This is a genomic window from Bifidobacterium sp. LH_449 (assembly GCF_056356755.1).
On the sequence record NZ_JBKEUV010000002.1, the window covers coordinates 230,687 to 345,873 of the forward strand.

A 115,187-nucleotide genomic window follows, 5' to 3' on the forward strand; every position below is an offset into this window, starting at 1 on the left:
AGAATCCGCATCAGCAGGCGGCTCTGTATCTCGATCCGCTGAACAGGGGCGGCTTCGCCCATGCCGAGCAGCTGGGCGGCAAGCCGATGAGCTACAACAATTACGTCGATGCAGACGCCGCATGGCGTGCAGTGTGGGATTTCGCGCCGAAGATCGCGGTGGCTGTGGTCAAGCACAACAACCCGTGCGGTCTGGCAGTCGGTGATACCGCGGCGGAAGCGCACAAGAAGGCACACGCCTGCGATCCGATGAGCGCCTACGGCGGCGTGATCGCATGCAACACGACCGTCACGCTCGACATGGCCGAAAGCATCCGCCCGATTTTCACCGAAGTCATTGTGGCTCCGGATTACGAGCCGACGGCGCTCGAGCTGCTGCAGACCAAGAAGAAGAATCTGCGCATCCTCAAGGTGAGCGAGCCGCCGACGGCCAGGACGCAGTTCCGCCAGATCGACGGTGGATTGCTGGTGCAGTCCACCGATCTGATCGACGCGGTCGGCGACGATCCGGATGCGTGGAAGCTGGTTTCCGGCGAGCCTGCCGACGAGCAGACCCTGAACGATCTGCTGTTCGCATGGCGTGCGGTTCGATGCGTGAAGTCCAATGCGATCCTTATCGCGCATGACCAGGCCACGGTCGGCATCGGCATGGGCCAGGTCAATCGCGTGGATTCGGCCAACCTGTCCGTCGAACGCGCCAACACGCTGGCCGAGGGAGCGAACCGCACCAATGGCGCGGTTGCGGCTTCCGACGCGTTCTTCCCGTTCGCCGACGGCGCCCAGATCCTGATCGACGCCGGAGTGAAGGCCATCGTTCAGCCTGGCGGTTCGATTCGCGACGAGGAAGTGTTCGAGGCTGCGCGCAAGGCCGGCGTCACGATGTACGTGACCGGCACGCGTCACTTCTTCCACTAAACAGCGCTGCGGGGCCGCCGTCTGCCGACATGGGGGACGGCGGCCCCGCCATATCGCGTACAATCATTGGGGGATACGCGTCGCGCGCGTTCCCATCATGTTTCATCAACGATTCTTCGTACGATGCAGTGCTATCGAAACGGCATGCAGGAAGGCGCACATATGGGAAAGCACCCGTTCGTTTCTGAAGACCATGAGGGCAAGCCCTGGTTCGAATGGGCGGTCGCCATTGTGCTTGTGCTGGCGGCCTTGATCGCATTCCGCGGGTATACGTTGGCCGCCACCGCAATGATTGCGGTGACGGCCATCATTACGGGACTCGTCCGTCTGGTGTTCAGGGAACGAAGCCCTTGGAAGGTCCGATCAGTGGCGTTCGATTCCTTCATCGGCGTCATGCTGGGCATCGGTCTGCTGGTTCTCTATTTCAGCTTCCCCCAGAGCGTGTGACGCCGATTCCGCCGGATCCGTTCCGGCCTGTGCGGCGGCGGATTCGACGATTGCATCGGTCCCAGTCGTCTCGGCGGGCGAGGATTCCCCAAAAGACCCGGAATCGGATTCCTGCGGATTCCCGACTTCGGTTTCGGTCGCGGCATCCTGGACGGCCTGCTTCCTATCGGCATTGCCCTTGGCCATTTGCGCGACGATGATCACCAATGCGACGATGGCGGCCGCAAGCACCGGGCAGATCCAGAACACCCACAGCTGCGGCAACGGCTCCTGGGTCAGGCCCTGGCCTTGCGCCACAATGGCGATGCCTGTGGATCGCGCCGGATTCAGTCCGGCACCGGTAACCGGGTAGGTGATGGCGGTGCCGACGCCGTAGGCGATGCCCATCATCAAAGCCTGACGACCATTGTTTTCGTCGGATTCGTTCATCGTGCGCATCGCCGTGGATACGATCAGCAGCCCTGCGATGACTTCCACGACGATCGCCATCGTAATGCCGAAGGTGATGCCGTAGTTGCCCAGCGTCGCATGGGAGATCGATCCGTTGTCAAAACCGTTGACGGCCGGCGTATACCACACGTTCGCCGTGACCTGTTCGGAAACGGGGAGCATGAATTTGACGGCGAAGCCGGCGGCGATGGCGCCCAGAACCTGCACGATGACGTACAGCACGCCGTCAAGGACATGGGTTTTGCCTACCAGCATCGCGGCGATGGTGATGGCGGGATTGAATTGCGCGCCGGAGATCCGGCCGAAGATATACGTCGCCAGCGCATAGATGCACCCGATGGCGATGGTCACGAAAGACATGTACACGCCGAAAATGCCCAGGCCGAGCGCACATGTCAGATAAATCGCGAAGCAGACCAGAAAGCTGCCGATCAGCTCGGCGCCTACGCGCACGAGCAACGGCTGAATCTCTTTCCGCGTGGCTACAGGAGTCGCTTCAACAGCAGTCATATCGTTCCTTTATCATTGTATGGGTTGCGGGATTCGTCCCGCCGAACGCAGCCATCCTACCAGTCAACCCTTACGGTAGTATGGATAAGCTCTCGTTTCGCCGCTTCCGGCCGACGAAACGAAGATACATATACATGCCCGGCCACGTTGGGAGAACGATGCCAAACGCATATTCTCGCGCCGCGAAGGCGCATAACGACAATGAAGGTATCCGCCTGCAGAAGCTGCTTGCGCAGGCCGGATTCGGATCTCGCCGCAAATGCGAGGAGATCATTCTTGATGGACGTGTCGAAATCGACGGCGAACTGGTGACGGAACTGGGAACCCGCGTCGATCCGAAACGCCAGCAGGTGAGGGTCGACGGTTCGCGCGTACGCGTGAATCCGAATCATGTCACTCTCGCCTTGAACAAGCCACGTCGCGTGCTGAGCACGATGGACGATCCGAAGGGACGTTATACCCTGCGCGACATCGTCGGCGACAAATACGAACGCATTTTCCATATGGGACGTCTCGACTATGATTCCGAGGGTCTCATTCTGATGACGAACGACGGCGAGCTCAGCCAGCACGTCATGCATCCGAAATACGAGGTCGAAAAGACCTATATCGCCACGCTGCAGGGCAAGATCAGCGGCACGGTGTGCCGTCGTCTGGTCAAAACCGGCGTTCAGCTCGATGACGGTTGGATCAAGCTCGACCACTGCGCCATCATCGACGCGAACCGCGACACGACGCTGGTCAAGGTCGTGCTGCATTCCGGCAAGAACCGCATCGTGCGCCGCATCTTCGGCTCGATCGGCTTCCCGGTCAAGCGTCTGGTGCGCACGCAGATCGGCCCGATCAAGCTGGGCGATCTGAAGTCCGGGTCCTACCGTGTGCTTTCGCAGACGGAGGTCCGTTCCCTGTCCAAGGCGGTGGGACTGTGATTCGTATTGCGATCGACGGGCCTGCAGGCGTCGGAAAATCATCCACGTCCAAGGCATTGGCGAAATATTACGGCTTCGCGTATCTGGACACCGGTGCGATGTATCGCGCCTGCGCCTGGTGGTGCATGCGGCAGGGCATCGATCTTGATGCCGAAACGCTTGACGAGCAGGAAGTGACGGAAACCGTCGCGGCGTTCTTCACCGAAGGCCATTTCGACATCAGCGTCGACCCGGACGACTCCCGCGTCTTCGCCGATGGCGAAGACATCAGCGAAGCGATCCGTTCCTCCGAAGTGTCCACGCATGTCTCCAAGGTGTCGGGCATCATTCCGGTGCGCAATGTCCTGATCGCCGCGCAACGCGCGTACATCGCGCAGGAGGGGGCCGAGGACTCGTTCTCGTCCGGTCAGGGCGTGGTGGCCGAAGGCCGTGACATCACCACGGTCGTGGCTCCCGATGCCGAGGTCCGCGTGCTGCTCACCGCCCGTGAGGAGGTGCGTCAGGCACGTCGCACCAGTCAAAGCGTCCAGGGCGTCGGCGCGGAGGATGTGGCGGCGCGGGACAAGGTCGATTCCAAGGTCACGCAGTTCATGACGGCCGCCGATGGCGTCACCACCATCGATAATTCCGATCTGGATTTCGAACAGACCTTCGACATGCTGGTCGAATTGGTCGACGCCGCCATCGAAGAGCAGGAATACCGCCGCTACGTCGCCAATCTGGAGGGATATGAGCTTGACGAGGGCGACGAAAGCCTGATCGACGGCTCCGCTTTCGAGAATCGCGCCTCCGCCTCCGGCCCGAAGGCCGTCGGCGTGCTGGCTGTGGTCGGCCGTCCGAACGTCGGCAAGTCCACGTTGGTGAATCGTATTCTCGGACGTCGTGCCGCCGTGGTCGAAGATACGCCCGGCGTCACCCGCGATCGCGTCAGCTATGACGCGGAATGGGTCGGCACGGATTTCAAGCTGGTCGATACCGGCGGTTGGGAAGCCGACGTCGAAGGCATCGAATCCGCCATCGCGTCCCAGGCGCAGATCGCCGTGCAGCTTGCCGACGCCGTCATCTTCGTGGTCGATGGCCAGGTCGGCCTGACCGACACCGACGAGCGTATCGTCAAGATGCTTCGCGCGGCCGGCAAGCCGGTGACGCTGGCCGTCAACAAGGTCGACGACCAGATCAGCGAATATCTGACCGCTGAATTCTGGAAGCTGGGCTTGGGCGAGCCATACGGCATTTCCGCCATGCACGGCAGGGGAGTGGGCGATCTGCTGGACGCTGCGATGGATTCGCTGCGCAAGGCGGAGCGCACCTCCGGTTTCCTCACCCCGTCCAATCTGCGCCGCGTGGCGTTGGTCGGCCGTCCGAACGTCGGCAAGTCCTCGCTGCTCAATCAGCTGGCTCATGAGGAGCGTACCGTCGTCAACGATCTGGCCGGCACCACCCGTGACCCGGTCGACGAAGTGGTGAGCGTCGACGGCGAGGATTGGCTGTTCATCGATACCGCCGGCATCAAGCGCCGTCTCCATAAGCTGTCGGGCGCCGAATACTACTCGTCGTTGCGCACGCAGGCCGCGATCGAACGCTCCGAACTGGCGCTGGTCCTCTTCGACGCCTCCCAGCCCATTTCCGACCAGGATCTGAAGGTGATGAGCCAGGCCGTCGATGCCGGACGTGCCGTCGTGCTGGTGTTCAACAAGTGGGATCTGATGGACGAATTCGACCGTCAGCGTATGGAGCGCCTGTGGAAGACCGAATTCGACCGCGTCACCTGGGCGCAGCGCGTGAATCTTTCCGCCAAGACCGGATGGCATACGAATCGTCTGGCCAAGGCGATGCGCGGTGCGTTGGAATCGTGGGACAAGCGCATTCCGACCGGTAAGCTCAACGCGTTCCTGGGGCAGATCCAGGCGGCCCACCCGCACCCGTTGCGAGGCGGAAAGCAGCCTCGAATCCTGTTCGCCACCCAGGCGTCGACACGTCCTCCGCGTTTCGTGATCTTCGCCACGGGATTCCTTGAGCACGGATATCGTCGTTATATCGAGCGATCGCTGCGTGAGGAATTCGGCTTCGAAGGTTCCCCGATTCAGATTTCGGTGAACATCCGCGAAAAGAAGAAGCGCAAGTAGCGGCCCGGATGACGTGAGGAGGTCGTATTCATCGGATTTCGGCAAGGAAATCCGATGAATACGACCTCCTCACATTATGGTCGAGCGAACATCACGGAAAAGCGGAAAATCCCTGCCTGCATATACGCAGACAGGGATTTCATCCGGTCGGACCAGCGGGATTTGAACCCGCGCCGCTTACTATATGGGTTTGCGCTGATGAAGATAGCGTTCACAGGCAGGGATCGCATCGCGAAAGCAATCCTTGAATGGGCATGACGATGCTTATACTCAGGAATATGACTGATGCATCGCGTTTCACTCTTCCCGACCCGATAATCGATGGCAAGGAACAGCGTTCGCTTGAATCGTTGACGGCCCGATACCAGAAGATGATAGAGCCGGGCATCGCGAGAAAAATGGGAGACAAGATCGTCGACATCGTACCTCAGCAGATTAAGCAGATCGGCCAGGACGCGGCCCAGGCCATAGCGCAGGCCCAGATCTATCAGCAGATGCTTAAGATAATCGCCGACGGGTTTTCCCAAGTGGAACAGCAAGTGGCGAAATACACGTTGAACCAAGATGATGTACTCGCTCAGGTCAACAAATTGGACTCCAGCAACGAGTACCTGTCCTTGGACGAGCTTTGCCTGGCACGAAGCTATACCCTGGGCAAAGTCGTCGACTCGGTCAAAGCGCAGAACATGGGTGTTGCCGCTATCGAAGGCGGCACCACCGGAGCCGTCGGTTTTGCCGGCCTCCCCTTCAGCTTGGTACTGAATACTTTCCAATGTTTCCGGGCGGTGCAGAACGTGGCTTTGACCTACGGGTACGACGTCAGGAACGATCCCGATGAAATGGGGATCGCAGGAGCGGTATTCGCGAATTCCATGGCGCCATCCGCCGACAACGAGATGGGAGGCCTTGGCGCCGCCGTGGGCAAAGTCATGATGATAGCCGAGGCGGGGGTGGTGAAGATCGCGGCCGGCAAAGGATGGGGCGAGATGATAGCCAAAGGCGGCGTCCCCCTACTTATCGCGCAGATGCGTGCCCTCGCCAATAAAGCCGCGGCCAAGGCGTTGGACAAGGCGGGCCGGCAAGGACTGGAGAAAAGCATCTTCAACAGGGTATTCCAGATGATCGGACGCAAACTGCCATTGAGAACGGTGCAGAAAGGCGTCCCCATCATTGGCGGTGTCATTGGCGCCGGTGTCGATACATGGCAAATCGCACGATGCATCGACTACGCCAACATCTTCTATCAGAAGCGATTCATTTTCGAAAAGCAGACACGCATCGCCATGCTGACCGGTTCTGTTATGAATGATGCATCCATAACAGCAGAAGCGTCTGAAGCATGATGTGTGTCCTTATTCCTGAAGTCATGATTACGGGTACGACGCATTTAGGCTAATACCCCCTGAATTGATGCAGCATGTCTGATAGGTCTTCGTTTTTGCGAATAAAATCCAACAGAATGTTCGTGCAGCTACTTCACGCACCCCTTCGCTTGGCGATGCCAACCCATCCAGTCGCCATGCGGGCCGACTTATCGTGCGCGCGATGTCGCCGCTTGCTATCTGCTGGAAGAAGATGAAATCAGGATACATGTTCTTCCACTCGCTGTTGATACGAATAAGCGGAGATGACTTCCGCAATGTACCCGATGGAGTTTCACCCGAAAAGCAGAAGGGCGGAAATCGTTGAATTTCCGCCCTTTTGGTCGGACCAGCGGGATTTGAACCCGCGACCCCTTGACCCCCAGTCAAGTGCGCTACCAAACTGCGCTATGGTCCGAGCGGTGTGTAACACCGAGTAGTTAAGATAGCATAGCATCCGTAAAAACCCAAATTCATGTCGTTTTTCGTGTCGCCATCGGAAAAACGTGTCGGCCGACACGGCGTGCCCGGCCAAGATGTTCTGTCTTCATGCCGCGTATTCGCGATATTACCGTGACTTCGTCGTAAAATGGCTTGCAGACCCGTATGGGACGGATACGTGAATCGAATTGGAGGAAACGCAAGTGACTGATGACGTGTTCGAGCTTTCTGCGCAAAAAATGCGCGAGCATGGCATGAGTGATGTATCCATCGCACAGTTCCAGCGTCTTTACGACGTGTGGCGCAATGAAGAGACCAGCACATGGATTCGCGAACAGGACGTCGAACCGCTCACAGGCGTTCCCAGCTTCCACGACGTCTATGAGACCATCAATCACGACAAGGCCGTGGATGCCTTCGCCAAAACCGCTTTTCTGAAGCTTAACGGCGGGCTTGGCACTTCGATGGGCCTGGACTGCGCGAAATCCTTGCTGCCGGTGCGCCGCCACAAGGCGAAGCAGATGCGATTCATCGACATCATCATCGGCCAGGTGCTTACCGCACGAGCCCGTTTGGGTGTGGAATTGCCGTTGACGATGATGAATTCCTTCCGCACTTCGGCCGATACGATGAAAGTGATGACGCAGCATCGTAAGTTCCGTCAGGAAGAGATTCCGATGGAAATCATTCAGCATCAGGAGCCGAAGATAGTGGCGGCGACCGGCGAGCCTGCATCGTACCCGGCCGATCCTGAGCTGGAATGGTGCCCGCCGGGACACGGCGACCTGTTCTCGACGATCTGGGAATCCGGCTTGCTTGATGAATTGGAAGCGCATGGCATCCAATATCTGTTCATCTCCAATTCCGACAATCTCGGCGCCCGGCCTTCCAGAACGTTGGCCCAGCATTTCGAGAACACGGGCGCACCATTCATGATCGAAGTGGCCAAGCGCACCCCGGCGGACCGCAAAGGCGGTCACATCGTGCGAGACAAGGACACGGGACGGTTGATGCTGCGGGAAATGAGCCAGGTTCATCCCGATGATAAGGCGTCGGCGCAGGATATCGAACGGCACCCGTATTTCAATACCAACAGCATCTGGGTGCGCATCGATGCGTTGAAGGCGAAGCTGGCCGCCTATGATGGCGTCCTGCCGTTGCCTGTGATCCGCAACCGTAAGAACGTCAATCCATCCGATCCGAGCTCCACCGAAGTCATCCAGTTGGAGACCGCCATGGGCGCGGCTGTCACGCTGTTCGACGGCGCGACATGCGTATGCGTCGACCGGATGCGTTTCCTGCCGGTGAAAACCACCGACGATCTGTTCATCATGCGCTCCGACCGTTTCCATCTGACCGACCAATACGAAATGGAAGACGGCAACTATATTTTCCCCGACGTGCGTCTCGATCCACGTTTCTACAGGAACATCCATGATTTCGACGAACGTTTCCCGTATTCCGTGCCGTCGCTGGCCGCCGCCAATTCGGTGACCATCAACGGCGATTGGACGTTCGGACGCGACGTGTCGTTGTTCGGCGACGCGATTCTTGAAGATAAAGGGGAGGCGAGCTATGTCCCCAACGGCGAACACGTTGGGCCGCAAGGCATCGAGCCCGATGATTGGATCTGAGAACGGAGGGAAAAATAAAAGAAAACCGATTTTTTCATGAAATCGGTCCCGATATATGTAAAAAGCCTTTATCATAGAGTGAGGGCAGCAAAGGCTGCACACTTAGACAACTACGTTAACGATACGTGAGGACTAATGGCAGAGGGTAGCAACGGAAGGCGTCGTTTTTCCGACAAGTGGGGCAAGCATGAGCTCGATGTCTTGGCGGTATTGTCATCGGCGTTCCCCCAATGGCTGACCTCTCGCCAAATCGCGCAACGTGTGAAGGCGTATGCGGATTCGTATGGAGAGCTGGCCGACCAAGCGGCGAAGGCGGCTTTCGCCAAGCAGTTCCAGCGCGACCGGGCCAAACTTGCCGCGATGGGCATCGCCATCGAATCGCGGCAGCCTGAATATTCGTCGAAATCCGAAGGACAGGATTTCGCCTCGTACCGACTGCAATTGGGCGATGAACCGCGCGTGCGCCTCCAATTCGCGCAGGAGGATATGGCGGTTCTCGCCGCGGCCAATTATCTGGCGCGATCGATGTCCATCTCCTCCGAACAGCCTCAGCAGGTCCAGCAACATGCATCGCGTACGGCGCCGCGCGTGCCCCAGACGCCAATTCCGGGACTCGGCCTGGATTCCATCGCCCCGGGATTGGGGACGCAGGTCATTCCCGACGAGTTGATGCAGGTCGTGGACTCCCGTCGCTTCGCCGCGACGATCGACGTGGACGGCGAACATCTCAATGTCGCCTACACCGATTCGGATGATCTGGCCATGTTCGTCCTGGAGCATCCGGGCGCGTCGATCGTCAGCCCGCCGGAGGCCGCGGCCGCCTTCAAACGCCGGCTGAACGCGGCGACGCAGTTCCAGCATGCCGACGAATCGGCCAGCGCACAGGCCGCGGCCGTCGTCGCGCCCTCCATCAGCCGCGACACTCCAAGCGAGCCCGATCCGGAGGATCTGAAGGCGCATCAGAAGAAGGGCACGTCGTTCCAGACCGGCAGCGAAGTGGATCGTCGACTGCGACTGATGCTGTTCCTGTCCGCTCATCTGGGTGAGGAATTCTCTCTCGAGGAGCTCGCCGAACGATTCATCGGCAAGCCGAAGAGCGAAGATGAGATGAAGAAATACGTCAACGTCATCCATAAGGACATCAACACGTTGACCACCGTTTCCGACGACGGCGAAATGGCCGGAAGCCAGTTCTTCGACATCGACTGGTCACTGCTGGACGCCGAGGGCATCGTGGCGGCCACCAATTCGCTCGGACTTGAACGTCTTGCAGGCATTTCGCAGCAGTATCTGAGCATGCTGACGGCTTCCGTCAGCTATTTGGCGCATTCGCCGCTGCTGCCCGACGACCAGCGTCTTCAGGCCGAATCCTTGTACAAGCGTCTGCGCCAGCACGTCGAGCCGGGCTCCACGCCGTGGCTCAGCCTCACCGGATTCGAAGTGGAGCCGCGCGCCTTCTCCATCGTCAAGCGTGCGATTTCCACCGATTCGCTGCTTGATATGGAATACACGGACGGCGCGGGAAGGACGCGCCGCAAGCTGGTCGCCCCGGCCAAGATTTTCGTGGATGAAGGCGTGTACTATACGGCCGTTTGGACGGATGTGGCCGATGCCGCTCCGGAGGACAAGCTGAAGCTCGTCCAGAAGGACATGACCATCAACAAGGCCAACGGCAAACCGCGCATCTGGCAGACCCTGCGCATCGCCCGCATCGAAAAAGCCGAACTGGTCAGCCCCACACGGCATGTCGATATCCCCGATGTGCCGGTTTCCGAACTTCGCCAGTGGAATTTCGACAACGGCACCGCCGCGGTGTTCATCACCGACCAGACCGATCTGCCGTTCGTCGACCGTCTCCCGGGAGCCACCGTCGAACCGTATGGGGAAGGCGAAAAGGTCCATCTCATCGTCTCGTCCGATTCATGGTTCGTGGCGTTCTGCATCGCGCACGCACGGCATATCACCGCCGTCGCCCCGGAAACGCTGCGCACGATGATCATCGCCCGCGCCCAGCATGAGCTCAGCGTCGGGCAGCACGACGAAGAGAGCTGAGGGGATTCGCATGCCTTGGTGGATATGGCTCATTCTTGCGGTTTTCATGCTTGCCATGATCGTCATCGGTGCGGCGTATGCGGTCATACATGCGATCCGTGCCGCCAAAGTCGCCATGGGAACGGGAATGGCCATGGGCGACCATCTGTCGGCATTGTCCCAGACGGACGCATCGCAGGAGGATGGGCGTCCCGCCTCGTTCACCGTGCCGCTCAAGGATACGATGCAGCGGTATGAGAACACGCAGGCGCGCAAGTATGAGCGTCTTGCCGACAAACGCAACCGTCACGCCCGCATCTGGGCACGATGGTCCCATTACAATGACTGAATGATCGAAGCAAAGCAGGAGCAATGACCCGTCACCATCATCGTAAAACCGGAAAATCCACCGACGTGACGAGCGAAGCTTCACTATCCCCGTCGCAACGATATGCGGCATTCCGCGATTCCCGGCGGCGCAGTCTCAGCGCCGCGGCGCGATTCGCGAAATCCTTGCCCTTCGGATTGGACGATTTCCAGATCAAAGCGAACGAAGCGTTGGAAGCCGACAACAACGTGCTTGTCGCAGCCCCGACCGGCGCCGGCAAAACAGTCATCGCCGACTTCGCCGTCTTCCTGGCGCAGGAACGCAACGTCAAAGCGTTCTATACGACGCCGATCAAAGCGTTAAGCAATCAGAAATACCATGATCTGGTCGACTTGTACGGACCCGATCGCGTAGGCCTGCTCACCGGCGATATCTCCATCAATTCCGAAGCGGATATCGTGGTCATGACCACGGAGGTATTGCGCAACATGCTGTACGAGCATTCGGTGACGTTGAACGCACTGCGCTACGTCATACTTGACGAAGTGCATTATCTGGCGGACAAGTTCCGCGGACCGGTATGGGAGGAAGTCATCATCCACCTGCCGCAAAGCGTGAAGATCATCGGGCTTTCCGCAACCGTTTCCAATGTGGAGGATTTCTCCAATTGGATATCCTCCGTACGCGGCGACACCACGCTGGTCGTGTCGGAAAAACGCCCGGTACCGTTGGAACAGCATGTGTTGGTCCAAGCGGACGACCGTACCGAACCGGAACTGATCGACCTGTACCGCCGCGATGATATGGGGGAGCAGACCGCAAAGATCAACGCCGGCCTGATCAGCCGAATCGACCAGCTGGACAGGCGCGCCGCGAAACGGCAATCCGCCGATCACCATTCCGGCCGATATCAGGGACGCGGAAAAGAACGCCGGGATTGCAGGCGCCGTCCGGAACGGCATGTTCCACGCCGATGGGCGGTGGTCGACGAACTCGACTATCTGGACATGCTGCCGGGAATCTTCTTCATCTTCTCCCGCAACGGCTGCGATCAGGCCGTCGACCAGTGCATAAACGCCGGTCTGCGCTTGACCACCGACAGTGAGGCGCAGCGGATACGCCGCATCATCGACGAGATGATCGAAGGACAGCTTGGCCGCGAAGATCTTAAGGCATTGCATTTCTCGCAATTCCGCTTCGCCCTCGAAGAAGGTTTCGCCGCGCATCATGCCGGCATGATCGCCCTGTTCCGCCAGATCGTCGAACGGCTGTTCGAGGAAGGCCTCATCAAAGTCGTATTCGCCACCGAAACGCTCGCGCTGGGCATCAACATGCCGGCGCGCTGCGTCGTCGTCGAAAAACTCGAAAAATTCGACGGCACAGGCCACGTCGCATTGACGCCGGGGGAGTTCACCCAGCTGACGGGCCGTGCAGGCCGACGCGGCATCGACACCATCGGACACGCCGTCGTCGTCGACCATCGCGGATTCATGCCGGCCACGGCGGCATCGCTGTCCAGCAAGCGCGTCTACCCATTGCATTCCAGTTTCAAGCCGACATTCAACATGGCGGTGAACCTGCTCAACGCCAGCGACTATGAGACCGCGCGCGTCACGCTCGACCATTCCTTCGCGCAATGGGAGGCCAACGAATCCGCATGGCAGCTCGAAGAACAGATGAAGGCCCTGGAACAGGCCCTGTCCGGATATGAAACGGCATTCGCATGCGAGCATGGCGATTTTCGGGACTTCATGCGCATACGCATGGCGTTGAGCGATCTGGAGAAGAACGAACGCCGCAGGCTCAAGCATGAGCTCTTCAGCACCGCGGAGGAGCGTTCGCGGGCATTGCGCAAACTGGACAGGCGCATCTCGGCCTTGCGCGAAAAGGATCGCGACCATCCATGCCATAATTGCCCGGATTTCAAGGAGCATCTCAAGTGGGGGCATCGCTGGGCCCGTGAAAGCCGCGAACTGCAGCGTGTACGGCATCGCTTCGAATCCCGTACCGGCTCCGTCGCCAGGCAGTTCGACCGGATCTGCAACACGTTGGAAACGCTGGGATATCTCACGCGACAAGCCGACAGGGAACGGACCGACTATCGTCTCACCGAACAAGGCCAGCTGCTGCGACGCCTGTACAGCGAACAGGATCTCGTATTGGCGCAGATCATCGTCAGCGGCATACTCGACGATCTGACGGCGCCGCAACTCGCGGCAGCGCTCTCTTCGCTGGTATACGAATCCAGACGAGGGGGATCGGGGGAGCCGCGCCGATATCCCGGCGGCCTCTACGGCACGGTGTCCATGACCGCATTGGAAATGCGACGCATCCACAATGACATATCGGTATTGTGCGAAGACAACATGCTTGCGGAGCTGCCGAAACTCGACTTCGGCATCGCCGATGTCATCTACGACTGGACAGCCGGGGAAACGTTGTCACGGGTGCTTGACGACACCGAACTGACCGGCGGCGACTTCGTGCGCAGCGCCAAACGCCTGTCCGACATGCTCCAGCAGATCGCCGTCGCCGAACCGTATCTGGGGGCAGGACATGAACGGCTCGCCGAAATCGCGCGTCAGGCGGCGGATGGCGTCAACCGCGGCATCGTCGCATATTCAGGCATCGAATGACCTTGGGCGAACCGGGCCAGACATAATCGCATATCATGAAAACCGGGAATAAACCGCTCGTCCGAACTGTTCTGTAGCGTAGGACGAGCAGCAATCAAGGAGGCAAGGCAACAATGGCAGAACGCAGCCTGAGAGGCATGAGCATCGGCGCAAAATCGCTTGAATCCGACGACAACGTCGATTTCGCGGCACGCAACGACGTCGCATATGTTTGTCCAAAGGGACACCGCACCATTCTGCCGTTCGCAGAAGGCGCCGAAGCGCCCAACGAGTGGGAATGCCGCTGCGGCGCGACCGCGCACCGCGAAGGCGACGGAGACGGGGACGCCGACGAGATCAGCAAACCGACCCGTACGCACTGGGACATGCTGCTCGAACGCCGCACCGAAGAGGAACTGCAGGCCCTGCTCGAAAAGCGTCTGCAGATGCATCGCGACGGATGGATTCCCGACTACGAGTGAACCCTCGTCGAACAATACGTAATCGACGCATGCCCGGTCAGCAAGACCGGGCATAATTGTGTTTTGGAAGCAAACCGACAGAATTCCATAGGGGAGTGACACCACAACATGGCCGAACAACCGCAGAAAATCGTCCTGCTCGACCTCGACGGCACACTGACGAAATCAGATCCGGGCATCATCGCATGCGTCATCAAAGCCTTTGAAGGACTCGGCTACCCGGTCCCGGACGACGAAGAACTCCACCGATTCATCGGCCCGCCGATCATCGAATCCCTCCGCCGAAACCACATCCCGGAAGACCAGCTCGAACGCGGCATCGCGATCTACCGCGACTACTACGCCAACCAAGCCGTATTCGACGATCCGAACAATCCCGGCAGCAAAGTGCCCGGCCGACTCTACAACACCGTCTACGACGGAATCCCGGAACAGCTCGCCATCCTGCGCGAAAACGGATATCGGCTATACATCGCCACCTGCAAGCCCGAATACCAGGCCAAGCCGATCTGCGAGCATTTCCACATCACCGACATGGTCGACGGCGTCTACGGCGCCAGCGAAGACAATTCGCGCATCGACAAGGACCAGGTCATCCGATACGCCTTCGACAGCATCGGATACGATGCGGACGCCGGCGACAAGGCGCTGATGGTCGGCGACCGATGGACCGACGTCGACGGCGCCATCGCATGCGGACTCGACTGCCTCGGATGCGGATGGGGCTACGCCGAAGAAGGCGAACTGACGGAACATGGGGCTTATACGGTCATCGACAAGGTGGACGAATTGAGCTCCGCAGTGCAGGATTATTTTATCCGATAATGTACGTTATGTCAGAAATTTATTTCTGACATAACGTCATCGCGTTATATCGCCATGCTTCGCTTGGCCTGACATAACGCGAGTGCGTGCAGCCTGGTCGGGATGCCGGGTTGTTTGACGTCATCGCGTTATGTCAGCACGCTCCGGTTTGGCCCGATATAACGTGATGCGCGCAGTCTGCCGGCATTCCATGCTATTGATTCGTTGTTTTCTGACGATCGGGCCGGCGATGCAGGGCCTGGTCCATTTCGCTTTCGGCGGCGCGTTTGGCTTGCAGGTACATCATGAACAGTTCGGCGCCGATCAGCGCGATCATGACGATTCCCGCGGGCCAGCCGAATTGCGCGTACCAGGCGCGCATGCTTGCCGATATGTCGTCGGCAAGCGTTTTATATGCGATGAACGGGGTCATCGCAAACAGCAATGACAGCAGATGAAGGACGATGACCGGCCATCCCACGGGCTTTACGGGATCGTCGCGACGTCCGCCCAGGTATTGGGCGTTGACCGCGCATATCAGACAGATCAGAATAGGCGGCACGACCGCACAGGACCACAGCAGCGCCGGCAGCATATCTTTCACAGCGAGACTCCCCCGTCAATCACATAATGCCGCCGATGTTTGGGACATCGGCGGCACATATCGACAATATCAATGCGGATTCGGCATGCTCTTTTCAGCGGCCGGCACATTACATGACGACGGCGGATCTGGTGAAAAACACCAGACGGAATTTGCCGATCATGATTTCGTCGCCGTTCTTCAGCTGCGCCTGATCGACGCGCTGACGGTTGACATAAGTGCCGTTCAGGCTGCCGGCGTCAATCACATGATAGACGCCGTCGACACGGCGGAACACCGCGTGGGACCGCGACACCGTGGAATCGTCAAGCAGGATGTCCGCACGAGGATCACGACCGACCGTGATCTCATCCTCGTCCAGCAGATACCGCGAACCGGTCACCGCGCCACGCGTGGAAATCAGCAGCGCAGTCCCCTCCGAAAGGCGCGCGATCGTATCCAGATCGCCTTGCGTCAACGGGCGGTCGCCGGTGGATGTAATCGGAACGGTAATGGCGGGAAGGCCGATGATGGTCGTCTCGCCTGCACTTGGAATCGGATCAGTCATAAAGGTCATTCTACCGTCTTTGCATACTGATATTGCGGAACTTCGCGAATCTCGTCAATAACGACCTCATCCGTCGTGTTGATGTTCACTGAAGAACCGTATTTCACTTTCAACCGGGAGCCTACTCCCCCGGCAAGATTAATCGCATTGAGCAGATTGTCGGGGTCTCCGATGGCCTTTACGACGAACGGGGCTTCCAAAGCCCTGCCATCGCATTCCAGACCGTTCTTCCCGTCGCTGATATACGTGCTGGTCACCACACGCACATCATTGATCTGAATCACTTCGGCGCCGGCATTGCGCAGCTCCTCAAGCAGCGTGAACAGCACCGTAGCATCCACATCCTGCTTCGAACCCTGCGAAATACGAACCGTGATGCCCTTGCCGACAGCAGGCAGGCGACCGGACAGCAAACCGCTCGTCTCCTCGTTCTGACGGGCGATCTCCTGCGCCTGCGCATTCTTATCGGCCGTGTCCTTCAACGATTCAAGCTGGCTGCTCAACTCGTCCCGGCGCTGTTCGAGCTTCTGCACCTGCGAATTGGTTTCATTGATCAGACGGATAAGCTCCTCCTCGCTCATCGACTCATACGTCTGATCGGTGTTGTTCAGCTGAATGACATAGCCATACCCCAGCATCGCGCACAATACGACGACCAGAACGCTCGAATACAGGCGCGTTCTCGTGGCCTTCCCGTCCAAGGAGACGGTACGCTTCGGCTTCTTGCGCACAACCGGGAAGGAGCCGGTTTCGGTGCGGTCATTCGCCTTGTCATTCGCATGCTGCCGATGCATTTTGCTCAGCAGGTCCGACTTGCGGCCGTTCTTGTCGATCATCCGCTCAGCCCTTGAAGATGAATCGCCTGATGGCGGAGACATTCGAGAAGATGCGAATGCCCAGCACGACGATGACGGCCGTCTGCAGCTGCGAGCCCACGCCCAACTGGTTGCCCAGCAGCACCAGCAACGTCGCGGTGATGACATTCGAGAAGAACGAGATCACGAACACCTTATCGGAAAAGCTTCGCTGGAAATACGCGCGGGCCGCGCCCAACAGCGCGTCCAGCGCGGCGACCACCATGATCGGCAGATAAGGCTGCAGTTCGACAGGAATATCAGGCTGCACGAATACGCCAATGACAACGCCGATGATAAGGCCCAGAATCGCCGCCATCCAATCACTCCCCTTCGTTTTTCGCATAACTGATATTGCCGGATACCGCCGCTTCCAGTGTAATCGAATTCGACTTCGCTATTCGCGGATAAATGCCGGCCTCGTTCAAGGACGCATACAGATCAGGCAACGTGTCCTCGTCCATGGCGTCGGACAACGCGTTCCTATCGCCGATCGCCTCGATGCGGTACGGGCTTTGGATGGCGTTGAGTCCGACAAGAATCGACGAGCCCGCAGTTCGGATCGAAGTCTGCACGCCAAGACGGTATCCGTTGATCGAAATCGCCTCGGCGCCCGCACGCCACAGCAGCGACACCAGCATCTGCAGATCGCCGTCCGTCACCACACGGATGGCGGCGCCGGACGCGTCCCCGCCGTTGCCGTCGATGGAAGCGCTCAAAGGATCGGCAACCGTCAGCACGATTCCCGGCCCTTCCACAGGCAGCTGGCCATTGGCCATTTCGTCGGCCGTCAGCATTTCGGTATCGACCGAATCGTTCAGATTCCTCGACTGCTTCTCGACATCGGAGCGCAGATCGTTAACCGTATCCGTCAGCGATTGAGCCTGTGCGACCTCGTCCTCCAGCTGGCTGATCAGCTGTTCGCGCACTTCGCGGCGCGGATCCGTGCTCAACTGTTTGACGAAGATGGAACCGGCCAAACCGACCACGATGCAGATAAGAAAAACGATGATACGCGTCGTCCATAATGAAACCGGAGACGACGGACGCTGCAGCAGACGCGCATCCGTATACAGCATATCCATGGGACGATTCGTCAGATCGTCAATCAAACGAAGCGAGTCATCATCGGTTTTCCTATGATGGGGACGGGCCACGCCGATGCTTCCCGGAGCAGGGGCATGATGCGATTCCAAACCGGCAAACGAATGGGAAAACACCGCGCGACGCTTCGTCGGCATGTTCTCCTGCTGCACAGGAAAGCGATTGCGTACGGAAGGCTCATTCACCATCGGCAGATCGCCTGTCCGCAGCGATCAGGGCAAACCCCTGACGCATGTAGATATATCCCGCAAGCCAGTACAGGACGACACCCCAGATACAGGCGGCGATACCGAAATAATTGAGCAGCCGCGAAGCGGGATTGTTCCCGATATCCGCGAAGATCATCACGACAATGGCCACCATCAGCAAGGCCGTACCCGTTTTGCCGGCGAAATGCACAGGAAGCGGACCATAGTCATGCTGGGCCAGCATCACGATCAGCACCGCCATGATCAGATCGCGAAGCCCCACGACGATCAGCATCCACCATGGAATGACGCCGGCAAGACCGAGAGCCAGGATACTGCAGAAAATCAGCAGGCGATCCGCGATGGGGTCGAGGATCTGCCCTACTTTGCTGACCTGGTTGAACGTACGGGCGATGATGCCGTCGACGCCGTCCGAAGCGGCGGAAACGGCGATCAGCACCAAAGCCGACACCATCTCATGTCTGGAAATCAGCATGGCGATCACGGGAATCGACGCAATGCGCAGCAAACTGATGGCGTTCGGAACGGTAAACAACACATCCCGAGCCTCCGGACTGTACTTCTGATGCGTTTGGTTATTCATCACCCGTTCAATCATACCTTCAAATCAGATTCGCGAAGCCTGCAGTGCAGTGACGATGATACCGCGCGCGCCGACCTCGTAGAGTTCATCCATAAGCTGATTGACCTTCGCCTTCGGCACCATCACGCGCACCGCAGACCATTGCTTGTCGTGCAGCGGCGAAATCGTCGGGCTTTCGAAACCAGGGGTCACGGCCACCGCAGCGGTGACCTTGTCGACCGGGATGTCGAAATCCATCAGCACGTAGCGCTGCGCCGTGAGCACGCCCTGCAGTCGGCGGCTCAGCTTGACCAGACGTTCGTCATCCTCGGCAAGGCGCGGGGAACGGATCAGCACCGCTTCGGAATGGACGATCGGATCGCCGAAGATACGAAGCCCGGCATTGCGCAGCGTCGTACCGGTCGAAACCACGTCGGCGATCAGATCGGCGACGCCCAGCTGCACGGAGGATTCCACCGCACCGTCCAGATGAATGGTTTCCGCGTTGATGCCGTGTTCGACCAGATAGTCATGGACCAGTTTGTCGAACGAAGTGGCGACCCGCTTGCCTTCGATGTCGGCAAGCGAATTAATCGGGGAATCGTTGGGGGCCGCGAAACGGAACGTCGAGGCGCCGAATCCGAGCTGCAGATGCTCCTGCGCGTCAGTGCCGGAATTGAGCAGCAGATCATGGCCGGTGATGCCGACATCGATCGTGCCGCGGCCGACATAGACCGCGATATCGAGCGGACGCAGGTAGAACAGTTCCACATCGTTGTCGGGATCGTCCACGACAAGCTGACGCGGATTGCTGCGCAGCCGGTAGCCGGCCTCCGACAGCATATTCCAAGCGGGTTCGGACAGCATGCCCTTGTTGGGCACGGCGATTCTCAACATGATTCCTCCTCAGGCCGGATATGCGGACATGCGGACGCCACGCTTGACAGGAAGGTCCTGTCTTGCGCGGCGTCCGCAAACGCCATCAGCGCGTGCGCGGATCCGGCGTTACAGGTTCTTGTAGATATCTTCCAGCGTGATGCCGCGATCGATCATCATGACCTGCAGATGATAGATCAGCTGGCTCATCTCCTCGGCTGTGCGTTCGGCACCCTCATATTCCGCCGCGATCCAGGTTTCCCCCGCCTCTTCGACGATTTTCTTGCCGATGAAATGCGTTCCCTTGTCCAATTCGTCGACGGTCAGAGAGCCTTCCGGACGTGATGCGGCCTTCGCGCTCAATTCTTCGAACAACGATTCAAACGTCTTCATTATCGGAAGAGTCCTTTCAAACCAGATGGTCAGGCTTTGAATGCGGCCTCGGCTTCGTCGCGGATGGAGTCGATGGCTTCGGCCGGATTTTCCGCGCCGTATACCGCGGAACCGGCGACCAGCACGTCGGCGCCCGCTTCGGCGACGATATGCGCCGTGGAGGGGCTGACGCCGCCATCCACCTGGATCTTCGTGGCGAGGCCGCGGCGGGTGATCTCGTCACGCAGGCGACGGACCTTGGCCATCTGATTGTCGAGGAACTTCTGGCCGCCGAATCCGGGCTCGACGGTCATGATCAGAATCATGTCGAATTCGTCGAGAATGTCGAAGATCGGTTCGACCGGTTCGGCCGGGCGTACGGCGAAGCATGCCTTGCAGCCCATTTCACGCAGTTGGCGGGCCAGACGCACCGGAGCGTGGGCGGCGCCCATGTGGAAGCTGACGGAGGCCGCGCCCAGCTTGGCGTATTCCGGAGCCCAGCGATCCGGGTCCTCGATCATCAGATGGACGTCCACCGGCAGATCGGTGACCTCGCAGATGCGCTTGACGATCGGCTCGCCCAACGTCAGGTTCGGGACGAAATGGTGGTCCATCACATCGACGTGAACCAGATCGGCGTTGGCGATGGCCTTGAGGTCACGCTCGAGATTGCAGAAATCAGCGGACAGGATGCTAGGTGCGATTTGAATAGTCATGGCTCTCATTCTATGGAGGGTAAGCGACTTGGATCAGGCTTGTTGGGCGGGAATTTCACCCATTGGTACGGATTGTTCACTCTTTTCCGCGCCGCGGGCGGCGTTCGGAGCCTCCGAATCGTCCCGCGTGCCGGCGGACGCGCCGTCGGAGGAAACCGCATCATGGTCGGACGTCTGAGCGGCAGCCGTTTCGCGGGCGGTCGCCTCGCGCAGCGTCACGACAAGTTCGTCGGTCATGCGTCCCAGACGTTGCACGGCGATGAAGGCGATGACGCCGAGCACGAACACGACGATCGAGACCCAGACGTTTACGCGCACGCCGAGGAACGTGTGCGCGTAATCGATGCGCAGCGCTTCGATCCAGGTGCGCCCCGCCGTATACCACATCACATACATGGTGAACAGCGAACCGGCCTTCAGGACGTTCGCGGTCTTACGGCCGACCCATACCAGCAGCGCGGCGCCGATCAGATTCCAGATCAGCTCATACAGGAACGTCGGATGATACAGCGTTGCGCTGTCGTCGACGCTCAGACCCCAGGGCAGCGTCGTTTCCGCGCCGTACAGTTCGCGGTTGAACCAATTGCCCAGACGCCCGACGGCTTGGGCGACCAGCAGCGCCGGCGCGATCGCATCGGCGAGCAATGCCATCGGATAATGCTTATGGCGGCACCACAGCCAGGCTGCGACCGCTCCGAAGGCGATGCCGCCCCAGATGCCCAGGCCGCCGTTCCAGATGCGGAACATTTCCACCCAATCGCCGTCAGGTCCGAAGAATCGTTCCGGCGTGGTGATGATGTGGTATACGCGCGCGCCGATGATGCCGATCGGCACGCTGACCAGCGTGATATCCAGAATCTGGTCGAAGTCGCCGCCCAAACGCTTCCACCTCGTATTGGTGATCCATACCGCCAGCACGATGCCGGCGAGAATGCATAGCGCGTAGATGTGAATGGTCAGCGGTCCGATGGTGAACAGCGAAATCGGCGGGGATGGGATATATGCAAGTGTCATGGTTCCTTATCCTATAGCCTTCCGTCTTCGGGATCCGGCTTTTGTGCGATACGACGCAGCCAAAACGGGCGTGAACTTCCGCGCGGCGAGCATAAGGCACGGCATGCGCCGATGTTCCTCCGCACGGATGCATCGGCCGGCCGGCTCCCGTGGATCTTCCTGCCGCGTCAGTGCCGCCGGGCGTTGTGGACGCCTTCGGCCATCGCCTCGGTTTTCGCCGCCAGCGCCGACAGGCCGGCCTTCACCGGCAACGCGCCGCGCCCGGTTTCGTCGAGCAGCGTATGCACCAATGCCGATCCGACGATGACGCCGTCCGCGTATCGGCCGACGGTCGCCCCCTGCTCGGGGGTGGAGACGCCGATGCCGACGCATACGTTTTCGGCTCCGGCGCGACGTGTTCTTGCGACCAGGGTTTCCGGCGAAGTGCCGATGTCATCGCGTTCGCCGGTGACGCCCATGCGCGCCGCCGCATATACGAAGCCGCGCGCATCGCGGGCGACCACGGAAAGACGTTCGTCGGCCGAATCCGGAGATACCAGGAATATGCGGTCCAATCCATACCTGTCGGAAGCCTCGATCCATTCACCGGCCTCATCGGGGATCAGATCCGGTGTGATCAGGCCTGCGCCGCCGGCGTTCGACAGGTCGCGTGAGAAACGTTCGACGCCATAGTGGTAAATCAGATTCCAATAGCTCATGATCAGCGGCACGCCACCGGCTTCGGCCACGGCCTCGACCGCCCGGAATACGCCGGCGATGCGTTCGCCTGCGTTCAATGCAATCTGCGAAGCCGCCTGGATGACGGGACCGTCCATGACCGGATCGGAATACGGCAGACCGATTTCCACCATATCCACGCCATGTTTGACCATCGTGGCCAACGCGGCCGCAGAGGAATCCGGATCGGGGAGCCCATATGGCAGGTAGCCGATGAAAGCGGGCCTGTCATCTGCCTTGAAGCGGGAGAGCAAAGCCTCCGTGCGGCGTTCCGCGTTGCGCTCGACGCGGGTCATCGTTGTGTCGTTCATGCGATTCGTCCCTTTCCGCCCCATGCCTATCGTCCGCAGGTTTCGCTGCCCGGCACGCCGTTGGCTTCCAACGCGGCCGCCTGTTCGTCGGTCAGGTATCCGAACCACTTGCCGGCGGTGTTCATGTCCTTGTCTCCACGGCCGGAGACGTTGATGATCATCACCGGATGCTCGTAGCCTTTGGCCTTCAGATCGGCGCACGCCTTATAGGCGCCGGCCAAAGCGTGCGAGCTTTCGATTGCGGGGATGATGCCTTCCGTTTCGCACAGATCCTTGAACGCGGACATGGCCTCCTCATCGGTGGCCCATGAATACCGGACTCGTCCCATCTCCTTGAGCCATGCATGCTCGGGGCCGACGGACGCGTAGTCGAGGCCCGCGGAAATCGAATACGTGTCGAGGGTCTGGCCTTCCTCGTTTTCCAGCAGATAGCTCTTCGCACCCTGGAACATGCCGAGCTCGCCGGTGCCGGGCGCGAAGCGGATCGCGTGGCGCCCGCTGTCCGGGCCGTGGCCGCCGGCTTCGTAGCCGTAAAGATTCACACGCTCGTCGTCAAGGAAGGCGTTCATGACGCCAATGGCGTTCGAACCGCCGCCGACGCAGGCGCACACCGCGTCCGGATGGTCGATGCCATACCAATCCCGCAGCTGCCGCTTCGCCTCCTCGCCGATGATCTTCTGGAAATCGCGCACCATCGTCGGGAATGGGTGCGGCCCGGCGACGGTTCCCAACAGGTAATGCGTATCGGCGACGTTCGTCACCCAGTCACGCAGCGCCTCGTTGATCGCATCCTTCAGGATGCGATCGCCCAGCGTCACTTCCACGACTTCGGCGCCGAGCATGCGCATGCGGGCCACGTTCAGCGCCTGACGCCGGGCGTCGATCTGGCCCATGTAGATACGGCATTTCAAGCCCATCATCGCGCACACGGTCGCGGTGGCCACGCCGTGCTGGCCCGCACCGGTTTCGGCGATGACGCGCGTCTTGCCCATGCGCTTGACCAGCAGCGCCTGTCCGAGCGCATTGTTGATCTTATGGGCGCCGGTATGGTTGAGGTCCTCACGTTTCAGGAACACGCGCGGCCGGATGCCGGTTTTTTCGGCCAGACGCTGCGCGAAACGCGGCGCTTCGGTCAATGGCGATTGGCGTCCGACATACTGACGGTTCAGCCTGTCCAATTCCTTCCGGAATTCCGGATCGGCCTTCGCCTCGTCATACACGCGCTCGAGTTCGTCCAGCGCTCCGATCAGCGCTTCAGGCACGTAGCGTCCTCCGAAACGGCCGAAGTACGGGCCTTCATGTTCGCTCAACGGCATGCGCTCGGACGCTTTGACCGTTTTCCCGGCCGCGACCAGGCGCCGCACCGCCAACGCATGGTCGCGGGCCGTGGCCACGCCTTCGCCGACGAGCACGGCGTCCGCGCCCGCACGGGCGTATTCGTCGATTTCGCACGAGCCGAAGACACCGGATTCGGCGACTTTAATGACGTCTTCCGGCAGGTCGTCGCACAGCTGACGATATACGGCGACGTCCACCTCAAGGTCGTGCAGGTTGCGGGCGTTGACGCCGATGATCCGCGCGCCGGCGGCCACCGCGCGCCGGATTTCGTCCCGGTCATGCGTTTCGACGAGCGCATGCATGCCCAATTGATGCGTCAGATCAAGCAGATTGCGCAATCGCCCGTCATCCAACGCGGCGGCGATCAGCAGCACCAGATCGGCGCCGTGGGCGCGGGCTTCCCAGATCTGGTATTCGGTGACGATGAAGTCCTTGCGCAATACGGGGATCCGCACAGCCGACCGCACCTTATCCAGGTCGTCAAGGCTTCCTTCGAAACGACGGCCTTCGGTAAGCACGGAAATCGCGCTGGCTCCGCCCTCCTCGTATTCACGGGCGAGTCCTGCCGGGTCCGAGATATCGGCAAGATGGCCTTTGGACGGAGAGGAACGCTTGATTTCGGCTATCACCGGAACGGAGTCGGGCTGGCGAAGCCATCGTGTCGCGTCGAGCGCCGCAGGAGCCGCGATTGCGGTCCGCTTGAGCGATTCGAGCGACAGGATGCGTTCACGGGCCTGCTGGTCTTCCAGCGCGCCCGCTACGAGTTCGTCCAGTACCGACATGATTCTCCTCAGTGGGTTGGCGATCGTTGACTATGATCACTCACCACTGTATGCCGCACGAACAGTCCCGAACCGGGCATATCCTACATTGTGGGCACGTTTTTGGAACGGAACGGCGTTTACGGGCGTACGCCTTCCACCGCCGGCAACGGGCCGCCCTCAAGGAAGCACGACCGCTTTCCGGTATGGCAGGCGGCGCCGACCTGATCGACTTCGACCAGCAGCGCATCGCCATCGCAATCCAACGATACGGATTTGACATACTGCGCATGGCCGGAGGTATCGCCCTTGCGCCAATACTCCTGACGGGAACGCGACCAGAAGGTCACGCGGCCTTCGGTCAGCGTGCGCCGCAGCGCTTCAGCGTTCATATAGCCGACCATCAGCACGTCCTTCGAATCGTACTGCTGGATCACGGCCGCCACCAAGCCCTTGTCGTCAAGCTTCAACCGCCCGGCGATGCGCGGGTCGAGAACGGTGGAATTATCGTATTGATCCGTCATCATGCTTTGCCTCTCCCCCAGACACATTCAGCGTACGGCATGACCGGCGGCGCGGATGGCGTCCTTGACCTCGCCGATGGTCACCTTGCCGTAATGGAAAATCGATGCGGCGAGCACCGCGTCGGCGCCCGCTTCGATCGCGGGCGGAAAATCAGCGGCCTTGCCTGCGCCGCCGGAGGCGATTATCGGAATCTTCACTTCACGGCGGACGGCCCTGATCATTTCCAGGTCGAAGCCCTGCTGAGTGCCATCGGCGTCCATCGAATTGAGCAGGATCTCCCCGGCGCCCAGCTCTTCAGCGCGTTTCACCCACCAGATGGCGTCGATGCCGGTCGATTTGCGACCGCCCATCGTAGTCACTTCAAAACCGGATTCGGTATGCCGCTCCCCCCGCTCACGGCGGGCGTCCACCGACAACACCAGCACCTGGTTGCCGAAACGTTGGGCGACGCGGCTGATCAACGTCGGATCGTTGATCGCCGCGGTGTTCACGCCGACCTTGTCTGCGCCGCAGCGCAGCAGAGAGTCCACATCCTCCGGCGTGCGCACTCCGCCACCGACCGTCAATGGTATGAACACCTGTTCGGCCGTACGGGAGACGACGTCCACCATCGTGCGGCGATGCGAGCTGGAGGCGGTCACGTCAAGGAACGTCAGTTCATCGGCGCCCTGCCGGTAGTATTCGCGGGCCAGCTCGACCGGGTCGCCGGCGTCGCGCAGGTTCTCGAAATGCACGCCTTTGACCACCCGGCCCGCATCGACGTCAAGACACGGTATGACTCGTACCGCCAGCGACATGATTCCCTCCCGATCTCTGATCTCGCATATTCGCCCCGGCGGGGCCGTTCGTTGCCTATTGTTCGCGAGAGACGCTTCGGCCCATGTTTTCAGTCCATATTCTGGACCGGCTTCTCCTTGGCCGCCAACTGCCCGCAGGCACCGTCGATATCCTGGCCTCGAGTGTCGCGCAAGGTGGCGGTGATGCCCGCATTGTGCAGGATTTCAAGGAATCGCCGCTCATCCTCCGGCTTGGAGGCCGTCCACTTCGAGCCTTCGATCGGATTAAGCGGAATCGGATTGACATGCGCCCAATTGTCGCCGTAATGGTTCAGGCGCTTGGCCAGCAGGCGGGCGTGTTCCTCCTGATCGTTGATGCCACGCATCAACGCGTATTCGATGCTGACGCGGCGCTTGGACGACAGGAAATAGTCGTGCGCGGCGTCCAATACCTGCGTGGTGTTGAAACGTTTGTTCATCGGCACAAGCTCATCGCGCAGCTCGTCGCTCGGCGCATGCAGAGACACCGCAAGACGCACCGGAATGCCTTCGTCGGTCAGCTTTCTGATTCCTGGAACGACGCCGACCGTCGACACGGTGATGTTGCGTGCGGAGATGCCGAAGCCCTCCGGCGGCATCGCGCTGATCTGGCGTACCGCCGAAAGCACGGACTTGTAATTGCCCATCGGCTCGCCCATGCCCATGAACACGATGTTGCTCAAGCGGCCCGGACCGCCGGCGACCTCGCCGTCACGCATCATCTTGGCCGCCACACGCACCTGCTCAAGGATTTCGCCGGTCGACATGTTGCGGGTGAGCCCCAGTTTGCCGGTTGCGCAGAACGGACAGCCCATGCCGCAGCCGACCTGGCTGGAAATGCACAATGTGGTGCGCGTCGGATAGCGCATCAGCACGGATTCGATCAGGGAGCCGTCGAACAGCCGCCACAATGTCTTGACGGTGGTGCCCTGGTCGGCGATCTGGCGCGTCACTTCGGTGATCAGCGTCGGGAAGAACGTCGCAGCGGCCTCGGCGCGCTTCGCCGCAGGGAAATCGGTGAATTCCTCGGCGTTGACGTCGAAATGGCCGTAATAATGATTGGCGAGCTGCTTGACGCGGAATTTCGGCAATCCCAATCCCGCGGCGCATTCGATGCGTTCCGCTTCGCTCATATCGGCGAAGTGAACGGGCGGTTTGCCGCGACGGGCGTGGTCCTTCGACAGCACGTCGCGAAACGCACCGGAAGTGCCGCCCGGGGTGATGCCGCTTTCCGGTGCGTCATTGGAGATGTCATTGGATGCGACTGATCTGAATTCGCTCATTGATTCTTTCCGATGGGGATTGGTTATATTCGGTTCCGGCCGTTGCCGGTCGCGCATTACAAGCCGGTGGACCACAGCAGCAGGCAGAGGAACGGCGCGGACAGCAGAATGGAATCGACGCGGTCCATCACGCCGCCATGGCCTTTGAGCAGATGCCCCATATCCTTGATGCCGATATCGCGTTTGAGCATCGAAGCGCACAGGTCGCCGAAAGTGCCGACGATGCCGGTCACTATGCCGGCGACGATCGGAGTCCACCAGTAGGCCGCGAATTGCGTTGCGTCATAGGTCGCGGCGAAGATCGCGAAGGCGCCGACCATGGCGAACAGCACCGAGCCGATCAGTCCTTCCACCGATTTCTTCGGGGAGATGCGCGGCGACAGCTTGTGCTTGCCCAGCCATGCGCCAGCGATAAGGCCGCCGGTATCGCTCAATGCCGGCAGGAATACCAGCATGATGGCATGGGCGACGGGATGACCGTTGAAGGTCAGAGCAATCACCAAGCATGATGCCAGAAGAGGAATGTAGAGCACGGTGAACATCGAAACCGCGACGTGGCTCAGTCGGCTGTGGCGCCGTTCGCCTTCCTCGTGGTTGAAGGAGGATTCCAGACGCGCGTTGGCGTCGGTATGCGACAGCTTGTCGGCCACGGCAAGGCTCAGGCGGCTGCCGAAGGAGATTTTCGCGCTGGCCGCGACAGCCACCAGCAGCAGCGATACCAGCACGCATACGGACATGGCCACGATATGGTGCGGTGAGTAGTACGTGGTCAGCAATGTGACCGCGGAGCACAGCCACAGCATGACGACCGGAATATGCAATCCCGCTGTGGCGAAATCGACGCGCAGCTCCCACAACGCCAGTATCATGAACGCGACGATCAATATGACGAACAGATCGATGCTGATCAGCAGACATGCGAGAATGACCGCTACAAGCAACACACCCGTGGCGATGGCCTGAGGCATGTTGCGCCCGGTTTTCCTGTTGATATCGGCCAGAGTCTGCTCGGCTTCCCGTTCACGCTGTTCGAGCTGCCCCAATTCACGCTCCTTCGTTGACGCATAGACCGCGTTCGACATGATAACTGCGCCCGTCAAACGCTCCTACGGTTGCAAGGTCAAATGACGGACGCAGCACTCGACATGGAAGCCTCAGACCTCCATGATCTCCTTCTGCTTGGATTCCAGCAGGGCATCGAGCTCGTCGGTCGTCGTCTTGGTGACCTTGTCGAGCTCCTTGAGCAGACGATCGCCCTCGTCCTCACCCATCTCGCCGTCCTTGACGGCCTTGTCGATGCTTTCCTTGGCCTTGCGGCGGATATTGCGCACGGCGACCTTGCCGTCCTCCGCCTTGCCCTTGGCGAGCTTGACGTATTCCTTGCGGCGTTCCTCGGTCAGCTCCGGCATGGTCAAGCGGATCACGTTGCCGTCACGGCGCGGGGATGCGCCGAGGTCGGAATCGCGAAGAGCCTTTTCGACGGCGTTGACCTGGGAGGCGTCGAACGGGGTGACGGCCAGCGTGCGCGGCTCCGGCACGCCGATGGTGGCGACGGCCTTCAGCGGCGTCGGGGCGCCGTAGTAGTCCACGGTGATGCCGTTCAGCAGGGCCGGATTGGCGCGGCCGGTGCGGATGCCGGAGAAGTTCTCCTTCGTCGATTCGATGGTCTTGGCCATCTGTTCCTTGGCCTGGTCTACAAGATTCGCCATTGGTTGCTCCTTTGATAGGTGGTTGGGTTTGATTGTACTTGCTGATTCGCCTTTGAATGCTCTTGACAGCCGTCGCCGGCCGCCATCCAGCGTGTTCAGGCAAGCGTCGCGTCGGCTTGGGAGACCAAAGTGCCGATGTTCTCGCCGAGCAGGGCGCGGGTCACGTTGCCTTTCTCCTCCAGGCCGAACACGCGGATGCACTGCTTGTTGTCGCGCGCCATCGACAGTGCGGACGCATCCATCACGGCAAGATTGTCGACAAGCGCACGGTTGTAGTCCAACGTCTTGAACAGCTTGGCCTGCGGATCCTTGCGCGGGTCGGCGGTGTACACGCCGTCGACGCCGTTCTTGCCCATCAGCACTTCGTCGCAGTGGATTTCGAGGGAACGCTGGATGGACACCGTGTCCGTGGAGAAGTACGGCATGCCCGCACCGGCGCCGAAGATCACGACGCGTCCCTTTTCCAGATGGCGAATGGCCTTGAGCGGAATATACGGCTCGGCGACCTGCCCCATCGTGATGGCGGTCTGCACGCGGGTCGCCTGTCCCTCCTGCTCCAGGAAGTCCTGCAATGCCAGACAGTTCATCACCGTACCGAGCATGCCCATGTAATCGCCGCGGGACCTGTCGATGCCCGCCTGCTGCAGTTCGGCGCCACGGAAGAAATTACCGCCGCCGGTCACAACGGCGACCTGCACGCCCTGCTGGACAGCCGGCACGATTTCCTCCGCGATACGACGAATCACCTTTGTGTCGATGCCGACGCGACCGCCGCCGAATGCTTCACCGGACAGCTTCAGCAGCACCCTACGGGGCTTGACGGATGCGTTTTCGCCAGTCATATACAGCCTTTCTTGCCTGAAAAACCACGAAAATTACCGTCTTCCAGACTATCTGTTAACGAAGACAGTGGCGTTATGCCCGCAATGGCCGCGCCGCATCGATCGGACACTTCCGCGAACCCCATGGAGTCGATCGTTGGAGGAAACGGTCATTGACCGAAATCCTCGCCGTAATCGTTCGGATCGCCGTCGATGAATTCGCGTGCAGACATGCCGTTCGCGTTTCGGGACTCGTCAACCGCATCCTGCAGCAATTGCCGAACGGCGAAGCCGTCGATGACATTCGTCAAACGTATGATGCCGTCCTGCGAGGAACGGTCATGCGTGTTCAGGACCAAAGTCGACATGCCGAATATGCGCTGCAGAAGAGTGCGTTCGATGCTGATGTCGACGATGCGGAACAGTTTGACCAGATTGAAACGCTCGTTGAGGATGCCGCTTTTCACAGACAGTTCCTGATCGGTCAACGTGTATACGGTGAACGTGAACGGTGTGCGGCACCAGTTGCGCTTGCGCTGGCGCCACAGTATATTGCCATCTGCCAATGTGGACATTGCCTGTCCCTCCCGTCGTCTGATACGGAGATTTTCATTCCAGATTACCCGTCGGCGAAGCGGTTTTCGTTCATTCGCTTTCGGCGTGTGACGATCGCGGGCCCGCGGCATGCCGTCGATGGCAGCAAAAAGGTCGGCCGTGCATCGCAATGATGCGCGGCCGACCTTCATTCAATCGTCAGATCGGACGAATCGGTGAACCGTCGGTTCACTCGGCTTCGCCCTTGCCGACCTCGACGCGGGCGAAGGCCACTGCCTGGCCGCCCACTTCCTTGAACAGGTCGCCGATGGTCTTGGACGGGTCCTTGACGTAGGCCTGCTCCAGCAGCACGTTCTCCTTGTAGAAGGCGTTCAGACGGCCTTCGACGATCTTCGGAACGATCTTCTCCGGCTTGCCTTCGGCAAGGGACTTCTCGGTGGCGACGCGGGTTTCGGATTCGACGACATCGGCCGGAACGTCTTCGCGGGTCAGCCACTGGGCGCCCATTGCGGAGATCTGCAGAGCGGCTTCATGGGCCACGGCGGCACCGGCTTCGTCGGTGGCGATCATGGCGACGATGCTCGGCGGCATTTCCGCGGACTTCTTGTGGGCGTAGACCTCGACATGCGGGCCTTCGACCTTGGCGAACTGGCCGACCTTGACATGCTCGCCGAACAGAGCGGCGGCTTCTTCGATGGCTTCCTTCACAGTGCCGTTCTCGGCGGCGGCTGCGAGCAGTTCGTCGGCGCTGTTGGCTTCGGCCTTGACGGCGTAGCCCAGCACTTCGTTGGCGAAATCGACGAACTTCGGGGTCTTGGCCACGAAGTCGGTCTCGGAGTTCAGTTCGACGGCGTAACCGGTCTGGCCGGCTGCGGACTCGACGACGGTGGAGGCGATGGTGCCTTCCTGAGCCTTGCGGCCTTCACGCTTGCCGGCGGCCTGGATGCCCTTGGCGCGGATGATTTCCTTGGCGCGTGCGACGTCGCCTTCGGCTTCGGTCAGAGCCTTCTTCACGTCCATCATGCCGGCGCCGGTCTCTTCGCGCACCTGCTTGATCAGAGCTGCAGTGATTGCTGCCATTGGTTTGTCTCCTCTAAAGAATCTACTTATCCCAGACAGATGGGAGGCTTGTCACCTCCCATCGTATCCAAGGTCTCACTCAGCCTTGGCTTCGCCTTCGGCTTCAGCGGCCGGAGCGCCTTCCGTCAGCAGCTCCTTCTCCCAAGCGGCCATCGGCTGCTCGGTTTCGCCTTCGGCCTTGGCGCCCTTGCCGGAACGTTCCAGCAGGCCCTCGGCCACTGCGTCAGCCATGAGGCTGGTCAGCAGTTCGATGCCGCGGATGGCGTCATCGTTGGCCGCGATCGGGTATTCGACGGCTTCCGGATCGGCGTTGGTGTCGACCAGGGCGATGACCGGGATGCCCAGCTTGTGGGCTTCTTCAACGGCCAGGGCTTCCTTGTTGATGTCGACGACGAACATCGCGGAAGGGGTGCGGGTCATGTTGCGGATGCCGCCCAGCTGCTTGGCCAGCTTGTCCTTTTCGCGCTCGAGGAGCAGCAGCTCCTTCTTGGTCAGGCCGGAGCCACGGACATCGCTGAAGTCCATCTCTTCGAGTTCCTTCAGACGGTTCACGCGCTTGGACACGGTCTGGAAGTTGGTCAGCATGCCGCCGAGCCAGCGCTCGGAGACATACGGCATGTTCACGCGGGTGGCCTGAGCGGACACGGCTTCCTGGGCCTGCTTCTTGGTGCCGACGAACAGCACGGTGCCGTTGTGGGCGACGGTGGCCTTGATGAAGTCATAAGCCTTGTCGATCTGCTCAAGGGACTTGAACAGGTTGATGATGTGGATGCCGTTGCGCTGGGTGAGGATGAACTGCTTCATCTTCGGGTTCCAGCGGCGGGTCTGGTGGCCGAAGTGCAGGCCGGCCTTCAGCATATCGCTCATATTGATCTGAGCCATGGTATCGCTACCTCTTTCTTGTCGGTTCTTGCCTGGCCATGCGTACCTGCGTGCAGTCCATCCGTACGGGATGTGACCGACCGACACAGGTCGTCGCGAGCATGGCGCGAATTTTGTGCGTCGGTTGACGATAATGGTTGGCTTCGAACGGTTGCGACTCCGTTTTCCACCGGGGTGACACACAAGCCTCTACGATAGCATATGGCCCTGCCATATCGCATCCGATAACGGCGGGGCCACGGTATCGCCTTATTAGGGGACGGATCAGCGACCGGAACGCATCATGCGCATCGCGGCGCGGCGTTCTTCCTTCTCCAGACGGTCAAGGTAGACATGGCCGTCCAGATGGTCGCATTCATGCTGCAGCATGCGGCCCATCAGGCCGGAGCCTTCAAGTACGACTTCCCTGCCTTCCAGATCGATGCCGCGCACGCGGGCGTAGTCGGCCCGACGGGTCTTGTACCACAGTCCGGGCACGGACAGGCAGCCTTCATCACCGTACTGTTCGCCGCTTTTCTCTTCCAGCACCGGATTGAGCACATAGCCGGTCTTGCCGTCGATGTTGTAGGAGAACGCACGCAGGTTGACGCCGATCTGATTGGCCGACAGGCCCGCACGCCCCGGATCGTCCACCGTATCCAGCAGATCCCGCACCAGACGCTCCACCGCCGGCGTGATCTTGGTGATCGGATCGCACGGGGTGCGCAGAACGGGATCCGGTACGACGCGAATCTCACGAATTGCCACTGTTTTTCTCCTCACTGCTGTTCCAGACGCGGCGCCGCGGCGTCGGTCGCATCCGATTCGTCTTCATCGGATTGCTTCTTGATTTTCTCCTGCATGCTGTCAAGCGCATGACGGACCTTGGGCGTGACGCTTTCGGACGCCTGCTTGACGTTTTCCGAAGCCTGCTGCAGCCGCTCCGCGGTCTTGTCGAGCAGCTGCACGGTTTTGGGCAGCGGCTTGGCGGGATCCTTCGGCGCGTACAGCACGTTTTCGATCACATCGGCATAGCGTTGCAGCACCTTAGGACGAACCATCTTCATGCTGGCCGTCAACGTTCCCTCGTCCTGAGTGAATTCGTCGCCGAGCACGACGAACTTCCTCACCGATTCCGCACGGGAGACCGTCGCGTTGGCCTTGTCGACGTATTGCTGGATGAACGCGCGCAACGCATCGTTCTGCGCCGCCTCCTGCATCGGCATCCGCGAGTCCAGTCCCTGATTGGACAGCCACGAACGCGTCATTTCCGGGTCGAGTTCGATCAGCGCCGCGATGAACGGCTTGTCGTCGCCCACGACGACCGTATGCGATACGACCGGGCATGTGTTGATGATGTCTTCCATCGGAGCCGGGCTGACGTTTTTGCCGCCTGCGGTGATGATGATGTCCTTCTTGCGGCCGGTGATGTAGACGAATCCATCGTCGTCGAGGCTCGCCAGATCACCGGTGTGCAGCCATCCGTCCGCCGTTTTGACCTCATCGGTCATCTGCGGATTGCGGTAATAGCCGAGGAACACATTGGGGCCGCGCACCAGCAATTCATCGTCGTCGGCGAGCTTCGCGCCCATGCCCGGACCGGGCTTGCCGACGGAGCCGACCCGATTGTCGTCCTGCCAGTTGACCACCATCGGAGCGGCGGTTTCGGTCATGCCATAGCCCTGGATGAAGGTGATGTCGTCCATGCCGTTGAAGAAATGCGCCAGGTCCACGTTCAGCGGAGCCCCTCCGCATGCGAGATAATGCAGGTTGGGACCGAGCGCGGAGCGGATGGACTTGCCGACCGTTTTCATGAAGAACATATGCAGCAGACGCTCCTGGAACGGATGGCGCACACCGTTCTGCCCATCCTTCGACCATCGCACGAAATGATCCACCGCCTTGGCGAAGACACGTCCCTGCAAGCCTGCGCCCGCTTTCTGGGAGGCGGCGTTATAGACCTTTTCGAACACGCGAGGCACGCCAAGCAGATATGTGGGTTTGAAGCTGCGCAGGTCGGCCAACAGGTGCTTGGCGCTGGGGACATAGCCGATCACGCCGTGCCCGCCGATGGCGACGTACTGAATATAGCGTGCGAAGCAATGCGCCAACGGCAGGAACAGCAGCAGACGATTCGGCTGATACAGCATTTCGTCGAGGATCTCGTAACCGTTGAGCACGATATGGGTGAAATTACGGTTCGACAGCATCGCGCCCTTCGGGCGTCCGGTGGATCCCGATGTGTACACGATCGTCAGCATGTCGTCGGCATGAACGGCGCCGATCGCCGCATCGAGCTCCGCCGTAGCCACGGAATGGCCGAAATCGGCGACGGCGTCCAGGCCGTCGGCCTGGAAATTGAATACGTATTTCAGACCTGGATGGTCGTCGCGAATCTGTTCCAGCGTCTGCGCATGCGCGGCGTCCCCCGCGAAGGCGATCACCGGGTCGATTTCGTCGATGATCGAATCGGCCTGGGCCGGGGAATCGGTTTCGTAGATCGGCACGCTGACCGCGCCGATGGCGGCGCATGCGAAATCGACGACGCCCCACTCGTAGCATGTGGCCGAATAGATGACGACCATGTTGCCGGCCTTCACCCCAAGGCCGAGCAGCCCCCTGGCGACGTCCTGCACGCGTCGGAGCATCTCCTGCGCGGTCACCGTATGCCATTGGGCCCGTTCGTCCCGCCACTGGGCGATGGGATCGTTCGGCGCGCTTTCGGCGCGCTTGGCCAGCAAAGAGTAGACCGTATCGTTTTCGGTGGTCTCATATCCAGGATCTGGTATGTATTCTCTCAACGTCATAGGTCCAACTATAGCCCGGCGCGTCGCCTCGCACGCCGGCGCCGGTATGCCGGCGCGACGTCCGTGCCGGCGCGACGTCCGGCCCTATCCGACATCGGCGAACGTGCACATCCACCGGCTTCCTATGCGTTTGAACACGATGTTCGCCCAGTACTCGTCCGGGCCGATGGATAGGTACACCGTCATTTCCAGCGTGCTGGCGCTGACCAGCATGCCGTGGATCAGATGCGGGATGACCGGCAGATAGTGCAGCCTCACCTTAAGGTCGGGGCGTTCCCGCATTTCCGTATCCATCAGATAGGTCATCGTTTCCAGCCTTTTGACGCATGGCGCGGTCATCACCTGCGTGATGCGGCCGAACTGCATGCGCCCTCGCACGATATCGGTCGTATTGCACGCCATACGGCAGGTGCTCAGCATCAATGCGCGGCAGTCTTCAGGATTCCAGTCGCTTTCGAAGCAGCAGGCGACATGGTACGGCACCGGCTCCTTGGACAATTCCACGACGATGAAACCGTCATAGCAGGGCAACTGGCGTCTGGTCGTCGAAAGGAAGGGCACGCGAAAGCCCGTTTCCTCATCCGGCTTGATCAATATATCGTCGATCCGATCCTCGGAATATCCGTTCGCCATCACTGTCTCCTTAACTCTCTTCATGCCAGCATTGACATATCGCACGTCATTGTAAACGTGCATGATTCCAGTAATACGAAAAGGAGCGCCTATCGTCAAACACGAAAGACGCTCCTGTGGATAAGTGGAAAACTCGATTATGCGAATCGGCCGTCACACGCGGCGACGAATCCCGACGAACCCATTGAAAGCAGCTGTTTTCAGCGGTTATACGGAGTCACCGCAACACCGCAGCGCTGGAAGCTCTTGATGTCCACATAGCCGGTGGACGCCATGGCCCGACGCAGCGCTCCGATGAAATTCGTCGTACCGTCGGCCATGTGGCTTGGTCCGAACAGAATCTCCTGCAGCGAGGCGACCGTGCCGACATCCGTGCGGAAGCCACGCGGCAACGTCTGATGGCGCGCTTCGGCCCCCCAATGCTTGCCATGTCCGGGCGCCTCCGTGGCGCGGGCCAGCGGAACGCCCAACATCACGGCGTCCGCGCCCAAAGCCAAAGCCTTGATGAAGTTGCCTGACGTGCCCATGCCGCCATCGGCGATGACCTGCACGTAACGGCCGCCGGATTCGTCCATGTAATCGCGACGAGCTTCGGCCACATCGGCGATGGCCGTCGCCATCGGGGCGTGCACGCCGAGCGTGGCGCGCGTGGCGGACACGGCACCGCCGCCGAAGCCGACCAGCACGCCGGCGGCGCCGGTGCGCATCAGATGCAGGGCGGCCGTATAGTTCGCGGCGCCGCCGACGATGACAGGCACATCGAGGTCGTAGATGAACCTCTTCAGATTCAACGGCTCATGGTCGGTGGAGACATGTTCCGCGGACACCACCGTGCCTCGGATGACGAACAGGTCGACGCCGGCGTCGACGACCGTCGAATAGAACTGCTGCGTACGCTGCGGCGACAACGCACCGGCAACGGTCACGCCGGCGTCGCGGATCTCATGCAGACGCTGCGTGATCAGCTCCGGCCTGATCGGCTCCGCATAGATCTCCTGAATGCGACGGGTGGCCTCCTCGCTCGGCAGCTGGGCGATTTCGTCCAGCATCGGCTGGGGATCCTCATAACGCGTCCACACGCCTTCCAGATCCAGCACGCCCAACGCGCCCATACGGCCCATCGCGATGGCCGTTGCCGGACTCGTCACCGAATCCATAGGCGCCGCGATCACCGGCACATCGAACTCATAGGCATCGACCTGCCAATTGGTGCGCACGTCCTGCGGGTCGCGCGTACGGCGTGAGGGGACGATGGAAACATCATCCAAGGAGTAGGCCATACGACCCTTTTTACCCAAACCGATTTCAATTTCCTGAGACATGCCTTCAAGGCTAATGCCGAGTGATGACAGCGGATGGCGACGCCGCCCTCCGCGTCGGAGACGATTTTGGACAAATGCCGCTGGACGAAACAATCATCCGCTAATACTTGAAGCCGGTAATCTTCAAAAAACGCGAGGAGTGCATTCCATGGCCAAAATCAAAGTCGAGGGCAAGGTCGTCGAGCTCGACGGCGACGAGATGACGCGCGTCATCTGGAAAGACATCAAGGACCGCCTGATCCTGCCGTATCTCGACGTGGATCTCGAATACTATGATCTGGGCATCGAAAACCGCGACGCCACCGACGATCAGGTCACGATCGACGCCGCCGAAGCCATCAAGCGAGAACATGTCGGCGTCAAATGCGCGACGATCACGCCCGACGAGGCCCGTGTGGAGGAATTCGGCCTCAAGCGCATGTGGAAGTCCCCCAATGGCACGATCCGCAACATTCTGGGCGGCACCATCTTCCGCGAGCCGATCGTGATCTCCAACATCCCGCGTCTGGTTCCCGGCTGGACCAAGCCGATCGTCGTCGCCCGCCACGCATTCGGCGACCAGTACAAGGCGACGGATTTCAAGGTCCCCTCGGCAGGACGCCTGACCATCACCTTCCAGCCGGAAGACGGCGGCGAGCCGATCGAACACGTCGTATTCGACTATCCCGGCGCCGGCGTGGCCCAAGTGCAGTACAACCTGGACGAGTCCATCCGCGGATTCGCGCGCGCCTGCTTCAACTACGGCCTGCTGCGCGGATACCCTGTATATCTGTCCACCAAGAACACGATCCTGAAGGCGTATGACGGCCGTTTCAAGGACATCTTCGCCGAGGTCTTCGAAACCGAATACAAGGCGCAATACGAAGAAGCCGGACTGACGTACGAGCATCGTCTGATCGACGACATGGTCGCCAGCTCGCTCAAATGGCATGGCGGCTATGTGTGGGCCTGCAAGAACTATGACGGCGACGTGCAGTCCGACACCGTCGCGCAGGGCTTCGGATCCCTTGGCCTGATGACCTCCGTGCTGATGACGCCGGACGGCCGGACCGTCGAGGCCGAGGCCGCGCACGGCACGGTGACACGCCATTATCGCCGCTGGCAGAAGGGCGAGAAGACCTCCACGAATCCGATCGCCTCGATCTACGCCTGGACCGGCGGCCTGCGTCACCGCGCAAAGCTCGATGGCACACCGGAAGTGGCGCATTTCGCCGACACCTTGGAAAAGACCATCATCGAAACCGTTGAATCCGGTGTGATGACCAAGGATCTGGCCATGCTGATCGGACCGGACCAGCCGTGGCGGGATACCGAGGGCTTCATGAACGCCTTGGACGAAGGACTGGCACGCCGCCTGAACGCCTGAACCCGTTTCGGCATTCGTCAAAACAGCCGGCATACAGACGCAAAAAGGCCCGACAATCGCGTTCCACACGCAGGAATCGGGCCTTTTGCCATGTCCGCTACTACAATCGGTCTGCATCCGATGTCCATACACTTACAGCAGAGGTCGATAATGGCATTGCACAACGCGGCGACATTCAGACGATTGATTGCGTTAATCGTTGGCATGGGTCTGATCACGGCATCTGGTGCCTGCCGGAATCCGAATGACGCGTCCATCGGCGACGATGGGCAGGCATCGACTTCCTCCGAAGGCAAGCAGCATGGCGAAGTCGCGATTTTCATGCCTTCGGATGGTCTCACTTTCTCTCAGCACACTCCCATCAACAGATGGGATACGTTTACGTCCGAACTGACGGCGGCGCTGGAGGCCGGCGGCGTCAAACGGGCTTCCATCAGCGCGCACACCGATGATTCGTTGGAGAAGCAGAGCCAGACGATTCAGGATTACGTCGTCGAACGCATGGCCGACGAGACGCGGCAGGACAAGGGCGACGCGCAGGACGGCGACGGCGCACGGACGGACGATGTGACATTGGTGGTGACGCCCGTGTATGAAGCCGATGATGCGGCGCAGCAGTACGGCGATTGCGTCGGTCGCCATATCGATTGGGATTCCGCCGACGATGAGCCCGACGGCGATGCGCAAGACGGCGACGGCGCCGCGGATTCGGGCGATGCGGGCGCCGCCGACGGAACAGCATCGGATGACGACGCATCCGCAAACGGCGCCTCCGATGACGACGACTATGCGGATGCGGCCTCGCGCCTGGTATCCGCCCTGAATCTGGCTCAGAATTCAGGCATGCACGTCGTTCTGGTGTCCAACACCATCGACGGTTTCGTTCCGGACGCATTCGTCGAATTGTCCACACCGCAGCAGGTCGGCACGCTGCAGGCCGAACAGCTGGTCAGCAAGCTCGCCTTGGACAAGGCCAGCAGGGATAATCCCAAATCGATCGAAGTGCTGCTCCCCTACAGCGGAGACGAAGAGACCGATCTGGATTCGGATACGTTCGCGCAGGAGGCTTTCCACGGCATCTGGCAAGTATTGCAACCGTATTTCGCCGACGGGAGGGCGTACAGCCCTTCCGGACTGTTGGACGCGGACAGCACCGATGAGGATTGGCGTTCCGTCGTCTTCGATGCGACCGATTCCGCTGCTGTGGAGCGAGAGCTCGGCATCAGACTTGACGCCGACGCCGAAGGCAGAACCTCCCATACCGCGATCGACGGAGTCATCGCATTGAACGACTACGTGGCCGATGGCGTGATCGACGCGCTGCATGACATGGGATATGTCGGCTCCTCCGCGGACATCAACCCTTCCATCAGCATTTCCGGCATCGTCGACAACATCACCGGCAAGCCCGATCTCAATAAATCCGCCGTCCCCGATCCGATCAAAGCACCGGCCGACGGCGACGACGCGGGCGGAGCCGATTCCGGGGCCTCCGGCATCGGCTCCGACGAGCAGGATGACGCCAATGCGCAATGGCCCATCGTCACCGGCTACGGCGCATATCTCGACTCCATGCCGGACATCGTCAACGGCAATCTGTGGATGACCGCATTGGAGGACCGCAAGCAGATCGCCGACGACACCGCGCAAACCTGCATGTCGTTGAATAACGGGATCCCGCTGGAGGGCCTGCCGTTTATCGGCAAAACAACCGTCAACGGCAGGAAGAACGTGGCTCTCGTTTCCGAAGATCCGCTGACGGTCAGCGCGTCCAATCTTAAAGACGCATTGATCGAACCCGGATATATTTCGCTGGCCGACGCCGGATTGTAGCAGGGCGGATCAGGGCAGGCGTATGACGACTGTGGGCGGCATCGGATGATTCGATGCCGCCCACAGTCGTCATACGCCTCTACAGCGTGGCCGCACTTGCATCAGCGCTTCGCCGGCGTATAGATCACATTGTCGATCAGACTGCGATAATGCTCGTTCACCGCCTGGCGGCGGGCCTTCATGCTTGGGGTGACCAGACCGTTCTCTTCGGTGAATTCATCGGCGACGATTTCGAATTTGCGGATCGATTCGGCGCGGGACACCAGCTCGTTGGCCTTGTTCACCGCACGGTCGACCTCTGCGCGAACGATCGGGCTCTTTGCCGCTTCCTCCAAAGAAGACAGGGTTTCGGCACCTTGCGCGGTGAGCCACAGATTCGTTTCGGCAAGATCCAAGGAGATGATCGCCGCGATGAACGGCTTTCGGTCGCCGATGACGACGCACTGGCTGACCACCGGCGAGGTCATGATCGACGCTTCCATGGCTCCAGGCGACACGTTCTTGCCGCCTGCGGTGATGATCAGGTCCTTCTTGCGTCCGGTGATGGTGACGAAACCGTCCTCGTCCAGCGAGCCCAGGTCGCCGGTGTGCAGCCATCCGTCAACGATCTGTGATTGCGTGGTCTCAGGATGGTTGTGATAGCCGACGCAGACCGCGGCGCTCTTGATGCACAGTTCGCCGTCTTCGTCGACACCCATGGACACGCCTTGCAGGGGCAGGCCGATGGTGCCGATCTTGTATCCTTCCGTCGGATTCACACATGCCGGCGCACAGGTTTCGGTCATGCCGTAGCCTTCCAGCAGCGGCAGGCCCACGCCGTTGAAGAAGTGGGCGATGGAGGCATCGAGAGGAGCGCCGCCGGAAACCGCGTATTCCACGCTGCCGCCGAATACCTCCATGATGCTCGAATACACCAGCTTGTCGTACAGGGCATGCTTGATCTTCAGCATTGCGGGGATGCCGTCACCGGACTGCTGCGCATACGACCAGTCGCGGGCGACCTGCGTGGCTCCGGCGAAGATGCGTCCCTTGAGGCCGGTGCCGGCCTTCTGGGATGCGGCGTTGTAGATCTTTTCGAAAATCCTCGGCACGGCCAGGATGAAGGTCGGTTTGAACGCGGCGAAATCCGCCAGAATGGTTTTGAGATTGCTGGACAGGCCCAGCGTCACATTGCCCGCGAAGCAGAAGAACTGCATGTAGCGGGCGAAAACGTGCGCGAGCGGCAGGAACAGCAGCAGACGGCGATTCGGCTTCAACGCGATGTCCGGCATGGACTGGACGCCGGAATACGTGATGAAGATGAAGTTGCCGTGGCTCAGCTCAATGCCTTTCGGCGTTCCCGTGGAGCCGGACGTGTATACGATGGTCGCCAGGTCGGTACCGCGCACGGATTTTTCACGCTCGTAGAATTCCGCGTCGCTTACGCTCTTGCCGTATTCGATAAGGGTGTCGATGGCGTCCAGCTGAATGACATAGACGTCGCCGAGCGACGGGCAGTCCTCACGGATCAGTTCGATCTTGTCTCGTTGGGCGTCATCTTCGGCGAACGCCATCACGACGGAGGCATCGTTGAAGATCATTTTGATCTGCGCCGGCGAATTCGTCTCGTACACGGGCACGGTCAATGCGCCGATGGACATGATGGCCATGTCCAAGGCGGTCCACTGCCAGCAGGTGTGCGCGATCACCGAGACGGAATCGCCGGGCATGATGCCCCGTGCGATCAGGCCTTTGGCGATGGCGATGACCTTGTCGTGGAATTCGGCGGCGCTGAAGGACCGCCACGCGCCATGCGCGTCCTTATATTCGACCAGGGGACCGTCCGGCGAGCGCTGCGCTCGTTCTTCGAGGATGGAGAACAGGTTGTTGTCGGTGTCGATGGAGTGTTCCAGTGGACGCGTGTATTCGTTGCGCATATGCTGCTCCTTCATTGTGTTCACGTCGGCGTCGGCAGATGGCGGGCGACGTGTTGCTATGCGGGATTATAGGCATGCACGGGTTGGGTTTTCCGGACATACACGCTTATGGCGCAGCGGTTTGGCGTGGCTTGCGGTGCAGCCGCGTGGTTCATGGGCTGTCTGTGGTCGGTTTGAGCGCTATGCGTTGTGGTGTGGCGAGCGTTTCCGGGTTGAGGTATTGGTCGGCTGCCTGTTTGACGCCCCAGTGCAGGCAGGTGTCGCCGCAATGGTCTGAGAGGCCTTCGACTTGTGCGATGTGTTGGCCTCGCGTGACGGCGGCTCCGGTTTGCAGTCGTGTGACGGCCGGTTCGAATGTTGAGGTGGTGTTGCCGTGTTTGATGCTGACGACTGATTTTCCTGCGACTTTTCCCGCGAAGGAGATGATGCCGTCGTCTGGGGCGTAGATGGCGTCGTCGGGGCTGGTTTTGAGGTCCATTCCCCTGTGCCCGGCCAGCCATGGTTGTTCCGGCCCGTCGAATGCGCGTGTTATGCGCGGTGTGGATACGGGCCATGCGAGTGTTGCCTTGCAGCCTCTGTTTTCGCTGGATGTGGCCGCCCATGTGGTTGTCGCGGCGGATGGGATGATGGCCGTTGCCGTCAGCATGCCGACGAGTATCAGGCAGATTGCGGCCAGTGTCTGCAGGCTGCGCCTATTGCGTTGTCTTCGTTCTTGCTGCCTGTACTGGTATGTTCTGCGGCGGCGTGTGGTTTCGTCCACGTTCAGCTCCTTTGCCGGACTGTTTGCGGTCGGCCCCGTCACACGCTTCTATCATGCGGGTCGTTGTTGTCCGCGTCCAGTCGGACTGGCTATTGTGGACGGATGGACGAAGTTATCCACAGGCTTCGGGAGTGTCGCGGGATGTGTGCGGGAGTTGCATATGTTTGACAATACGTCCGACCGTAAGGCGTTGCAGGCGCTTGAGGGTGAGGATATGCAGGAGCAGATCATGTATTACAGCAAACCGTTCATGGTGCTGTGGGCGGCGGTCCAGGAGGCTGCGAGCGAGGTCGCCGAGGATTACGGGCTTTCGTCTGAATTGAGTCAGGTGTGGGTCGCGGAGAGGCTGCGTCAGGTTTCCGACTCCTTGGTGGATCGTTTGGCGGAGAATGCCGTGAATCATGGTGCGAGCAAGTCCAATGTCGCCCGCGCCGCGGACGCGAGTCCCGCCAATGCGCTTCGTCGTTTCCCTCGCCTTCGTAAGAACGGTGATCATGGGCGTCTGCTTATCGACGATATTTTGGATACGTTGGAATAATCGGACGCCGGTCTGCGGGGAGGATACGCAAAGGCCGCCGGCATCCGATCAACAGATCCGTGATGGATCGGTTTCGGATGCGGCGGCCTTGCGATCGTGGCCGTGGATATTCGCTTCTCGGCCTATGCCTTCGTCACCGCGTCAATGCAGGCGATGGCGTTCAACGTGCGGGGGAAGCCAATCAGCGGCAGGCATTGGATCATGGCCGCGATCAGCATTTCACGGGTGTTGCCCACGCTGATGTTCGCCCCTGCATGCGCCTTCGCCTGTGGCTCGCAGCCGCCGAGACAGCAGATCGCGCAGAACGTGACCAGTTCGCGCATGCGCACGTCCAGAACGGTCCTCGTGTAGAAGTCGCCGAAACAGTAGGCGGACAGATGGTCCTGCATCGTCTTCAACTCCTCCGGGGCGGCTTCGCGCATGCCGTTGATGTTGTCCGCGCCGAAAATGCCCTGCTGCACCGCGAGACCGTCCACGAAACGCGTGTCTTCCGTCACCGTGCCGCGAGGCTGCGGATCTTCCTCGACGCCGGCCTGTCGGAACGCCTTGTTCGCTTCCGTCAATGCGCACCGCACTTTTTCCAAACCGATGTATGGCGCGCACTGGTACAGCGCCTCCTTGATCTCCTCCGGCTTGGCCCCCACTTTCAACGCGGCCAGCGTGTAGGAGGCGATCGAAGCGGTCGTCTGGCAGGCGGTCAACGACACCAGCATGATCAGCGCCTTCTGGACGTCGCTGAGCACCGATTCGCCCAACACTTCCCCGCACAGAAAACGCTGCGCGATCCGCTGGAATTCCGGGTCGGCCGTGCAGTCGCCGAAAGCGTTGCCGTCGAACCATCGTTCGTTGTTCTGTTGCGCGATTTCTTCCCTATTCATCGCTGAGCCTCCCATCAAATAGAATTCGCCCGTTTCAGTCGGACAGGGTGTTGTAGTATTCGTCTTCCACCGGTTCAAGCCACTCATTGCTGGCGTCGGTGCCGGGAATCATGAAGGCGATGTGGGAGAACCAGCTGTCCGCCTTGGCGCCGTGCCAATGCTTCGCGTTGGCCGGCACGACGACGACCGTTCCCGGCGTCATGCTGACCGGCTTCTCCCCTTCGATCTGGCACCAGCCTTCACCGGCCGTGCAGATCAGCACCTGGCCGCCGCCGGTCGTCGCATGGTGGATATGCCAGTTGTTGCGGCATCCCGGCTCAAACGTCACATTGGAGATGGGCAGGGAGCAGGTATCCGGCGTAAGGGCGTTCAGATACGAATTGCCGATGAAATATTGGGCGTATCCCGTATTGGGCATGCCTTGGCCGAACACGTTTTCCTTGTCGAACTCCTCTTTATCGACGGTCTTCATAATATGCATCTCCTTTTGGCGACGTGGAATCAATTCCACGACAGAGGCTACAATGTAAACCTCACTTTAAGTCAAGATAGCTTTCGAAACACGGGAAAAGGAAACGCATCATGGCCTATACGATCGGCGAAATGGCGCAGCTGATGGGCATTACGGCATCCACGCTCCGCTACTACGACAAGGAGGGGCTCCTGCCGTTCGTCAAACGCTCCCCCGGCGGCAAACGCATATTCGACCAGACGGACTATGAATGGCTGCAGATCATCGAATGCCTGAAAAAGACCGGCATGCCGATCAAAGACATCAAGGAATACATCGACATGTCCCTGCAAGGCGACGACACCATCGAAGGCCGGCTTCATCTGATTCAGAAGCGTCGCGAAGCGGCGCAGGCGCAGATGGACGAGCTGCGGGCGATGATGGACGTGCTGGATTTCAAATGCTGGTTCTATGAGACCGCGCAACAGGCCGGCAGCGTCGAAGTCCCTACGAACATGCCGCTGGAGGAGATCCCGGAACGGTATCGCGGCGTATGGCACAAGCTCAAGTCGCTTCCCTCCAAGGATTGAAGGGATGGTCGAAACCGGATCCCTGGTCCGCGATATTGCCGGACACGTCATCTGAATACGGTGCCGTCGGAAGGAAAAGCAAAAGGCCACCGACGCCATGCCGGTGGCCTTTTCGAAAAAGCTCCTGCGACTGGGCTTGAACCAGTGACCGTCCGATTAACAGTCGGATGCTCTGCCAACTGAGCTACGCAGGAATGTTCAATTTTTCATCTCCGCTCCGGACTCCCCCAAAAGGAAACCCGAACCGAATCCGAGCTCCTGCGACTGGGCTTGAACCAGTGACCGTCCGATTAACAGTCGGATGCTCTGCCAACTGAGCTACGCAGGAATGTTTTGCGTTCAGGGGCTGTGCCCTGCGCACAAGTCACATATATTACATAAATCATCACACAATGCAACTTACGGCGCGTCGCGCGTGCCGCGCGTCTTCCGCCGCCGCCCGCCGCATTCGAACGGCGCACGCGCGAGACACGTCCGCAGCGGCACCGTCACATGCAGATCTTCGTCAGCGGCATCGCCGAATCGATCGGGAAATCCGGCGCGGACGGCGCGACCGAGGCTTCAACCAGGTTGACGCCCAGCATGGCCACCATCGCACCGTTGTCGGTGCACAGCTTCAATTGCGGGATGCGTACGTCCACGCCATGTTCGGCGCCGAACTCCAGCAGTTTCGCCCGCAGCTGCGAATTGGCGGAGAAACCGCCGCCGACGATCAGCGTGTGCGAGCCGTGCTCCTCGCACCCGTGCATGGCCTTGCGCGCGAGCACGGTCGCCACGGAGTCGGCCAACGACGCGCACACGTCGTCGACCGGGATCCGCGCCCCCTGCGCGTTTTGTTCCTCGATCCAGCGGGCGACGGCGGTTTTCACGCCGGAGAAGCTGAAATCGTACGGATGTTCGCGGCCGGCCTTGCCTTGAGTCAGCCCCTGCGGCACTTTGATGGCCTTCGGGTCTCCCTGCCGGGCATGACGGTCGATATGGGGACCTCCCGGGTAGGGGAAGCCGAGCAGGCGCGCGACCTTGTCGAAGCACTCCCCTGCCGCGTCGTCCAAGGTCGTGCCGACGACGTCGATGCGGCGGGCCACGTCCGCCACATGCAGCAGCGAGGTATGCCCGCCGGAGACGATCAGCGCCATCGTATCGGGCGGGAACGGCCCGAACTGCAGCTGGGTGACCGCGATATGCCCGATGACATGATTGATGCCGTAGATCGGCTTGTTCGCCGCCCATGCGAGCGCTTTCGCACCGGATACGCCGACGGCGAGGCATCCCGCGAGGCCTGGGCCTGCGGATACGGCGATGGCGTCCACGTCGTCCAATGTCATGTTCGCGTCGGCGAGCGCTTTCGACACGCATGGCACGAATGCCTGGGCGTGTGCGCGGGAGGCGATTTCGGGGATGACGCCGCCATAGCGTGCGTGTTCGTCCATGGATGAGGCGACGACGTTGGAGATGAGCGTGCGGCCTTGGACGATGGCCGCTGCGGTTTCGTCGCAGGTTGATTCGATGCCGAGTACGATTGGTTCGCTCATTGTTGCTGCTCCGTGGGCTGGGTTGTGTTGCTGTTTGCGGTATTGGCCGCGGCGACGTCGGCCGCTGCGGTGTTGGTTGCGCCAAAGCCTACGATGCGTGGTTCAAGGTCGAGGCTCATGGTGTATGCGTCGATGCCTTCGGGCTGGTAGTAGCGTTTGCGCAGGCCCATGCGGGTGAAGCCGAGGTTGTTGTAGAGCGCGAGCGCGGGAGTGTTTTCGACGCTGACTTCGAGGAGCATGCGTCGTGCGCCTTGTTCGCGCGCGTTTTCGATCATGTGTTCGAAGAGCGTGCGGCCTATGCCTCGCCTCTGGTGGTCGAGTGCGACGTCGATGTTCATGACTTCCGCGTCGTCGCCGTCATACCAGTAGCCTGCATAGGCGATGATGCCGTCGGGGGTCGTGGTTTCCGCCGTATCGTCGTCTATGGCGAGCAGGTAGGTGCGTGCCGGGGCGTCGAGCTCTTCGCGGATGGCGTGTTCGCTCCATGCGCGTTTGCCCCAGACTTCCTGTTCGAGTCGCAGCATCGCCTGTATGACGGTGTCCCGGTTGAGCTGGTCGGCGTTGATGATGATCATCGTTCCGCCTTGGTCGCGCCGGAGTGTCCGAGCACGTGTTTGAGCGGGTTGGGTACGGATACGTCCGGGCGTCGCAGGTAGAGCGGTTCGACCGATGTGTTGCCGTCGGCATGTTCGCATAGTTGCGCGAACGCTTCGAGGCCTGTTTTGCCGGTGTCGAGCAGTGATGCGTCGACGATGGCGCCGCGGCCGTCCAACGCTTCCCATGCGGCGGCGTATTTTTGGGCGCCGTGGCCGGCGACGTCGACGACGTATCGGGTGTTCGGATCGGCGGTCTGCAGGCGTTGCGTGACGGCGTTGACGCGTTGCGCGATATGGTCGGGATAGTCGATGTCCATGTCGATAAGCGTCGTCGGACCGCCGTAGAGGTCGCTGCCGTCGGCATAGTCGTAGAGCGCGAAGTACAGCTGTTTGCGGCGTGCGTCGTTGACCGCCACCGTCAGATGATGCGTCCGTTCGGTTTTTTCGGCGGGATCGCGGATGTTCGTGAGAAGATCGCATTCGGCAAGCGGGCCGTCCGGCCGCAAAGCGAGGCGCATCATCAGCGCCTGGGGTGCGAGGATGTCCTGCCCCGCCAATGTGGCGCCGGTGGCGAAGGCGAGCGCTTTGGCCGCGACGATGCCTGCGCGCAGTCCGGTGAATGGCGCCGGGCCGGTACCGACGATGATGCGTTCGATGTCGCCGGGTTTGAGGCCGGCCTGTTCCGTTGCGGCCGCGATGTTGCCTTGCAGTCGTTCCACGTGGGTGCGCGAGTCGGTTTCGCTGATGGGATCGTGGCCGACGATGCCGACCGTGGAACCGTATGAGGTGTCGATTACCAGCGTATGCATGTGAAGGCTCCTTGATTGGTGTGGTCTGCTAGTCAGGGTACATCCACGGGGTCATCGTGTGCCGTTGTCGTAGTCGAAATCGTTCCAGGCGGCGCCCACGCCGATGAGGGTGACGGTGCGTTCGCCGTCTCCGGTCAGTTCCCCGTTGCCGTCGACGGCGCTTTGCTCGTGCGGGCGGTCGATGTGGATTTCGAGACGTTCCGGGGCGAGCGCGGCGGCCATCTGTTCGCCCCATTCCATGAGGATGACGGTGTTGGCGCCCGGATCGTCGAGCTCTTCGTCCAATCCCAAGGATTCGAGTTCGTCGAGCAGCCGTCCGATGGCGTCCTGTCCTGGCGCGTAGTCGTTGCCGCCCAATCGGTATGCGTCGACGTGCACGAGATGGGCGGGCCGGCCGTCCGGGAAACGCCCGTCGAGTTCGCGTGCGATGGTGAAGGTCGGCGACACGATGGGCTCGTCGATGCCCAATCCTGCGCCGAAGCCTTGCGCGAATGTGGTTTTGCCCGCGCCGAGCGGACCGGACAGCAGCAGCACGTCGCCTCCGTGGGCCATATGCGCGATGCGTTCGCCGATGGCGCGCATGTCTTCTGCGGTGGCTGCGATGATGGTGTGTTTCACTGGTATTCCTTGATGCTCGCTTGGTGTATGTCGGCTCAGCCGACGCGTCCTTTTCGGCTGATGAGCGTGATGGAGCGTTCCAACGCGTAGATGGGGTCCCCGCCGTTGGTTTTGCACTGTTCGTCGGCCCATGCCAAGGTCTGGACGCATCGGGACATTCCGTCCGAGGTCCATCCGGAGAGTTGCTTCATGGCGTTTTTCAGCACCCACGGATTGGTTTTCGCCTCCGCCTGGGAGATTTTCCCGGAGCGCACCGCGGAGGCTTTGGCGAGTGTGCGCAGTTTCATGGCGAGCGCGCCGATCAGCGCGATGGGCTCGTTGCCTTGTTCGATTGCGGAGCGCATGCCGATGATCGCTTCCGCGGTGCGTCCTTCAAGCGCTTTGTCGGCCACGAAGAATCCGGTGACCTGCGGGTTTGCGGTCAGATACTGGTTGACTCGCTCCAAGCCGATCGGATCGTCGTCGAAGTCGAAGCAGAGCTGTCTGACCATGGCGGCGAGTTCGCCTGTTTTGTCGCCGAGCACGGCGACCAGCTGTTGGGCGGCCAAAGGTTCGACGCGTCGATGTTCGCGTTCGAAGCATTGCATGGTGAAGTTGAGTTTCGCTTCCGGCTTTTTCAGGTCGGGTACGTCCTCTTTGCCGGCGCCGGCTTTGACGAGCCGGTCGATGAGGCGTTTTCCTTTGACGCCGCCTTCATGCTTGCAGATGACGATGCTTGAGTCCGCCGGATGCCGTACGGCCTGCCGACAGTATGCGACCATGGCGTCGCCGAGCTTGTCGTCGGCGTTCTGCAGATTGTCGACGATGACGATGGCCGTATCGCTGAGCAGGGATGGGCTGACCGCTTCGTCGAACGCGTAGCCGTCGGCGGCGCCTGCATCCAATTCGATGATCTCCGCGTCAGGATGCTTGTCTCTGGCCTTGTCGCATAGGTCGCGGGCCGTCGTATCGCGAAGATACGCGTCCGCGCCGGATACGATACGTACCGGCGGATTCGTCGAGGCTGTTCTTGGCATGTACTCAATTTCGCCGTATCGGTGGACAAGCCCAATCCAACTCGTGCAGCCAGTGCATGGTGTGCCGCCACCATTGGCGCAGGCGCGTCATGGGGGCGTCGACCCATGCTTCGCCGACGACATCGACGTTCCCCTCAGCAGTGCTTTCCGCGAATGATCCGGCGGCATGCCGTCGCATCATCATGCGCAGTCGCCTGCCTGTTACGCGGCATGCGAACCAGATGCAGATTTCGGCCAGGATCATGGCGGCCGCGCCCTGCCACCCGCCGGGCCATGGCAGGGTGGCATGGTTCGGCGAGCCCAACAGGTTCGCGCAGTATTCCATTACCGCCGTGCCCAACGAGGCGATGCGCGCGAGCGCGTATCCGATGTCGGCGTTCGCCCATGAGACGGCCAGCGATCCCAATCCGCATACGGTGGCGAATCCCACGAATGGGGATACGAGCAGGTTGGCCGCAACGGACAGGATCGGCAGTTCGGGCTCCATCAGCACCTGTATCGGCAGGGTCGTCGTCTGGGCGGCGATGGTCATGCCCGCGGCCTGCGCGACTGCGGATGGCAGGAGTCCCTCAAGCCGTTTCGCGATCGGTTCCGTGAAGAATACGATGCCGGATACGGCCGCGCATGACAATGCGAATCCGTAACTGTACGCCATGCTTGGATTCAGGATCAATGTGCCGATGATGGTCCAGCCCAGCGTGGCGCAGACCTGCTGCCGTCGCCCTATCCACAGGCATGCCGCGCCGAACAGGCTGGACGTCAGCGCACGGTGGACCGAATCCGCCGGATACATGCAGGCCGACAGCAGAACCGCCCCGATCGCCGTCAGTATGGCCGTCGGCTGCCGTGGCAGCAGTATGCGGGCGCACATGCGGCGTATGCCTGCGACGATGAGTACGAAATGCCCTCCGGAAACGGCCATCAGATGCATGATGCCGGATCTGCGGAATCGTGTTTCCAACGATTTCGCATACGTATCGTCAATGGGCTGCGTGTCGTCTTCTTCCCGCGCGGCCGTCACATGGTCCTGCCCGAGTATGCCCAGCGTAAGGCCCGGGACCAGTACGCGCCCCTGTTCGGGGAGTCGTTCGGTGACGGTGAAGAACGATTCCTGCATCGCCGCGATCATGCGGCGCGGCGGATCCGCCGGTTCGATGGTCCGTATGCCGGTTTCCTCGTATGCGAGCAGCCATAGTGGTTCGGCGCCGTAGTCGGCTGGCTGGAGTCTGCCGGTTATGGTCTGCGTCGCGCCGTATTCGATCGCGGCGCAATCGTCGCCGCCCAGATATATGCGGATGCCGGCTTGTGACGGACGAGTCGTCGACCCGTCGGAGACGGTATGCAATACGGCGTCCGCCTGGCAGTCACGCTGTCTGTTGTCCGATGCGACGGCCGGCGTCGTGATGCTGGCCGTGACGATCGCATAGCCGGCGTTGTCATGTGCTTGGATCGTCGCCGCATCATGCCGCTGCCGCAGATCATACGCCATGGTCGCGCCCATGCCGACCAGCATCACGCCGATCATCATCGCGATCCCCGCAAGCATGCGTTGCCGTCCGGCGCCGGCATCCGCGGCATCGCGCGCATGCCGGCGTCCATGCATGCGGCGGTCGTACGGACGTCGCCTTCGCCTATGGCGTCCGGCCGACATGATTCCTATCGCCGCCGCCAACAGCATCGCGACGAGCACGGCCGCGATGCACACCGCGATATGCGAGGCCAGATGCGCAGTCAGACATGCCGCCCACAGCATCGCGGCGACGGGCAGCATACGCAGGTCACGGCTCCCCCGCTCACGCTGCAGGTATTGCGTCGGGAACAATCGCCCGCTCATCGGACCGTCACCTGCGCTCGCATCTTGTCCAGGGTTTTCTCGCCGATGCCTTTGACGTCAAGCAGTTGTTCGACGCTGACGAAGCGTCCGATTTTCGTGCGATGGTCGACGATGCGCTGCGCGATCACGGGCCCCACGCCTTTGATCGCGTCCAATTCCGCCACGCCGGCCGCGTTCAGATCGATTTGCCGCGGTTGCGCCGTTGCCTCACCGTCGGATGATGCGCTTTGCGACGGCGGCGTCAACGATGCGGATGTGTCCGATGATGCCGAGGATCCCGCAGACGACTGCACGTCATCCCGCGATGCCGTGCCGGTGGCGTCTGGCTCCTGCTCGCCCTCGACGACCGCTTTCGAATCATCTTCCGATACGGCATCCCGCCTGATCGGATCCGAGGCCTCGCCCTCCGTTTCATCCGCCGGCCCATTCCCGGCATCGACAGCGTTGGTTTCGGGCCCGCCGGCCAGCATCGCATAATTGGAGGCCTGCCGCACCAGCATGGTCAGGCTGGCGCATAGCGCGGCGACAAGCAGCAGCATCGCCGCTATCGCATGTACGGGCTGGAACAGGAGACGAGGCTTGTCTCGACGCGGACGCCCATCCCGCTGCAATCGTGATTCCGCGGTGTCATCGGCGTGGACGCCGGCCAGATCCGACAGCGTCGCCTTGCCGTCGTGCCTCCGCCGTCCGGCGGGCGCGGCTTCGGATACGAACGCGGACGGATCCGCCTCCGCCGCCTCCGCCGCGGCGCCAACGGACCGCGGCGGAGGCGGCGGAGGCGGCATGCCCCGATACACGTCGTCCTGCGGTGAGAAGGACGACGCGCTACCGAAGTGTCCCATACCGGCCCGCGCATCCATCACACCACTATGGGCGACGGCCGCGTAGCGTGTCCAGCCGGACCGGCGTATGTGGACGAAGAGACGCGGTTATCCACATGCTCCGGGCGTGTCGCGATACAGCAGCAGACGCATATGAAAAGGCGGGCGTCATCATATGATGACGCCCGCCTCAGGCGCCGCCGGTCAGGCGATGCCGAAAATCACCGCAGCCTATTCGGCCGGCACGATGGACACGATCTTCGGGGCCTTGACGATGACCTTGCGCGGAGCCTTGCCGCCGAGACGGTCGGCGACGGCCTCCAAAGCCATCCTCTCCAATTCGGCCGGGTCGATGTCCGGGGAGACTTCGAGCTTGGCGCGGACCTTGCCCTTGATCTGCACGACGGCGGTGACGGTGTCCTGGCCGACGTAGCGTTCGTCGGCGACCGGCCACGGCTCGTGCGCCAGGGATTCGGCGTGGCCGAGACGGTTCCACAGTTCCTCGCAGATGTGCGGCGCGATCGGCGAAAGCATCAGGATCAGCGGTTCGACTGCGGCGCGCGGCACCGCATCGAGGCCGGTCAGATGGTTGTTGAGCACGATGAGCTTGGCGATCGCGGTGTTCGGACGCATGCCTTCCATCTCCACGGTCACGTCGGCGATCGTGTTGTTGACCAGCTTCAGCGTCTTCTCATCCATATCGGCGTCGACGACGCGAACCTCGCCGGTGGTTTCGTCGATGACGTTACGCCACAGACGCTGCAGGAAACGCATGCTGCCCACGACGTTGCGCGTGTTCCACGGGCGGGATTCGGCCAGGGGACCCATGCCCATCTCGTATAGGCGGAACGTGTCGGCGCCGTAGTTCTCGTACATATCGTCCGGCGTGATGATGTTCTTCAGGCTCTTGCCCATCTTGCCGAATTCACGGTTGGCATGCTCGCCGTTCCAGGTGAACGTCGGTTCGCCGTTCTCGTCCGGGGCGCCTTCGACGACTTCGGCGGCCGGCACGTACTGGCCGCGGTCGTCGGTGTAGGCGTAGGCCTGGATCATGCCCTGGTTGAACAGCTTGTGGAACGGTTCGGCGGAATCCACATAGCCCAGGTCGAACAGCACCTTATGCCAGAAGCGCGAGTACAGCAGGTGCAGCACCGCGTGTTCGACGCCGCCGATGTACAGGTCGACGCCGCCGGACTTGCCTGCGGTCGCGTTATGGTTCGGCCCCATCCAATAGTCGAATTCGTCGGATTCGACCATGTGCTCGGCGTCGCCCGGATCGATGTAGCGCATGTAGTACCAGCAGGAGCCGGCCCAGTTCGGCATCGTGTTCGTGTCACGATAGTAGGTCTTGACGCCGTCGCCCAGATCGAGTTCGACCTTGACCCAGTCCTCGTTGCGGCTCAGCGGCGCTTCCGGATTGGACTCGGCGTCCATCGGGTCGAAGGTACGCGGGCTGTAGTCCGGCACGTCCGGCAGGTTGATCGGCAGCATGGAATCCGGCAGCAGGTGCGGGGCGCCGTCCTCGTCGTAGACGATCGGGAACGGTTCGCCCCAATAGCGCTGGCGGCTGAACAGCCAGTCGCGCAGACGGTAGCTGACGGTGCCCTTGCCGACGCCGGCCTGTTCCAGCCATGCGTTGACCGCGTCGATGGCGTCGTCCACGCGAAGGCCGTTGATGGACAGCGCGTCGCCCTTGGCGTGGGTGGCTTCGACGGAAGAGTTGATGACGATGCCGTCATGCGAGACGAACGGGGCCTTGCCCTCATAGTCGGCAAGATCGTCGTCGGATTCAGGCAGCGGCTTGACGGTGTAGATGACCGGCAGACCGAATTTGACGGCGAAGTCGTAGTCACGCTGGTCGCCGCCCGGCACGGCCATGATGGCGCCGGTGCCGTAGTCCATCAGCACGTAGTCCGCGGTGAACAGCGGCAGCTTCGCGCCGGTGATCGGGTTGACCGCATACAGGCCGGTGAACAGGCCTGTCTTTTCGCCGGCTTCTTCGACGCGGTCCTTGGCGGTTTTCGCTTCGGCGGCCTTGCGGTATGCGGCGACGGCTTCGACCGGATCGGCATAGCCGCCCTTCCAGGATTCCGGCACGTCTTCAGGCCATTCGGCCGGCACGTTCTCCAGCAGATGGTGCTCCGGGGAGACGACCGCGAACGTGGTGCCGAACAGGGTGTCGGGGCGGGTGGTATACACCTCCATGTCCTTGACGCCGTTCGGGGTCTCGACTTCGAAATGCACGGAGGCGCCGTGGGATTCGCCGATCCAGTTGCGCTGCATCAGCTTGACCTTGTCCGGCCAGTCGATGCCGTCGAGGTCTTCGATCAGACGATGGCCGTATGCGGTGATGCGCATCGACCACTGGCGCAGCTCACGCTGGAACACCGGGAAGTTGCCGCGTTCGGACTTGCCTTCGGCGGTGACCTCCTCGTTGGCAAGCACGGTTCCCAGGCCCGGGCACCAGTTGACCGGGGACTTGGAGATGTAGGCGAGACGGAAATCGTTGAGCACGTCGGACTGTTCGACGGCGGTCAGATCACGCCAGACCTTGCCTTCGAAACCGGGGATGGCGCGTTCGCCGGATTCGAACTGGGCGACCAGCTCGCCGATCGGGCGCGCGGAACCCTTGGTGCCGGACGGGTTGACGGCTTCCGGATCGTACCAGGCGTCGTAGATGCGGGAGAAGATCCACTGGGTCCAACGCACATAGCCCGGGTCGATGGTGGCGAAGGAACGACGGTTGTCGAAGCTCAGGCCCATGCGATGCAGCTGACGGCGCATGTTGGCGATGTTCTGTTCGGTGGTGATGCGCGGATGCTGGCCGGTCTGCACCGCATACTGCTCAGCCGGCAGGCCGAAGGCGTCATAGCCCATGGCGTGCAGCACGTTTTCGCCCTTCATGCGATGGTAGCGGCTTACCACGTCGGTGGCGAGATAGCCCAGCGGATGGCCGACATGCAGGCCCTTGCCCGACGGGTACGGGAACATGTCCATCGCGAAATAGGACGGGCGGCCTTCGGCGTTGCGGCCCTTGCCGTCCTTCAGATCGCCGTGGACGTTGGCGGCCCAGAACGTGCCCTCATCGTCCCACGTCTTCTGCCATTTGGTTTCGATGCCCTGCGCCATCGCCGCATTGTAGCGGAACGACGGTTCGGCAGGTTCGGTCGACTGCGCCTGCGCGCTCTTCTCAATGTCACTCATAAACATGCAAACTAGCCGCGCAACTGGACACGGCACAAGCGGGTATCCGCATACCGGGAAGCCCCGTGCATCCCGCCCTCCCGGCATACGGACACCATGCGGACGTCAGGCCGCGTTCCGCGCTGCGGGTCGGACGGGCGTCATGCCGGCATCGGCGTGCCGCCCCCGTCCAACGCATCATCCGTCATCATGGCGTGCAATCCGTCGACGATGTCCGTGAACCGTTCGGAACGCATGTCGCGTGGACGCCGCCCTTCAATCGTCATGTCGGCGACGATCCTGCCGGGATTCGCCCCGAGCACGATGATCCGGTCCGCCATTTCGACGGCTTCGGCGATGTTGTGCGTGACGATCACCACCGAACGCACGCCGCCCGGCTCTTCGCAGACGCGCAGCACCTCGCCGCGCAGGCTTTCCGCGGTCATCACGTCAAGCGCGGAGAACGGCTCGTCCATGAACAGCGCCTTCGGCTTCAGCACCATCGCCCGCGCGATGCCGACCCTTTGGCGCATGCCGCCGGACAATTCGCGCGGATACGCCTGCTCGAAGCCGCCCAGTCCGATCGCGTCGATCGCTTCCGAGGCCAGGCGACGGCGTTCCGCACGCGGCACTCCCCTCGCCTCCAGCCCCAATTCGACATTGGACCGCACCGTAAGCCACGGCATCAGAGCGAAGGACTGGAACACCATGGCCACATCCGGATTCGGACCGTCAAGCGGACGCCCCCGGTACAGCGCTTCGCCGCGGTCCGGGGCGGCCAGTCCCGCAAGCACGCGCAGAAACGTGCTTTTACCGCTTCCCGAACGCCCCAGAATCGCCACGATCTGACCTTCCTGCAATGTCAGGCTCATGTCGGCGAACACCGTCTTGCTTTCGCCCGAATCGGTGCGGAACGTCTTGGATACGTGACGGGCTTCAATAAAATTCATCATCTTCGTTCTTCCTTTACGACAACATCAAAAAAAAAGACTGCATGTCCGGCGGCGGTCAGGCGAGCGCGAAACGCTTCGACGCGAAGCGCTGCAACGGCTGCCATAGCAGGCGGTTCAGCGCCACAACGAACAGGGCCATCACCAGCACTCCGATCAGGATGCGCCCGGAATCCCCCGTCTCCGTCGCTTCGGCGATGTAGGCGCCGAGCCCGTGCGCGGTGAATGTCGTGGAGCCGTAGGTGACGATCTCCGACACGATGGAGGCGTTCCATGCGCCGCCGGCCGCGGTGATCGCGCCTGTGCACCATGCGCCGAATACAGAGGGCAGAATCAGCGTGCGCCACTGCTGCCATCGGCTTAATGCCAAGCTGCGGCAGGCTTCGCGCAGGTCGTCGGGGATGGCGGATGCGCCTGCGATCACGTTGAACAGGATGTACCATTGCGTGCCGAGCGCCATTAGCAGGACACTGCCCCAATCGAGGTCGATATGCCAGGCGATGAACCACAATGTCACGAACGGGAAGGTGAAGTTCGCGGGGAAGCTTGCGCATACCTGCACCAACGGCTGCATGATACGCGCCAGTTTCGCGTTCATGCCGATACGCACGCCGACCGGCACCCAGATGATCGAGCAGCCCAACGTCAGCGCGAGCACGCGCGTGAAGGTGAGCAATCCCAAGGCCATCACGTTTCGTACTTCCGTCAGCCCTCCGTCCGCGCGGATATCCGTCACCGCCAAGAAAGCTCCCCATGCGAGCGCCGCGGCGAGCGTCATGCCGAACAGCAGGTCTCCTATGCGACGTCGCCTTGCGGATGCGCTGCGCACCGTTCCGGTGACGCCCAACAGGCGCGTGCACCGGTCAAGCAGATCGGCGATCGGCCTTGCACAGACCGACAACCATTCGTTGAGGTGCGAGCGGCGGATGATGGCCAATACGAGGCTGCGTCGCGGCTGCACATCACCGGCCGCGACAGTGGTGATGCGGAATTTGTCGGCCCATACGGTGACCGGCTTGAACAGGAGCGTGTCGACGAGGATGATGATGACGATCATGGCGCCGATGGCGTATGTGACGTTGTGCAGTTCCTCGTTTTGAATGGCGGCCCCGACGAAGCTGCCGATGCCAGGCAACACGTAGGTTTCGTTATTGACGGAGATCATTTCGGATGCGGTCAGGAAGAACCAGCCGCCGCCGACGCTCATCATAGTGTTCCACAGCAGTGGAATCATGGCGTGGGGCACATCGAGTTTCCAGAAACGCTGCCATTTGGTCAGGCGCAGGGAAATAGCCGCTTCCACAAGGTCGTCGGGTTCTTCGATCAGCGACTGGTAGAACGAGAACGCCATGTTCCAGGCCTGCGAGGTGAAGATCGCGAAAATCGAGGCCGCTTCCACGCCCAGCATGCTTCCTGGGAACAGTACCATCCAGATGGTGATGGTCGCCGACAGGAAACCGAGGATCGGCACTGATTGCAGCACGTCCAACAAGGGCAGAAGCACGAGGCGCAGACGGCGCGAGCGTGCTGCGGCCAAGCCATAGATGAGGCTGAAGATCAGCGAGAACAGCAGCGCCGCCAGCATGCGCAGTGTGGAGCACAGCGCGTAGTACGGCAGGCATGCCGGATCGGTGGCGATGCTTGTCGGCACGCCGTCGGCGCTGATGGGTGCGATGAATTCGGGAATCAGCCACGTTAGCAGGCCGAATATCGCGATGGCGCCGCCGACGACGATGGCGTCGCAGATCATGCGCGTATGCGGCTTTGCCGCTGAATGCCACGACGTCACCGGAATGGCGGCCTGAGTGTGCGACGACGGCTTTCCGCCGCCGATGGTACGCATCAACGTGTTGAGGGTATGGATGGTCAGCGTCATATTCGGGTTGCCCCCTGTACGAATCGGGCGCGACGATGAGACCGATCATCATGTGAGTACTTGATGTGGTCGCATGATGTGGTTTCTCGCGCGCGACGAACGATGTCAGGCGACCGCAATAATCACAAATATCAGGAACGCTTCACCCCTGTTGAAAACCGGCGATGCCGCATATCAGCAGAATCGCAAGCAGACAATGCCGAAAAACCGATGTCAGCAATGCATATCGCAATATCCAGGGGAAGCGCCCGTCATGGGTCGCCGTTGGCGTCGGGCATGCGCGGCCCGACGCGTAAGCCGCCGCTCATCGGCGGCGCAACGTAACACGCCTGTACTACAACAATCGTCGCCCATGACGTTCACCTCCTTACATCACATGAAAAACAGCGAAAAATACAGCTGAGCATAGCGTAACCATCCGCGTCACATACGCGAACAAGACGCCATCGATTTACTTGAACATTCGGGTACGTGTCAGGAACCACGTGACGACGGCCGCCAACGCCACCGACACAATCACAACGAACGCGAAGCCCCACGACTGGCCCGTCAACGGCATCACGTCGAAATTCATGCCGTACAGGGAGAAGATCAACGTCGGAATCGAAATCGAAATCGAAATGATCGTGAAGATGCGCATTACGTTATTCAGATTATTCGATACGATCGAAGCGAACGCGTCCGTCATATTCGCCAAAACGCCGGAGTAGATGTTGGCCATCTCGATGGCCTGCTTGTTTTCGATGATGACGTCTTCCAGCAGGTCCTCGTCTTCCGGATACTGTTTGATGCGCGGCAACGTGGTGAGCTTTTCCATCACGATTTCATTCGATTTGAGCGACGTCGTGAAATAGACCAAGGTCTTGCTCAGCTCAAGCAGCATCAGGATTTCGCGATTCTGCATGGAATGGCGCAGTTTCATTTCCAGTCGGTCGCTTTCGCGGTCGATGATACGCAGGTAACGCAAATACATGGTGGCGTTGCGATACAGAATCTGCAGAATGAAACGCGTTTTCATGAACGTGTTGAAACCGCGGATGGTGCCTTCCATGAACGGATGCAGTACAGGCGTATCCTGCATGCACACGGTGATGATCAGGCTTTGCGTGATGATGATCGACAACGGGATCGTCTCATACCAGTTGCGGCCGTCACGCTCCTCGACCGTCGGAATGTCGACGATGATCATCGTGTAATCATCTTCGACGTCGACGCGCGAACGTTCCTCATCGTCCAAAGGCGCACGCAAATCGGCGAGCTCAACGCCCGTCTCTTGGGCGACCGTCGCCAATTCCACGTCGGTAGGTTGGGAAAGACATAGCCATGATCCGTTTTCCGGTTTTTCGATCTGCTCCACCTGGCTATTGATGGTTCGGAACATCCTCAACATGACTGTCACCCGCCTTCCGCGCTGTCTTACGTTCTATCGCTGTACGGTATTGATCGGCGGCGTCTGTGCTCGTAAAACATTGCCCGAACCTTACTTGGCCGGGGCATGCCAGACATACCGCGCGTGTAAACCTTACCTAGGATAATCCCAGGCTAGGAATTCGGCCAGCGGCGAGTCATGAAGGAATCCCGAACACATGGTGAACGCGGCTTGAACGCGATTTGAATCCTTCACACAAACGCCGCAGGACTCCATCCTGCAACCCCTCAGCCTTGCAATACACGCCACTTCGGCATATCCGGATTACGCAGATAATCCGGACCGTTCTCCCAATCGGTCATCGCCGCCGCTTGCGGCCTGTGATTGAACTCCTCCAACAGCCATTGCACGCCGTCATCCTTATATACAGGAATCAGACGCGACCAGCAGGCGTTGCCTACCGCGCCCAAGTTGCTCAAGGAATCAGGGTCCATGTTCAACAGCGTTTCAATCGTAGCGACGATCCACGAGCCATGGCCGACGAGCATCAGAGTCTGCGGCGCTGGATCAGACTGCGCGCAAGCGATCATGTCATGCACCGCAGCAGCACCGCGCGTACCAACCTCCACACGTGTTTCCACACCATGCCGCGTTTCACCGCCCGCATGTGCACGCCAAGACGCATAATCTTCAGGCCAACGCTCGCACACCTCTTCACGAGTCATGCCCTCCCATTCACCGAAACTGCGCTCACGCAAACGCGCATCCAATTCCACGGGAAGTCCCATAATATCCGCGAACGCATGCGCGGTCTGCTGTGCGCGATACAAATCGGACGACACAATACGCATCACGCGCTTTGCCGCAGGACATTCGCTCACATCCGCAATGCCACGCTCACGCAGTTGTTCCGTGCAATCTTTGGCCTGCATATCCTGCAGCATTTCAGGATGCGCCGCAATATGCGACGCCTTCGCCCAATAATATCGACCTGCCAATTCGTAAGCGCTCTGGTCCACCTGCCAACGGCCGATGATATCGAGTGGAATATCAATCTGCCCCTGCAGACGCCTTGCCAAATTGTATGTCGTACGCCCGTGACGCAGCATCACCACTTCATCAATCATGTTGTCCTCCCCACATTTCCCGCATCACACTTCAACGCATTCATTGTATCGACACAACACATACAAACGGCGCTCCGCGGTATGTAAGAAGTTGCATGCCGCGGAGCGCCGTCAAACGATGTACAAAGACGAGACTCAATCCTTTTCGATGGTCTTGCCGGCGGTGGCGCCGGAAGTCAGATCCTGGATTTCGGTGATTTCCATGACCGGAATGGCGGCCGGCTTCTTCGTGCCCTTTTCTTCGGCGATCTTGACCTGCTCGTCGTAGATGGCGTCATCGGTGTGCAGGGTCACGGTGCCGCGGAAACGGTAGCCCTTCTTTTCGGCCAGGTTTGCGACGGCGATGACCAGCGGGCTGCCGTCGACCAGGTTGCGGTAGTGCTGGCCTGCGGTGCGCTCGTGGTACGCGAGATGGTTGTCGTCCAACACGAACATCGACATCTTCGGGCCGAGGTCGAGTTCGCCGTCCTTGTTGATGGTGGTAATCCAAGCGAGATTGTTTTCGATGAAGGTCTTCATCTCAGCGGTGAGTGTTGCCATTGCGTCCATCCTTTCAAATTGATGCTGTTTCAAGGGTACTTCACTTTCGCTGTGTTCACGCGCGGACTCGCTGTGAGCAATGTCACTGCCTGTGCTGATGCGAGCAACATACAGGAGACCGACTGCAGGTCCTACTGGTAAGGTGCCGTCAGTGTTTCTGCAACATATCCGATCATTATCGCCCCCAGAACATACCCGCAATCCCATGTTTGGAAAATGTCATCGTCATAGTGCAGGACCGGATGCTTGAATACGACGCCCGACCCGATTCCGATATCGAACGTTTCAAACGCATCGGCATCAGGCGCTCCGACTGCTATGGATTCGGGAAAGTCCTTACCGAAAAGATCTTCGCCGGCATAAAGGCCCTTTTGGAATTGCGTCAACGCCAATATCCTCCCCCGCATCAGAAAATGAACCAGCATCAGGCATCTCTTGGACATCTGGCCGTCCTCGTCTTGAGAGAGATAACAGTGCTTTCTGTCGACTTCGATTCTCATCGGATCCACGCCCAACGAGTCAAAGAAATGGAGCTGCTTCTCAGACAGCATCGCGACGAATTCCTCATTAGCTGCCTTGTCCGTGGAATAATCGGACTGCGCATAGAGCCGTCTGGTCGCATCGACGTCGATGTCCAAACGCCACGGTTCGAAGTTGAAAATCATAATCCCTCTCCTCTGCCGCACATTCGGCGACGTGAGCTGTCAAAGGAAGCCGTCCACCTCAGTCTATGTCACTCAGGCCATCAAAGCCAGACTCACGTCATCGCGATGACGCGCCACGACTTTCACCACGTATACTGCGATTGACATAAATCGAAAGATGTGTCTTCCCCTCGCGTGTTTTTACAGGCGTCATGTATGGCGATGATACAGTCGGGTCTTATGACCGTTTTGACTACCGAACGCTTGATTCTGCGCCCTTGGCATGTTGACGATGACGCCGATGCGCGCGCACTGTTCCGCTATGCCAGCAATCCGAATGTCGGCCCGGCCGCCGCTTGGCCGGTGCACCGCAGCGTTGCGGATAGCGCGCAGATCATTCGCAATGTGTTAAGCGCGCCGGAAACGTATGCCGTTGTATTGAAGGAGAGCGGCGAGCCCGTTGGCAGTGTTGGATTGAAACCGCTGTCGTCGGATATTTTGGATGATCGCTCCGGTGATGGGGCCCGTGCCCAAACCGGCCACGCGTTGGAGCTTGGATATTGGATTGGCGAACCTTATTGGGGACAGGGACTGATCCCTGAAGCGTGCCGGGAACTGCTGAGGCATGGCTTTGAGGACTTGGATCTTGCTGAAGTCTGGGGCACTCATGACATTGCCAACGCCAAGTCTTCCCGGGTGATGGACAAACTTGGCCTGAAACGAATCGGAATCGCCGAACATGTGCATATGGAACGGCTCGGCGATGTCTACCGGGACGAGGTCATCCGCCGCATCACCCGTGACGAATAGAAGGCTTCCGTATAAATCGGAATCCCAACGACATACGGGAATCCCCCTCTTTAGGAATCAGGCAGGCCGTATCAGCGCCATTCCCTCCGCAGGATGGCGTACTGATACGTATTTTCATACAGTGGATCGCCATTCGAATCGTTCACGAAAGAGATGAATTCCAGAAACAGTCCTTCCCTGCGCATGCCCAGCCTTTCGCACAACCGTTGGGACGGAATGTTGTAGTCCTCGGTGTAGGCGTATATGCGCCGCGCGCCCTTTTCCTTGAAGAGGTATTCGAAAAACGCGCGGGCGGCCTCATATGCGTATCCCTCGCCTTGATATGTCTCATTCAACATCCAGCATGGGCTGAACGTGTCCATCTCTGCATCATTCCGGTCAGGCGAGGCGGACTCCGGTGCCGCATCGATTTCGCCGATGACCTTTCCCGTCTCCTTAAGCACGATGGCGAATGTATATTCCTCATCTTTGCCGCGTTCCAGAGCCGCCGCCCTCGCTTCTTCCAACGAATTCAGCCTCATGCAGGCAAAGCAGTTCACGACGGGCTCCCTCAGATACTCATATATGTCCGCCGCGTCGGATTCTTGAAATGGGCGAAGGATCAACCGCTGTGTTTCGATCATTTGTTTATGGCTCCTTTATCCGCAACAATTGCGACGCTTCATGGCATCCGGACCGTTACGTTACAGATCCCCTTAAGACCGCATCTGCCAACTTCGAGAGACATTATCCCGTCCCATCCGTTCGGCAAAAGCTTACCGCCTTTCAACGCCCGCTCGCGAATCCAGTTCCAACCATCACTCATACGATAATTCACGGATGATGATATGCGATAAAGTCCGCTATAAAAACCAGACCCGACGCCGGGAACGGTTTGTTCAGGATGTCATGAAACGCACCAATCGCGTACCCGGATGAAATGCACTTCTGTTTTCTATCCCAGAATGCCGGGGTCTCCCTTAACAAAAAAGCCTTGGACAGTGTCCAAGGCTTAACACGTGGAGCTAAGGGGATTCGAACCCCTGACCCCCTCCATGCCATGGAGGTGCGCTACCAGCTGCGCTATAGCCCCGATTAGCTACCAGCGTTCGTCGTCGCCATAAGGTCACACGACCAACAACAACGACTATCGCCGTAAAGACTTCCGAAAGCCGGAATGCCTTCGTGGAGCTAAGGGGATTCGAACCCCTGACCCCCTCCATGCCATGGAGGTGCGCTACCAGCTGCGCTATAGCCCCGTTACAACACTTCCGTGTCGAACCTGAGACAGGTTACAACGGGACCCTGATTTACGCAAGTTCCGGCATGTCGCGACACGCAGCCAGCGAACGCACTACCATCCACATCGCCTTATTGTCCGGTGCCTGAGCCGCTTGTGGAAGATGACGAAGAGCTGCCCGAACCGCCGCTGCCGGCGGATCCCGTAGTGCTTGAACCGGTTCCGCCGCCACTGGTTCCGCTGCTGGCACTGCTGTCTGTTGTTCCGGAAGACGCATCGTTCCCGTCACCGGTCGATCCGCTTGGCAGTGAACCGTCCGTGCTATCTCCAGTGTTTCCGGTCCCGTTATTCGCCGCGCCTGAATTATCGGTTGTTGAATCCGAACCATCCGTGCCGGTGCTTCCCGAGGTGTTGCCTTGTGTTGCATCGTCTGTGGAATCCGCCGACTCCCCCGTGCCGTCGGAATTGTTGCCCGAGTCCTTAGATGCGTCCTGATTGGCATTGTCGGCATTCTCGTCACTGGTGCTGGACGGATCTTCCTCTGATGGAGACGACGGATATCCCGTTCCTGACATATCCTCCGATCCAGGCGCCGGCACGACCACGCTGGTGTTTGGATGAACAATATCGCGCACCACACTGTCGGTGCCTTCACCACCGGTGACAAGCAGAATCACTCCCGCCGTGGCGCCGACAGCGACCAAGGCGCTGACGACGGCAACGATAATCGCAAGACGCTTGCTGCGACGCTCCACCGCCAGTTGGGCTGAAGTCGGGCTCATATGTGCGCGGGCACTGTTCTTCGACACCTTCGAAACCTTTGGCGACGCCCCCGCCGAGGCCCCCGTCGTTTCATCCGCGCGTCCGACGGTCGAACGAATGCTTCTACCTTCTACGTCGCGAATCACACTTGTCTCATCGGATGCAGGCATAGCGACCGTATCATCAGACAGCCCGTCCTTATTCGAATCCGCATTCGCCACATCGTCATTGGCGATGGCGTCAGCGCCAATGACGACGCTCTCATCCACCGCGGCGTCCCGCGTCTTCTGCGCACCGTCCGAATTGGCTTCGGCCTTGGCGTCCGACCCATCCAGACCGCCAATTGACAGCGGCGATGTTTCCCGCAGTTTCGCTTTCGACGCTTCCAACATATTCTTATAGATCTGCGACGCCGCCGCGGATACGACAGAACCGACGGCAACGCCAATCACAGATCCCGCTATGCCGATTTTCGCAGACAGCAGGAATGATGTGACGGCCGCCAACGCGCCGGCACACAACTGCGAAAATGATAATCCCTTGAAAAAATTCCTCACATGTCCGAACTTAGCGGCAATCGTTGTACCTCAGCTGTGCTGACAGTGAAAATTGCTTAATCCGCACATCTTCGTCAAATATCGCCCTGCAATGACGTCTCTTCATAGGATTCCGCCAAACGCCATGCCAACGAGTATCGCGATATGCTTATGGCGGTACGCGAGCGAGAGGATATCCAATGAACGATTTTCCAACGCGGGATGGCTCTGCAAGAAATAATGCGGCGCGGCATGCCACGACGCGAATTCGCCGTCGCCGTTATCCGCTTGTTATCATCGTCGCAGTGGCTGCGGTGATGATTGCGTCGATTATTGCTGTCGTCGTCGTTGCGCCGTATCTGCAATCATCCGGCGTTGTTTCCGGCCCGTCGCCGTCGGAGGAAACAAGCCAAACGTATCCGAAAGTCACGAGTGCGATTGATTTCGACGGCGACGGCATCGATGATTACACGGATTTGCTGGAGGGCGCGCGCAAGGATGCCGAGAATCATCCGACGTATGATGACGGCTATTATCAGGGCGGCTACCCGCCGGAAGATCGCGGCGCCTGTACGGATGTGATTTGGCGGGCTTTTCGCAACGCCGGATACGATTTGAAGGCGATGGTGGATGCCGATATCGCCGCCGACCCCGTCTCATATGCGCAAGTCGTTTCAGTGCCCGATCCGAATATTGATTTTCGCCGCACAGGCGTGTTGAACGTGTTCTTTTCAAAGTATGCGACATCGCTGACGACGGACACTTCAGCCAAGGAGGAATGGCAGCGCGGCGATATCGTCGTGTTCGAGTCGACGCGACATATCGGCATGGTGTCGGATAAGCGCGACGCGGACGGCAACGCGTTTATCATTCACAATATGGGCCAGAAGGAGCGCGAAAACGACTATCTGGCATTCAAAACGCATATGACGGTGACCGCGCATTATCGATTTGACGCGTCGAAGATCGACCCGAATATTCTGATCAAGTGGACGGATTAATCTGCCGTCATTCGAGATTGTTCAATAGCAGATTACTGCAATCAACGCGCCATGCATGCTGCGATTTCGCCGCGGAATAGCATGAAAATATTTGCCGCTGGCGATTAATGCGATTCCTGTGAACGCGCGGACAATATCATGGCGACGAAGATCATGGCGAAGCCGATAAGCGCGTTCCATCCGGGGATTTCGCCCCAGAAGATTGCGGCGAAGACGACGGAGAACAGGCTTTCCGTGCACATGATGATTGACGCGCTGTCGGCGGGCACGTGCGCGAGTCCGATGTTCTGCATGATTTGCGCGGCCGTTGTGGCGCCGAACAGCAAATACAGGAAGCTGGCGATGACGCCCGGCTCAAGCCATGCGGCGGTCGGTGCGGGTTCCGTCAGCAATGCGCCGGCGAAGAACAGGACACCGGCGGCGGCGAATTGCACGAAGGTTACGGCGATTGGACTGTGCGTACGCGAATAGACGCCGAGCAACGTCAGGTTGAAGGAGAACACCACCGCACACAGCAAGGTCAGCCAATCCCCCGACGACAATGTCAATCCGCCGGAACCCGGCTTCAACGCGACGAAGCCGACGCCGGCCAGACAGATGACGCCGGCGATCAGATTGATGGCGCGCGGCTTGGTTCTGGAAATGATCCATGCCGCAAACGGTGTCAACACGCAGTATGCGGCGGTCAGGAAGGCGCTTCGGCCCGGGTCGATGGTTTGCAGACCGATGTTCTGCGGCACCAACGTACCCCAATAGGTGACACCCGTCAGCAATGCCGGCACAATGATGGAACGATTCAGGCTCGGCAGAATGCTTTTGCGAAACAGCATCAGCATCACGACGCAGGCGCCGAACATGCGTAGGGCCATCAGCGATTGCGGCGCGATGGTGCGCATCGCCATTTTGGATACCAGATAGCTGCCGCCCCATAATGCGGCGCAGCATAGCAGCATCAGGCGTGCAAGATTGGGTGGAAACGAACGGGAAGCCTTGCTTCGCAAATTTTGAAAGAAACGCATTCGGCGGCCTACTGCTCCCACTGCGGGGTGTCCGATTCGGCCGGGCCATGATTGTAATCCGTCAAACGCCAACGCAGCGTGCCATCATCCATTTCCAACGGCGCCAAACGCGACCAATGCGCGTTGCGCATCGACATCATCGATGCATAATCCGAATGCGCCAGATTCATGCCAAGCAACGTCTGCAAGGTCAGTGAAATCCACGCGCCATGCGAAAACACATACAGGTCAACGTCGGTGTCGAAGCGGGTCGACCAATCGTTCAAAGCCTCCACGCCGCGACGCCCGACTTCCGAAGCCGGTTCGGCGCCGTATTTGAGCTCGCCGCCCATGAACTGCGTCCAAGAATGGTAATCCTCCGGATACCGTTCGGCCAATTCCTCTACGGAAACGCCTTCCCATTCGCCGAAGCTGCGTTCGCGCACGCGTTCATCGGTGGTCACATCCAGCGAAAGCCTGTCTGCGAATGCGTGAGCAGTGGCCAATGCACGTCCCAGATCCGAGCTGACGACAACCGGATGCGTGTCGGGCCTTTGGTCGACATATAACGTTTTCAGGGCTTCGCCTGTGCGGGCGACCTGCCACTGGCCTGTCTGGTCAAGCGGAATGTCAATCTGACCTTGCAGACGATGTGCGGCGTTATATGCGGTACGGCCGTGACGAACCAGCGTCATCGAACGGACGTGCATTGGCATGGGCTCCTTTTCTTCGAGTCTGTAGTGATTTGCCGTTACTCTTGTTCGGCCTGCGACGCACTGGTTTCCGGATGTTCCAGCTGCAGGTCGATGGTCGGGCAATCGCGCCACAGGCGTTCAATGCCATAGAAATCACGGGATTCCTGATGCATGACGTGGATGAGGAAATCACCATAGTCAAGCAGCACCCACTGGCCTTCGGCCAAGCCGTCGCGCGAACGCGGCTGACGCTTGTTGTCCTTCAGATACAGGTCCTTTTCGATTTCCTCGGCCACTGCGAGCACCTGACGCTCGTTCGAAGCGGAGGCGATCAGCATGATGTCGGTGATGGCGAGCGGTTCGCTCACATCGATGGCGACGATGTCGGTGGCCTTGACACGATCGGCCGCCGCGGCGGCGATGCGGACGGAATCGATGGATTCTTGCAATGCGGTCATATTTCAGCGCTCCCAGGCGGGCTTCCAGCCCTCGATATTGTGCTGCGTGTTTTCGGAATACACCATGGTATCAGCAGGCACGTCGTGACGAACCACGGATCCGGCACCGGTGGTGACGCCGTCACCGACGGTGACGGGTGCGACGAACAGGTTCCCGGCTCCCACATGCACGTTGGAGCCGACGGTGGTGTGATGCTTGTGCACACCGTCATAGTTGGCGGTGATGGTGCCGCCGCCGATATTCGTATGCTCTCCCAGATCGGCGTCGCCGACATAGCTCAAATGCGGCACCTTGGTGCCATTGCCGATATGCGCCTTCTTCATTTCCACGAAGGCGCCGGCCTTGCTCCCCTCGCCCAAGTCGTTGCCGGGGCGCAGATACGTCCACGGGCCGATATTCGCGGCGCGTCCGATATGCGTTTCCTGTACGCGGGAGCGTTCCACGACGGCTTCTTCGTCGATGACGGCGTCGATAAGCGTCGTGTACGGGCCGATGACGGCGTTTTCGCCGATGACGGTATGTCCCTGCAGGAAGCAGCCCGGCAGAATCGTCGCGTCACGGGCGATTTCCACTTCGTCTTCGATCCACGTGGTGGCGGGGTCGAGAATGGTGACGCCCTCACGCATCCAATATTCACAGATACGCGTGTTGTGGGCTTTGGCGAGGGCCGCAAGCTGTACGCGGTCGTTGACGCCTTCCACGCTCAACGGATCGGGAGCGGCGAACGCACCGACCTTGCCGGTGGCCTTGGCCATCTCCAACGCATCGGTCAGATAGAATTCACCCTGCGCATTATTGGATTTCAGATTGCGGATTGCGGCGGTCAACACCTTCGCGTCGAACACGTATACGGACGTGTTCACTTCCTGCACCGCCAATTCGCTGCGATTGGCGTCCTTCTGTTCGACGATGCGCAGCACGTCGCCGTCACGGTCGCGAATGATGCGTCCGTAACCGGTGGGGTCATCCAACACGGTGGTCAGCACGGTGGCGCCGTTGCCGCTGTTGTTATGGAATTCAAGCAACTTGCTCAACGTGTCGCCGTCAAGCAGCGGCATGTCGGAAGCCACGATCAATACAGCACCTTCCGCTTCGCCCTGCCCCTGCAGCTGTGCCATCGCGCACTGTACGGCGCGGCCGGTGCCCGGAATGTCGTCCTGGTTGACGATGATGGCCTGTGGATTGTATGACAGAGCAGCCTTCGCGACGCGTTCCGCCTGATAATGCACGACCACTGCAAGCGTCTGCGGGTTCAGGGACACCACGGAACGCATCACGCGTTCAAGAAAAGTATGTCCGGCGAATGTATGCAGGACCTTCGGCTTCGAAGAACGCATGCGCGTGCCTTCACCTGCAGCAAGAACGATTGCGGCTGATAATGCCATGGACTGTTCTCCAATTCGTTTCTTGGGATAACACAGAAGCTGTTCGCCGCAGATTGTACTCCACAAGCGCAGACATCAGCGGCTTTTGCGCAAACGACGCCATACCTCAAACACAATGTCTGCCCACCGATTCCTTTTCGATCAGCTTACAGTGTATTTTCGCTTGCGTCTCGTCAAGTCCCGGCAGCAAAGCCGTCATTTCGTTCACGGGCATCGCCACCGCATTCGAAGACAACATCGAAACAAGCTTGTATACGGCCCAATAGCCCATTTCATAGTGAGGCAGCTCTATGGTTGTCAACGAGGGCACGAGCATTTCAGAAACAACCGGATGGTTGTCCACTCCGATCACCGATATATCGCGTCCTATCGCTAGATTTCGCTTTGCAGCCTCGTTATAAACGTACCAAGCTCGCACATCGTTGAAACAAAATACCCCATCCGGGATGTCGCAACTGAAAAGTGCCGCGGTCTTGTCCATGCCGTCATGCCCCATTTGCATATTGATGATTGCCAAGTCGTCAACCGGATAGCCAGCCGCTTTCATCGCATCGATGAATCCCTGCAAACGTCCCTGCTGTGCCTGAATCAGATCAGGAGCTCCGAAAAAAACAATCCTCCGGCATCCGGCGTCAAGCAATCTACGAGTGCCATCGAGGCCAATCAGATATTCATCGGGAACAATCGAGGGGACATCACGACTTTCACCTGTTCCTATAGCATTGACGATGACGGCAGGAACATCATCAAGATTATGAGGCAACACCGTCACCTGGTTATACATACAAGTGAAGAGAAAACCTTCCACGCCGTATTGCCGAAGCGCCACTATATCGTCGGCCTGCGTCGCCGGATCCCCGTTAGTGTCGACTGTCAGCAACACATATCCGAGTTCTTTGGCCGCGCACTGTGCGCCGACGATCACACGTCCCGCATACGGGGTTGTCGCGACTTCGTTACTGATGAATCCGAGGATTCTCGTCTTTTTCGTTCGCAGGCTGCTTGCAAGAGGATTGCGTACATATCCCATATGCTCTGCCTGTTCGCGGATTTTCGTCGATAGGCCGGCGTTCACACGCCCTTGGGATTTTCCGCTTAAAACCAACGAAACCGTTGATCTAGAAATGCCCAAACTATCGGCTATGTCCTGCATGGTAGCCATCGGTGCGTTTCTCTGCTTTCCTATGTTTCCCGCTCAATATTGTCAGATATATCTATGTCTCTTTGTTCTCATCCGGATTTTACAGACATCGAATAGCATCGAGAATACGCAGTTCTCCGCTTATTCGCATCCAAACATCAATGCCGGCAGTCGCAAGCGGCTCCATCATAGGCCACCATGCGATTCTGCCGGCATAATCGATACCCGTCCGGATGATTGCGCTATCGCCATATGGTGCGCAAGGCATGCACGCTGACGGTTTGAACGTTTCCATCGGCATTGAGGCGGAAAGCGCCATCCCCTGCTGCAGGCTGGAAGAGCATGCTGCCGGCGGCTTCGCCGTCATTGAGGAAGACTTCGGCGATATTGCGATCGAAGAAGATCTCCACATGACGTACATGATCGATGCCACTGTCGAAATCGACGTCATCGACCTTGAGACCATGGGTGACGATGCGAGTGACGCCGTTCGTACGAACCAGCTTCAAGCTTGAGGGCTTGCCGTCAGAACACTGCTCACCCGTGGCAAGAATCGCCTCGAAGTCTTCGTCGTCGTTCAAACGGAAGTCGGCATAGTATGCGTTGCCCGGCACTCGGGCCGTCACCTTATTCATGCCGCCGTCAGCGTTCGAATGCAGTTCAAGCGCATCGCCGATCAGCTCGTCATAGACTTCCTGCACCGGCTTGGAATACAGACGCCCGTCACGCATGTGGAGTTCACGCGGCAGCGACATGGCACCGTTGGCGATACAAGGACGTTCGGTACGGGCACCAGGGAAATCGGTATACCAAGCGATGATGATACGCCTGCCTTCATCGTCACGGAAGCTTTGCGTCGCGTAATATCCGCTGCCGAAATCGCACCAGTCGCTGGAAGTCACGTTCAGGCGCGGACCATCCGGCGTGGCGACAAGGTCACCCGCATACCAGCGCACCGGCTGGAAGCGGCCTTGCTTGTCGCGGTAATGCATGAGGGCACCGACCGCCACGGTCGTTCCGTCAAGCTCGAACAGATCCGGGCATTCGAAGGTACGCGAGATCCCATGTCCGGCGTCGACCAATACCGGACCTTCGTAACGCCAAGCACTTGTACGGGCCAATGGCTTGCGTGCCGAGAACAGCACCATCGATGGCGCATGGGTCGGATTGGAGGGGACGAATTGGCCTGGTTTGCCATCCGACGCGGTCGTAAACCACCCATCCGTCGTCACTGTTGACACGCCAGGCTTGGCCGTGTCGGCATTTTCCGGCACCGGAAGATTGGTGGCCAGCACCATATAGGCACGGTCGGGATCGATGCCCTCACCGTTCAGTCCGCATTCGACCTTGGGATCGCGGAAATCAAGACCGAAATCGTCGTTCGGACGTACGACGATCGGGGATTCGACGCGCACATGGATGCCGTCTTCGCACAGGCAGGTGGACTGATATTCAACGACGCTGTTCTCGTCGCCGCGCGTTTCCACATGGCGGGTCAGGAACAGGCGAATCGCCGCCGCCTTGTCACCGTCACAAGGCATGCCGTGCTCGTCTACGGTGATTGCGGACCCGGAGAACGCGCCGCCCGTCATCGTGGGATCGGTGGCGAAATCCGCCTGCGGCTCCAGTACAATCGGCAAATGCGTCCAATGCACGAGATCATGGCTTACCGCATGGCCCCAGTGCATGGTGTCCCATCCCCATCCGTATGGATTGAATTGATAGAACATGTGATACCGGCCTTGGAAACGGCATAGACCGTTCGGATCGTTCATCCAATGGGTGAACGGCTCGAAATGCGCACCGGAGCGTCCTTCACGATGATAGATTTCCTCGGTGGACGGCACCGTCGGCCAATCCTGCTCCGCCGGATCCAGGCTGACGAAACGTACGCCGCGTTCCAGCAGATCGTCGCAGCCGGTCAGATATGCATAGCGGCAGATGCCGCCTTCGATGCACACAGTGATTTCAGCGTGCGCGTCCACTTCAATGCGGAAATGATGACGGCGCTCCCCTACCGGCATGGTGTGAACGTGTTCACCGGTCGGCGTGGAGATACGGATGACCGTTTCGTCGTCACCATGACGTTCCACAAACAATTCCAACAGCGTATAGACATCGGTGCCAAATGTCGCGGTGGTTGCCGATGCATGATTATTCGTTGACACGATAGCCTTTCTTTATGAATATAAGCGAAATACATACCGCGAAGGGTATGCGGGCGAAACACCCGAAGTAGGAACTAGAAAACAGAGACAAAATGTAACGATTTCAAAAAGTCTCAAACGCATAGCCACAAGAATCGGCATGACATCCGAAACAGGCCCAATGCATCGTCATCGAATTGTCGGCAGTCGGACCTCACTGCGATGCGGAATCGCCATTCCGCCCATGTGCGCGACCGACGCGTATTCTGCATTCATCAGATCCCATGCCCGGCAATCTGCCGAATAATGCTACGGCATACATCGTCAGCAGTATCGGAATCGAAATGCCGAAGGCCATGAATATGCCCGGCCATTCGATCCACGCACAGAAAGTGATGAAGAACAATGCCGCCACGGTTATGCTGCACAGTGGACGGGCGATGATCATCTGGGCGGTCATACGGACCGCCCAGCGATTCGTTTCGGCATAATTCGAGCGGACCGCCCAGACCAGCAGGGAGAACAGTCCCAGTCCGATGATGAACAGCAACAGAACACCTGAAGCGGCGTACCCCATAGTGCCGGTGTCATTGGATATCAGCAGCCAGTAGTCGTAGATCACCACCAGCCATACGCAGGCGATGGGCCATCCAAGCAGATTGGCTGACTTCAATTCCGTTTTCCACGCAGCATGAAACAATTTCCAGGTTTCACGAACCGTCCAGCCGCGATCATCGGACAACAACCATGTACGGTATACGGAATAGGCCGAGGCGATTGCAGGGAACAGCCCGACGACAATCAAGCCCAGCAGCGCATGTACGATAATCGCCACGTTGATGACGAACACGGTGAGAATCGCACGGCAAAAACGCTCATATCCTACTGCAAACGCCCCCATGATGACCTTTCGAATATGCCGGTTTAATATATATCTGGGTCAGCCCTTGACGGCTCCGAGCATCACGCCCTTGTTGAAGTACTTCTGCAGGAACGGATACAACACGAGCAGAGGCAGGGTCGACACAATGATGATGCCGAACTTGATCTGATCGGCGGCCTGCTGTTGAGCGGCGGCGTTGACGCTTGTCGTGCTCTGTGCGACAAGCAGCAGCTGCTGAAGCACAACCTGCAAAGGCTGCTTCGTGCTGTCGGTGATATAGATAAGGCCTGTCATGTAATCGTTCCAGTGGCCGACGAAGTAGTACAGGCCGATCACCGCAAGAATGGCGGAGCTCAACGGCAGCACGATCTTGAAGAAGTAACCGAAATAGCTCAGACCATCGATCTGCGCTGCATCGTGCAGTTCTTCAGGAATCGAAGAGTCGAAGAAGGAGCGGGCCACGATGACGTTGTAGACGCTTACCGCACCCGGCAGGATGAACACCCACATCGTATTGTTGATGCCCAGGGACTTGAACAGCAAGTAGTTCGGGATCAGGCCGCCGCTGATGAACATCGTCACGGTGAACAGGAACAGAATCACGCGACGCGGCTTGAATTCCCTGCGGCTCAGCGCGAAGGCGCACGGAATCGTAACCGCCATGTTGACGGCGGTGCCGACCACCGAATAAATGATGGTGTTCAGATAGCCCTGCCAGATCTGCGCATTCGCGAACACTTTCTGGTATCCGACGAAGGTGATGTCCTTGGGCAGCAATACCACGCTGCCTCCGGCCACGGCGTTCGGATCGGAGAACGATGCGATGACGACGAACCAAAGCGGATACAGGACGGCCACCACGACCAAAGCGATCAAAGCGAATATGATGATCGACACCACCAGATCGCCCGGCTTCTGCTTCTGATGGACATGCTTGTTCCAGGGGATGTCTTCCCCGGAGGATTTCGGTGCGATTGCCTGCATATTCACAGCGGACATGCTTACCTCCTAGAAAATGCTCGTTTCGGAAACCCTCTTCGCGATCGCGTTGGCCGTGATCAGGAACAGGAAATTGACGACGGTGTTGAACAGGCCGATAGCCGTCGAATACGAATATTGGCCGTTAAGAATACCGATCTTGTAGGTATATGTCGAGATGACCTCGGTGGCCGGAAGATTCAAGGAATTCTGCATCAGGTAGATCTTGTCGAAACCAACGTTCAACACCGATCCCATACTCATAATCAAAAGAATCGAGCAAGTCGGCAAAATCGCGGGAACATCGACATACCGAATCAGCTGGAGACGGCCGGCACCATCGATTTTTGCAGCCTCATACAGTGAAGTGTCCACGGAGCTCAGCGCAGCCAGATAGATGATCGAGTTCCAGCCGACATGCTGCCAGACTTCGGAAATCCAATATACGGCGGTGATGGCGGTAGTGCTGCCCATCAGGCTTTCGTCGCCCAGAAAACGGCCGATCATGCCCGTGCCCGGGGACAGGAAGATGTTCAGCATCGAGACGATCACCACAACCGAAATGAAGTGGGGCATGTAGGTGACGGTCTGCACGAAGCCCTTGACCTTCGACGAATGAATCTGGTTGATCAGCAGCGCAAGAATGATCGGGAAAATGAAGCCCATGACCAGAGTCCACAGCGATATGCGGACCGTGTTGATCATGATCTCGCCGAACAAAGGATTATGGATGAATTCGGAGAAAAATTCCATTCCGACGAATTTGCCGCCGGTCAATCCCTTGCTGGGATCGAATTCGCGGAAAGCCAGTTGGATACCCCACATCGGCACGTAGGCGAACAATGCGACGAAAAACAGCGCCGGCGCACACAGAATCCAAAGCTGCCAACATTTCACGAAATGATTGGCGATGCGATTGAGCAGACCGGTTTTTTTCTTGGCGGAATCCGCCATCGGAACGGAGGCGGATGCCACAGCGGTTTCACCGCTGCGGGATTTACGTAAAGACATGATGTTCTCTCCAAGTCGTAAGAGTAATCACCGGATGCGGTCACGACGGCCGTAATGTAATGGCTCACGCAATCGCATGGACTCAAAAAAAGGGGTGCCGGACGACGGCCGGCGGCAATCGCCCGGCACCCCTTTTTAAGGAATGAACTGAGGGACTACTTGGTGTACTTGTCGTACCACTTCTGCCAGATGGCGATGTTGTCCTTCAGACCAAGGCTGGGCTCGTTGATCTTCTGCAGATAGTCATCCCATTCCTCGTCAATGCCGCCCTTCTGCACCCACTTCGCATACTGGTTGTTGGCGTAATTGAAGATGGAGGTGTTGTTGTTCTGCAGCGTGTCCATGTCGTCGGAGCTTGGACGCACATAAATCGGCACGACGTCCTTGATTGGATCGACGTTAGCGCGAGCATCACGCACGGCCAAGTCGGAGGCGGTCACCTGATCGGCGTTGGTGTCGTTGATCATCGTCACATCGTCGCGAATCCAGCCACCGAAGCGGTCCTGCAATGCGACTGCACGGGTGTCCGGGTACTCGGCGTAGGCCTTGTCCTTGTTGATGGTGTACTGATGGTTGCCGTCATCGGAGACGATATCCGGAATCGAGCCGAAGTAGCCGGCCACAGACAGCTTCTCGCTGTACATGGCATTAAGAATCTTCCAGATGGCGGGCTTGTTGGCCGCCTTGGAGCTGACGCTCACACCGGAACCTGCGTAGGCCCAGCGTGCCGCATCCTGGGAGTAATCCCACTTGACGTCTTCATCCGGAGTAGAGGCGTCTTTCTTCAGCGGCGGCAACGTAATGTACTGGTCGGCGAGGTCATCGCCGTATTCGGATACGTTGGACCAGCCAAAGGAGACACCGGTCAGCGCGGTCTTACCGTCGCTCACCGTCTGTGCCGCATACTGGGAGCTATCACGAGTCAGGGTATCCTTCGGAATCAGACCCTGGCTCATCAGTTCATGCAGATAGGACAGCACATCCTTCAAGGCATCCGAGGTCATGTAGGATTTGACTTCACCGTTATCCACGTAATATCCCTGCTCGGAAGCACCACCGCCCATAAAGGAGGTGACGACGCCTTCGGAGTTCATCAAAGTGAGCGGGCTCCACAGATCGAATCCGAGGTCACGGATATTCATCGGAATCTCATCCTGCTTGCCATTGCCGTTGGGGTCTTCGGTCTTGAAGGCCTTAAGCACGTTCTCCAGTTCATCCCACGTGGTCGGAACCTGTAGTCCCAGCTTGTCCAGCCAGGTCTTGTTGATGAACATATGCGTACCGGATACCTCGTACCCCTTGCCGCGATCGGACGGCAATTCCAGAATCGCATCCCCATCTTGTACGTACTTTTCCGCACCCGGCTGGGCTTCGAAGAATTCCTTCACATTCGGCATCTTATCCAGATGCGGGGCAAGGTCTTCAAAATAATCGGCGTACTTTGCCGCATCGGACATACTGAACAAAGACAATCCGATATCCGGGAATTCGCCAGCGGCCATCTTGGCGCTCTTCTGCTGGCCCCAAGCGTTATCGTCAACCTCCTGCCATTTGATCGTGCAGTCGCAAGCCGCCTCAAGATCCTTGGAATATTGCGTATCCGCCATTGGATTATCAGTGACGTTACGGCGAACCATAATGTTCACGATCGGCTTGCCGTTCTCGTCCACGGTCGCCTCATCATTGCCGCCACATGCAGCAAGTGGAGCAAGCATGGCGATCGCCGCGGCTGCCGATACAGCAATCTTTACACTTCCTCGTGCCATCGTTCTCCTTCGATCTTCTTACCGAATCAGTTCCAAAACATTTGGAACACCCCACAATATAAGAGGTCAACCGCGTGATGTCAACCGGTTGACGCAAATCGATTGACATTGTAAAGAACAAAAATGGCCATATACAAGCCTTTTCCGACCATCGTTACGTCAATCGATTAACGCCAATCGGCGTGTCGCACCTCTGCACCAATCGTGACCGGGAGAATCACTGGAAAAACGACTCCATTGCTCGGGAATATACGCCGCAAGGATCGTATGCCATTATTCTCATCGTCTGAGCAGCATCGACTCACATATGAAAACGGGTCCTGCGGAATACCGCAGGACCCACCTCAGCAAAGCTCCCCCACCTGGACTCGAACCAAGACAAAGGGTTCCAAAGACCCGTGTGCTGCCATTACACCATGGGGGAACGGCGGAGCGAACTCCGCCAAGAGTTAATTATGCCATAGGTCGGGACTTTACGCTCCCGCCGTGTCGCCGGAGCATGCCGACGTCAGGCGAACAGGAATCCCTGGCCGTGATGTTCCGGATACGTGTCGAACAATTCAGCCACCGAACCATCTTCAAATACCGCACGGATGGCACTGGCCAGCAGCGGAGCAATCGACAGCACAGTCAGACCGTTCCAACGCTTCGATTCCGGAATCGGCACGGTGTCGGTCAGCACGACTTCCTTCGCACCGCAGGCACGCAGACGCTCGACCGCCGGGTCGGACAACACGCCATGCGTGGCGACAACGGTAACGGACTTCGCGCCGGAATTCTTCAGCACGGTACATGCGCCGGCGATCGTGCCGGCGGTATCGATCAAATCGTCGACCAGCACGCAGTCCTTGCCTTCGACGTCGCCGACGACACGGTTGGCTACAGCCTGGTTCGGACGGGTGATGTCGCGCGTCTTGTGCACGAAGGCCAGGGGGCCGCCGCCGAGACGCTGCGCCCACTGTTCGGCCACGCGAATACGGCCGGCATCCGGGGAGACGACGGTGACATTATCGAGCTGATTGGAGAAACGGTCACGAATGTAGTCGACCAGCACCGGCATGGCGATCAGATGATCGACCGGGCCGTCGAAGAATCCTTGGGACTGAGCGGCGTGCAGATCGACGCTCATGATACGGTCGGCGCCTGCGGTTTTCAGCAGGTCAAAAACCAGGCGGCAGGAGATGGGCTCGCGGCCGCGGTGCTTCTTATCCTGACGAGAATAGCCGAGCAACGGGCAGACGGCGGTGATGGATCGCGCGGAAGCGCGCTTCAACGCATCAATCATAATCAGCTGTTCCATGATCGCCTGATTAATCGGATTGCTGTGGCTTTGCAGGACGAACACGTCTGCGCCACGCACCGATTCGGTGTAGCGCACGTACATCTCGCCGTTGGCGAAGTCGTACGCCGTCGTTTCCAACACATCAATGCCGAGCTGCTTTGCAACGTCCTCGGCCAGCTTGGGGTGTGCCCTGCCGGTGACGAGGATGAGGTTCTTATCTGGCTTTCCTTCAAGGATTGCGCTCACCGTGTCTCCAAACGTTGTTACGCCAAAGTGGACTGATTCATCATAACCGTTTACGAAGACCGTCCAACACGTATCGGCGTCGATCAGCGATATAGGCCGTGCTTGCCGATATACTGCACGACGCCGTCGGGGACCAGGTACCAGACCGGCTCCCCCCGGCCGGCTCGACGGCGCACATCCGTCGAGGAGATCGCCAATGCCGGGATCTCCAACGTGTCCACCTTGCCTTCAGGCAGACGCACCCCGTTGGGTGACGAATAGCCGGGACGCGTGACGGCGACGAAATGCGCCAGGTCCCACATCAGATCGGCGTCCTTCCATTCCATGATTTCAGCCACCGCGTCGGCGCCGGTGATGAAGAACAGTTCGGCGTCCGGGTTCTGCCCGCGGATGTCGCGCAGCGTATCGATGGTGTATGTCACGCCGGGACGGTCGATGTCGACGCGCGACACGGTGAATTTCGGATTCGAAGCCGTGGCGATCACCGTCATCAGGTAACGGTCTTCGGCGTTGGTGACTTTCTTGTCCAATTTGAATACCGGCCGGCCGGTCGGCACGAAAACCACCTCGTCAAGGTCATACACCCACGCCACTTCGGAAGCGGCCACCAGATGGCCGTTATGAATCGGGTCGAAGGTGCCGCCCATGATGCCGATACGCGGACGGCTATGCCAGTTGCCGCGCGCGGAACGCCTGCCGTTGCTTACGGCGTCCGAAGGCGCCTCGTCCAACGACAGATCGGACATGCGACGTTCCGCGTCGATCATGCGGCCCTCCCCTGCTGCGCGGCATCGCCGGCGTCATCCGCATCCGTGCCGTACTGGTCCGCCGCGACCGCCATCGCGACATCCGTATCGGCGTCGCGCGGATCGATCTCATCCATATCGGCGTCCCATTCGTCCTGCACGACCCTGCGGATTTCGGCGAAGGTGGGCAGCGGGAAGTCCGGCTGGTACATGCGGCGCACCTCGGCGACCCGTTCGGTGACGCGAATCAGCGTATCGGTCATGCCGTCGATGTCATGATCGCTTTCCATGGCGGAAAAACGGGCGATGTACTGCTCCATCATCGCGATCTGCCCGCGCACCTGCCTGCACTGGTCCTCCTGCAGATCAACGGCCTCATCGGAATCGTTGTCCGGCCAGCCGATCAGCACGGCGTCGGCATATTCAAGCGAGGCTCGCTGCGCCGCCGACGCGATGCCGTCTTCGACCTGTACGAGGAACACATATCGCACGATGCTCAGACGTTCGGCGGCGATTTTGAGCCAGACGCGCTCGTCATCCAGATCCACGTTCCAAGGATTGGCCTCATAGTCGATGCCGCACGCGGTGCCGCCGTCCGCCTGAACGTCCTCGGCGCGCCCGTCGACGGCGGAATCGGCCGCGGCTTCGCAGGCGGGGGCATCGTCATTCATCTCATTCATATCGTTCATTCTCGCACCTGACCCATTCCATAGCCAACCCATTTCGTCGTGGTCATTTCACGCAGTCCCATCGGGCCGCGGGCATGCATTTTCTGCGTCGAGATGCCGAGCTCGGCGCCGAAGCCGAACACCCCGCCATCCGTGAAACGAGTGGACGCGTTGACCATGACGACCGCCGAATCCACCTGCGAGGTGAACTTTTCGACACGCGAATAGTTTTCCGCGATGATCGATTCGGTGTGCCCGGTGGAATGCCTGTTGATATGCGCGATGGCGTCGTTGATCGAATCGACGACCATGATGCCGATCCGCAGCGCAAGATACTCGGTGTCCCAGTCCTCGGGCTCCGCCAGGCGCATGCGCAGATTCTGGATGTTCGCTCCGGAGATGATCGAGCGCGCGCGTTCGTCGACGATCAGCTCCACGCCGGCGGTGGTCAGCGCCTGCGCGATGATCGGCAGGAACGCTTCGGCCACGTCGCGATGCACGATCAGCTTTTCGGCGGCGTTGCACACACCGACGCGCTGCGTCTTGGAGTTGAGGATGATCGGGATCGCCTTTTCCGGGTCTCCCGTGCGGTCGACATAGATATGCACGTTGCCGGCGCCGGTTTCGATGACGGGCACCATCGATTCACGTACGACAGCCTGGATCAGGCCGGCGCCGCCGCGCGGAACCAGCACGTCGATATGGCCGCGGGCGCGCATCATCGCCGTGGCGCCTTCACGTCCGAATTCGTCGACCGATGCGACCAGCTCGCGCGCGAAGCCCTGTTCCTCCAAAACGTCGCCGATGACGCCGAGCGTCGCCGTATTGGTGCGTTCGGCCGCGTGTCCGCCGCGCAGGATCGCGCCGTTGCCGGACTTCAGGCACAATGACGCCACGTCGACCGTCACGTTCGGACGGGCTTCGTAGATCATGCCGATGACGCCGAGCGGCACGCGCGTCTGCTGCAGTCGCAGACCGTTGGGCAGCGTGTATCCGCGGACGATTTCGCCGACCGGATCGGGCAGCGATGCCACATGCCGCACGCCTTGCGCGCAGGCGACCACTCGAGGCCCGTCGAAACGAAGGCGGTCGAGTTTGCCGGCGTCCATGCCGTCGTGTTCCGCCTGCGCCATGTCCTGCGCATTCGCGGCGGCGATTTCCTGCGCACGGTCCTCCAGTGCCTGGGCGATGGCCTGCAGCAGCTCGTTCTTGGCTTGGGTGTTGGCTTGGGCGAGATCGTGTTGCGCCCGGGCGCAGGCGTCGGCCTTCCCGCATACCGCTTCGAACGCGGTGGCGCTGAGGGCTTCCTGCGGCATCTCGGTATTCGTCATAGTTGTTCAGCGTACCATCAGGAAAGCCTCGATATGCGTTTCGTCCATGGTCATGTCGCAACCGCGTTCCGCCGGATCGTCCGCCCGGACGTTCCGTTGCTTGGACGGCTGCGGACATCGATGCGCGCGGCCGCTACACTGGTAAGGGCAGACATCATTCGTTTCAAGCTTTCAAAGGATGTTCCCGTGATCACATTCCATAGCACGCGCGGCACCGCCGATTCCCTGACGTCCAAGCAGGCCATCCGCAAGGGCATCGCCGATGACGGCGGACTGTTCGTCACCGATGCGCTGGGTGAGGCGAAAGTCGATATCGCGCAGCTGGCGGGCAAATCGTATCAGCAGATCGCCTATGACGTGCTCGCCGTATTGCTGCCGGATTTCAGCGAAGACGAATTGAAGGCCTGCATCGCCGAAGCGTATGGCGATCAGTGGTCGGACGGGCGAATCACCCCGTTGAAGCCGCTTGGCGATGATTATGTGCTGGAATTGTTCAACGGCCCGACTTCCGCGTTCAAGGACGTCGCATTGCAGATCCTGCCGCGTTTCATGGCGCGCACGACGCCTGCGGACGGCGCCGAAGACGAGACGATCATGATTCTGACGGCTACGTCGGGAGATACCGGCAAGGCGGCGTTGGCCGGCTTCGCCGACGCCCCGGGCACCGCCATCACGGTGTTCTATCCGGAAGGCAAGGTCAGTCAGGTGCAGGAACTGCAGATGACGACCCAGCGGGGCTCCAATGTGCAGGTGTGCGCGGTGAGGGGCAACTTCGATGACGCGCAGTCCGCCGTCAAGGAGATCTTCGCCGACCGTGAGCTTGCCGAACGCCTGGCCGGCGACGAACACGTGACGCTGTCTTCGGCGAATTCGATCAATGTGGGTCGTCTGGTGCCGCAGGTCGTCTACTATTTCTCCGCCTACGCGCAGCTTGTCGAACGTCAGGCCATCAACGTCGGCGACGAGGTGGAGTTCTGCGTGCCGACCGGAAACTTCGGAGACATCCTCGCCGGCTACTACGCGAAGCTGCTGGGATTGCCGGTCAAGCATCTGATCGTCGCCTCCGACAGGAACAACGTGCTGTTCGACTTCCTCAACACGGGCACCTATAACCGTCAGCGCCCGTTCTTCCAGACGATTTCCCCTTCGATGGACATTCTGATCTCCTCGAACCTGGAACGCATGCTGTACTACATGTCCGACAAGGACACGCGTCTGATCGCCATGCTGATGAACGACCTCAAGCAGTGGGGCGCGTATGAGGTCCCGGAGGCCATGCTGGCGAAGATCCGCGCGCTGTTCGGATGCGGCTGGGCCGATGAGGACCAGGTGCGCGAGATGATCGCCGACTGCTGGCGGCGCAACCGTTATGTGATCGACCCGCACACGGCCTGCGGCTATTTCGTGATGCAGCAGATGCCGCGCGACCCGCAGACCCCGCGCGTGCTGCTGTCGACCGCCAGCCCGTACAAGTTCCCGCGCGTCGTGAACGAATCGTTGGGCCTTGATGCGACCGGCACGGATTTCCAATGCATGGACGTGCTATCCGAAGCGACCGGCACGACCGCTCCCGCCGCGCTGCGAGGCCTGGAATCGGCCGACGTGCGTTTCGACGACGTCATCGGCATCGACGACATGACGGACTTCGTGGAGCAGGCGGCCCGCAACGTCTGACGCGGACCCCTGCGATGGGTGGGGGCGTCCTGCAACCGCAGGACGCCCCCACCCATCGCGCCGCGACGAATCCTAGAATTCCTTCGCGATCCAGATCCGCATCGACAGCAGATACGACACGGCCACCGCCAGGACGGCCGCGGCGGCGCCGCCGGCATATCCCGCCGCGGGCGGCAGCGACGTCACCGCAGCCGCGATGCGCCGCACCACCTCGTCCGGCAATATGATTCCGATGCAGCTGGCGGCGCAGACCACCATACTGCAGGAGACGACGAACACCTGCGTGGCCCACGTATATTCATGGGCGAAGTAGAACGGGATTTCGAAGGCCATGATGACGCATAGCGCCACGGCCGAACCGAACAGCAACGTCGCGAGCGCATCGGACTGCAGGCCTTCGAAGCCGAACAGCAACGTCGCCAGCATGATTTCGCATGCCAATTCCGCGACGGCAAGCAGTATGAACAGTCCGGCGGCCGCATAGCGCGCCGTCACCTGCGTGCGCCTGCGGACCGGTATCACCGAGATCAGCCTGCCCGCCGATTCACCGCCGCCCGACACGAACAGGGCTCCCACCGACAGCACCCAATATCCCAGGGTGAACGCCACCATCAGGCCGAAGGCCACCGGTCGGATCGCTTCGGCCCACATGATCAGGACGAAGAACATCGGCAGCAGGAAGCCGATCAGGGTTCCCATCGGCCCGTTGCCGCTGACCAGCTCGAATTCGAAACGGAGGCAGCGCAGCCATTCACGGCGGCGGTTTCCTTCCTGCAGGCCCATCACAGCTCCTTCCCTTCGACGATACGAGTCGAGACCAACGCCGACAGGACGAGGACCAGGACGAATACGGCCGCCTCGAGGCCGATGGCGAGCGGAACGGTGCCCATCACTCCGGATACCGCCCCGATGACGCTGTCCACGATGGATTCCGGCAGCGTCGTCGCCAGTCCGATTCCGCCGAACACCAGCAGGAACATGACCGTCAGCACGACCATCATGGCCTTGCGTGCCGGGAAACGGTACAGCAGCGGGAAATACAGCGATTCGGCCATTCCGACGCCGAACATCAGCGAAGCCACCTTCGCGCTGTCGCTCCACGACCATGGCGCATCGCCCGACGCGATGTTGGCGATCAGCGTGCACGCGACCAGTTCCGCCATGATCACCGCCAGGAAGACCAGCAGGAAGGCATATCTTCCCATCACCTGATGCCGGCGGCTGAGCGGCACCATGCCTCCGAGCCAATGACCGGCAGGCTGGTCCTCATAGGCGAACAGGTTCATCGGCAGCACGGCGAGCCCTCCGACCAGGCCTCCCTGGATGCCGGCCATCATCGCCCGCGTATCCGCGGAAAACGCCATCAGCAACGTCAGCGCCGGAAAGAACGCCAGCATGAACGCCATATACCCGTTGCCGCGGCCTGTTATCCGATGCCAGTCAAGACGAAATGCGCTAAGCGTCCGCATCATGCCACCTCCGGAACGTCGCCGCGCATGGCCGCCGGGCCGTGATGCGCGTTGGTCAGGCGCACGATGTCGTCGATCGAGGCCGGTTCCACGGCCAGCGCGGCGCCCGTGCCGCCTCCGTCGTCCATGGAGCGTCCGGAGAGGATTCCCGGCACCTCTTCGCTGCGGACCAATGCGTCGAAGCCCGTCGCATAACGATGCACGCCCAACGCCGCATGTTCCAGCGCAGGGGTCAGGTCGTCGGGACCGCCTTTGACCAGGCGGAAGGAGTCCTCGAATTCGTCCTTCGGACCGGTGAAATACAGGCTGCCGTGGGTGATGTAGGTGATGAAGTCGGCGGCGCGTTCCAGATCGGCGGTGATATGCGTCGAAAACAGCACGCTATGTTCGCCGTCCTCGATGTATTCGGACAGCAGGTCCATCAACTCGTCACGAGCCAGCACGTCCAGGCCGCTGGTCGGCTCATCGAGGATCAGCAGCTTCGCGTCATGGCTCAGCGCCACGGCGAGCATCAGCTTCATCTGCATGCCTCGGGACAGCTCCTTGACCTGCTTGTTGCGGTCCAGGCAGAAGCGGGCGAGATAGGAATCGAACAACGCATGATCCCATCGCCCGTACATCGGCGCCATCACACGCTCGACCTTGCCCACGCTCCAGGTCTCGACGAGATAGCTGGTGTCGAACACCACGCCAAGCTGCTCTTTCACAGTCTCCTCCGCGGCGAGGATGTCGCGACCCAGGATCCGGATATCCCCCGCATCCCGATGGAGCATGTTGAGCATCAGCTTGATCAGCGTCGACTTGCCTGCGCCGTTCGGCCCGATCAGGCCCATGATGTATCCGACCGGCAGGTCGAACGTGATGTCGTCAAGCCTGAATCCGGAATCATAGTGTTTGGTCAGACCGGTGACGGACAGCGCCGTCGCCGTCTCCTGCATTGTGTTCATCGTTGCCCTCCTGGCAGACGCCCGGACATGACGGCCTATAGGGCCGCTTCGTCGGCGTCGCCATACGCTTCCTCGAGCAGAGCGTGCAATTCGTCCAGGGGGATGTCGGCGGCCTTGGCCGCGACCGACGTCTGTACGAAAAGCTCCCGTATGCGACCGCGGGCGCGCCGTTTCATCAGCTCGTTGCCGCGGTTCATCACGAAAGTGCCCTTGCCTTGGATGTTCTGCACGATGCCTTCCTCGGCAAGCTCGTTGTACGCTCTCGTGATCGTCAGCACGGACACGCGCAGCTCCTTGGCGAGCCTGCGCAGGGAAGGCAGCGCCTCCCCCGGCGCGAGTTCGCCGGAAAGCACGGCCGCGCGGATCTGGTTTTTGATCTGCTCGTAGATTGGTTCTCCGGACACGGACGAGATGATCAGTCTCATACCGTTGCCCCTTTCTGTTTTATAGCGCTAGAACAGCTGTATAACTGTTCTATATAACAGTAACACAGTGAGGACCCGACTGTACTGGTGTGTCGCATAACAGTTCATAATATTCGCGGCGCGTCATGGAAATCGAACAGCACGCCGTCCGCGACCTCGCAGATCGCCGGCCAATCGCGCGCCGAGGAATCATCGTGCATCGCCCACACACGCATGCCGACCGACCTCGCCGACCGCATGGCGACCAGCAGATCCTCGAACACCGTGCAGCGCTCCGGTTCGACGCCCAGTCGGGAGGCGGCCAGCAGATACACATCCGGCCTGTCCTTGCCGACATCGCCGGCGTCGTCCACGCTGACCACCTGATCGAAATACGCGTCGATGCCGACATGCCGCATCGCGGGCCCGCGCAGGCGCGGGGGCAGCGACGTGGCGACGGCCAGCGCCGCGCCCGACTCCTTCAAAGCCTGCAGATACCCGTGCGCGTACGGCTTCGCCTCGACCACCGTGCCGTAGGCGACGGCCGCCATCGAATCCCACTCCTCCATCAGATCCTCCGGGGTGTCGTCCAGCCCGAAGCGGGCGATCGTGTATTCCGCGATCTGACGGAACTGCATCGACGCGACCTTGCCCATATAGTCGTCCGGCACCTCGATGCCGCGTTTGGCGAGAAAATCGATGTCGACCTGATCCCACACGCCCATGGAATCCAGCAATGTGCCGTCAAGATCGAAAATGGCGGCCTTACCGGTGTTGACGCCCATCATATGCTCCTATTCGCAAACCATCCGCCGGTCGGATCATCTGCCTCTCACAGATGCGATTCCTCCAGCAATTCACGCGCATGGCCAAGCGAGGCTTCGGATTCCGTGCCCGACAGCATGCGCGCGATCTCATTGACGCGTTCTTCGCCGGCGACCGGCGTCACCGTCGTCTCCACGGTTTCACCGTCGCCCGACTCATGTTTACTGACGACGAATTGGCTGTCCGCCCAAGAGGCCACCTGCGGCAGATGCGTCACGACGATCACCTGAGCGCTTTGCGCAAGACGCGCAAGACGGCGGCCCAATTCCGCCGCAGCCTTGCCTCCGACGCCGGCATCGACCTCATCGAAGATAAACGTCATCGACGGCGCGCCTCCACCCGCTTCGGCGTCCATGCGCCGGCCGGCCGTGCACAATTCCAAAGCCAGCATCAAACGGCTCAACTCGCCGCCCGACGCGCTTTTGCCCATCGGCATCGGCACGGAGCCGGGGAAAGGCGTGAACAGGAATTCAATATCGTCGATTCCGTTCGCATCCAACGCGCCGCCGCCTTCGCGCGGCGTCACGCCGATGCGCAACGACGAACCGGCCATGGCAAGCGATTCCAATTCGGCGGTGACGCTGCCGGCCAATTCGTCGGCGGCGGATTGGCGTCGACGGCTCAATGCCGAGGCTTGTTTCAGGGCTTCGGCCTGGAGGCCGTCGCGTTGCGCGCGCAATTCGCCGATGCGGTCGTCCGAGGCGTCAAGATCCTCCAAATCGAAAACGGCCTTGTCTCGCCATGCGATCACATCGGCCAGAGTCGGCCCCCAACGGCGGGTCAGCTCATTGAGCTCATGGATGCGATCGTTGATGGCGTCCAGGTTTTCGTTTTCAAAACCGTCGCCAAGCTGCTGCGACAGCGTGAACACGACGTCTTCAAGATCGGCGTTCAACGATTCAAGACGGTCCGCCGCCTGGTCGAACACGCCGTCCATATGGATGGCGCGCAGCGAACGCGCGGCGGATTCGAGCAGCGCGATCGCCCCCACGCCGCCATCCTGTTCGCCCATCTGGGAAGCGTCCAACGCCGACAATGCGGCGCCCACGCCTCCGACGATCTTCGCCGAATTCTCGATGCGGTCGCGACGTTCCTTCAGTTCGTCGTCCTCCCCCGGCTTCGGATCGACGCGCGCGATGCGTTCGATGGACTCGCGCAGATAATCGGCCTGCTGCCGCGCCGACGCCTCCTGATTGGTGGCGCGTCGGATCCGATCCTCCACCGCCTGCAGCCTGTTCCAGACGGAACGATACGCCTGCAGGGCCTCCTCATCCCCGGCATAGGCGTCCAGCAGCTCACGCTGGCGACCTGCGGACGCGATGCGCAGCTGGTCGGCCTGACCGTGAATGGTCACCAGATGTTCGGCCACCGCGCCCAGCACCGAACGGGGGACGCCACGCCCGCATAGGGTCGCACGCGACCGCCCGGACACGGGAATCGTGCGGGACAGAAACAGCTCATCGTCTTGCGGATCGGCGCCGGCCTCGTCCACAGCGGCCAATGCGGCACCGTCACGGGACGCCTCGACATGGAAAACGCCTTGCGCCCACGCCTTGTCCGCCCCGGGCGCCACACGGCCGGAATCCGCGGAGCCGCCGGAGATCAGGCGAATCGCACTGAGCAGCATCGACTTGCCGGCACCCGTTTCGCCGGTGATCGCGGTCATGCCGCGTGCAGGCTCCAGCACAGCGGAACGGATAGGGCCCAAATCATGGATTTCAAGCTCTTCAAGCATCATTCACCCGTCAGCGGCGTTCGTCTTCGGTCGTCGAGGCTGCATCGTCCCGCCGTCCATGGCGCAGCTGGTCCCGCCGCGCATGTTCGCGCCAGCCGACGACGGGCAGGTCGAATTTCGTGACCAGCCGATGCGTGAACGGCACGCCGGACAGGCGCGCCAACTGCAATGTATCCTTCGACTGGCGCACTTCCACGCGGGTGCCCTTCGGCAACGCGCACTGGCGGCGGCCATCGCAGCAGATCCAGCCGTCCGACATGGAATCGTCCAGAATGTCCACGGCGAACGTGGAGCCGGCGCCGATGATCAGGGGGCGGGCGAACAGCGCATGCGCCGCCAACGGCACCAACTGCAGCGCCTTGACGTTCGGCCACATGACGGGGCCTCCGGCCGAAAACGCGTATGCCGTCGACCCCGTCGGCGTGGAGACGATGACGCCGTCGGCGGCGAACGAGCTCATTTCAACGCCGTCGACCTGGATCGCAAGCTCGATCATCTTGCCGCGGTCGACACGTTCCAGTGTGATGTCGTTCAGCGCCCAATCCTCGACCGGCGCGTCCGCTCCGGGCAGCCACACGTCGGCATGCGCGATCATGCGTTCGTCGATGTAATAGTCATGTTCGGCGATGCGTCGAATCGCCTCGCTCATCTGGAAGCTTTCGAATTCGGCCAGGAATCCCACATGCCCCAGGTTGACGCCGAGAATCGGCACGCGCGTGCAATGCACCAGCTCCGCGGCGCGCAGGATCGTGCCGTCCCCGCCCAAGACGACGACGATTTCCGTATCGTCCGGCACCAGCGGGGAGGGCCTGCCGAACTCAGGGGCTTCGGCATTGTCGATGATCGACACGGTGAAGCCGGCGTGACGCAGCTGCTCCACGGCCTCATTCACGATGGTGCCGCCCTGGCGAATCTTGCTATGCGTCACCACCACCGCGTGACGAGCGTTTGCCATCCGTCAACCTCCTGGTCGAATCAACTCACCGATTACAGTGTAATCGAACAAATGAACGAATGACGAAACGCCGCGAATTCCGCCGATATCGCGAATTATCGCCGCCGATGCGACGACTCCTGAAATCTGCACATTCCAATACCCCCTTCCACAGGTGGTCCCCTTGAAAATAGGGGTAAAGGGAGGAAACACAGGGAGAAGGGCGAAAACGATGGATATCACGATTCATTCCGGCTGCGTGCATGCCGGGCAATACGAAACGGTTCATGTCGAAGGCGACGTGGAATTCGAGCATGACGTCAGATTTCACACGCTCGAAGTGAAGGGTTCGCTGCATGCGCCAGATCTCGTCGGCGCCGAACTGCGCTGCGGGGGCGACATCATCTGCAACGGCGATCTTCGCGTCTCGCATGTCCGCGGCCACGGATCGCTGCAGATCAACGGCAACGGCTGGTGCGACGCGATGACGTTCACCGGCCTGCTCGACATCTCCGGAACGCTGCGATGCAGCGATCGGCTCGAGGTCAACGGAAAGCTGATCAGCGAACGGCTGATCAGCGCGGACACCGCACAGCTGAACGGGGTTCTGTATGGCGAAAGGCTGCAGGCGCGCAATCTTCGTCTCAGACCTTTGGATTCACCGCTGCTCGAACGCCTGTCGATGCATCGATACACCGATGGCAGCAGGGCTTCCAGCGTTCAAGGCGAATCGGTGGAGGTGCATCGGCTGAGCTGCCACAGCATCGACGCGTCTACCGTATATCTCGGCGCGGAATGCAAGGTGGAGCAGATCAGCTACGACAAGGAACTGGACATCTCCTCCACCGCCCAGGTGGGGATCGTCAAGGATCAGGGCAGAATGCACGGCTGATTCGGCGCCGTCGCGTACAGCAGGAATTCCACGTTGCCGTATGTGCCTTCGATCGGGGAGACGCAGGTCGCCTGAACGCCGAGGCCATGGTCGCGCGCGCACTGCGTTACAGTCCGCAACGCCTGTTCCCGCATGTCGGGATCATCGACGACGCCGTTACGGTTGAGATGCGCCCGCCCCACTTCGAATTGCGGTTTGACCAGCAGCACGACATGCGCACCGCAGGCCGCGATGCGCGCGATGACGGGAATGACATAGGTCAGTGAGATGAAGGATACGTCGGAGACGATCATCTGCGGCGCGAACGGCAGGTCGGAGGATTCGACGTCACGAATGTTGACGCCGCTCATCTCGATGACGTGTTCGTCGTCGGCGATGCGCGGATCGAGCTGGCCATGCCCGACGTCCAACGCGATGACCTGTGCGGCTCCACGGCGCAGCAGCACTTCGGTGAAGCCGCCCGTCGACGCTCCGATGTCCAAGCATCCAAGGCCTTGCGGGGACGGCAGGCCGTTCTTTTCGAATTCGTCGAATGCGCCTACCAGTTTGTATGCGCCGCGGGAGACGTAATCGTCGCCTTTGTCGACGGCGATGGCGTCCGCGTCGCATACCGGCGTCGCCGGCTTGGTGACGGCGACGCCGTTGACCAGGACATGCCCGGATCTGATGAGACGCTGCGCTTTCGATCGGGTCGCGACGATGCCGTTTTCCGACAGATATGCGTCCAGACGCGCGGTATGCCGGCCGGGATCATTCATGCCGGCGCCCATCAAGATCGTGCTGCAGTGTGCGCAGGATGTCGGAGAACAGCTCGACGCATTGCGCGTCATCCAATTCGTCGATGCGCCGCAACGGCGTGAAGCGTTCGCGTATGGCCACATGCTCCGTTTCCTGCGGCTGATGCGAGGCCTGCTCCATCATGTCCTCCTTCTTCCCAATGCGTGTGGGCATGCGAAACCCGCATATCCCTTCGGAAGATATGCGGGTCGGATCGATCAGTCGGCTTCGATTTCGAAACGAGGCAGTTCCAGACCCCGCATGTCGACGCCGCGATCCGCCGCATCCCACAGCATGCAGCAGGCCGCGCGCAGGGCGTTCATCGAATGTGTGCCGCTGACCTGCACCTGGGTGTCCGTGATGCGCGCGAAGTCTTCGCCGCAGACCCAGGTTCCGGCCTTTCGGACCGTTGCGGGATGAGCCTTGTTCAGTCCGCGCAGGTCCTTGGCGATGAAGCTCGGACGCAGGTGGGCGGGCGCGGTCATCAGCTCGTGCGGATTCGTCACGCCCGTCAGCACGGCCAGGGAATCGTAGCCGCCACGGGTGCCGGCCTCGATATCGGTGTCGAGACGGTCTCCGATGGCCAGACACAGCCCCTTGGCCACCGGCGTGGTCCCATCATGGGCCGCCAGCAGGCGGGCTTCGTCATACATGGCGGATTCCGGCTTGCCCGCCGAAGAGGCCGGCTCGACGCCGGTCGCGTTGACGACGGCCTGGATCATCGAGCCGCAGCCGGGGGCGATGCCGAGTTCGCGGGGAATCGTCAGATCGCGATTGGTGACGAAATACACGGCACCATGTTCGACCGCGTACGCCGCCTGCGCCATCTGATTCCACATCATTTCGGGATACCAGCCTTGAATGACCGCGGCGGGCTCGTCCTGCGCCGAATCGACGACGACGAGCCCCTGTTTGGCGACTTCCTCGCGAAGATGCTCGGCGCCCACCACCAGCACTTTGGCGCCTTCGGGAACGGCGCGGGCCACCATACGGGCGGCCACGACGGACGATGTGATGACCTGCCACGGCTCGACGTCCAGACCGAATCCACGCAGCTGCTCGGCCACCACGGACTGCGGACGGGACGAATTATTCGTCGTGTATTCCACCGTCATGCCGGCCGACTCCGCGGCCCGAATGCTGTCGGAGGCGTGCTCGACCGGATTCTTGCCGCGGTATACCACGCCGTCAAGGTCAAGCAGCGCAAGGCGGTACGCCTCGCTTAGCGGCTTATCGGTGGATTTGAGCATGCCCGTCATCGTCTGTGGTCCATTCCCTTCCAAAATCGGCGTGCGAATGCTTCAGTCCTGGGACGTCACTGCGCGGATTGCGCATCCGCTTCGGACTGTTCCTCGGCCGGATCATGCGTCGTCGGTTCGCCTTCGTCGAACGACTCGGCAGGCTCCTCGTCGGACTGCACGCCGGCTTCGGCTTCCTCGGCCGGCAGTTCCGTCTCGTCGTCGCCGGCTTCGGCTTCTTCGTCATCCTCTTGCGGGTCCTCAGGAGCGTATTGGGCGTCCTCTTCGGTGATGCCAAGCTCGTCCATCAGCTCTTCGGACATGTGATACATGTCGTATTCGATGACCAGATCGTCGGAGGTCTCGTCCTCTTCGGCATCGGCATACTGCAGTTCAAGGCGGTCGAGCATCACATCGAGGTCGACGGCCTCATCGGTACGTCCGGCCTCTTCCAGGAAATACTGTTCCGCCTGGATGGCACGCATGCGGTAGGCGCCGGCCAGACCCTTGGAACGGCCCAGCATATGCACGATCTCAATGGCCTTGTCCCACAGTTCCAGATCGCCCAATGCGCCGGCGTACACCAGAAGCATTTCGGCCTTGGCTTCGCCGCGCAGCTCGCGCGCCTGTTCGGACATCGCCAATTCGATGGCCTTCTTCGGATTGCCCACGCCACGCTCGCAGTCCGCGATGAACGGCAGGTAGTCGAGGAAGCCGTTCATACGGTACGCGGTGCGGAATTCGCGCATGGCCAGCTTATAGTCGCCCTGACGGTATGCGACGAACGCCAGCGTCTCGCGCGCGAAATCGATCCGGGAGGCCTGATGGGCGACCCACTTCGCATGTTCGAGGGCGGCCTTCGGGTCGCTTTCCTCCAATGTGTATGCGGCAAGGATGTGATAGGCGATGTTGTCGGCATGCTCCTTGCTCAGACCGCGCAGACGTTCCTTCTCGTCCTTGCTGAGCATCTTCAGGTCGATGCCGCGAGGCATCTTCGGCTCGTTCGGACGACGGTCGGTATACGGGTTCTGCGACGGATAGCTGATCGTGCCGTCGGAATTGCGATGCGGCTTCGACAGATAGTCGCGACGCTTCTCCTCGCGATATGCGGCCTTTTCCTCACGGGTGAATTCGCGATGCTCGTCATGGCCACGGCGGTCGTCACGATGGAAATCACGGCGATCGGCATGACGGTCGTCACGGCGGAAACCGCGTTGGCCGCCGCGACGGTCATCGCCACGGAAGCCGCGACGGTCGTCACGGCGATCATCACGGCGGAAACCGCCGGAGCGACGGTCGCCATCCTTGCGGAACGGACGGTCGCCGTCCTGACGACGGCCGCGATTGTCGTCGTGGCGGAATCCATCCTTATGGGAATCGTCACGGTCGCGACGCTGGTAGCGCGGATTGTCGGAACGGCCACCGCGGAAATCGCCCGATTCCCCGTCCTTGCGGAAGCCGCCACGACGATCGCCGTTGAAGCCGCGGTTCTGGAATCTACGATCGCCGCCACGATGGTCGCGATGCTGTCCGCCTTCGCCGCTGCGGCGGAATTCACCGTCACGGCGCGCTTCACCGTCACGGCGTGATCCGCCTTCGTGGCGGAACTCGCCGTTGTTCTTGCGGTAGCCGTCGCGACGATCGCCGTCGTTATGGAAACCGCCGGACTTATGCCCGTAGGACTTGCCGCCGTTGCCGGAACGCGGCTTGAATCCCTTGCCGCCACGGGATCCCGGCTTGCCGGAATTATAGGACCTGCGGTCGCCGTAGGATTTGCCGCGCGAAGCGTGTTCTTCTGCCATGGATGTCCTTTTGCTATGCGTGCCGGCCGCATCGGCGGCCCGGCATCGTTGTTTGTATGAGGAAATAGGTATTGGGTCGGTCAGCCTTACGGCTTTGCGGGCACGGCCGGGGCGTCGCCGCGGCCGTGCCGTGAAATCAATGCTTTTCCACGACGCCAAGCGCCTTCTTGCCGCGACGGATCAGTGCGAACCGTCCGTGCAGGAAGTCATCGTCGCCCAAAAGCCGCTCTTCGTCTTCAACGCGGATATTGTTCACATACACGCCGCCGGATTTGATGGTTTTGCGCGCTTCGGACAGCGACTTGAACAGGCCGGCCTTCACGCCGGCCTCGCAGACGCGGTCGCCCGCGCAGGCCCCGGCAAACGCCTTGGAACCGTCCTCCTGGTCGATTTTCAGGCCGTCAAGCGCGCCTTCCAACGTCAGCTCATCGATCGTCGTCAAGTCACCGCCGCGTCCGAACAAAGCGCCGGCGGCGTCGATGGCCTGCTGGGTCGCCTGCTCGCCGTGCACGAAGCTCGTGACCTCCCATGCCAGGGCGCGCTGCGCTTCGCGCGCACCCGGATTGGTCTTCGACTCCTCCACCAGACGTTCGATCTCGGCCTTCGGCAGGAACGTGAACGCCTTCAGCAGGTTCTCCATCTCCACGTCGGGGCGGTTGAACCAGAACTGGTAGAACTTGTACGGGCTGAGCATGGTGCCGTCCAGCCATACCGCATTGCCTTCGGACTTGCCGAACTTCTTGCCCTGCGCGTCGGTGATGATCGGGCTGGTGAACACGTTGACGTCATAGCCGCGCATCTTGTGGATCAGGTCGAGGCCGGAGGTGAGGTTGCCCCACTGGTCGCTGCCGCCGATCTGCAGCACGCAATGGTACTCGTCGAACAGGTGCAGGTAGTCGTTGCCCTGCAGCACCTGATAGCTGAATTCGGTGAAGGAGATGCCCTCTTCGGAATTGAGGCGGCGTGCGACGGTGTCCTTGGCGAGCATGGTGCCGAGACGGAAGTTCTTGCCGACATCGCGCAGGAAGTCGATGACGCTCATGTCCGCGGTCCAATCGTAGTTGCTTACGAAACGGACCGGATTCGCGCCCTCGGTCTCCAGGATTCCGCCGATCTGCCTCTTCAGGCGCTCGGCCCATCCGGCCACGACGTCCTTCGGATTCAGCGTACGCTCTCCGGACTGGCGCGGATCGCCGATCAGACCGGTGGCGCCGCCGACCAGAGCGATCGGATGATGCCCCGCGGCCTGGAGATGCCGCATGTTGATCAGCTGCACGAGATTGCCGATATGCAGGGAGGCCGCGGTGGGATCGAAACCGCAATAATAGGTGATCGGCTCCCCGCCCAACACTTGTGCGAGTCGTTCCCGGTCGGTGGACTGGGAAATCAACCCGCGCCATTCCAGTTCATCGAGGACGGAATCGAATCCCGCCTCCCTGAAGTCGATGACGTGAGCCATATCTGTTGTCACTCCCCTATCAAATTGTGAGTTTTCCTATGCATTTTCAGCCTTACAAGTCTCTCAGGACAGGCAGACAGGCGACAACGCCCCGCGCAGCGGCTACAGTGGAACCTCATAGAGGCATAAGGAGCGAGGTTATGGATCGACGCGGCATGAAGGATACCGCCAGACGGCGTTTGCGCGCGCACTATTGGCTGTTCGTCGCGGTGTGCCTGTGCGCGGCTTTCCTCGGCGTGCAGTATTCGTCGTCGCTATGGGCCGTGAACTATCAGAACGCCCCCTCGATGCTCGACGTGAACATGGACATCGCCTTCAACGCCATGACGTCCGACGACGACGGGAATGCACGCAGGCAGGTGGAGCTCAACGAGTCGGCGATCCATGACGGCGACCACAGCGCCCTGCTGGGACGCTCCCGCGGCGTGTTCGCCTCCGCGGTCAACGCACTCTCCTCCGGCAGCCTCACGCTGTCGATCGTGCAGGCGACGCAGTCCATCGTGCGTTCACGCGACACGGCGATGATACTGCTGACCGCGGCGAGCCTCGTCATATACGCGTTCCTGTGGCTGTTCGTGCGACAGACCTACCTGATCGTCATGCGAAGGATACTGTTGGAGGGTCGCACGTACGGCATCGTGCCGGCGACGCGGTTCCTCTACCCCCTGCATACCGGATTATGGTCGCATATGGCATGGGTGATGTTCGTCATGAACGTATACCGCCTGCTATGGGCGCTCACCATCGTCGGAGGCATCGTCAAGACCTATTCCTACATGCTCGTCCCCTACATCATGGCGGAGAACCCGAACATCTCGGCCCGCGAGGCCATCACGCTGTCGCGCCGCATGATGTACGGGCATAAATGGGAGTGCTTCGTCGCGCAGCTGTCGTTCGTCGGATGGCATCTGCTGAACCTGCTCACCTTCGGCCTGTCCGGGATCCTCTATTCGAACGTCTACCGGGCCGCGTTCTTCGCCGAATACTATGTTCGTCTGCGAGCCGCGGCCAAACGGTCGTCCATGCCCGGAAGCGAAGCGCTCAATGACGAATGGCTGTACCGTCCCGCCGACCGCGCGCTGCTTGACGCCGTCTACCATGACGTCACCCGGCAGATCGACGTCGTGGCCGAGGAGGGGACGCACGTCTCGAAACCGCGTGGATTCGCCGGAATGCTTGCGGATCGCTTCGGCGTCATGCTGGTATCGTCGCCGCAGGTCACCCGCTACGAAACATACCGGGCGCGGCGCTACCAGACGGAAAAGGGACGCGCGATGGTCGAAGGCCGTTCCTACCCCGTGCGGCTCGCCCCGGTCCCCATGCCGTTCCGCATGCAGGACAACGTCACATTGGGCGCGACCCGAAGCTATACCGTGCTGCATCTGATCGCCATGTTCCTCATATTCGGCTTCATAGGATGGGTCTGGGAGGTGATCATCGCGTTCATCGACGAAGGCGCGTTCATCAACCGGGGCACCCTGCACGGGCCGTGGCTGCCGATCTATGGCACCGGCGGCCTGCTCATCCTCATCGCGCTCAAACGCCTTCGGGAACGGCCCGCATTGGAGTTCCTCGCCGCCGTCGTCCTGTGCGGCGTGTTGGAGTATGCCTCGTCATGGTGTCTGGAGATGCTCCATGGCGGGCAGCGATGGTGGGACTACACGGGATACTTCCTCAACATCAACGGGAGGATCTGCGCGGAAGGACTGCTGGCGTTCGGCATCGGAGGACTGGCCATCGTCTATCTGCTCGCCCCGGCCGTCGACGATGCGCTCAGCCGTCTTCCCGACGCCCGTCTGAAACCCGTCGTCATAACGCTGGCCGTCATATTCCTGATCGACTGGGCCTGCTCTCTCGTATATCCGAATACCGGCGCCGGCGTCACCGACTATCATGCCGCATCCGCTGCAATAGCGCGCGAAGCTGATCCAGGGTGTCTCCGTTCCTCGCCGTGCGCAGTTTCGGAAACGCCGTGATCATACGCAGCTGCTGACGGTTGAGCATCGACGTGACCGTGTCGCGGATGCGTGTCTTGAATTCGGCCGGCATATGCCTGAGGGATCGTCTGGACTCGTTGATCAGCAGCGTGGCGTCGGACAGGGAGTCGTCTATGGCGTCGCGTACGGCAATGCCATAGCCGGCCAGCGTCTGTCTGATCCTGTCGAGGTCGTTGTCCAGCCCGATGATGCCCGACACCGTGACCGCGCAGTCGATGGCAAGCAGCAGCATGCCGCCGACGCATATGCAATGCAGCGCGACGTCGGGCATGGCATCGGTCCATCCGCGTACGACCGGATGGATCATGGTGTCGATTACGACGGCGAAGGCGCCGAACACCAGCGCGCCCAGAAGGCATATGCGGCCATTGAGGTTGAATCGCATATCCGAATAATCCCACCAGCGCGCATGGAACAGACGTTCCAGCATCCAGGAGGTGCAGTATTCCAAGACGCAGGCGCCGACGGCCCCGGCGACGAACAGGACGGCGGGATCATGGATGCCTCCCAACAGCACGATGGCCCCCACCGCTCCGATGCCGTAGATCGGACATAGCGGCCCGTTGAGGAACCCCCGATTGACGATGCGGTGCTGTTGGACCGACACGACGATCGATTCATACAGCCATCCGAGAAAGCCGTAGAGAAGAAACCAGACTATGCAGCGTTCGATCATGCCGACCATCCGGAAAAAATCAGACCAGGGTCAGGGCCCTGCCCGTTTCAGGCGCCGATCCGGACGACGCCGGAGGAACGCGTGGCCTTCACCGGCCTCTTGCGCGGCGCGGCCTTCAGGTTCGGACGGTCGAAGCGGTCAGGGGACAATGTCTCCCGCGTCGCGCTGACTTTGTCGGCGATGGTCACCAGATATCCCTCGATGTAACGCGGCGGCAACGGCGTCAGCGGGAACATGTGCCGTGAAATGCTGTCACGTTCGATGTCGTTCAGATCGAAATCGTCCATCGCGTTCGACAAGGCGGCGTTGCCGTGGGTGAAGCCGTGCAGCCGATGGGTTCCGTCGTCCCAGTCGTGCCAATCATACAGAAAATAATCATGCAGCAGCGCCGAACGCACCAGCGACCTGGCGTCGATCCTATGCCATAGGCGCAGCCTGTCGGCGAACCATACCGCCAGGCATGCGACGCGTATGGAGTGCGCGAACGTGGTCACCGAACCGTGCTGGTAGCAGCGCTTCTCGATCTGCATGCGATCATGTTCGATGACCTCATTGCCGTAATGATGGACCAATGCACGAATCTGCCGTTTTGTCAGCACACGTCCTCCCGGTGATAGGAAACCGCACGTCGACGACCATATGCCGGCGCACCGGCTTCGATTGTAAGCCAATGCACCGGCCTGGGCCAGTCGGCCGCCGCTATGCGAGCAGCGATTCGGGGGTCTTGTACGCGGAGCCGTCGCTGACGGAGAAGGCGAATGCGCGCAGACGCTTCGATTCCTCGCAAGCGGCCTCGATCTGTTCGGCGACGCGCGCCGGGGCGGTGCCGCCCTTGCCGTTGCGGGCGGCCACGGATCCCTTGGTGGAGAGCACTTCACGAACCCGGATCGCCTTGTCCGCAGGCAGGAAGCCTTCGAACACCGACTGGAAATCCTCGTCGGTCAGATCCCACAATTCCTGGGAACGGGCCTCCGCGATCTTGACGCAGGCGCCGGAAAGCTCATGAGCATGGCGGAACGGGACGCCATTGCGCACCAGCCACTCGGCGATATCGGTGGCCAGCGCGAAACCGGTCGGGGCCTCGGCCTCGAGACGCTCCAGATCGAAGGTCATCGTGGCGACCATGCCGGTGAAGGCCGGGAGCAGAATCTCCAACGTGTCGACCTGGTCGAACACCGCTTCCTTGTCTTCCTGCAGGTCGCGCGCATATGCGGTCGGCAGGCCCTTCAACGTGGCCAGCAGACCGGTCAGGTCGCCGATCAGACGCCCCGATTTGCCGCGGGCCAGTTCGGCGATATCCGGATTCTTCTTCTGCGGCATGATCGACGAACCGGTCGAATAGGCGTCGTCAAGACGCACGAAACGGAATTCCTGCGTGTTCCAGATGATGATCTCTTCGCTCAGACGGCTGATGTCGACGCCGGCCATGGCCGCGACGAAAGCGAATTCGGCGACCAGATCGCGGCTTGCCGTGCCGTCGATGGAATTGGCGGTGACGCCGTCGAAGCCCAATTCCACGGCGACGGTCTGCGGGTCGAGACCAAGCGTATTGCCGGCGAGTGCGCCGGAACCGTACGGGCTGGCGTTGACGCGGGCATCCCAATCGACCAGACGCTGCACGTCGCGCAGCAGCGGCCATGCATGGGCCATCAGCTGATGGGCAAGCAGCACCGGCTGGGCGTGCTGCATATGCGTACGGCCGGGCATGACGGCATCGCCCGCCTCCTTGGACTTGGCGATCAGGGCCGCGACGAGGTCAAGCAACTGGCCTGCGATCACACGGCTGTGGCGGCGCAGCCACATGCGGATCAATGCGGCGATCTGATCGTTGCGGGAACGGCCCGCACGCAGTTTCCCGCCAAGCTCGTCGCCCGCGATCTGCAGCAGACCACGTTCCAGGGCCGTGGCCTCATCCTCATCGTCTTCGATCGGGGCGAACGCGCCACTGTCGACGCGACGCTGCAATTCGTCGAGCGCATCCTCCATGCGCCGCAATTCGTCGTCGGTCAGCAGTCCGGCACGGCCCAATGCGCGCGCATGTGCGCGGGAGCCTGCGATGTCGTCATCGGCCAGTCGCCAATCGAACTGTGTGGACTTGGACAGTTTCGCCAATTCCGGGGACGGGCCGGAGGTGAAGCGACCGCCCCACAATGCGAGATGTTCCTGCGTCTGTTCTTCGTTGCCTTGTATAGTCATATGTCCTACTGTACGGGCCGGCGTTGTCATGGGCCGGGGCCGGTCTCATTGTCGGGGTCGTGTCTTCCGGATGCCCATGAATCCGGATACGGATGCGTTCGCGGCGAAACGCACGGTATGGCGAAACGCACGGCATGCGATGCATATCCGCCGATATGGAAAAAGGGATGTGGCGAAAACGTCACACCCCCGACGCGCTTTATTTGGACAAGGCGTTCAATGCATCATTCAACGGTATTGTCCGGCACTTCGATGGCATTGCCGAACTTGACGTCGCGGGCGGCCGCGACCTTGCTCGGCAGGCCATAGATCTCGATGAAGCCGTTCGAAGCGTTCTGGTCGAAGGCGTCGCCGGAATCATAGGTGGCGAGGTTGTAGTCGTACAGCGAGGATTCGGAGCGACGTCCGACCACGACCGCGCGGCCGCCGTGCAGCACCATGCGGATTTCGCCGGACACATACTGCTGGGTGTCCTCGATGAAGGCGTTGAGGGATTTGACCGCCGGCGAGAACCACTGCGCGTCGTACACCAGTTCGGCCCAGCGCTTGTCGATGTCGCGCTTGATGCGGTGCTGTTCGCGCTCCAGGCAGAAGTTCTCCAGCTCCTGGTGGGCGGTGATCAATGCGATGGCGCCCGGAGCCTCATACAGTTCGCGGGACTTGATGCCGACCAGACGGTCTTCGATCAGGTCGACGCGGCCGATGCCCTGGGCGCCGGCACGACGGTTCATCTCTTCGATGGCCTGCAGCGGGGTGACGTCGCGGCCGTCGATGCGGACCGGCACGCCCTGCTTGAATTCGATGACGACCTCGTCTTCGACCGGCGGGAACGCCGGATCGTCGGTGTAGGAGTAGCAGTCCTTCGTCGGTGCGTTCCACGGGTCCTCGAGGAAGCCGGTCTCGATGGCACGGCCCCACACGTTCTGGTCGATGGAGAACGGGCTCTTTTCGGTCTGCACGATCGGCAGCTTGTGCTCGTTCGCGTACGCGATTTCGACGTCACGGGTCAGCGACAGATCGCGAATCGGGCTGATGGCCTTCAGGCTCGGGTCGATGGACTGGATGGACACTTCGAAACGAACCTGATCGTTGCCCTTGCCGGTGCAGCCGTGGGCGATGGTGTCCGCGCCGAACTGGTGGGCGGCGCGCACAAGATGCTTGGTGATCAGCGGACGGGAGATGGCGGAGACCAGCGGATACACGCCTTCGTACATGGCGTTCGCCTTCAGGGCCATCATGCAGTATTCGTCCGCGAACTCGTCACGGGCGTCCACCACGTAGGCCTCGACGGCGCCGCATGCCAGAGCGCGCTGCTTGATGGTTTCCAGGCTTTCGCCGCCCTGTCCGACATCGAGGGACACGGCGACGACGTCCTTGCCGGTACGGTCCTTCAGGTACGGAATGGCCACGGAAGTGTCCAGGCCGCCGGAATATGCCAGAACGATACGATTCTTTTCGCTCATGGTCCACCTTTCTTCAAGTCTGATATTCATTACTATATGCACACCTATGTATATTTATGCATATTTGTCGGCGTAGCGTGTCGCGTCTGCGCCTATTCCTTTGCGACCAGGCGCAGAAGCCACTCGGCGCGCATCTTCGCGGTATCGTCGTCGACGCAGATGACCATCACCGTATCATCGCCGGCGATGGTTCCCAGCACGCCGTCGATCGGCTGCTTATCGATGACGCTTGCCACGTATTGCGCGGCGCCGGATGGCGTATGCACGACGATGAGATTACGCGCGAACGCCGCCGACGTCATCAATCCGGACAGCACACGCGATATCTGTTGCTCCGCCTTGCCCGTTCCGTCCGACGGCATCGGAGGCGTTCCTTGCCGGACTGCGGCGTGGCCCGCTTTCAAGGCCCCTACCGCATATGCCAGCGTGCCGTCCGCCAGACGGGTCTTCGTCGCACGCAACTCGTCCAGATCGCGGCTCAGGGTCGCCTGCGTCACTTCGATGCCTTGCGCGGAAAGGATCTCGGATAGCTGGGATTGGGACGTGATGACATGCGTCAGCAGCGCCTGCTCGACGGCGCTGAGCCTGGCCGCCCTTGTGGACGGCCTCTGCAATGACGATGAGACGTCGGCCGTGTCCGTCATGTCAGACCAGCAGGCTTTCGTCGCCACGCTGCTGCCCCACCAGCCAGGTCAGCAACGCCTTCTGCGCATGCAGACGGTTCTCCGCCTCGTCCCACACCACGGACTGCGGGCCGTCGATCACCGAAGCGGTGACCTCCTTGCCGCGATATGCGGGCAGGCAATGCTGGAACAGCGCATCCGGCTTGGCCAACGCCATCAGTTCGTCGTTGACCTGATACGGCCAGAACGGCTTGGAACGAATGGCGTATTCCGCCTCCTCGCCCATCGAAACCCACGTGTCGGTGAACACGCAGTCGGCGCCGGCGACGGCTTCCTTCGGATCGGTGGTGACCAGAACGGAGCCGCCGTTTTCGGAAGCGATCGCTTCGGCGTCCGCGACGATGGCGGGGTCGGGCAGGTAGCCGTTCGGTCCGGCCACGCGCACATGCATGCCGGCGACGGCACCGCCAAGCAGATACGAATTGGACATGTTGTTCGCCGCATCGCCCAAATAGGCGATGGTCATGCCCTTCAGCGCATCGACGCCGCCGCGGAACTGTGCGATGGTCAGGAAATCGGCCAGGATCTGGCATGGGTGGAATTCGTCGGTCAGGGCGTTGACCACCGGCACGGTGGAATATTTCGCCATCTCTTCGACGCGCTCCTGACCGAAGGTACGCCATACGATGCCGTAGGCCATACGGGTCAGTACACGGGCGGTATCCGCCACCGGCTCGCCACGGCCCAGCTGGGAGCCGGACTTGTCGATGACCAGCGGGTAGCCTCCGAGTTCGGCCACACCGATCGAGAAGCTCGAACGCGTACGGGTGCTCGGCTTGTCGAACAGCACCGCGACGCCCTGCGGTCCCGCAAAGGGCTGATGGTGGAAACGATTCTCGCGGAACCTCATGCCCAATTCGAGGATCTGCTTCTGCTCCTCGTGGTTCACGTCATCGTCGCGTAGCATGTGGCGCAGTTGTCCGGCCATAGTTGCTCCTTTATGTTTGAAACCAAAATCCGGTAGTCGGGGTCAGTCGTTCTTCAGGTCTTCGGGGATGCCCGCAAGGATCGCGATGGCATCGGCGACATCCTGTTCGGTGACGTTCAGCGGCGGCGCGATGCGGAGCGCGTCCGGAGCCACGGCGTTGACGATCAGGCCATGTTCCAGAGCCCACTCCATCGCGGCATGCGCACACGGATGGCTCAGCTGGATGGCGTCCAGCAGTCCACGGCCGCGCACGGACTCGAACAGCGGCTTGTTCAGCGCCGCGATGCCGTCGCGCAGCTGCCGGCCGCGCGCTTCGGCGTTGGCGATCAGGCCTTCGCGCTCAATCACTGAAATGGTGGCCAGGCCGGCCGCGGCGCCGAGCGGATTGCCCGCGAAGGTCGAACCGTGGGAGCCCGGCGTATACAACGCGGAAAGCTCGGCGCCGAACGAAATCATGCCGCCCATCGGGAAGCCTCCGGCGACGCCCTTCGCGAAGGTGACGATGTCCGGCGTCACACCGCCCGACAGGTCTTCACGCTGGAAGGCGAACCATTCGCCGGTGCGTCCCACGCCGGTCTGCACTTCGTCGAAAATCAGCAGCGCGTTGTTCACATCGCACATGTGACGCGCCTTGCGCACATAGTCGGCGCCGAGAGGACGCACGCCGGCCTCTCCCTGGATGAGCTCCATGATGACCGCAGCGACCGGCCCCTTGCCGTACGGGCCTTGGCCGGTCTGCGAGAAGGCGTCGAACAGCGCCTCCGCATCCCCCGCCTCCACGAATTCGATATTCGGCACCAGCGGTTCGAACTTCGTGCGGATCGCAGGCTTCCAGGTGGCGGACAGCGCGCCCATGGTACGGCCATGGAAGCCATGGGTCAACGCGATGATGCGCGCAGGCTTGCCGCCCATCGAGGGACTGGCGCCATCCAGTGTACGACCGTACAGTTTGGCCAGTTTCAGCGCCGCCTCGTTGCCTTCGGCTCCCGAATTGCCGAAATACACGCGGGACCCTTCGGGGGCGCCGGCCAGTTCGATCAGCCTGGCCGCCAATTTGATCTGCGGTTCGGACGCGAAGTAGTTGCTCACATGGGCGACTTTGGCGGCCTGTTCGCTTATGGCCCTCACCCAATCCGGATGCGCGTAGCCGATGGAGTTCACGGCGATGCCGGCGAGGAAATCGAGGTATTCGTTGCCGTCGACATCCCAGACATGGCATCCCTGACCGTGGTCCATCACGCGCAGCGGCGTGCCGAACACATTCATATGCACCTGGGAGTATTCCCCAAGCCATTTGGAGTCTTCAGGACCCAGACCTTCCAGTTTTTCAGCGCTCATACGAACTCCTCATTTCGATACCGTCTTCGGGCACCACCATCGTGCCGATGCCGGCGGTGGTGAAAATCTCGTTCAGGATGGAATGCGGCTTGCGTCCGTCGATGATGTGGGCCTGGGGAACCCCGCCGTCAAGGGCGCGTACGCAGGCCTCCATCTTGGGGCGCATGCCGGTTTCCAGATCCGGCAGCATATCCCTCAGATTCTCCACGCCGATACGGCCGATCAGGGAATTGCGGTCAGGCCAATCGGCGTACAGGCCTTCGATATCGGTCAGCACGATCAGCTTGCTCGCGCCAAGGGCGGCAGCAAGGGCGGCAGCCGCCGAATCGGCGTTGACGTTCAGCACCTCGGTGGCGTCTTCCTCGTTCGGAGCCACGGAAGACACCACGGGGATGCGCCCGGCGCTGATCAGATCCTCGACGGCCGAGGCGTCGACGCTTACGACATCGCCCACCAGACCGATATCGGTGGGTTTCCCATCGATGATCGGCCGACGCTGCATCGCGGAGAACAACGCGCCGTCCTCGCCGGACAGGCCGACCGCGAACGGACCATGGGCATTGATCAGGCCGACCAGTTCACGGGACACCTTGCCGGTCAGCACCATACGGACGACGTCCATGGCTTCCGGCGTGGTGACGCGCAGGCCGCCCTTGAATTCGGATTTGATGCCCAAGGCCTTGAGCATGTGGGAAATCTGCGGGCCGCCGCCGTGCACGACCACCGGATGCAATCCGACTTGGCGCAGGAACACCATGTCTTCGGCGAAGCACTGCTTCAGCCGCTCGTCGACCATCGCATTGCCGCCGTATTTGATCACGATGCGCTGGCCCGCGAACTGTTCCAGCCATGGAAGCGCCTCGATCAGCACTTCCGCCTTCTGATCGGCCCTCAGGTCGGTATGTACGTCCAGATGGTAGCCTGGGCCCTTCAAATCAGCCATTCCACTCAGCTTTCATAATCAGCGTTGATATGCACGTATTCATGCGTCAGATCGTCGGTCCACACCGTGGCTTCGGCGTCTCCCGCGTTGAGGTTCACGTCGATGCCGACCTCGCGCGGCGTCATGTCGACTTCGCTGCGGTCGCGTCCCGGCTTGCCGCCGTCGCAGATGCGCACGCCGTTCACGTCGACGGTCACTTCGTTCGGATCGTAGGGCGCGACCGTTTCGTCGACGGTGCCCAGTGAGCTGACGATGCGCCCCCAGTTCGGATCGTTGCCGGAGATGGCGCATTTGAGCAGATTCGAAGCGGCGATGGCGCGGCCGCATGCCAGCGCGGCGGCTTCGGTGGCGGCGCCGGTGACCGTGATGCGCACATCGTGGCTCGAACCTTCACCGTCTCCGATGATCTGACGCGCAAGGCTGGCGCATGCCTGTTCGACCAGCGCGTTGAACTCGTCGGGGTCCGGCTCGACTCCGGAGGCACCGGAGGCGAGCAGCAGCACGGTGTCGTTGGTGGACATGCAGCCGTCCACGTCGATGCGGTTGAACGACATTTCCGTGCCCACGGCCAAAGCGGCCTGCAGTTGGCCGGAGCTCACGACTGCGTCCGTGGTGATGACGCACAGCATCGTGGCCAGCTGCGGGGCGATCATGCCGGAGCCCTTCACCATGCCACCGATGCGATAACCGTCGCCTTCAAGCGCCACCGTCTTCGGCTTGGTGTCGGTGGTCATAATGGCATGGGAGGCGTCGATTCCGGCCTGTTCGCCATCGCTCAACGCGTCATGGGCGGCCTTGGCGCCGGCCAGGACATTGTCGAGCGGCAGCAATTCGCCGATCAGACCGGTGGAGCACACCGCCACCGATTCCTCGTCGACGCCCAGCATCCCGGCCACGCTCCGGGCCGTCGCTTGGGACTGCGCATAGCCGGCCTGGCCCGTGCACGCATTGGCGCCGCCGGAATTGAGGATCACGGCCTTCGCATGCCCGTCGGCGACCGCCTTACGGCTCCACTGCACCGGCGCCGCGCAGAAGCGGTTCGAAGTGAACACGCCCGCAATCGCGTCAAGCGGGCCGTTGTTGACGACCAGCGCCAGATCCTTCTTGCCTTCGACCGCGGAAATGCCGGCGGCGACGCCGGCCGCCGAAAATCCTTGTGCAAACGTCACGCTCACGGTGCCACTCCAATCTTCGTCAATCCCTCGTCTTCGGGAAGTCCCAATGCAACGTTCAACGACTGCACGGCCTGACCTGCCGTGCCTCGATTCAGGTTATCGATTGCGGCGAAGGCCAGCAGGCGGCCGGCCTTGCGGTCGACGACCACCTGCAGATGGGCCGCGTTCGAACCGACGATATTGGCCGTCGCCGGCAGGGTCCCGGCGGGAAGCACGACCATGAAATCCTGCCCCTTGTATGCCTTCTCCCATACCGCGTGAATGGCTTCATCGTCCATGGCCAGAGCCTTGTCGGTCATCTTGGCCGATACGCAGGCGAGAATGCCGCGTGACATAGGAGCCAGAATCGGAGTGAAAGCCATCGTGAAGCGCGCAGCTTCGGCCGCTTCAAGACCGGCGGCATGCGCGAAGTTCTGCAGGATTTCCGGGATATGGCGATGCGTGCCGCCGACCGAATACGGCACGGCCGAGCCGAACGCCTCCGCCGCCAGCAGATTGGCGCGTTTCAGGTTCTTGCCGGCACCGGAATATCCGACGACCAGATCGGCCACGATGTCGGTCGGCTCGATCAGTCCTTCGGCGATCGCCGGCTGCATCGCCAGCGTCGTCGCGGTGACGTTGCAGCCCGGACCCGCGATGCGCTTGGCGCCGCGCAGGGCATCACGCTGACGAGCGTATCCGCCGTCGGCGTTCCTGCCGACGATAAGCTCCGGCATGCCGTACGTCCAATGCGGATAGAAATCCCCGCCGTAGAACTCATCCCACGCAGAGCGTTCCTCCAAGCGATGATCGGCGCCGAGATCCACGACGGTCGCATCGTCGTCCAGCTGCGCGGCCAAGTCGCCGGACGCGCCGTGCGGCAGCGCGAGAATGATGACGTCATGTCCGTTCAGCGTTTCCGCCGTGGTGTCTTCCACCACCAGATCGGCGAGCTGCGGAATATGCGGCATATGCTTGCCCAGTTTCTCCCCCACCGAGGAATGCCCCGCCACGCAGGTCACCTCGAAGTCCGGGTGGGCGGCGAGTATGCGCAGCGCCTCCCCTCCCGCATATCCGGTCGCGCCCGCCACGGCTACCGTGTATTTGGCCATCTCATGCCTCTTCCTGATTTCGGCGCATGACCATCATGCGCTTCAAGAACCATTTGAAGTATACACGGTATGCAATACATTGCATAACTATGCAATGCGAATGGCGGACGAATCCGCATGCGCCGTATGCGGCATGCTATGCGGAAATCGACGAATCCGACGGGGATCCGCCTTCCATCGTCTGCATCATCTGCAGGATCAGATCCGATGTGGACATGCCGTTGAAGGTCAGCCAGATGATCGCGATGGTGTAGAGCACATTGATCACGATCGTGGCGATGGCCAGGCCACGCCCTTTCATATGGAAGACCTTGGTACGCCACAGCGATACCGCGCCGAACAGCGCCGGCAGCACCGGCACGGGCAGGAATATCGCGAATATGAACGCCAGGATCGCATAGGAGTCCCAGCGTCCATACATCGGGTTCTGGGCGGGATCATCCAGGTTGATCGGGCCTTGCGGGCCGAATACGACGGGCCCCTGCATCGGATTGTTCGGCTGCTGAGGCTGCGAGCCGTTCGGATCGCCGTACGACGGACCGCCGTATGGTTGCCCATACATCCCGCCTTGGGGCTGGGGATGCTGCTGCCCGTTCCCGTAATTGACGCCGTTGCCCCGCCCCGCCGGATCGCCGTTCACCTGCCCGGCAGAGGATTGGGGTTGGGGCTGCGTCTCCTCTTCGGGCCGACCGTACTTATACGGATCGTACCCGACCGGATATTGGCTGGAACGCGCGCCGTACTCCAACGTGTCGTGCCGCCCGTATTCCGGTTCGCTCATTTGGGGGGTGTCCTGCCGTCCGGCCTGTCCGTCATCGAAATGAGCCGGAGCGGCGTCAGCCCCCTGCTCTGCTTGCTGCGAAGTATTGTGCTGATACTGCTTCGGCTCATCCATAATGTTTTCCTTATCGGTCGGGCTGACTGGCATCAGGCGCGCAGCTGCGCACCCAGACGTTCGGCAGCCTGATTGACGATGCGCTGGCGGATCTCCTCGCTGTCCTCGCCGGACAGGGTCTTGCCCGCCGAGCGGAAGGTCACTGCGAAGGCCAGGGATTTCAGACCCTCACCGAGCTGGTCGCCGGTGAACACGTCGAACAGCTCGATGCTTTCGAGAACGTCCCCCGCCGCGTCCGCGATCACCTGCCGCAAGGCCTGCGCGGTGACGTCGTCGGAAACGATGAACGCCAGATCCTGCTTGACGGGCGGGAAGGTGGAAATCGGACGGGCCTGGACCGGCTTGCCCGACAGGGTCGTGAACAATGCGGTCAGGTTCAGTTCGAAAGCGGCGCTGTGCGCGGGGAAGCCCAACGTTTCGTTGACGTGCGGATGCAGTTCGCCGACCATGCCGACGAAAATGTCACCGACCATGATACGGGCGGCACGGCCCGGATGCCATTGCGCAGGCACTTCTTCAGCCGCAGGCTGATCCAGGTCGATCTGCGCGCCCAGACGTTCGGCGACGCGGCGGACCGCTTCGACCGCGTCGCTCCAGTCGACGGCCCGACGTTCGCCCATCCAGCCGCTGTCGACGGCGTTGCCGGTAAGGATGCCCGCGACGTGCAGCGGCTGATCCGGCAGACCCGCATCGAGTGCGGCAAGCTGCTCGTCGGTCGGACGCACGCCGCCCGGCAGGGCCGGGATCGCCGGGGACTGCGGATCCCACAGGTAGACGTGGCCGATTTCATACAGGGACACGTTTTCCATGCCGCGACGCAGATTGCGCTGCACGGTCTGCGCCAGGGTCGGCAGAATGGAGCGACGCAGGAACGGGCGGTCGCCGGCCAGAGGATTGGCGATTTCGACGCTGACATGCTTCGTGGCTTCGGGATCATACGCGAAATTGCGGTAGTCCTCATCACCGACGAACGGATAGCTCAGAGTCTCCACCAGACCGTATTCGGCCAGCTCGTCGGCGACGCGACGCTTACGCAGCTGGTCGGGGGTCAGGCCGACCATGCCTTCGGTCGGAGCGGCCGGAACGGTCGTCGGAATCTCGTCGTAGCCGACCAGACGGGCCACTTCTTCGACCAGGTCGCACGGCTCGTTCAGATCCGGACGCCAGGTCGGAGCGGTGACGGAGAATTCTCCGTTGCCGCCGCCGGCCACGGTGCAGCCGATATCCGTCAGAATCTCGCTGATACGGTTCACATCGGTGTCAAGCCCGGCGACGCGCGCCACTTCGCCAGCCTTGAAAAGGATGGGACGGCGGGCAACGGTGTTATTCACGTCAGTCGGCGTATCCGAAGCCTCACCGTTGCCGTATTCGGACAACAGATCGGCAGCCATCTGGCAGGCGGCCGGCTGCAGCTGCGTGTCGACGCCGCGTTCGAAACGACGGGACGCTTCGGACGGAATCTTGTGACGCCGTGCGGAGCGGGCGATGGACACCTGGTCGAAGTGCGCGGATTCGAGCAGGATATTGCGCGTTTCGGCGGTGACTTCGCCGTACAGGCCGCCCATGACGCCGGCGATGCCGAGCACGCGCGATCCGCGTTCGCCATTCGGCGAATCGGTGATCAGCAGATCTTCGACGTTCAGCTCATGGTCCTTGCCGTCCAGCGTCGTCAGCGTTTCGCCTTCATGGGCGCGGCGCACCACGATCGGGCCTTCGATCTTGTCCAGATCGTAGGCGTGCATCGGCTGGCCGAGGTCCATCATCACGTAGTTGGTCACGTCCACGGCCAGGGACAACGAGCGCATGCCCGCGCGGAGCAGACGATGGCGCATCCAGTTCGGGGTCTTGGCGGTCGGGTCGAAATTGCGCACCGCGCGTGCGTAATAACGGTCGCAGCCGGCGACGCCGTGAATCGGATTGTCGTCTTCGATGACCACTTCGATGTCGTTCTGCGCGCCGAAGGCGGCGTTTTCGACGATCGGGGCCTTCTCTCCCAGCGCGATCGCCGGATCGGTGAACGTCGCGCCGGTCGAATGGTGGTATTCACGGCATACGCCACGGTATGAGAACGCATAGCCGCGGTCGGGCGTGATGTTGATCTCCAGCAGCGGCTCGTCGAGATGCAGCAGATGCATCGCGTCCTGGCCCGGCTTCAGCGCGGCGTATTCTTCCGGGGTGAAACCGTATTCGCGCAGCAGGATGATGCCGTCGTGGCTGTCGCCCAGGCCCAGCTCGCGCTCGGAGGCGCACATGCCGTTGGAAATGTGGCCGTAGGTCTTGCGCGGTTCGATCCTGAAATCGCCCGGCAGCACGGCGCCCGGCAGGGTCACGACGACCTTTTCGCCGGCGGCCATGTTCGGGGCGCCGCAGATGATGCCACGCGGCACCTTGTTGCCGTTTTCATCGGTTTCGTTGTATGCGTCGCCGACGTCGACATGGCACCAGTTGATGACCTTGCCGTTCTTCTGCGGTTCCGGCGTCGCGTCGACGACGTATCCGACGACGATCGGACCGGTCACCTGGGAGGTGTGGATCTCCTCCTCTTCCAGGCCGACCTTCACCAGATCCTTGGCAAGCTGTTCGTAAGTCAGGCCTTCGGGAACCTCGACATGATCCTTGAGCCAGTCAATATCTACCATTGGCATGGGTCAATCACTCCCCCATCACAAACTGTTCGCTGAATCGCACGTCGCCTTCGACCAGGTCGTGCATGTCGTTGATGTCATGGCGCAGCAGCAGCGTGCGTTCCACGCCCACGCCGAACGCGAAGCCGGTGTACGCCTCCGGGTCGAGGCCTGCGGACTTCAATACGTTCGGATTCACCATGCCGCAGCCGCCCCATTCGATCCAGCCCGGGCCGCCCTTCTTGTCGGGGAACCACAGATCGAGTTCGGCACTCGGCTCGGTGAACGGGAAATAACTGGGGCGCAGACGGCTCTTGGCCTCCGGACCGAACATGGCGACGGCGAGCTTGTCGAGCACGCCCTTGAGGTCGGCCATGGTCAGATGCTTGTCGACGGCAAGGGCTTCGACCTGATGGAACACCGGCGTATGGGTGGCGTCGAGCTCATCGGTGCGGAACACGCGGCCCGGGCAGGCGATGTACAGCGGCACGCCGCGGGTGAGCAGCGCGCGGACCTGATCGGACGAGGTCTGGGTGCGCACCACCATGTTGGAGCCGACGAAGCCGGCCGCGTCCTTGGCCTGGTTGCCTTTGACGTAGAAGGTATCCTGCATCTGGCGTGCCGGATGGTCGGGGCCGAAGTTCAGCGCGTCGAAGTTGTACCATTCGGTTTCCACTTCGGGGCCGTCGGAAATCTGCCATCCCATCGAAACGAAGAAGTCTTCGACGTTCTCCATCACCTTGGACAGCGGGTGGCGGGCGCCGAGCGGCCTGCGGCGCACCGGAAGCGTCATGTCGACGGTTTCGGCCGCCAGTGCGCGGGCCTCCTCCTGCTCCTTGACCTGGGACTCCTTGGCACCGTATGCGCGTCCGAAATCGGCGCGTAGCTTGCCCATCAGCTTGCCGGCCTCTTTCTTCAGGTCGGGGGCGAGCGCGCCGATGGCCTTGCTGGCATGGGTCATCGCCGAATCCGCACCAGCGTACTGTGTTTTGATGGCTTTCAATTCCTCCATGCCGGAGGCGTTTTCGATTTTCGCGATGCCTTCAGCGACCGCAGCGGCCACTGCTTCGGCGTCGAATACCGTACCTTCTGCCACGAGATACCTTTCCTGTTTCCGTTTGATTGACGCGTGAAATCGCGTAATTCCAACGTTTGCCGGTTTCACATTCTCCCAATATGACTAGACATGGCCATGCTGAGCAGCATGACGGCCGCGCTTGTGCCGAGATTCAACGATTCGGCCTTGCCGTAGATCGGAATGGAGACGATCCGGTCGGTTTCATCCAGGATTTCGGCGGGCAGGCCGCGCGCCTCGTTGCCGAACAGCACGACACGCCCTTTGCGTAGGGCTTCGGCGTCGGCAAGCACATCGGGCAGGCTTTCCGGCCTATGCGTTTCGGTGCCGTACACGTCGGCCGCGTAGACGTCGCTATGCCGGTTTTTCGCCCATGCGAAGAATTCGTCCGTGTCCATGCCGATGACAGGCAGGTGGAACAGCGAGCCCGCCGTGGAGCGGATGACTTTGGGATTGAGCACGTCGACGCAGTCGTCCACGAAGATGACGGCATCGCATCCGGCTGCGTCCGCGGACCGGATGACGGTTCCCGCGTTGCCCGGGTCGCGCACCTGCCAGAACGCGGCGACCGCGATGCTCCGCTCGGCGTTGCGTTCGGCGGTGATCCGGGATGCTTCGTCGTCCATTGCGCCGCGCAATGCTTCGATGTCGGCGACGGCGACGACGCCTTGCGCGTCGGCGCTGATCTTCGCGATGACATCGGCGGTGGCCTTATGCACGTATACGCCTGCCTGCATGGCCTTGCCGGCGAGCTGCGCGACGGTGGCGTTGACGAAAGGCGCGTCGGCGGCCGCGTCGGCCACCGCGACATAGAGGTCCCGCACGATGCCGGGATGGCAGGAAAGCGCCTCCCGCACGGATTGCGGGCCTTCGATGAGGAAACGCCCTGAACGTTCGCGGGCCTTGCGCGACGTGAGATCGGCGGCACGCCGAATACGTTCGGCCTTCGGATTGGCCAAGACTGTCGATTGGATAGGCATAAGTCAGTAGCCTAACACTGCCCGCCATCGGCTTGCCATACAGCGCGATTCAGGGAAGGCTCCCGTCTTGCACTGCGCCCCAAAAGTTGGACGATATTTATCATGATAGCGTCCTAGACCGTCAGGGTCATATTCCGGTACTCGACCGGGGTATGGCCCTGAAGCCTTTTCTGACGCCGCCGGTTGTT

The 115,187-nt window shown here is 60.6% G+C and carries 106 protein-coding genes, 6 tRNA genes and 1 pseudogene (1 of these 113 cut by a window edge); 20 read left to right on the forward strand and 93 right to left on the reverse strand.

The annotated features are described in order from the left end of the window. Both purH and AC1AX7_RS02775 read left to right on the forward strand, forming a co-directional pair. Positions 1-914, forward strand: partial view of a bifunctional phosphoribosylaminoimidazolecarboxamide formyltransferase/IMP cyclohydrolase gene (gene purH, locus AC1AX7_RS02770; RefSeq protein WP_476508579.1) — the 3' portion only. It extends 715 nt beyond the left edge of the window; only the last 914 of its 1,629 coding nucleotides appear in the window; its start codon lies off the left edge, out of view; it ends in the stop codon at positions 912-914. A 162-nt stretch (positions 915-1,076) separates the two neighbouring features. Next, a complete protein-coding gene (locus AC1AX7_RS02775) occupies positions 1,077-1,361 on the forward strand; it encodes a DUF3017 domain-containing protein (protein ID WP_476508580.1) in 285 nt (94 codons plus the stop codon). Here the strand turns inward: AC1AX7_RS02775 and AC1AX7_RS02780 are convergent. Beyond that, positions 1,278-2,321: an MIP/aquaporin family protein gene (locus tag AC1AX7_RS02780; RefSeq protein WP_476508581.1), complete on the reverse strand. Its 1,044-nt coding sequence runs from the start codon at positions 2,319-2,321 to the stop codon at positions 1,278-1,280. The two genes, AC1AX7_RS02775 and AC1AX7_RS02780, sit on opposite strands and share 84 nt — an antisense overlap. A 158-nt stretch (positions 2,322-2,479) precedes the next feature. Here AC1AX7_RS02780 and AC1AX7_RS02785 point away from each other — a divergent pair, with 158 nt between their 5' ends. From AC1AX7_RS02785 to AC1AX7_RS02795, 3 genes are all read left to right on the forward strand, one after another. Beyond that, positions 2,480-3,250 (forward strand): pseudouridine synthase, encoded by a 771-nt coding sequence (locus AC1AX7_RS02785; protein WP_476508582.1) that lies wholly within the window; start codon positions 2,480-2,482, stop codon positions 3,248-3,250. Beyond that, positions 3,247-5,376 carry a bifunctional cytidylate kinase/GTPase Der gene (gene der / locus AC1AX7_RS02790; protein WP_476508583.1) on the forward strand — a complete coding sequence of 710 codons (2,130 nt, stop codon included), beginning with the start codon at positions 3,247-3,249 and terminating at the stop codon, positions 5,374-5,376. The genes AC1AX7_RS02785 and der overlap by 4 nt, the downstream gene beginning before the upstream one ends. 248 nt (positions 5,377-5,624) lie before the next feature. Further along, positions 5,625-6,719 carry an EcsC family protein gene (locus AC1AX7_RS02795; protein WP_476508584.1) on the forward strand — a complete coding sequence of 365 codons (1,095 nt, stop codon included), beginning with the start codon at positions 5,625-5,627 and terminating at the stop codon, positions 6,717-6,719. Positions 6,720-7,078: 359 nt separating this feature from the next. On the opposite strand, the gene AC1AX7_RS02800 is transcribed toward AC1AX7_RS02795, so the two are convergent. Beyond that, a tRNA-Pro gene (locus AC1AX7_RS02800) sits at positions 7,079-7,155 on the reverse strand. Between the two features lie 262 nt (positions 7,156-7,417). On the opposite strand from AC1AX7_RS02800, the gene AC1AX7_RS02805 reads away from it, so the two are divergent. The 6 genes from AC1AX7_RS02805 (at position 7,418) to AC1AX7_RS02830 (ending at position 15,093) form a co-directional block, all read left to right on the forward strand. Further along, positions 7,418-8,812: a UTP--glucose-1-phosphate uridylyltransferase gene (locus AC1AX7_RS02805; protein ID WP_476508686.1), complete on the forward strand. Its 1,395-nt coding sequence runs from the start codon at positions 7,418-7,420 to the stop codon at positions 8,810-8,812. Positions 8,813-8,947: 135 nt separating this feature from the next. Continuing rightward, positions 8,948-10,864 carry a helix-turn-helix transcriptional regulator gene (locus AC1AX7_RS02810; protein ID WP_476508585.1) on the forward strand — a complete coding sequence of 639 codons (1,917 nt, stop codon included), beginning with the start codon at positions 8,948-8,950 and terminating at the stop codon, positions 10,862-10,864. A gap of 10 nt (positions 10,865-10,874) precedes the next feature. Further along, positions 10,875-11,192, forward strand: coding sequence for a hypothetical protein (locus AC1AX7_RS02815; RefSeq protein WP_476508586.1), 318 nt, complete (start codon positions 10,875-10,877; stop codon positions 11,190-11,192). A gap of 23 nt (positions 11,193-11,215) precedes the next feature. Further along, entirely contained in the window at positions 11,216-13,807 is a 2,592-nt protein-coding gene (locus tag AC1AX7_RS02820) for a DEAD/DEAH box helicase (RefSeq protein WP_476508587.1), read from the forward strand. Between the two features lie 113 nt (positions 13,808-13,920). Beyond that, positions 13,921-14,268 (forward strand): RNA polymerase-binding protein RbpA, encoded by a 348-nt coding sequence (locus AC1AX7_RS02825; RefSeq protein WP_476508588.1) that lies wholly within the window; start codon positions 13,921-13,923, stop codon positions 14,266-14,268. Positions 14,269-14,376: 108 nt separating this feature from the next. Then, complete coding sequence (locus tag AC1AX7_RS02830; RefSeq protein ID WP_476508589.1) at positions 14,377-15,093, forward strand: HAD hydrolase-like protein; 717 nt, start codon at positions 14,377-14,379, stop codon at positions 15,091-15,093. A 193-nt stretch (positions 15,094-15,286) separates the two neighbouring features. Here AC1AX7_RS02830 and AC1AX7_RS02835 read toward each other — a convergent pair whose 3' ends face one another. From AC1AX7_RS02835 to AC1AX7_RS02955, 25 genes are all read right to left on the reverse strand, one after another. Beyond that, entirely contained in the window at positions 15,287-15,676 is a 390-nt protein-coding gene (locus AC1AX7_RS02835; RefSeq protein ID WP_476508590.1) for a hypothetical protein, read from the reverse strand. 109 nt (positions 15,677-15,785) lie between these two features. Next, the gene (locus AC1AX7_RS02840; protein WP_476508687.1) at positions 15,786-16,223 is read right to left on the reverse strand and encodes an FHA domain-containing protein; all 438 of its coding nucleotides are present in this window, start codon (positions 16,221-16,223) and stop codon (positions 15,786-15,788) included. A gap of 5 nt (positions 16,224-16,228) precedes the next feature. Next, entirely contained in the window at positions 16,229-17,059 is an 831-nt protein-coding gene (locus AC1AX7_RS02845; RefSeq protein ID WP_476508591.1) for a DUF881 domain-containing protein, read from the reverse strand. Positions 17,060-17,063: 4 nt separating this feature from the next. Continuing rightward, on the reverse strand, positions 17,064-17,396 hold the full coding sequence (locus AC1AX7_RS02850) for a small basic family protein (protein ID WP_476508592.1): 333 nt from the start codon (positions 17,394-17,396) through the stop codon (positions 17,064-17,066). 4 nt (positions 17,397-17,400) lie between these two features. Then, on the reverse strand, positions 17,401-18,369 hold the full coding sequence (locus AC1AX7_RS02855; RefSeq protein ID WP_476508593.1) for a DUF881 domain-containing protein: 969 nt from the start codon (positions 18,367-18,369) through the stop codon (positions 17,401-17,403). After that, positions 18,359-18,973: a CDP-alcohol phosphatidyltransferase family protein gene (locus AC1AX7_RS02860; RefSeq protein ID WP_476508594.1), complete on the reverse strand. Its 615-nt coding sequence runs from the start codon at positions 18,971-18,973 to the stop codon at positions 18,359-18,361. The genes AC1AX7_RS02855 and AC1AX7_RS02860 overlap by 11 nt, the downstream gene beginning before the upstream one ends. Before the next feature lie 24 nt (positions 18,974-18,997). Beyond that, positions 18,998-19,849, reverse strand: a complete 852-nt coding sequence (hisG, locus tag AC1AX7_RS02865; protein ID WP_476508595.1) for an ATP phosphoribosyltransferase — start codon at positions 19,847-19,849, stop codon at positions 18,998-19,000. A 108-nt stretch (positions 19,850-19,957) separates the two neighbouring features. Continuing rightward, positions 19,958-20,221, reverse strand: a complete 264-nt coding sequence (locus AC1AX7_RS02870) for a phosphoribosyl-ATP diphosphatase (RefSeq protein WP_476508596.1) — start codon at positions 20,219-20,221, stop codon at positions 19,958-19,960. Positions 20,222-20,250: 29 nt separating this feature from the next. Continuing rightward, positions 20,251-20,916 carry a ribulose-phosphate 3-epimerase gene (gene rpe / locus AC1AX7_RS02875; protein WP_476508597.1) on the reverse strand — a complete coding sequence of 222 codons (666 nt, stop codon included), beginning with the start codon at positions 20,914-20,916 and terminating at the stop codon, positions 20,251-20,253. A gap of 33 nt (positions 20,917-20,949) precedes the next feature. Continuing rightward, positions 20,950-21,930, reverse strand: coding sequence for a prolipoprotein diacylglyceryl transferase (gene lgt, locus AC1AX7_RS02880; RefSeq protein WP_476508598.1), 981 nt, complete (start codon positions 21,928-21,930; stop codon positions 20,950-20,952). Between the two features lie 167 nt (positions 21,931-22,097). Further along, positions 22,098-22,958 (reverse strand): tryptophan synthase subunit alpha, encoded by an 861-nt coding sequence (trpA, locus tag AC1AX7_RS02885; protein ID WP_476508599.1) that lies wholly within the window; start codon positions 22,956-22,958, stop codon positions 22,098-22,100. 26 nt (positions 22,959-22,984) lie between these two features. Further along, positions 22,985-25,078, reverse strand: coding sequence for a bifunctional indole-3-glycerol phosphate synthase/tryptophan synthase subunit beta (locus tag AC1AX7_RS02890; protein WP_476508600.1), 2,094 nt, complete (start codon positions 25,076-25,078; stop codon positions 22,985-22,987). 119 nt (positions 25,079-25,197) lie between these two features. After that, entirely contained in the window at positions 25,198-25,581 is a 384-nt protein-coding gene (gene hisI, locus AC1AX7_RS02895) for a phosphoribosyl-AMP cyclohydrolase (protein WP_476508688.1), read from the reverse strand. Positions 25,582-25,608: 27 nt separating this feature from the next. Continuing rightward, positions 25,609-26,379: an imidazole glycerol phosphate synthase subunit HisF gene (hisF, locus tag AC1AX7_RS02900; RefSeq protein ID WP_476508601.1), complete on the reverse strand. Its 771-nt coding sequence runs from the start codon at positions 26,377-26,379 to the stop codon at positions 25,609-25,611. An 89-nt stretch (positions 26,380-26,468) separates the two neighbouring features. After that, on the reverse strand, positions 26,469-27,680 hold the full coding sequence (rlmN, locus tag AC1AX7_RS02905) for a dual-specificity RNA methyltransferase RlmN (protein WP_476508602.1): 1,212 nt from the start codon (positions 27,678-27,680) through the stop codon (positions 26,469-26,471). Between the two features lie 56 nt (positions 27,681-27,736). After that, positions 27,737-28,762 carry a phosphatidate cytidylyltransferase gene (locus tag AC1AX7_RS02910; RefSeq protein WP_476508689.1) on the reverse strand — a complete coding sequence of 342 codons (1,026 nt, stop codon included), beginning with the start codon at positions 28,760-28,762 and terminating at the stop codon, positions 27,737-27,739. A gap of 72 nt (positions 28,763-28,834) precedes the next feature. Next, on the reverse strand, positions 28,835-29,389 hold the full coding sequence (gene frr / locus AC1AX7_RS02915) for a ribosome recycling factor (protein ID WP_476508603.1): 555 nt from the start codon (positions 29,387-29,389) through the stop codon (positions 28,835-28,837). A 95-nt stretch (positions 29,390-29,484) separates the two neighbouring features. Further along, positions 29,485-30,231, reverse strand: a complete 747-nt coding sequence (gene pyrH, locus AC1AX7_RS02920; RefSeq protein WP_476508604.1) for a UMP kinase — start codon at positions 30,229-30,231, stop codon at positions 29,485-29,487. Positions 30,232-30,380: 149 nt separating this feature from the next. Next, positions 30,381-30,785 carry a PH domain-containing protein gene (locus AC1AX7_RS02925; protein ID WP_476508605.1) on the reverse strand — a complete coding sequence of 135 codons (405 nt, stop codon included), beginning with the start codon at positions 30,783-30,785 and terminating at the stop codon, positions 30,381-30,383. A 208-nt stretch (positions 30,786-30,993) separates the two neighbouring features. Next, positions 30,994-31,845 (reverse strand): translation elongation factor Ts, encoded by an 852-nt coding sequence (tsf, locus tag AC1AX7_RS02930; protein ID WP_476508606.1) that lies wholly within the window; start codon positions 31,843-31,845, stop codon positions 30,994-30,996. A 75-nt stretch (positions 31,846-31,920) separates the two neighbouring features. Next, the gene (rpsB, locus tag AC1AX7_RS02935; RefSeq protein WP_476508607.1) at positions 31,921-32,727 is read right to left on the reverse strand and encodes a 30S ribosomal protein S2; all 807 of its coding nucleotides are present in this window, start codon (positions 32,725-32,727) and stop codon (positions 31,921-31,923) included. Between the two features lie 264 nt (positions 32,728-32,991). Beyond that, complete coding sequence (gene def, locus AC1AX7_RS02940) at positions 32,992-33,474, reverse strand: peptide deformylase (RefSeq protein ID WP_476508608.1); 483 nt, start codon at positions 33,472-33,474, stop codon at positions 32,992-32,994. Between the two features lie 11 nt (positions 33,475-33,485). Further along, a complete protein-coding gene (locus tag AC1AX7_RS02945) occupies positions 33,486-35,513 on the reverse strand; it encodes an AMP-dependent synthetase/ligase (RefSeq protein WP_476508609.1) in 2,028 nt (675 codons plus the stop codon). Positions 35,514-35,597: 84 nt separating this feature from the next. Next, positions 35,598-36,146: a hypothetical protein gene (locus AC1AX7_RS02950; protein WP_476508610.1), complete on the reverse strand. Its 549-nt coding sequence runs from the start codon at positions 36,144-36,146 to the stop codon at positions 35,598-35,600. Positions 36,147-36,346: 200 nt separating this feature from the next. After that, the gene (locus AC1AX7_RS02955) at positions 36,347-37,468 is read right to left on the reverse strand and encodes a GuaB3 family IMP dehydrogenase-related protein (protein ID WP_476508611.1); all 1,122 of its coding nucleotides are present in this window, start codon (positions 37,466-37,468) and stop codon (positions 36,347-36,349) included. A 148-nt stretch (positions 37,469-37,616) separates the two neighbouring features. Between AC1AX7_RS02955 and AC1AX7_RS02960 the strand changes: the two genes are divergently transcribed. After that, positions 37,617-38,834, forward strand: coding sequence for an NADP-dependent isocitrate dehydrogenase (locus tag AC1AX7_RS02960; RefSeq protein WP_476508612.1), 1,218 nt, complete (start codon positions 37,617-37,619; stop codon positions 38,832-38,834). Positions 38,835-38,984: 150 nt separating this feature from the next. Further along, positions 38,985-40,667, forward strand: a complete 1,683-nt coding sequence (locus AC1AX7_RS02965) for a substrate-binding domain-containing protein (RefSeq protein ID WP_476508613.1) — start codon at positions 38,985-38,987, stop codon at positions 40,665-40,667. Positions 40,668-40,768: 101 nt separating this feature from the next. Here AC1AX7_RS02965 and AC1AX7_RS02970 read toward each other — a convergent pair whose 3' ends face one another. Then, positions 40,769-42,583, reverse strand: coding sequence for an AMP-dependent synthetase/ligase (locus tag AC1AX7_RS02970; RefSeq protein WP_476508614.1), 1,815 nt, complete (start codon positions 42,581-42,583; stop codon positions 40,769-40,771). A 151-nt stretch (positions 42,584-42,734) separates the two neighbouring features. Continuing rightward, the gene (locus tag AC1AX7_RS02975) at positions 42,735-43,343 is read right to left on the reverse strand and encodes a M23 family metallopeptidase (RefSeq protein ID WP_476508615.1); all 609 of its coding nucleotides are present in this window, start codon (positions 43,341-43,343) and stop codon (positions 42,735-42,737) included. Between the two features lie 160 nt (positions 43,344-43,503). On the opposite strand from AC1AX7_RS02975, the gene AC1AX7_RS02980 reads away from it, so the two are divergent. Beyond that, a complete protein-coding gene (locus tag AC1AX7_RS02980; RefSeq protein ID WP_476508616.1) occupies positions 43,504-43,881 on the forward strand; it encodes a transcriptional regulator in 378 nt (125 codons plus the stop codon). Between the two features lie 122 nt (positions 43,882-44,003). On the opposite strand, the gene AC1AX7_RS02985 is transcribed toward AC1AX7_RS02980, so the two are convergent. Together AC1AX7_RS02985 and AC1AX7_RS02990 are read right to left on the reverse strand one after the other, a co-directional pair. Continuing rightward, complete coding sequence (locus tag AC1AX7_RS02985; RefSeq protein ID WP_476508617.1) at positions 44,004-44,759, reverse strand: carboxymuconolactone decarboxylase family protein; 756 nt, start codon at positions 44,757-44,759, stop codon at positions 44,004-44,006. A 34-nt stretch (positions 44,760-44,793) separates the two neighbouring features. Beyond that, complete coding sequence (locus AC1AX7_RS02990) at positions 44,794-45,231, reverse strand: cupin domain-containing protein (RefSeq protein ID WP_476508618.1); 438 nt, start codon at positions 45,229-45,231, stop codon at positions 44,794-44,796. 110 nt (positions 45,232-45,341) lie between these two features. Between AC1AX7_RS02990 and AC1AX7_RS02995 the strand changes: the two genes are divergently transcribed. Beyond that, on the forward strand, positions 45,342-45,800 hold the full coding sequence (locus tag AC1AX7_RS02995) for a MerR family transcriptional regulator (protein WP_476508619.1): 459 nt from the start codon (positions 45,342-45,344) through the stop codon (positions 45,798-45,800). Between the two features lie 121 nt (positions 45,801-45,921). On the opposite strand, the gene AC1AX7_RS03000 is transcribed toward AC1AX7_RS02995, so the two are convergent. The 16 genes and pseudogenes from AC1AX7_RS03000 to AC1AX7_RS03075 form a co-directional block, all read right to left on the reverse strand. Beyond that, a tRNA-Asn gene (locus AC1AX7_RS03000) sits at positions 45,922-45,994 on the reverse strand. 61 nt (positions 45,995-46,055) lie between these two features. Continuing rightward, positions 46,056-46,128: transfer RNA gene (locus AC1AX7_RS03005), tRNA-Asn, on the reverse strand. Positions 46,129-46,288: 160 nt separating this feature from the next. Further along, complete coding sequence (tsaD, locus tag AC1AX7_RS03010; RefSeq protein ID WP_476508620.1) at positions 46,289-47,332, reverse strand: tRNA (adenosine(37)-N6)-threonylcarbamoyltransferase complex transferase subunit TsaD; 1,044 nt, start codon at positions 47,330-47,332, stop codon at positions 46,289-46,291. Further along, on the reverse strand, positions 47,329-47,904 hold the full coding sequence (gene rimI, locus AC1AX7_RS03015) for a ribosomal protein S18-alanine N-acetyltransferase (protein WP_476508690.1): 576 nt from the start codon (positions 47,902-47,904) through the stop codon (positions 47,329-47,331). Before rimI ends, tsaD begins: the two co-directional genes overlap by 4 nt. Beyond that, entirely contained in the window at positions 47,904-48,737 is an 834-nt protein-coding gene (gene tsaB / locus AC1AX7_RS03020; protein ID WP_476508621.1) for a tRNA (adenosine(37)-N6)-threonylcarbamoyltransferase complex dimerization subunit type 1 TsaB, read from the reverse strand. Before tsaB ends, rimI begins: the two co-directional genes overlap by 1 nt. Positions 48,738-48,788: 51 nt before the next feature. Next, on the reverse strand, positions 48,789-49,319 hold the full coding sequence (gene tsaE, locus AC1AX7_RS03025) for a tRNA (adenosine(37)-N6)-threonylcarbamoyltransferase complex ATPase subunit type 1 TsaE (RefSeq protein ID WP_476508691.1): 531 nt from the start codon (positions 49,317-49,319) through the stop codon (positions 48,789-48,791). A 71-nt stretch (positions 49,320-49,390) separates the two neighbouring features. Beyond that, positions 49,391-50,371, reverse strand: coding sequence for a DNA polymerase III subunit delta (holA, locus tag AC1AX7_RS03030; protein ID WP_476508622.1), 981 nt, complete (start codon positions 50,369-50,371; stop codon positions 49,391-49,393). Positions 50,372-50,375: 4 nt separating this feature from the next. Further along, positions 50,376-52,205 (reverse strand): ComEC/Rec2 family competence protein, encoded by a 1,830-nt coding sequence (locus AC1AX7_RS03035; RefSeq protein ID WP_476508623.1) that lies wholly within the window; start codon positions 52,203-52,205, stop codon positions 50,376-50,378. After that, positions 52,202-53,047, reverse strand: coding sequence for a ComEA family DNA-binding protein (locus AC1AX7_RS03040; RefSeq protein ID WP_476508624.1), 846 nt, complete (start codon positions 53,045-53,047; stop codon positions 52,202-52,204). The genes AC1AX7_RS03035 and AC1AX7_RS03040 overlap by 4 nt, the downstream gene beginning before the upstream one ends. Positions 53,048-53,257: 210 nt before the next feature. Further along, positions 53,258-56,230, reverse strand: a complete 2,973-nt coding sequence (leuS, locus tag AC1AX7_RS03045; RefSeq protein ID WP_476508625.1) for a leucine--tRNA ligase — start codon at positions 56,228-56,230, stop codon at positions 53,258-53,260. Positions 56,231-56,391: 161 nt separating this feature from the next. Next, positions 56,392-57,162, reverse strand: a pseudogene (locus AC1AX7_RS03050) (ABC transporter ATP-binding protein); the annotation flags it as partial. A 55-nt stretch (positions 57,163-57,217) separates the two neighbouring features. After that, positions 57,218-58,909 carry an ABC transporter permease gene (locus AC1AX7_RS03055; RefSeq protein WP_476508692.1) on the reverse strand — a complete coding sequence of 564 codons (1,692 nt, stop codon included), beginning with the start codon at positions 58,907-58,909 and terminating at the stop codon, positions 57,218-57,220. 577 nt (positions 58,910-59,486) lie between these two features. Further along, a complete protein-coding gene (locus AC1AX7_RS03060; RefSeq protein ID WP_476508626.1) occupies positions 59,487-60,425 on the reverse strand; it encodes a magnesium transporter CorA family protein in 939 nt (312 codons plus the stop codon). A 266-nt stretch (positions 60,426-60,691) separates the two neighbouring features. Next, the gene (locus tag AC1AX7_RS03065) at positions 60,692-61,531 is read right to left on the reverse strand and encodes a histidine phosphatase family protein (protein WP_476508627.1); all 840 of its coding nucleotides are present in this window, start codon (positions 61,529-61,531) and stop codon (positions 60,692-60,694) included. Positions 61,532-61,666: 135 nt separating this feature from the next. Beyond that, on the reverse strand, positions 61,667-62,071 hold the full coding sequence (locus tag AC1AX7_RS03070; RefSeq protein WP_476508628.1) for a pyridoxamine 5'-phosphate oxidase family protein: 405 nt from the start codon (positions 62,069-62,071) through the stop codon (positions 61,667-61,669). Positions 62,072-62,202: 131 nt separating this feature from the next. Continuing rightward, complete coding sequence (locus tag AC1AX7_RS03075; RefSeq protein ID WP_476508629.1) at positions 62,203-62,736, reverse strand: hypothetical protein; 534 nt, start codon at positions 62,734-62,736, stop codon at positions 62,203-62,205. Between the two features lie 195 nt (positions 62,737-62,931). On the opposite strand from AC1AX7_RS03075, the gene AC1AX7_RS03080 reads away from it, so the two are divergent. Further along, positions 62,932-63,525: a GNAT family N-acetyltransferase gene (locus tag AC1AX7_RS03080; RefSeq protein ID WP_476508630.1), complete on the forward strand. Its 594-nt coding sequence runs from the start codon at positions 62,932-62,934 to the stop codon at positions 63,523-63,525. Positions 63,526-63,596: 71 nt separating this feature from the next. On the opposite strand, the gene AC1AX7_RS03085 is transcribed toward AC1AX7_RS03080, so the two are convergent. The 4 genes from AC1AX7_RS03085 to AC1AX7_RS03100 form a co-directional block, all read right to left on the reverse strand. Beyond that, positions 63,597-64,148 carry a GNAT family N-acetyltransferase gene (locus AC1AX7_RS03085; RefSeq protein ID WP_476508631.1) on the reverse strand — a complete coding sequence of 184 codons (552 nt, stop codon included), beginning with the start codon at positions 64,146-64,148 and terminating at the stop codon, positions 63,597-63,599. A gap of 376 nt (positions 64,149-64,524) precedes the next feature. Further along, positions 64,525-64,597, reverse strand: a tRNA-Ala gene (locus AC1AX7_RS03090). 93 nt (positions 64,598-64,690) lie between these two features. Further along, positions 64,691-64,763, reverse strand: a tRNA-Ala gene (locus AC1AX7_RS03095). 112 nt (positions 64,764-64,875) lie between these two features. Next, entirely contained in the window at positions 64,876-66,063 is a 1,188-nt protein-coding gene (locus AC1AX7_RS03100; RefSeq protein WP_476508632.1) for a hypothetical protein, read from the reverse strand. A 179-nt stretch (positions 66,064-66,242) separates the two neighbouring features. Between AC1AX7_RS03100 and AC1AX7_RS03105 the strand changes: the two genes are divergently transcribed. Next, positions 66,243-67,043, forward strand: a complete 801-nt coding sequence (locus tag AC1AX7_RS03105; protein ID WP_476508633.1) for a DUF1287 domain-containing protein — start codon at positions 66,243-66,245, stop codon at positions 67,041-67,043. A gap of 104 nt (positions 67,044-67,147) precedes the next feature. Here AC1AX7_RS03105 and AC1AX7_RS03110 read toward each other — a convergent pair whose 3' ends face one another. From AC1AX7_RS03110 to AC1AX7_RS03180, 15 genes are all read right to left on the reverse strand, one after another. Continuing rightward, positions 67,148-68,083 (reverse strand): DMT family transporter, encoded by a 936-nt coding sequence (locus tag AC1AX7_RS03110; protein ID WP_476508634.1) that lies wholly within the window; start codon positions 68,081-68,083, stop codon positions 67,148-67,150. Then, the gene (locus AC1AX7_RS03115; protein WP_476508635.1) at positions 68,071-68,757 is read right to left on the reverse strand and encodes a histidine phosphatase family protein; all 687 of its coding nucleotides are present in this window, start codon (positions 68,755-68,757) and stop codon (positions 68,071-68,073) included. The genes AC1AX7_RS03110 and AC1AX7_RS03115 overlap by 13 nt, the downstream gene beginning before the upstream one ends. A gap of 35 nt (positions 68,758-68,792) precedes the next feature. Beyond that, positions 68,793-69,194 (reverse strand): ribosome silencing factor, encoded by a 402-nt coding sequence (gene rsfS / locus AC1AX7_RS03120; protein WP_476508636.1) that lies wholly within the window; start codon positions 69,192-69,194, stop codon positions 68,793-68,795. A gap of 3 nt (positions 69,195-69,197) precedes the next feature. Further along, entirely contained in the window at positions 69,198-70,580 is a 1,383-nt protein-coding gene (glmU, locus tag AC1AX7_RS03125; protein ID WP_476508637.1) for a bifunctional UDP-N-acetylglucosamine diphosphorylase/glucosamine-1-phosphate N-acetyltransferase GlmU, read from the reverse strand. A 106-nt stretch (positions 70,581-70,686) separates the two neighbouring features. Continuing rightward, positions 70,687-71,742 (reverse strand): LacI family DNA-binding transcriptional regulator, encoded by a 1,056-nt coding sequence (locus AC1AX7_RS03130; protein ID WP_476508638.1) that lies wholly within the window; start codon positions 71,740-71,742, stop codon positions 70,687-70,689. A 221-nt stretch (positions 71,743-71,963) separates the two neighbouring features. Next, entirely contained in the window at positions 71,964-73,889 is a 1,926-nt protein-coding gene (locus AC1AX7_RS03135) for a glycoside hydrolase family 32 protein (RefSeq protein WP_476508639.1), read from the reverse strand. A 193-nt stretch (positions 73,890-74,082) separates the two neighbouring features. Continuing rightward, positions 74,083-74,769: a YesL family protein gene (locus tag AC1AX7_RS03140; protein WP_476508640.1), complete on the reverse strand. Its 687-nt coding sequence runs from the start codon at positions 74,767-74,769 to the stop codon at positions 74,083-74,085. 39 nt (positions 74,770-74,808) lie between these two features. Next, positions 74,809-75,750, reverse strand: a complete 942-nt coding sequence (locus AC1AX7_RS03145; protein ID WP_476508641.1) for a carbohydrate ABC transporter permease — start codon at positions 75,748-75,750, stop codon at positions 74,809-74,811. 9 nt (positions 75,751-75,759) lie between these two features. After that, the gene (locus AC1AX7_RS03150; protein ID WP_476508693.1) at positions 75,760-76,683 is read right to left on the reverse strand and encodes an ABC transporter permease; all 924 of its coding nucleotides are present in this window, start codon (positions 76,681-76,683) and stop codon (positions 75,760-75,762) included. A gap of 212 nt (positions 76,684-76,895) precedes the next feature. Beyond that, positions 76,896-78,506: an extracellular solute-binding protein gene (locus AC1AX7_RS03155; RefSeq protein WP_476508642.1), complete on the reverse strand. Its 1,611-nt coding sequence runs from the start codon at positions 78,504-78,506 to the stop codon at positions 76,896-76,898. A gap of 353 nt (positions 78,507-78,859) precedes the next feature. Beyond that, positions 78,860-78,930, reverse strand: a tRNA-Gln gene (locus AC1AX7_RS03160). Positions 78,931-79,014: 84 nt separating this feature from the next. Then, complete coding sequence (locus tag AC1AX7_RS03165; protein ID WP_476508643.1) at positions 79,015-80,034, reverse strand: ribose-phosphate diphosphokinase; 1,020 nt, start codon at positions 80,032-80,034, stop codon at positions 79,015-79,017. Positions 80,035-80,117: 83 nt separating this feature from the next. Then, positions 80,118-80,801 (reverse strand): nicotinate-nucleotide adenylyltransferase, encoded by a 684-nt coding sequence (gene nadD / locus AC1AX7_RS03170; RefSeq protein WP_476508644.1) that lies wholly within the window; start codon positions 80,799-80,801, stop codon positions 80,118-80,120. Further along, the gene (locus AC1AX7_RS03175) at positions 80,798-81,460 is read right to left on the reverse strand and encodes a phosphoribosylglycinamide synthetase (RefSeq protein WP_476508645.1); all 663 of its coding nucleotides are present in this window, start codon (positions 81,458-81,460) and stop codon (positions 80,798-80,800) included. The genes nadD and AC1AX7_RS03175 overlap by 4 nt, the downstream gene beginning before the upstream one ends. Positions 81,461-81,465: 5 nt before the next feature. Continuing rightward, positions 81,466-82,779: a glutamate-5-semialdehyde dehydrogenase gene (locus tag AC1AX7_RS03180; RefSeq protein ID WP_476508646.1), complete on the reverse strand. Its 1,314-nt coding sequence runs from the start codon at positions 82,777-82,779 to the stop codon at positions 81,466-81,468. A gap of 186 nt (positions 82,780-82,965) precedes the next feature. Between AC1AX7_RS03180 and thrC the strand changes: the two genes are divergently transcribed. Continuing rightward, positions 82,966-84,453, forward strand: a complete 1,488-nt coding sequence (gene thrC, locus AC1AX7_RS03185) for a threonine synthase (protein ID WP_476508647.1) — start codon at positions 82,966-82,968, stop codon at positions 84,451-84,453. 72 nt (positions 84,454-84,525) lie between these two features. On the opposite strand, the gene AC1AX7_RS03190 is transcribed toward thrC, so the two are convergent. From AC1AX7_RS03190 to AC1AX7_RS03220, 7 genes are all read right to left on the reverse strand, one after another. After that, on the reverse strand, positions 84,526-85,236 hold the full coding sequence (locus tag AC1AX7_RS03190; protein WP_476508694.1) for an ABC-2 transporter permease: 711 nt from the start codon (positions 85,234-85,236) through the stop codon (positions 84,526-84,528). Beyond that, positions 85,236-85,925 (reverse strand): ABC-2 transporter permease, encoded by a 690-nt coding sequence (locus AC1AX7_RS03195; RefSeq protein WP_476508648.1) that lies wholly within the window; start codon positions 85,923-85,925, stop codon positions 85,236-85,238. The genes AC1AX7_RS03190 and AC1AX7_RS03195 overlap by 1 nt, the downstream gene beginning before the upstream one ends. After that, entirely contained in the window at positions 85,922-86,869 is a 948-nt protein-coding gene (locus tag AC1AX7_RS03200; protein WP_476508649.1) for an ABC transporter ATP-binding protein, read from the reverse strand. Before AC1AX7_RS03200 ends, AC1AX7_RS03195 begins: the two co-directional genes overlap by 4 nt. 35 nt (positions 86,870-86,904) lie before the next feature. Then, positions 86,905-87,294, reverse strand: a complete 390-nt coding sequence (locus AC1AX7_RS03205; RefSeq protein WP_476508650.1) for a GntR family transcriptional regulator — start codon at positions 87,292-87,294, stop codon at positions 86,905-86,907. A 104-nt stretch (positions 87,295-87,398) separates the two neighbouring features. Next, positions 87,399-88,058, reverse strand: coding sequence for an HAD family hydrolase (locus AC1AX7_RS03210; RefSeq protein ID WP_476508695.1), 660 nt, complete (start codon positions 88,056-88,058; stop codon positions 87,399-87,401). Between the two features lie 47 nt (positions 88,059-88,105). After that, the gene (recN, locus tag AC1AX7_RS03215; RefSeq protein WP_476508696.1) at positions 88,106-89,833 is read right to left on the reverse strand and encodes a DNA repair protein RecN; all 1,728 of its coding nucleotides are present in this window, start codon (positions 89,831-89,833) and stop codon (positions 88,106-88,108) included. A gap of 10 nt (positions 89,834-89,843) precedes the next feature. Then, entirely contained in the window at positions 89,844-90,788 is a 945-nt protein-coding gene (locus tag AC1AX7_RS03220; RefSeq protein WP_476508651.1) for an NAD kinase, read from the reverse strand. A gap of 211 nt (positions 90,789-90,999) precedes the next feature. On the opposite strand from AC1AX7_RS03220, the gene AC1AX7_RS03225 reads away from it, so the two are divergent. Next, positions 91,000-91,659 carry a bactofilin family protein gene (locus AC1AX7_RS03225; RefSeq protein WP_476508652.1) on the forward strand — a complete coding sequence of 220 codons (660 nt, stop codon included), beginning with the start codon at positions 91,000-91,002 and terminating at the stop codon, positions 91,657-91,659. Here AC1AX7_RS03225 and AC1AX7_RS03230 read toward each other — a convergent pair. The 5 genes from AC1AX7_RS03230 to tyrS form a co-directional block, all read right to left on the reverse strand. Continuing rightward, on the reverse strand, positions 91,638-92,417 hold the full coding sequence (locus tag AC1AX7_RS03230) for a TlyA family RNA methyltransferase (protein WP_476508653.1): 780 nt from the start codon (positions 92,415-92,417) through the stop codon (positions 91,638-91,640). The genes AC1AX7_RS03225 and AC1AX7_RS03230 overlap by 22 nt on opposite strands. Further along, a complete protein-coding gene (locus AC1AX7_RS03235) occupies positions 92,410-92,610 on the reverse strand; it encodes a hypothetical protein (RefSeq protein WP_476508654.1) in 201 nt (66 codons plus the stop codon). Before AC1AX7_RS03235 ends, AC1AX7_RS03230 begins: the two co-directional genes overlap by 8 nt. 44 nt (positions 92,611-92,654) lie before the next feature. Further along, positions 92,655-93,695, reverse strand: a complete 1,041-nt coding sequence (locus AC1AX7_RS03240) for an HAD-IIA family hydrolase (RefSeq protein ID WP_476508655.1) — start codon at positions 93,693-93,695, stop codon at positions 92,655-92,657. Between the two features lie 56 nt (positions 93,696-93,751). Next, on the reverse strand, positions 93,752-95,476 hold the full coding sequence (locus tag AC1AX7_RS03245; RefSeq protein WP_476508656.1) for a helicase: 1,725 nt from the start codon (positions 95,474-95,476) through the stop codon (positions 93,752-93,754). A 136-nt stretch (positions 95,477-95,612) separates the two neighbouring features. Beyond that, positions 95,613-96,935 (reverse strand): tyrosine--tRNA ligase, encoded by a 1,323-nt coding sequence (tyrS, locus tag AC1AX7_RS03250; protein ID WP_476508657.1) that lies wholly within the window; start codon positions 96,933-96,935, stop codon positions 95,613-95,615. Positions 96,936-97,075: 140 nt separating this feature from the next. Here tyrS and AC1AX7_RS03255 point away from each other — a divergent pair, with 140 nt between their 5' ends. Continuing rightward, entirely contained in the window at positions 97,076-98,911 is a 1,836-nt protein-coding gene (locus AC1AX7_RS03255; RefSeq protein WP_476508658.1) for a DUF975 family protein, read from the forward strand. Here the strand turns inward: AC1AX7_RS03255 and AC1AX7_RS03260 are convergent. From AC1AX7_RS03260 to AC1AX7_RS03330, 15 genes are all read right to left on the reverse strand, one after another. After that, the gene (locus AC1AX7_RS03260) at positions 98,817-99,617 is read right to left on the reverse strand and encodes a putative ABC transporter permease (protein WP_476508659.1); all 801 of its coding nucleotides are present in this window, start codon (positions 99,615-99,617) and stop codon (positions 98,817-98,819) included. The genes AC1AX7_RS03255 and AC1AX7_RS03260 overlap by 95 nt on opposite strands. A gap of 38 nt (positions 99,618-99,655) precedes the next feature. Next, positions 99,656-100,207, reverse strand: coding sequence for an HD domain-containing protein (locus tag AC1AX7_RS03265; RefSeq protein WP_476508660.1), 552 nt, complete (start codon positions 100,205-100,207; stop codon positions 99,656-99,658). 100 nt (positions 100,208-100,307) lie between these two features. Continuing rightward, on the reverse strand, positions 100,308-101,804 hold the full coding sequence (gene argH, locus AC1AX7_RS03270) for an argininosuccinate lyase (RefSeq protein ID WP_476508661.1): 1,497 nt from the start codon (positions 101,802-101,804) through the stop codon (positions 100,308-100,310). A gap of 224 nt (positions 101,805-102,028) precedes the next feature. Beyond that, positions 102,029-103,267: an argininosuccinate synthase gene (locus AC1AX7_RS03275; RefSeq protein WP_476508662.1), complete on the reverse strand. Its 1,239-nt coding sequence runs from the start codon at positions 103,265-103,267 to the stop codon at positions 102,029-102,031. A 92-nt stretch (positions 103,268-103,359) separates the two neighbouring features. After that, the gene (locus tag AC1AX7_RS03280; protein ID WP_476508663.1) at positions 103,360-103,911 is read right to left on the reverse strand and encodes an arginine repressor; all 552 of its coding nucleotides are present in this window, start codon (positions 103,909-103,911) and stop codon (positions 103,360-103,362) included. Between the two features lies 1 nt (position 103,912). After that, the gene (gene argF, locus AC1AX7_RS03285; protein WP_476508664.1) at positions 103,913-104,878 is read right to left on the reverse strand and encodes an ornithine carbamoyltransferase; all 966 of its coding nucleotides are present in this window, start codon (positions 104,876-104,878) and stop codon (positions 103,913-103,915) included. 42 nt (positions 104,879-104,920) lie between these two features. Next, entirely contained in the window at positions 104,921-106,216 is a 1,296-nt protein-coding gene (locus AC1AX7_RS03290) for an acetylornithine transaminase (RefSeq protein ID WP_476508665.1), read from the reverse strand. Further along, positions 106,206-107,159, reverse strand: coding sequence for an acetylglutamate kinase (gene argB / locus AC1AX7_RS03295; RefSeq protein ID WP_476508666.1), 954 nt, complete (start codon positions 107,157-107,159; stop codon positions 106,206-106,208). Before argB ends, AC1AX7_RS03290 begins: the two co-directional genes overlap by 11 nt. Before the next feature lie 5 nt (positions 107,160-107,164). Beyond that, complete coding sequence (argJ, locus tag AC1AX7_RS03300; protein ID WP_476508667.1) at positions 107,165-108,334, reverse strand: bifunctional glutamate N-acetyltransferase/amino-acid acetyltransferase ArgJ; 1,170 nt, start codon at positions 108,332-108,334, stop codon at positions 107,165-107,167. Further along, entirely contained in the window at positions 108,331-109,425 is a 1,095-nt protein-coding gene (gene argC, locus AC1AX7_RS03305; RefSeq protein ID WP_476508668.1) for an N-acetyl-gamma-glutamyl-phosphate reductase, read from the reverse strand. Before argC ends, argJ begins: the two co-directional genes overlap by 4 nt. A gap of 136 nt (positions 109,426-109,561) precedes the next feature. Further along, the gene (locus tag AC1AX7_RS03310; RefSeq protein ID WP_476508669.1) at positions 109,562-110,320 is read right to left on the reverse strand and encodes a DUF4190 domain-containing protein; all 759 of its coding nucleotides are present in this window, start codon (positions 110,318-110,320) and stop codon (positions 109,562-109,564) included. Between the two features lie 32 nt (positions 110,321-110,352). Further along, the gene (gene pheT / locus AC1AX7_RS03315; protein ID WP_476508670.1) at positions 110,353-112,965 is read right to left on the reverse strand and encodes a phenylalanine--tRNA ligase subunit beta; all 2,613 of its coding nucleotides are present in this window, start codon (positions 112,963-112,965) and stop codon (positions 110,353-110,355) included. A 7-nt stretch (positions 112,966-112,972) separates the two neighbouring features. After that, positions 112,973-114,040: a phenylalanine--tRNA ligase subunit alpha gene (gene pheS / locus AC1AX7_RS03320; RefSeq protein WP_476508671.1), complete on the reverse strand. Its 1,068-nt coding sequence runs from the start codon at positions 114,038-114,040 to the stop codon at positions 112,973-112,975. 65 nt (positions 114,041-114,105) lie between these two features. After that, positions 114,106-114,999, reverse strand: coding sequence for a TrmH family RNA methyltransferase (locus tag AC1AX7_RS03325; protein ID WP_476508672.1), 894 nt, complete (start codon positions 114,997-114,999; stop codon positions 114,106-114,108). A 113-nt stretch (positions 115,000-115,112) separates the two neighbouring features. Continuing rightward, positions 115,113-115,187 (reverse strand): IS3 family transposase (locus tag AC1AX7_RS03330; RefSeq protein ID WP_476508697.1); only part of this gene is annotated, 75 nt, incomplete at its 5' end.

Excerpts from the sequence above, each read along its gene's own strand:
- AC1AX7_RS02775 (WP_476508580.1), top strand. The coding sequence starts at position 1,077 with ATGGGAAAGCACCCGTTCGTTTCTGAAGACCATGAGGGCAAGCCCTGG.
- AC1AX7_RS02780 (WP_476508581.1), bottom strand. The coding sequence starts at position 2,321 with ATGACTGCTGTTGAAGCGACTCCTGTAGCCACGCGGAAAGAGATTCAG.
- AC1AX7_RS02785 (WP_476508582.1), top strand. The coding sequence starts at position 2,480 with ATGCCAAACGCATATTCTCGCGCCGCGAAGGCGCATAACGACAATGAA.
- AC1AX7_RS02795 (WP_476508584.1), top strand. The coding sequence starts at position 5,625 with ATGGGCATGACGATGCTTATACTCAGGAATATGACTGATGCATCGCGT.
- AC1AX7_RS02805 (WP_476508686.1), top strand. The coding sequence starts at position 7,418 with ATGCGCGAGCATGGCATGAGTGATGTATCCATCGCACAGTTCCAGCGT.
- AC1AX7_RS02810 (WP_476508585.1), top strand. The coding sequence starts at position 8,948 with ATGGCAGAGGGTAGCAACGGAAGGCGTCGTTTTTCCGACAAGTGGGGC.
- AC1AX7_RS02815 (WP_476508586.1), top strand. The coding sequence starts at position 10,875 with ATGCCTTGGTGGATATGGCTCATTCTTGCGGTTTTCATGCTTGCCATG.
- AC1AX7_RS02820 (WP_476508587.1), top strand. The coding sequence starts at position 11,216 with ATGACCCGTCACCATCATCGTAAAACCGGAAAATCCACCGACGTGACG.
- AC1AX7_RS02825 (WP_476508588.1), top strand. The coding sequence starts at position 13,921 with ATGGCAGAACGCAGCCTGAGAGGCATGAGCATCGGCGCAAAATCGCTT.
- AC1AX7_RS02830 (WP_476508589.1), top strand. The coding sequence starts at position 14,377 with ATGGCCGAACAACCGCAGAAAATCGTCCTGCTCGACCTCGACGGCACA.
- AC1AX7_RS02840 (WP_476508687.1), bottom strand. The coding sequence starts at position 16,223 with ATGACTGATCCGATTCCAAGTGCAGGCGAGACGACCATCATCGGCCTT.
- AC1AX7_RS02845 (WP_476508591.1), bottom strand. The coding sequence starts at position 17,059 with ATGATCGACAAGAACGGCCGCAAGTCGGACCTGCTGAGCAAAATGCAT.
- AC1AX7_RS02850 (WP_476508592.1), bottom strand. The coding sequence starts at position 17,396 with ATGGCGGCGATTCTGGGCCTTATCATCGGCGTTGTCATTGGCGTATTC.
- AC1AX7_RS02855 (WP_476508593.1), bottom strand. The coding sequence starts at position 18,369 with ATGGTGAATGAGCCTTCCGTACGCAATCGCTTTCCTGTGCAGCAGGAG.
- AC1AX7_RS02860 (WP_476508594.1), bottom strand. The coding sequence starts at position 18,973 with ATGAATAACCAAACGCATCAGAAGTACAGTCCGGAGGCTCGGGATGTG.
- hisG (WP_476508595.1), bottom strand. The coding sequence starts at position 19,849 with ATGTTGAGAATCGCCGTGCCCAACAAGGGCATGCTGTCCGAACCCGCT.
- AC1AX7_RS02870 (WP_476508596.1), bottom strand. The coding sequence starts at position 20,221 with ATGAAGACGTTTGAATCGTTGTTCGAAGAATTGAGCGCGAAGGCCGCA.
- rpe (WP_476508597.1), bottom strand. The coding sequence starts at position 20,916 with ATGACTATTCAAATCGCACCTAGCATCCTGTCCGCTGATTTCTGCAAT.
- lgt (WP_476508598.1), bottom strand. The coding sequence starts at position 21,930 with ATGACACTTGCATATATCCCATCCCCGCCGATTTCGCTGTTCACCATC.
- trpA (WP_476508599.1), bottom strand. The coding sequence starts at position 22,958 with ATGAACGACACAACGATGACCCGCGTCGAGCGCAACGCGGAACGCCGC.
- AC1AX7_RS02890 (WP_476508600.1), bottom strand. The coding sequence starts at position 25,078 with ATGTCGGTACTGGACGAACTCGTAGCGGGCGCGCTGGAAGACCAGCAG.
- hisI (WP_476508688.1), bottom strand. The coding sequence starts at position 25,581 with ATGACGGATCAATACGATAATTCCACCGTTCTCGACCCGCGCATCGCC.
- hisF (WP_476508601.1), bottom strand. The coding sequence starts at position 26,379 with ATGTCGCTGGCGGTACGAGTCATACCGTGTCTTGACGTCGATGCGGGC.
- rlmN (WP_476508602.1), bottom strand. The coding sequence starts at position 27,680 with ATGAGCGAATTCAGATCAGTCGCATCCAATGACATCTCCAATGACGCA.
- AC1AX7_RS02910 (WP_476508689.1), bottom strand. The coding sequence starts at position 28,762 with ATGTCGAACGCGGTCTATGCGTCAACGAAGGAGCGTGAATTGGGGCAG.
- frr (WP_476508603.1), bottom strand. The coding sequence starts at position 29,389 with ATGGCGAATCTTGTAGACCAGGCCAAGGAACAGATGGCCAAGACCATC.
- pyrH (WP_476508604.1), bottom strand. The coding sequence starts at position 30,231 with ATGACTGGCGAAAACGCATCCGTCAAGCCCCGTAGGGTGCTGCTGAAG.
- AC1AX7_RS02925 (WP_476508605.1), bottom strand. The coding sequence starts at position 30,785 with ATGTCCACATTGGCAGATGGCAATATACTGTGGCGCCAGCGCAAGCGC.
- tsf (WP_476508606.1), bottom strand. The coding sequence starts at position 31,845 with ATGGCAGCAATCACTGCAGCTCTGATCAAGCAGGTGCGCGAAGAGACC.
- rpsB (WP_476508607.1), bottom strand. The coding sequence starts at position 32,727 with ATGGCTCAGATCAATATGAGCGATATGCTGAAGGCCGGCCTGCACTTC.
- AC1AX7_RS02945 (WP_476508609.1), bottom strand. The coding sequence starts at position 35,513 with ATGACGTTGAGAGAATACATACCAGATCCTGGATATGAGACCACCGAA.
- AC1AX7_RS02950 (WP_476508610.1), bottom strand. The coding sequence starts at position 36,146 with ATGGCGAACGGATATTCCGAGGATCGGATCGACGATATATTGATCAAG.
- AC1AX7_RS02955 (WP_476508611.1), bottom strand. The coding sequence starts at position 37,468 with ATGTCTCAGGAAATTGAAATCGGTTTGGGTAAAAAGGGTCGTATGGCC.
- AC1AX7_RS02960 (WP_476508612.1), top strand. The coding sequence starts at position 37,617 with ATGGCCAAAATCAAAGTCGAGGGCAAGGTCGTCGAGCTCGACGGCGAC.
- AC1AX7_RS02965 (WP_476508613.1), top strand. The coding sequence starts at position 38,985 with ATGGCATTGCACAACGCGGCGACATTCAGACGATTGATTGCGTTAATC.
- AC1AX7_RS02970 (WP_476508614.1), bottom strand. The coding sequence starts at position 42,583 with ATGCGCAACGAATACACGCGTCCACTGGAACACTCCATCGACACCGAC.
- AC1AX7_RS02980 (WP_476508616.1), top strand. The coding sequence starts at position 43,504 with ATGTTTGACAATACGTCCGACCGTAAGGCGTTGCAGGCGCTTGAGGGT.
- AC1AX7_RS02985 (WP_476508617.1), bottom strand. The coding sequence starts at position 44,759 with ATGAATAGGGAAGAAATCGCGCAACAGAACAACGAACGATGGTTCGAC.
- AC1AX7_RS02990 (WP_476508618.1), bottom strand. The coding sequence starts at position 45,231 with ATGAAGACCGTCGATAAAGAGGAGTTCGACAAGGAAAACGTGTTCGGC.
- AC1AX7_RS02995 (WP_476508619.1), top strand. The coding sequence starts at position 45,342 with ATGGCCTATACGATCGGCGAAATGGCGCAGCTGATGGGCATTACGGCA.
- tsaD (WP_476508620.1), bottom strand. The coding sequence starts at position 47,332 with ATGAGCGAACCAATCGTACTCGGCATCGAATCAACCTGCGACGAAACC.
- tsaB (WP_476508621.1), bottom strand. The coding sequence starts at position 48,737 with ATGCATACGCTGGTAATCGACACCTCATACGGTTCCACGGTCGGCATC.
- tsaE (WP_476508691.1), bottom strand. The coding sequence starts at position 49,319 with ATGCGCGCCATCGGCGAACGCATCGCGCATATGGCCCACGGAGGCGAC.
- holA (WP_476508622.1), bottom strand. The coding sequence starts at position 50,371 with ATGCCAAGAACAGCCTCGACGAATCCGCCGGTACGTATCGTATCCGGC.
- AC1AX7_RS03035 (WP_476508623.1), bottom strand. The coding sequence starts at position 52,205 with ATGAGCGGGCGATTGTTCCCGACGCAATACCTGCAGCGTGAGCGGGGG.
- AC1AX7_RS03040 (WP_476508624.1), bottom strand. The coding sequence starts at position 53,047 with ATGGGACACTTCGGTAGCGCGTCGTCCTTCTCACCGCAGGACGACGTG.
- leuS (WP_476508625.1), bottom strand. The coding sequence starts at position 56,230 with ATGAGTGACATTGAGAAGAGCGCGCAGGCGCAGTCGACCGAACCTGCC.
- AC1AX7_RS03055 (WP_476508692.1), bottom strand. The coding sequence starts at position 58,909 with ATGATCTGCGACGCCATCGTCGTCGGCGGCGCCATCGCGATATTCGGC.
- AC1AX7_RS03060 (WP_476508626.1), bottom strand. The coding sequence starts at position 60,425 with ATGTTGAGGATGTTCCGAACCATCAATAGCCAGGTGGAGCAGATCGAA.
- AC1AX7_RS03065 (WP_476508627.1), bottom strand. The coding sequence starts at position 61,531 with ATGATTGATGAAGTGGTGATGCTGCGTCACGGGCGTACGACATACAAT.
- AC1AX7_RS03070 (WP_476508628.1), bottom strand. The coding sequence starts at position 62,071 with ATGGCAACACTCACCGCTGAGATGAAGACCTTCATCGAAAACAATCTC.
- AC1AX7_RS03075 (WP_476508629.1), bottom strand. The coding sequence starts at position 62,736 with ATGATTTTCAACTTCGAACCGTGGCGTTTGGACATCGACGTCGATGCG.
- AC1AX7_RS03080 (WP_476508630.1), top strand. The coding sequence starts at position 62,932 with ATGGCGATGATACAGTCGGGTCTTATGACCGTTTTGACTACCGAACGC.
- AC1AX7_RS03085 (WP_476508631.1), bottom strand. The coding sequence starts at position 64,148 with ATGATCGAAACACAGCGGTTGATCCTTCGCCCATTTCAAGAATCCGAC.
- AC1AX7_RS03105 (WP_476508633.1), top strand. The coding sequence starts at position 66,243 with ATGAACGATTTTCCAACGCGGGATGGCTCTGCAAGAAATAATGCGGCG.
- AC1AX7_RS03115 (WP_476508635.1), bottom strand. The coding sequence starts at position 68,757 with ATGCCAATGCACGTCCGTTCGATGACGCTGGTTCGTCACGGCCGTACC.
- rsfS (WP_476508636.1), bottom strand. The coding sequence starts at position 69,194 with ATGACCGCATTGCAAGAATCCATCGATTCCGTCCGCATCGCCGCCGCG.
- glmU (WP_476508637.1), bottom strand. The coding sequence starts at position 70,580 with ATGGCATTATCAGCCGCAATCGTTCTTGCTGCAGGTGAAGGCACGCGC.
- AC1AX7_RS03130 (WP_476508638.1), bottom strand. The coding sequence starts at position 71,742 with ATGGCTACCATGCAGGACATAGCCGATAGTTTGGGCATTTCTAGATCA.
- AC1AX7_RS03140 (WP_476508640.1), bottom strand. The coding sequence starts at position 74,769 with ATGGGGGCGTTTGCAGTAGGATATGAGCGTTTTTGCCGTGCGATTCTC.
- AC1AX7_RS03145 (WP_476508641.1), bottom strand. The coding sequence starts at position 75,750 with ATGTCCGCTGTGAATATGCAGGCAATCGCACCGAAATCCTCCGGGGAA.
- AC1AX7_RS03150 (WP_476508693.1), bottom strand. The coding sequence starts at position 76,683 with ATGGCGGATTCCGCCAAGAAAAAAACCGGTCTGCTCAATCGCATCGCC.
- AC1AX7_RS03155 (WP_476508642.1), bottom strand. The coding sequence starts at position 78,506 with ATGGCACGAGGAAGTGTAAAGATTGCTGTATCGGCAGCCGCGGCGATC.
- nadD (WP_476508644.1), bottom strand. The coding sequence starts at position 80,801 with ATGATCGACGCGGAACGTCGCATGTCCGATCTGTCGTTGGACGAGGCG.
- AC1AX7_RS03175 (WP_476508645.1), bottom strand. The coding sequence starts at position 81,460 with ATGAATGAGATGAATGACGATGCCCCCGCCTGCGAAGCCGCGGCCGAT.
- AC1AX7_RS03180 (WP_476508646.1), bottom strand. The coding sequence starts at position 82,779 with ATGACGAATACCGAGATGCCGCAGGAAGCCCTCAGCGCCACCGCGTTC.
- AC1AX7_RS03190 (WP_476508694.1), bottom strand. The coding sequence starts at position 85,236 with ATGGGCCTGCAGGAAGGAAACCGCCGCCGTGAATGGCTGCGCTGCCTC.
- AC1AX7_RS03195 (WP_476508648.1), bottom strand. The coding sequence starts at position 85,925 with ATGATGCGGACGCTTAGCGCATTTCGTCTTGACTGGCATCGGATAACA.
- AC1AX7_RS03200 (WP_476508649.1), bottom strand. The coding sequence starts at position 86,869 with ATGAACACAATGCAGGAGACGGCGACGGCGCTGTCCGTCACCGGTCTG.
- AC1AX7_RS03205 (WP_476508650.1), bottom strand. The coding sequence starts at position 87,294 with ATGAGACTGATCATCTCGTCCGTGTCCGGAGAACCAATCTACGAGCAG.
- AC1AX7_RS03210 (WP_476508695.1), bottom strand. The coding sequence starts at position 88,058 with ATGGGCGTCAACACCGGTAAGGCCGCCATTTTCGATCTTGACGGCACA.
- recN (WP_476508696.1), bottom strand. The coding sequence starts at position 89,833 with ATGCTTGAAGAGCTTGAAATCCATGATTTGGGCCCTATCCGTTCCGCT.
- AC1AX7_RS03220 (WP_476508651.1), bottom strand. The coding sequence starts at position 90,788 with ATGGCAAACGCTCGTCACGCGGTGGTGGTGACGCATAGCAAGATTCGC.
- AC1AX7_RS03225 (WP_476508652.1), top strand. The coding sequence starts at position 91,000 with ATGGATATCACGATTCATTCCGGCTGCGTGCATGCCGGGCAATACGAA.
- AC1AX7_RS03230 (WP_476508653.1), bottom strand. The coding sequence starts at position 92,417 with ATGAATGATCCCGGCCGGCATACCGCGCGTCTGGACGCATATCTGTCG.
- AC1AX7_RS03235 (WP_476508654.1), bottom strand. The coding sequence starts at position 92,610 with ATGCCCACACGCATTGGGAAGAAGGAGGACATGATGGAGCAGGCCTCG.
- AC1AX7_RS03240 (WP_476508655.1), bottom strand. The coding sequence starts at position 93,695 with ATGACGGGCATGCTCAAATCCACCGATAAGCCGCTAAGCGAGGCGTAC.
- AC1AX7_RS03245 (WP_476508656.1), bottom strand. The coding sequence starts at position 95,476 with ATGGCAGAAGAACACGCTTCGCGCGGCAAATCCTACGGCGACCGCAGG.
- tyrS (WP_476508657.1), bottom strand. The coding sequence starts at position 96,935 with ATGGCTCACGTCATCGACTTCAGGGAGGCGGGATTCGATTCCGTCCTC.
- AC1AX7_RS03255 (WP_476508658.1), top strand. The coding sequence starts at position 97,076 with ATGGATCGACGCGGCATGAAGGATACCGCCAGACGGCGTTTGCGCGCG.
- AC1AX7_RS03260 (WP_476508659.1), bottom strand. The coding sequence starts at position 99,617 with ATGGTCGGCATGATCGAACGCTGCATAGTCTGGTTTCTTCTCTACGGC.
- argH (WP_476508661.1), bottom strand. The coding sequence starts at position 101,804 with ATGACTATACAAGGCAACGAAGAACAGACGCAGGAACATCTCGCATTG.
- AC1AX7_RS03275 (WP_476508662.1), bottom strand. The coding sequence starts at position 103,267 with ATGAGCGAAAAGAATCGTATCGTTCTGGCATATTCCGGCGGCCTGGAC.
- AC1AX7_RS03280 (WP_476508663.1), bottom strand. The coding sequence starts at position 103,911 with ATGACGGACACGGCCGACGTCTCATCGTCATTGCAGAGGCCGTCCACA.
- argF (WP_476508664.1), bottom strand. The coding sequence starts at position 104,878 with ATGGCCGGACAACTGCGCCACATGCTACGCGACGATGACGTGAACCAC.
- AC1AX7_RS03290 (WP_476508665.1), bottom strand. The coding sequence starts at position 106,216 with ATGAGCGCTGAAAAACTGGAAGGTCTGGGTCCTGAAGACTCCAAATGG.
- argB (WP_476508666.1), bottom strand. The coding sequence starts at position 107,159 with ATGGCTGATTTGAAGGGCCCAGGCTACCATCTGGACGTACATACCGAC.
- argC (WP_476508668.1), bottom strand. The coding sequence starts at position 109,425 with ATGGCCAAATACACGGTAGCCGTGGCGGGCGCGACCGGATATGCGGGA.
- AC1AX7_RS03310 (WP_476508669.1), bottom strand. The coding sequence starts at position 110,320 with ATGGATGAGCCGAAGCAGTATCAGCACAATACTTCGCAGCAAGCAGAG.
- pheT (WP_476508670.1), bottom strand. The coding sequence starts at position 112,965 with ATGCCAATGGTAGATATTGACTGGCTCAAGGATCATGTCGAGGTTCCC.
- AC1AX7_RS03325 (WP_476508672.1), bottom strand. The coding sequence starts at position 114,999 with ATGCCTATCCAATCGACAGTCTTGGCCAATCCGAAGGCCGAACGTATT.